Below are 115,343 nucleotides of genomic sequence, written 5' to 3' on the forward strand. Positions count from 1 at the left end.
TTATGCCAACGTACAAAGCTTCCATCCGAGGTTTGATATCCACCAATATCACGAAAATTAAACCCATTAGAAACTTTTAAAATCCTTTCATCCCTCATGGCTCCTCTTCCCTACCGTAAAAATTTATAAATGTCCTCCGAAATACCAATCTCAAATGCAGATTGCATTTTTTTACTAGTATTTGCTACACCTGTCAGTTCTGGGGCCCAATTGGGACTAGCAATTAACGGTGTGCCAACTGCAATCAAATCACTATTCTGTAATGCTAAATTTGTATCGACCACATTTCTAATTTTCCCTGAAGCAATGATTGGTATTTTTGTTATGGCTTTGAAAATTTCTAAAATGGAAAAATTAGATTGGTAAGTTTTAGGAACACTCTTAAAATCATGTAGCGACAAACTTATATAATCTATATTTAGCGTATTAAGTAATTTAACAAGCAGTATTGTATCACGAATTGTCATCCCGCCTGTCTCAAATTCTTCCGGTGAAAGACGATAGCCAAGTAAAAACTTGCCCTGATCGAACTGAGAAATCGTGCTAGACAATGAGCGAATAAGAATTTCAATGAAGCGCAAACGATTTTCGATTGAACCACCAAATTGATCACACCTCTTATTAGATAGGGGCGAAACAAATTGCTGGGGAAGAAACCCGTTAGCTCCATGGATTTCAATACCATCAAACTTTGCAGCCATTGCTCTTTTAGTGGCAGTGGAAAAATCATTAACAACTTTTAAAATATTCATTCGCGTCATTTCTCTTGGTACATCTAAAGTACCATAATTACCCTTAATTGAGCTGGGAGCCATAACTTGTTCGCCAAATGTGTTTATCCGATTCGTCATACGGCCGGCATGAACAAGTTGTAAGATAGCCTTAGTATCATTTGCATGGATAGTATTAGCAAGATCATTTAATCCCTCAATTTTACCATCATTATCTACCCCAACCGATCCAGTAACCGTATTTCCATTCTTTGAAACAAATGCTGAACCAACAACATCCATTCCAACTCCTTTACTTCTTGATTTATGAAATGCAATATCATTTTGGCTAATGGTGCCATCAAATAAAGACATACGCAAATCCATCGGAGCCAGTATTATACGATTTTTTAAGGATACACCGTTCGCAAATATAAATGGTTTCTTTGCAATTGATTCCAATATATTTCCTCCCAGATTAAGTTCGAGTAATGATTGGAATATCGAAACCGAGTAGGCTATGTAAAGTTTCAATAACCTGTTTTAAAGCCGATTCTACTTCCGAAACTTCGCCAACAACTACTACTGAACCGCTGAAACGGTCAATAAATCCGAGTTTAACGTTGCTTGATTTAGTTGCAATATCCCCTGCAATTATCGAGGCCTCACTTGGAGTAATTGTTAGAATACCTAAAGCGTTTTTAGGTTCTTGAACACCCAATTTTTCGTATATATCTTCTGTTGGATTAGCCACAATGTGTGCCAAAGTAACTTGTTTTCCAGGAACATACTCTTGGATTGTCCTCTCAATATCTCTACTCATTATTGATTCCTCCTAGTCGCTAAATCCAGCAACTTCCATAACATCGCGGGCAATGATGATCTCCTCATCAGTTGGAATTACGGCAATCTTAACTTTACTATCATCTGCTTCAATACTCAAAGCATTAGTTTTGTTTTTCTCCTCATCAACTTTAACTCCTAAATATCCAAGTTGCGAACAAACCATCGCGCGAATTGTTGGCGAATATTGACCAATTCCTGCAGTAAATACGATCATATCAATACCATTTAAATCAGTTGCATACGCACCAATGTAGTGTTGGATTTGATGAACAAAAACATCTAGTGCAAGTTGGGCCCGCTTATTTCCTTTACTTGCTGCTTCTTCAAGATCCCGCATATCATTTGAAATGCCAGAAATTCCTAGCAACCCAGATTTTTTATTTAGCATTTCACGCACGTCGTGCGAGTTCATATCAAATTCTTCTTCAATGAACGGTAGAATTTCAGGGTCAATATCGCCAGAACGAGTACCCATCACTAACCCTGCTAAGGGAGTGAACCCCATCGAAGTATTAATAGATTCACCATCTTTAATGGCACATAAGCTACTACCATTTCCTAAGTGGCAAGAGATTAAACGGCTAGTTTGTTCCTTACCAAACAACTCAACAGATCTCTCAGCAATGTATTGGTGAGATGGCCCATGAAAACCATAGCGACGAATGCCATGCTTTTCATAATACTCGTACGGCAATGCGTACAAATATGCCTTTTCAGGCATTGTGTGATGAAAAGAAGTGTCAAAGACTGCTACCTCTTTTGCATCTGGTAAAAGTTTTTTAAAAGCTTTAATTCCAATTAAATTAACTGGATTATGCAAAGGTGACAAAACAGACAACTCATCAATTCTATCCTCAACCTTTTGATCGATCAAAACCGATTTTGTGTATGAACCACCGTGCGAAATGCGGTGACCAACCCCATCAATTTCTGACTTATTATGGATGATACCACTCGTTAAAAGCATTTCGATCACTTCTTGAATTGCACTTGAATGATCGGGAATATCCTTCACAATCTTACTTTTTTCAGCATGTGCACTAAATGAAAATTCACTATTTTTTCCACCAATTCGGTCAATTGAACCACTCGCCAAAACTTCTTCTTCAGGCATCTGATAAAATTTAAATTTGATGGATGAACTCCCTGAATTAATAGATAGAATTTTTTGAGACATAATCGTAAGCCCTCTCTACTCTGCTCTTTTTGTTACTTAATAATTTTTTTGTAAATAGTTGCTAGATCAGCATCTGAAGGAACAACTGGATTTCCAGGAAATGTTCCATCTAACTTAGCTGCTGCCACAATCGTGTCAGTTGCAGCAATCGCTTCTTTTGGATCAATACCAAAGGAAGCCAACGTTGGAGGACAATCCATTTGACGCATCATTGTCTTGATGTGATTTTCCAAACGACGAACTGCTACAGTATCTGCCATTCCATTTGAAGCTAAACCAGCTTTACGAGTTGCAATTGCATATTTGTGCATCGCTAATTTAGAATTTGAAGCGTTATATTCAACAACATACGATAGCAACATTGCATTAGCTAAACCGTGTGGAATATGGAAATTAGCACCCAATTGATGTGCAATTGAGTGACAAATTCCTAGCCCTGCGTTATTAAAGGCTATTCCTGCAGAGCAAGACGCTTCATGTACAATTTTTCGTGCTTCCTCATTTTTACCATGTTTGAAACATTCCACCAAAGTATTAGCAATTACATCAACACTTTTTTCTGCCAATGCATCCGTAATGGTATTGGCATCGACTGCAACTAATGACTCTAAAGCATGTGTTAAAACATCCAACCCTGAATATGCCGTAACACTATTAGGCGCACTCATTACCAATTGTGGATCTAAAAGTGCAATATTCGGTGTTAAGTGGTCATTAATAATCGGAAACTTACGATGATTTTCTGTATCCGAAACAACCGCCGTGTTTGTGACCTCTGAGCCAGTACCACTAGTAGTTGGAATTGCAATAAATTCCTTAATATATGAATTCGTTATCTTCTCTCCAAAGAAACGAATTGCCTTGCCGGTATCAATTGCTGATCCACCACCAATTCCAATCATAACGGTTGGGCAAACTTCAGTAAATTGCTGAACCCCTTCCATAATGTTTGCCAAAGGTGGATCAGGTTTTACATTTGAAAAAATCGCGACTTGATTACTACTATTAATGTTGCTTAAAATTCCGTCCAACGTCGGCGTATTTGGTAAAAATGAATCACATACCATCAATACGTTTTCATTTGAGATGTTCTTAAGCTCGCTTAAACTATCATTACCAGAAAAAATTTTAGTAGGAATTGAAATCTTCTCCATAATTATGCCTCCCATGAACGAAGTGAGAATGCCTCAGGAGAATTTAGACGACGACGTCTTGTAAATGTTTTAGCAGTTGCTGTACCTTCACCAGTCGGTGTGGCAATTGTCAAAGCTGATGCTCCAGCATGCGCGCCGTTTGCACCTACTCCTGTACCAACATACGTTGCACCATTAACAACAAAAATTGATGTATTCATACGGTGTGCTGCTTGATTAATATGTGGTAAGTTCTCTGAATGAATTGAAGCTGTATGATGTAAACCTTGTTCGACCTCAACAGCTGTTGCTAATGCACGGTCAAAGGTTGGGCAGGAAACAACTGGTAAGATTGGCATCAACATTTCCGTTGTTACTAATGGATGATTCTTATGAGCCTCAAGAATAATTAGTTTGGGTGTTCCAGTATAATTAATTCCTGCACTATCAAGAATAAATGTTGCGTCTTTACCAACAAATTTACGGTCCGGAGCACCATTCTTACCAATCGTAATTTGAACTATTTTTTCAATATCATGGGCACTTGTAACCAAGAATGCACCCTCGTTTTGCATTTTAGAAATTAGTTCATCTTTAACGCTTTCCTCAACAACAACTTCTTTTTCTGCTGTACACAAAATATTGTTATCAAAAGATGATGAATCCACAATATTATGTGCGGCTAAATCGATATTAGCAGTTGCATCAACAATTGCAGGTGGGTTACCAGCTCCAGCACCAACCGCCTTCTTACCACTAATCATAGCTTGATGAACAACACCAGGGCCTCCAGTAATTGAAAGCATCGCAATATCAGGATGTTGCATCATCTGTTGAACTGATTCAATTGAAGGTTCTTCGATTGAAACAACCATGTTTCTCATACCAGTTGCCTTAAAAACAAATTCATTTAACTTTTCAATTGTCCATCGTGTGATTTTTTTAGCACCAGGATGCGCACCAAAGTACACAGTGTTACCACCAGCAAGCATCATTAAAGCATTTGCAATAACTGTTTCAGATGGGTTTGTACTTGGTCCTACAGCCCCAATCACTCCAAATGGTGCATATTCATATAATACTAATCCGCCATCACCCGTCTCAGCTTCTGGTTCGAGTATTTCTGTTCCAGGAGTATTGTATAGAGCATTGTTCAATTTAGCGATCTTTGCTTCAACAGTACCCATTCCTGTTTCTTCTTTGATATCTTTAGCCATTTGTTCAATATAAGGCCGGAAACCTTCTTTAATGGCATCTAATACTTGGTTTCGAAAAGCCAATGATTTGTCAACATATATTTCTTGCGCAGCTTTAGCGGCAGCAATCGCTTCGTCAACTGTTTTGAAGATTCCGTTCGTTCCATTATCACTTGAAGCGCTTACAGAATTATCACTATCTTGTAGTTCCTCACTTAAAATTCGGCGGATATCTTGTTCTAACTTATCCATTTCCATCGTTATTTGGTCTCCTTTATAAAAGTTTCAACGGCTTTTTCACAAATTGCTTGATCTTCTTCAATTAATCCACCACTAACGCCAATTGCACCAATGATCTTCCCACCTAATTCGAGTGGAATACCTCCTGGAAATGAAACTAACTTGCCATCAAGCATCGTCTCCATTTGATAAAGAGGTGCACCTGGTTGAATATCTTTACTAATTTCCTTGGTTGGTTCTTTCATTGCAATCGCAGACCAAGCTTTTTTAGGTGCTAACTCAGAACTAACTAAATTAGCATTTGGCATATGGAATAACATTTGTACCACAGTTGCTTCACTCATAATACAAATTGTCACACCAACACCAATTTCGTCTGCTTTTTGAACAGCGGCATCAATTACCTTTTCCATTTTATGTCGATCAAACAAATTTGAATCAACCGAACTATCTTTAGATAAAATGCTTTGTACTATTTGATTAATTTGTTCTTCATTCATCCTAGTTAACCCCCGACTTCCCTTTGTACTGTTTTATTACTTCTTCGGTTATTTGACGCAGATAATCTTCGTAATCTTCAGACCTAGCCATGATATAAAAGAAATCTGACAAACGGTTGATATATCGCTCTAAAACAGGTCGAACTTTCTCAGTCGAAGAAAATCGAACAAATTGACGTTCCGCCCTGCGACATACTGTTCGGCAAATATGCAACTGGGCTCCGGCCAAACTTGATCCTGGTAAAATAAAGCTTTTAACTTTGGGTAGCTTAGCGGTATAGCGATCAATTATTGATTCCAAAAAATGAACATCTTCATCCGTAATCGTCACACTATTCTCTAGGAAAGTATCCGTATTCAAAGTGGCTATTTCACCTTGTAAGAAGAACATTTTATATTCAACCTTCTGCAAAATCGCTTTGTTCTCGGTGCTTATACACATTTTATCGGCAAGGCTTACATTTGCATTTAATTCATCAAAGGTTCCATAAGTTTCAACTCGAAGCGAATCTTTTTTAACCCGCTGACCATCATACAGACTAGTTGAACCCTTATCGCCACCCTTTGTATAAATTGGCATATGAATCCCTCCTAATGATCAAAACTATCAATTATTCCAACAATTGCGCAATCACTGACGTCATGAAAGTCTTCGTTACGATTAGCCTTGCGAGCTCCAGCTCCCCGGACCAGCAAAACATATTCGCCAATTCCTGCTCCCACAGCATCAACAGCTACCTCTTCTGGTCGAACCGTTACTCCTTTGGAATCAACAGCTTGAACGATCATTAGCTTTCTTCCAATTAAAGACTTATCCTTTTGAGTTGAAACTACACTTCCAACTACCTTTGCCATATACAATTTTCATCAGTCCTTACATGAAATTTCAAATTTTTTAAAACGCTAATTTCCTGAGCTTCCTCTGTTAAACGTTGCTGACTTGTAACGACAACCGTAGATTGATCAGGTATGGCAGCTATGTCTCTCCGGGTGATCAGCGAGTGATAAAAAGCAAATACTGGGCTACTTTGATTAACAATGAAGTTGACTGGCCAATCCGTAATCATTTTCATTGGAATAAAGTTAAGTGTTTGCGATCCGATATAAAAATTGAATTTTGTTTCAAAATCAATTCCATATAGTATCCAGTCAATCCAATCATTATCACGTCTTAAAGCATAAAGCTCTGAAACTAATTGAATCGAAACATTGCGCAAATTAATATTGCCATTTGTAATAAAAATCTGTTTATCTGGACTTATAGCACTATTTTGATAAGTGAGATCCTTGGATTGTTGCTTACGACGCTTTAGTATTTCAATAACTTGGGAAACAATCGAATCCATTTATACTCACTCCCTTAACGTTTACTTTTTGATAATCTTACCAATCGTATTCGCATTAACATTGGCAGCGTTTGCCTCGTCTGTATCAATGTGCATCTCTAGTAAGAAGTCTTTTCTTGGACGGCAAATGACATCTTCGAAAATTGTCTTACGCTCTTCAGACTCAATTTCAACTGAAACGGAATCACCAAGTTTTACACCAAAGCGAGCCGCGTCATCCAAACTCATGTGAATATGACGTTTAGCAATGATCACACCTTGTATCTCAACTTCTCCGTCTTTTGTAACAATCTTCACGGTTGGCGTGTTATCCAAATTTCCGGATAAACGAATTGGTACATCAATACCCAAAGTAAATGCTTCAGAACGAGCAATTTCAACTTGTGAATGTGCGCGATTAGGGCCCAAAATTCTTACATGTTTGATTGTTCCGTTAGGCCCGACAATATCAGCAAATTGATTTGAAGCAAACTCTTCATGTTGATATAGGGGCTTAAAAACAGTTAATTCTTTTTGATCTGGAAATAGGGTATGAAAATCTTCATCAGTCAAATGAATATGGTGATTTGAAACACCAATGCGAATGCGATTTGGATCCATTTCCTCTTCAATTATTTTACGAATAATTTGACGTAATTGATCTTCATCCATAATATTTATCCACCTTTATTTAATTCTTTAAATTATTTCTTGATTGAAGGTAAAATATTCTCAACTTCAGCATGTGGACGAGGAATTACGTATGAACTTACAACTTCTCCAATATTTTCAGCAGCAGCAACTCCAGCGTCAACAGAAGCTTTTACAGCACCAACATCACCACGAACCATGATTGTTACCAAACCACTACCAATTTTTTCTTGACCAACCATTTCAACGTTAGCAGCCTTTACCATTGCATCTGCTGCTTCGATTGATGCAACTAAACCTTTTGTTTCGATTAATCCCAATGCGTTATTCATAATAATTTTCCTCCTAGGAAATTTTAAAATTTATTTTGTCTTTATTTTTTATGATTCTTTGTTGCTTTCTTTTTCTTTGTAGCTGCCGCCTTAGGCTTTTGAGTTTCTGCTACTTTTTCAATAGACTCTTCAAGCGGTTCTTCGATCTTTTCGACTACTGATGTCTTTACTGTATCTTCATACAAAACATCTGTCTTAATTAGCTTATCAAGCCCCTCAGCAGGATTAGCAATTACGGTTGATCCGATGTATGCACTTCCAAGTGAATCACGAGCTGTATCAATAGCGACTGACACTGCTGCAACATCACCCGAGATGTTAACCGTAATCCAGCCGCCACCCTTTGAATTCTCAACAGCTTTAAGATGGACATCTGCCGTTTTTAACATCTTATCTGAAGCAACAATCGCTGCTGCTAACCCTTGAACCTCAATATAACCGAGTGTTTTCAATTTTTTCACCACCTTATTGCTTCAATTCCTTGAATGGTGTTCCTTTAACTAGCCTTGCAGCATTTGCTCCCAAAATTCTTTGCTGACTTGCGTTGGCATTTAAAATATCAAATAGCGGTTCTTCTTCATGCAAGTTTTTATAATGAACCACTATTTCACTTCCTTCAAAGCCAATTCCAACTGACAATCGCGAAGCAAGTGCAGCCTGATATGCCCTTTGTTTGACATCGTTAAATTTTAAAACCATTGTTGTTACAGGAATTTCTTCTTCTTCAATTCCATTAAACAGGCTTTGTAACCTATCAATTGCTTGATTTTCATCTTCAATTGCTACAATGATCGAAGGCTTATCATTATTCATCATCAACTTAACTTCCTTTGACTTGCATAAGATAAAATCAATCCCGTTGCAACAGCATTTCTAGGTCCCTCAACTGAGCGAATGTTTCCTCGTCCAGCGACTAGATTATAATGTGACAACTCATCAGTAACGAGCTGTGGGATTTCAAAATCTAATGCTGATCCACCGACGATAACCACAAAAGGAATATCACGGATATTACCAGTTGGGCTCACGTGTTGAAGAGCCCGACGCGCATTTTCAACAAACACACGCTTCTTAGCAGTTTGCCGAACCGTTTTAATTTTTTCAATACTCATGTTGCCGGGCACCGGAATGTAGCCATCTTCTTTAATGACTACTACCCGCGCAAAGATTTCTGATGGTAACGGCTGATCAAAGAATTGAACAGTTCCATCTTCGTGCCTAATTTGGAAGAGATTTTCAACTTTTGCCAAGGGATATTTTTTGATATCCTCTGCCAAATAAACATCATTCAGTCCAAGTTCGGAATTAATAATCATTGTGGTCATGTCACCGGCTCCAGCAAGATGAATTGCAACAATTTCATCCTTTTGATTAATAATTGAAGCATCCGTGGAACCCGCGCCCAAATCAAGAATTGCAATCGGTTTAGTTGTTCCAGGAGTAGTTAAGGCTCCTAAAATTGCAGCTTCTGCTTCTGCACCACCAATTTCAACGTCAATATGTAACTCAGATTGAATCAAATCAGCAATTCGTTGCATTTGTAAGTGGTCGGACTTAACCATTGCAGCAATTCCAACAGCTTGTTCTGTTGAAAACTCACCAGCTAAACCACCTTGAACTCTAACCGGTACCGATGTGTCAACAGCCAAAAGATCTTGAATTGCAATATCTTTATTCTGCTTACCAGTCAGTTCTGCCATTGTTTGACGAACTTTTTCTAACATACCACCAACATTGGTTCCCGCTTCACCTGAAATATCAGTAATTTGATCAAAGTTATTAATATGTTTCATAATTTCTGTTGCACCCGTTGCAACGTTTACCTTGTCAGTCCCATTGTCTCCCTCTATGTTGATCGAACCTGCTGGAATCACTCGTGCCTTAACGTCACCCTCTGGTGTTTTAATAACAACAGCCGAACGGTTTCCAATCAAAGCCCTAGAAACTGGTACAATATTCTTTGTTTCATCTGAATCTAGATTGAACAAAGTGGCAATACCGTATGGATTAGACAACTGTGTAATCACTTTTCCTTTATCTGCAACTTCAACGGCCGCTAACATCCCCATTGGTACTTTATCAATCAACTCAACTTCGTCAACAATTGGCATTTTTTTCTCAAGACGGTTATTAATTAAAACTCCATCATCATTTTGAAGAATGGCTGACGTAATCTTGTAGCCAGAGATTCGATAAACATTGATTAGTTTTGCTGCATCAGCAAAGTCAACGCCCTTAGGAACGACGACAATGTAATTTCGACTTAAATCTTTTTCTTTCACTAAATTCAGCAAATTAACCGTATATCCAGAGCCTATTCCAACACCACCAGGAGTATTGGGATTGTGTCCAATCATTGTCGATTCAGTAATGATTGTCTCTGAAATAGTTTCCATTGCTACATCACCAATAACTGGAGTTGCTTCATTAATTCGAACTAGATCAATGTCACTTAAGTTAAAATCCGTTTTATTTAAAACCTGTGTAATAGACTTCTTAATTCCAATTAAGTTTTGCTTTGTTCCCTTGATTCCTGTTGTTTCCGAAATACCGGAATCAATAAAATTAACACTTCCATTGTCATCCACTTCAGCCAAAGCAACCTCGGTTGAAGAATTACCAATGTCAACACCTATTACTCGTTTCATGTGTAAAACCCCTTACTAGTTGTCACCTTTTAGTTTTTTTCGGGCTTCATAATTTGCAGCGGCTTCCTCAAACCACCCAGCACAGATTGTTGCATTATATTTGTCTCTCAATTCAGTCGCAATATCAAACAACTCCTGCTTTGTTGAACGGTATGGTCGCAGTGCATTATACATTTCTAGCACACGGTCATCAGGTATTTTGGTTAATTCGGCCGCACGTTGCAAATTACGCTGTACAGCACTTCGTCCAGCATCAGCAGCAACCTCACCCTGTAAGCGCAAAGTGTCAGTCGTAATCCGCAAATCATTTGACTTTACTTTTTCGCTTAACAAATTATCAATTGTAATCTCGTCTAAACTTTTTCCTGAAGGTGAATGAACCAGTTCAGGATGTTTGGAATAGAGTGGATAATCTTTTGCTGTTAAAGCTGAATGGTTATCATCACTCGTTGGAATCGTGGTTGCTGTTCCACTTTTCTCAGATGATGATTGTCCCATTTGACTCATGATTTTTGAAACCAAATCATCAATTTCACTCATTTTTCGATCCTCCTAATTAAAGTTCACTTCAATTTCTTCAGCGGGTTTCCCAGGAACAACTTGTTTAGTTTCTTTAATATGCATTAAAGCTGACAAGGCCTGATAAGCAACCCGTGCCATCTGGTCATTGACCGTTGGTACCGGGCTTGGTGACATACCTTTAGCATATTCAGCGGCATTTTTACCAATTGCTCGATAAGTCTCGGGTGTTAAAACTGGTGCCTGAGGGAATAATTCCAAATTAGATAGGGGTTCTTGGTCCTTTTGATGAATAATCGAAGTACCCTTTGACTGAATTGCAACCGCGATCCCTGAACCAGACAACTTGTCAGCCTCCGCTCCACAGAAAGAAACATCGGAAGTACGATAAATTTTAATTACACGTGCCTTTAATCCTTCTTCTTCAATTCCAGCGATCACTTGTCGTAAGATTTCTTTGTGAGGAATTCCTGTCATATTTTTTTCCAAGACTTCTGCAAAAGCTGGTGCTACCGCGATAACAACTTCATCACGCGAATATCCTGCCTTTGCCGGTCCCACGTGCTTAAACCAATCAACATGTTTTTCTGGAACTGCATGTGACAAGGTAGAACGGTCGCTATCATCGATATCTTGGACAGCCACACTTTCTTTTGTGCTTGTTGTTGCCTGTCCATTAAATGAAATCGGCTTATCTAATGTTCCTTTTTCAGCAATTACACTTTTTACAATTTGTCTTAGTAATGCTTCATCAATTTCTTGAGCCATCTTCACTGCCTCCTTAGATTAAAATTTCATATTTCCTGGGTCGATTGCAAACGGAACATTCTTAATGCGTTCCCATTCTTCTTTATCTTCTTCAAGTCGGTAACCTGTACCTGGTCCTTGATAGTCGTTTGCATCATTAACCGCAGAAATGATATTCCAATCCTTATCGAAAATTGAAGATGTTTGAAGGAAATCACCACAGACTTTTTGCTTTTGAAGATTTAAAACAGCCTCAGCAATATCTTTAAAGCCACGATTGTAAAGTGCTTTAACGATGTCAACAGCTGTAATCCCACGATCCATTAGATCTTGAGCAGCCTTCATATCTTCGACCATATTACGATCTGGCATATCCTTAGAAGTATTAGCATAGGTTGCGTCTTCGACTTCTTCATCAGTAATCTTTGGTAAGCCAAGTTCTTCAAAAACGGCTTGAAGAGCTTTTGCAGCTTTATTTCGAACCTTAATAACATCTTCTTCAACAACTGGATGAATACCACCATTTAGAGCTAAATCACGTTCCATAATGTAGTAATCATCATAATCCATTGCGTCTGTATTAGAACCAGCAAATGTATTATCATAGTTTGGTGTTGAAGAGTAGCCCGACGAAATATAATCAGTACCGGCAATGAATTGCCCTAACAAACGTTCAGTTCGACGCATATCTGAATGTGAAAATGCTTGGTCATTACCAGATGCACATTCTAGGTCAAGCATCATACATAATAGATTTTCACCCATAACGGAGCGAATTCCTGAAGGAACTGCACCTGGGATCCCAATACAACTCACACCACCATTTTGTAATCCTTGAACACCTGAAGCTTTGGTAATGAAAATACAACGTGATTCAAGATATAACATTGACTTTCCTTCGGTATAACCCATCATAGCTTCTGAACCAGATCCAGATGTAAACCGCATTTTCAGACCACGTGATGCATAACATGAAGCAAGAAATCCCTTTGACCAAGGCGTATCATCACCATCAGTGAACACTTGATCCGTACCATAAACCGAAATTGTTTCAGCATAACCGGTAAAACCGCGCATTCCTAAGCTTAGTTCAAGAGCTTCTTCAACTGAACATTGAGTTAGAACTCCGGGGCGACCTGTTTGGGAACCAACCATAATCGAAATAGCATTTAACGGAGCATAACGTCCAACCGCTGTGGTTGTTTCCTGTTCTGGAAATCCACGCAAAGCTGCATCAGCCGCATCAGCCGCAATTTGTACTGGATTATCTCGAATATTAGTAACGTGACATTGTGTAGCAGGTGTACGACGTGGACGCATTTTTTGCGTTGCCATAATCATTTCACCAAAGTTCAACTTACTAATAACTTCTTCTGCTTTCGCAGGGGTCATTGCAGTCGTAATATCAACAACCTCCTTGCGAGGTACGTTAGGATCGACTAGCATATTAGCAATTTTAACCGAATCCATGTTCATTACCTTTTCGGCATTATTTAAATTAATTCCATATTCAGCTATATATAGATCAATTAAATCAAAATCAGCTCTTTGCTTACCATCTAACTCTGTTACAACTCCATTTTCGATTCTAATGCTTGGCTTGGGATCATTTGGCCCCATCATTGCTACTAATCCTTCGTCCGGCCATTCGCGAACAAAACCATCTTCATGAATTGGTCTCTTTTCTAATTCTTCAAACCTTTTTTGTCGTTTCACGATTATTCACTCCTCCTTTCGCTACTTAATATAAGCAGGAAAATCATTTTTAGGTTCAACTCCACCCAACTGACCTAGGAGTTTCAAACCAACTTCCCGACCTGCAATAACTGCTTGGCGCACTGCACCTGAGTCACCAGAAATATGTAATGCTCCTTCATTTGAAAAACTAGTTCCATGTGAAGGAGAAGCAAATTTGATAACTTCAACACCGGCCGTTTTAATTGCCGTATCGGCCATAACTACGCCAATTCCTGATGGAGCTCCACAGATTAATCCATAAGCTTTTCCAATCGGAGCACCAAATGCCATATGAACAGCACCCGCAGCACTTGCCGTGAATTGTAATTCCAAATGACCCGCTGGTGAATTGTAAATATCACCGAAAGTACGTGGTAAATTTTCTAATGCTACCGAAATAGCTTGACGGACATCTGATGGATCATTGCCACCAATTAAAATTAAGACACCATGTCCTGCCCCACCTTTAGTATCACGAGGCCATTCAACATCTAACACTTCCGTATTAGTTGCCTTTACAGCTTCATCCATTGCTAAGATTTGGGGACCCGCACCGGTACGTGAACTTAAGATTCCGATTACCGAATACTTTTTTGTACTAACCTGTAATTTATCTAAAAGCATTGCATCAACTGCTGGGATGCACATTCCAATCGTGTCACCCAGTTCAGTTGAACCGACAAATTCGGGAACAACACTCGTTGAATTTAAAAAGTTATTCATACCCATTCCTCCAATTATTAACTAAAAGGACTAACTAAATTTGCAACACAATAATTAATCTTGTGTCTTCTTAGGTAAAATTCGTTCAACATCTGTATGTGGACGAGGAATTACATAGCTTGATAATACTTCGCCAATTTCTTCTGCTGCGGCAACGCCCGCGTCAACAGAAGCTTTTACAGCACCAACATCACCACGAACCATTACAGTTACCAAGCCATGTCCAATCTTTTCTTGTCCTACCAAGTCAACATTAGCTGCCTTAACCATTGCATCTGCTGCTTCAATTGATGCAACCAAACCTTTTGTTTCGATTAAACCCAATGCTTCTTGTTCCATAAGATATGTTCCTCCATTTTTTTATTTCCAAATACTCTTTGGAAGCACTTTTAGTATAATTGAAAACGCTTGCAATTTATTAAGTAGTTCATTTTAAATATCCACATCGAAACACACTAATATGACAATTTATTTTTAAAATGACAAAATTAAACAAATTAAATCAAAAAGCACAGTAATATTGATTTTGATTTACGAATATTTCGTCTCAAATCAACATTACTGTGCTTTTAATAAAAAAATAACATTATTGAATATTAGAATTATCTAGAAAATCTTTAAAATCTGTCACACCTTCATTGTTCAATGCGGATACTTTAAAAATCTTTTTCACACCCGCACTACGAAGTCTTTTTTCAATCACTTCTACTTCGGTATTAGATTTTGCTAGATCCATTTTGGTAATCACACCAATTACTGGTCGTCCAAACATCGTGCTAAATGCCTCTGGAAAAATTAGCCGCGGGTCGCTAATGCTTTGCAATATCACAATTATGCCAGCGTCCATTGCAGTAGTTGCAATATTTGTATACATACGCCGGTGCTCAATATATTCCCCGGGTGTATCAATCACGTTGTCATAATACTCTACCGACTGAGTCTTATTATAATGTATTTCAATATTATTCATTCGTTGCAATAATGTTGTTTTACCGCAGCCAATTGGTCCAATAAACATTGGTCTTCGCAAAGCATCCACCTCTTTTAAATGAAACAATTTCTTTTATGAATAATATCACTACTTTTTAGCATAATTTTATTATGACTAGAATCTCACAAAAAAATACAAATAATTATCAAAAAAATGTCAACTATTCTTATTTTGTAAATTCAAAATTCAAATCATCTGTTGTATTCATGCCTTGCAAAATTGCCTGCATTGCATCAATCATTGATAATAACAATACTGCGCCGCTGCCTTCTCCAACTGCTAAGTCAAGATTAAGAACCGGTTCACAATCTAATAGATTCAATGCTTGTTTTGCGCCTGGTTCACGTGACAAGTGTGATGCAATCAGATAACCAACCGAGTTAGGATTGATTTTTTGAGCGAGTAATGCTGCTACATTTGCAATAAATCCGTCCATTATCAATGGCACTCCTTGTTCCGCTGCCTTAAGAATCGCACCACACATTGCACCAATCTCAAATCCACCTACCTTTGCTAGCAAGTCAACAGGATCATCTTGATTAAAGGATCGTTTACGCAGAGCCTCATTGATAACTTGAATTTTGTGCTTAAATCGTTTTGACGAGATATTAGATCCCGCTCCAACAATTAACTCGGTAGGAAGTCCCGTAATTGCCGCCATTAACGTTGATGCAGTTGTAGTATTTCCAATCCCCAATTCTCCAATTAATAACAACTGTGCTCCCTCCCTCAACTCTTTTTCAGCAACTTCATATCCGACTTTTATCGCCTTCACTGCTTCTTGCCGTGACATAGCATTTTCTTGGAGGAAATCCTTCGTACCATCACTGATTTTATGATTAATGATTTTTTTACTTGCTGGAAGACCATCAACGCCAACGTCAATAACTGTTACCTTACACCGATTTTGATGAGCCAAAACAGCAACCGTTGTGTGACCGTTAATCGTATTAATTGCTTGCTTGCTAGTCACTTCTCTTGGGGTCGCTGAAACTTGTTCCCGCTCAATTCCATGATCCGCAGCAAAAACTAAACAGGTCCGACGATCAACCTGAATATCCAAAGTTTCCTGAATTGATGCAATTTTAGTTACCATTCTTTCGAGATTTCCTAGACCCCGTTGTGGTTTTGCCAGCCGGTCTAACTTATCTTGCATTTGTTGCCCAACAATTGGCTTGACCGCTTTTATTGTAATTTTGTTTAAGTCCATACGTCAGTCATCCCATCCTACTTTACAAAATAATAAATCCGCATTTCCTGTTTGCTCTGCAAGCAAATAATATTGCAATCCAGCATATCCAACTCCCCAAGTTTCTCCAAGCACCCGTGGATTTTTTGCATCAATTCTAGCCATCAATTCCCGTTTTTTCTGTTCTTTCTTTTTACCATAGTAATCTAACCGTTTTGCAACTAAAAGTTTGCCTATCAATCCGTTCTGAATCGAATCATTTTTAGTAGGCACCTTAAACGCCTGTTTACCCCATGCCTTTTTTAAATATTCTTCTAGATAATTTGAACTTTTAATACTACTCAAGTTAACTAATAAAACACCCTCACGAACGCTTCCACGAATTGGATAATTAATATTCCTGGGCAAATCTCTTCTATCAACAATCTTTCCTAAACAAATTACAATTAATTTTTTTTCAATTCGAGACTTAACTTTCTTCACATCAAATTGCTTTTTAAGCATAACAAGTAATTTCGAACATTGTTTTTTAAAATCCGTATGTGCTGCTAACTGAAAAACAATCCAAACTAACGACCCTGCACCTTCAAAGAAACTCCAATCCTGGATCAATAATTCACTGTGTAGCAATTCATTTAAAATCAAATGCATCTGCTGTATTGCCCACTTTGATTTGAGGTGTGCAAGAACTAAAAGATAAGCCCCAACCCCGTTATAACCACTGAGTAGGCCCTCAGCGATTAACTGTTCAACTGGATACATTTCCAGAACAGTTTTTAAGGTTCGTTGAACTAAATCGGTATTATTTCTATCAGAAAACAATAAAATATTTTCAATCTCACCTAAACCGACCCATAAAGAACAATCAATCGGTGCCATTATTAATCGTTGATCCTCATTGAACTGTGATATGAACAAAATACTATGTTCAAAGTCCATTTTAAAAATTCGTTGCTTAACATTCGTTATGTCACTTGTTACCTTTGCTTGTGCAGGCGATTCTTCTAATGTTTTCAGTGCACACCTGATTAACTCAAGCTGTTGATCAATTTGAAATGGTGTAATTTTACTAACTTGAAAAATTAAATAATTAATATCTTTTTCGTTAATTTCACATTCTTGGTAGGGAATATCATAGTTTTTCAAATCGGTCAAAATTTTTTGATTATCCAAGTTGCTAAATTCAACCTGCATACCAATTAAGCCATTTACTTGCTCCATTGAAGTTGCATACTTGGGATGTGTCATATTTCCTTGCAATTTCTTATAAAAATCGGACGAAGCCACAAGTTGACGGCTGTAAGTACCGTCAAGTAATCTTTTTACTTCTGATAAATGTTCCTGTATAAACTGGACACCAATAATAAATCCCTGATTAATTACCTTCTGATACCTAACCACCGGTTCATTCTTTAACTCTAAATCATTTTTAATAATCCGTTTTTCCGTGAAATCAAAACGAAGATTATCCGTTCCTAAATCTACTAACTGATTTACTTTTATGTATTGTTCTTTACTACCTCTAAAACCGGAATAGTCAATCGTTTCGTTGTAAAACTTAATATGGAGTGGTAAAAGTAGACTGCCAAGCACAGAATCCCGAATAAAATTGCTGTAACAGTCACCAATTTTCTCAGACGACTCATCTGAAATTTGATTTGTCATCAGATTTTCAAGATCAATAACTCTGATTCCCTGTGCAGTTTGCAATACATTTCCATTATGCAAATCTCCAATTTTAAATAGCCAAGCCCATGCAGCGAGTATTCCAAACTCATAATAATATTCTGAAGGTGAGCCCTTAAATTCAGACTGATTAATATATTCTTGCCAACCGTGCAAATCAACCGTAATTGACTTTACACCGACCAGTTTGGTTTTCTTCCCACTTTTTTTATTCAGCAGTCCTAACATCTTTTCAAAGAAAATATCGTTATTTAAACGATGTGGTTTATATACAATTTTACCAAAACTAGTGATAATCACTAACACCTTCTGTGCACCATTTCTAGTGTCATTACGTTGGTAATTAAAATCTTCAATTCTAAGTTGGCTTCCAGTACAATTCAGAATTTTTTGACCCAATTGAAAACGATCAGAATCAAAATCTTCGAGAACACTTCCGCCAAAATTAATAATCATAGGAATTCTTCGCTTTATTAGGCCATCTAGGTATGCATACCGCTGCATAAACTTCGCAACATATGATGAATTAATTTGACTACAAAAATGAATTAAGCATTTTGTTGAACCTTCCTGAAAAGTTAACTGCCCCGTTGTTCTCATTTCAAATTGCTTAAATTCGTAAACCAATGCGCGTCTACATATTGTATCAATTTCAATCATTATTTCATTCATCATGGTTTCCTGTAATCGCATTGGCTTAACTAACAGCGAGTGATGTTCCCATATCATTTGATGTAATTTATCTAAATATTGTTCCGCAACCACTGCGGAAAATTTGGAAAATACTAGCTCATTTTTCATTTTGCCCTCTAAAATAAGCCATTTACAACTAGCGTTAATTAGCTGAAAACGGCTTTGTAAGTATTGAAATGAATGTTACAACTACTTATTTCGATGCAGTTGTCATCTTAAGTCCGGAAGTCGTGGTAATTCCACTAGTCATCATTGCAGATGTCATTAGATTCTGAGACTTATTCATTTCATTATTACTTGTTAATCCACTTAATTTTTCCAATTCTGTCATGTTAGTCACCTCCTTTCAAAAATACTAACGACTCACTTCAACCACCCGTTTTAAATTTGAAATAAACTTATTTTGAACAAACTCATATTCACCCAATCCAATCAACTGGCCGGTTGTTTCAAATCCGCCGTCCATCAGCATCTTATTCCAAGTTCCCTTTTCCCCTGAAACAATGTCTTTACTAGCATGAATGCCGGCAACGAGCATTAACGGGTAAAGATGAACCCTTTGAATGTTTTTTATACGCATTCGTTGCATAATTGAGCCTAAATCGGGATAACTTTCAACGGTTCCTACAAATGAATTAGTATCAAGCATCATATAATCTAGGGTGGTATGTAAAATGAAACGGTTACTCTTAGCGGTGCCGTGACCAATAAATAAGTTTCCTTCATCCAACTTTAAATCACCGACACTATTCAAAAAAATGGCAAAGTCTTTAAAGTCATTAACTGTGGTTAATAGTGGATCTCCAAAAACAATTTTTTGAAAATCTGCATCATATCCGTGAATAACCGTTTGCAATTTTGCTAAATCGTTGCTTTCTGTCAGATACAATGGTTCAACATATAATTCTCGGCATTCCTTTTGCTTCAGTTTTTGAATAGCGTCATCAAGATACTCAATGTTTGTATGCTCCTGATTACTAATCTTATCCATCACTTTGCGAGAAGTAAAAGCTCCTTGTACCAAAAAATCAGGAAACTGTTCCTTTGCTTTCTTTATAATTTTATTGGTTGTAGCTTGTCGCGCCTTAAGACTAGTTGTTCCAAAAGTAACGACTAAAATTCCTTTTTTCACTTATCCTTACCCTCTTTTTTAATTAGCATCGTGGTAAAGTATGGCAAATCCTCTGTTCCATCACAATCCTGCAAATTAATTACTTGTTCCGTTTCCATTGAAGCATTTGAAATTAAGTATGCTTGATCCAATAATGCACTGTCTTTGAGAAACGCAAACAGTTTCGGATAGTTAATTGCCACCTTCATCACAACAATATTCTCACCAATTTCAATTAACTGTTCTAGGTGCACTTGCTTAGTATTGGCTGGAACTACAATCAAACTTTCATCATCCAGCATTAATGGCATTTTCGATATCGCAGCAATCTGCGAGAATGATGAGATACCGGCAATAATTTCAATTTTAATTTGATCATCTACCAATTCCTGAATGTAGCTAAATGTGCTATAAACCGATGGATCTCCTAATGTTAAAAATCCAACGTTCTTACCCTGTTTTACATCTGTGACCATTTCTTGTGCAATCAAATTCCAACTTTTTCTTTTTTCATGCCAATTATTCGTCATTGGAAATTTACGTTTCTTAACATCAATTTCTTTTGGGATATACTGATCTGCGATTCGAAATGCCGTACTTGGTTTATTATTTCGAGCTGTCGGCGTGTATAACACATCTAATAGCTTAATTGTTTCAATTGCCTTTACGGTGAGTAACTGCGGGTCTCCTGGTCCAACTCCGATTCCAAATAACTTACTCATTTTCCACCTCTCTGATAGCTTGTCTAACATGCTTAACAAAAAGCTTTTGAATTGTTTCGGATTCCCCTAAGCCTTTCAATTCTGACTCTACAGTAAATCCTTCTTTTTTTAACTTAGAAGCCCATGAATTTTCATTGCTTGAAGCCATATCGTTATTGGCGTGATCCCCTGCCACTAACATAAACGGAATCATAGTTACCTTTTCCATATGATCCCGTTTCAATCTCTCAATTTCATCCTCAATTGTTGGATAACCTTCAACTGTTCCAACATAATGCTGGGTTTCTAACAACATGTGATCTAAACATGCGTATGCCGCAAAAGCCTCTTTAGAATCAGTACCGTGTCCCATAAACAAAACTGCTTCATCCAATGCTAGACTCTTCTGCTGTGCTAAATAGTTTGACACCGTCCGATAGTCAGTAAAATTATCCAGTAGAGGACGTCCCACTGAGATTTGACTAAACTGATTTGCAAAGATATCTGCTTGTTCTAAAACTAATTGAAATTCATGTCCGGGAATAATATGAAGAGGTTGAATAATCACTTTTTGATATAATTGTTGCGTTAATTCTTTCAAAACTTCGTGTAATGTTGGGACTGTAATTCCTTCATTAGCTTTAATTCGCTTTATTACAATATTTGATGTAAATGCTCTAAATATGTCGTATTCACTAAAATAATTTTGGATAGCCTGTTCGGTTGCTAAAATATCTTTTTCGCGAGCTTCTTTAAAAGTTGTCCCAAAACTAACAACTACAATTGCATTTTTACTCATTTGTTACCTCCAAATCTATCAACCACTGTGTCAATCGTAATTTCAGAAAGTTCTTTAACATTTCTAAATCCCTGTTCTCGTAGAAAACTAGCCCTGTCCGCCGATTCGACAACTATTTTTATTTTTGACCATTCATTTGGCCAGTGTAACCTCAAAAACGAGACCACATTATCTACTGAACTAAGATTAGTTATCAACATAGTAACGTCAGCATCACCATAATCTAAATCGTCACTACGGGGTGTAATACCGATTTGAATAATGTTTTTTACCGATGCACCATACTTAACTTCATTTTCGGCAACTAAACTGCCATCTTCCGCTCCAATGTCCGCCATGGGGACTACCCGGTCAACTGCAATCATTTTTTGAGCCAAATATTCTGCCAATTGCTGAGATGTTGCCACTATTTCACTTTCGCTGAAACGACGCATATCAACTCCTTGTTGAGTAACGAAATCAATGAAGAGGTCACTAGCAACGTGATTATCAAAAATTAAACGATGCTGTTTAACTAGCATACTTAAATTCAGTCGGTCAGCCTGATATTGGTAGTCATCGCTAAAGGTTAAAACTCCAGCTCCCTGACCTCGTAATTCATCAATTAAATCCTTATTACCGCCCGCTGCAATTATAAAGCGTTGATGATCCATTTTTTTTATTCGAAATAGTTCTTCGTGCAATTGAACAACATTTCCGATCGCAATAATACTGGGCGAAGCAACATGTTGTTCCTCAACAATGTCTTCAATGTTTGCTAATGAACCAAACACAGATTTTTGACGCCACTGAGTTGCCCACTGAATAATTGCAACTGGACAATTCTTATCTTTGCCATTTTTAACTAATTCCGACACAATGAACGGTAAGTTCTCCATTCCCATTAAAAATATTAGAGTACCTTCCATTTGGGCTAAATTCGCCCAGTTTAAATTACTTTGGTCACCCTTTAAATGAGCAGAAATTATATGTACACTAGAGGAGAAGTCTCGATGTGTGGCCGGAATATCAACCGCAGTAAGTCCGCCCAGTGCACTTGTTATTCCAGGCACCACTTCAAAACTAACGTTATTTTTAATCAGAAATTGTGCTTCCTCGCCTCCCCGTCCAAAAATAAACGGATCACCAGCCTTAAGGCGTACTACCTGTAACCCTTGCTTAGCTAAGTCAACTAACATTTGATTAGTCTGTGACTGTTTAACAAGATGATGATGAGGTAGCTTACCAACATCAATTAGCTTGGCACTCGAATTTGCCATCGAAACAATACTTGGATCCACTAGACGATCAAAAAGAATCACATCCGCATTCATAATCTTCTGTTGTGCTAACCCGGTTAGCAGGTTGGGATCTCCTGGCCCTGCACCAACTAACGCCACTTTTCCAACCTTTGCCATTACACTTACCCCAATTCCTTCATTAATTCTGAAACAGATGAAACCATATGTGGATAATCTAACTGAGGTCGTTTGATGATGAAACATGGAATGTTTAGTTCCTGGCAAGCGGCAATTTTTTCATTAATACCGCCTTGTAACCCGCTTTCTTTTGTAACCAGTGCACTTGCATCAGCATGCTTTAGCATTTGAACGTTAAGTTGTTCCGAAAAGGGTCCCCGCATGCCATCAATTTGATCGGCCCGTAATCCAACGTCGGTTAACTTACTAACTACGGATGGTACTGGTAACACACGAGCATGAATGCGTTCAATTCCTAATGCATTGACGTAATCTTCAACCGTTTTACTACCAGTCGTTAAATAAATCGTTCCTTCTGTTTTCCGTAATCCATTGCAGGCATCCTCAACTGTATTAAATAATCTAATATTTTGATCAGATTCATAATTGTTGGGCCTTTCAAAACGAATATACTTTATATTTAACCGCCCCGTTGCTTCGATCGCATTTTGGGAAGCCACTTTTGCAAAGGGATGTGTCGCATCGATCACTAAATTGATATGTTCTACTTTGATGTACTCTTCCAATGCCGCTTCATCCATTGCACGTGCAATCACGCGACCATGGTGTTGATTTGCAAGCACCTTACCGTAGTCAGAAACCACTGAGAGTATGAATTCGACCTTAATTCCTTCAAGTACATCCGCAATTTCCAAGCTTTCAGTTGTACCACCCATTACTAAAATCATATTTCATATCCTCGTGGTGTGATCATTCGATCATTTGCAATATACGTATGCTTATTACCAACTAAAACAATAGTTGTCATATTAATTTCTTCATAGTTAAGTTCTTTAATTGTTGTTACTTTTTCAGTCTCGTTTACACGGGCTACATCCTTACCAATTCCAACCACAGTTTCGTCCGATTTGTACTTGGTAATAATATCCATCGCTTCTTTTAACAGTTCAGGCCTTTCACTACTTCGTGGGTTATACAAGCAAATCACAAAATCGGCTTTGGCCGCGGCATCAATACGGCTTTTAATCACCTTCCATGGTGTCATATGGTCGCTTAAACTAATATGGCAAAAATCATTCATCAAAGGAGCACCGAGTTTAGCGGCGGCTGCAATGCTAGCTGTAACCCCAGGAATCACTTTAATTTCAATCTCAGCATCCTCTTTATCAACTAACTCTAAAATCAGACCTGCCATTCCATAAATACCGGCATCGCCACTTGAAATCATTGCAACCGTTTTTCCTTTTTTAGCAATTTTAATTGCCTTTTGACACCGTTCAACTTCTCCACGCATACCATTGCTAACAGTTTCTTTTCCTTGAAGCATATCTTCTATTACTTTAAGGTACGTTTTATAACCAACTATTACTTCGGACTGTTTGATTGCTCTAATAGCTTCTTGGGTCATAATATCACGTGAGCCTGGTCCAATCCCTACTATGTACAACATATAAATTAATCTCCCCTATCTTCCGATACTCATCGTTATTTGATTTTCGTGAAATTGATCTACAACAACATGGTGTTGTGTCTGAAAATGTGCTGAACTTGAAGCCACGTTTCCAACCCCAACCGTCTTACGTACAAAATCGGAACCAGCATAATTTTGATCCACTGTTTTAAGCTCCTCAGCCGAATTAAATACCAGTTCAGTATTCAAAGTTTGTGCTAAATATTGAACCGCTGGTTCATACTGCTTAATATCAATTGACGTAATTTTTTGAATGGATCTCCAAGCCAGCTGATTTTTTCGCATAAATGTCACAAATGTATTTTGCATCATTTCAATTGTTACATTCTTTCGACACCCAACCCCTAAAACATTAACTTTTGGTACAACTTGAATAAGGTTTTCAGCTTTATCAAAATTCGTTCTGTCTGAAACAACCACAATTGGTTCCTCGGTAATTTCCTGAATCTGATCACGTTCAATAATTGTAAAACCCTTCAACGTTTCAACCATACCTTTTAGATAGTCCTCAATAAAAAGATAAACTGTGTCCCGTTCAACTAATTTGCGATTAATTAACTTAGTATTGTCTTTAAAATTAGCGTACCAACCATTTAGATCCTTGGCCAAATTATCCAGTGCAGCCACTTTCTGAGTATCGGTGGCAGTGGTGATAACCGGATCCGATTCTAATTGTTCCGCCAACAATTTTGCCCAACGATTAGCACCTCCAACGTGGCCCGACAAAAGACTAATAACATGATTAGCCTCTTCATCAACCACCAAAACAGCTGGATCCTTTGTTTTATCCTCTAGAACAGGTGCAATCGAACGAACAGCAATCCCAGATGCCATAATTAAAATTAAGCAGCTTACTGCTTTAAATTGAGTTTGAAGAGTTGCCTTAAAATCCCCTTTTTGGATCCAATTAGCTAAAATATCTGTTTGTAATCTAGCCGGTATAAATAATTGGACATTGTAATCATCAACGAGGACTTTTTGAATTCTTTCCGCTTGCTTCAAGCCATTCCCAGTAATTGCAAACACTGCAATATTTTCCTTAGTCATTTTCAATTCCTTTTCTAAATTCATGGGTAAACGTTGGATCATAAAGGTGTGAATAGTTATACGATTTGCCCAAGAAATCGCCTACAAGGATTAACGCTGTCTTCTTAACACCTGCATCTTCAACCTTTTTAGCAATGTTTTCCAAGGTCCCCTTAATTGTCAACTCATCAGGCCATGTGGCTTTATAAATTACCGCCGCTGGGGTTGATTTTTTATATCCTCCTTCAATCAAATCATTTACAACGTTATCAATACCGCTTACTGACAAAAAGATGGCCATTGAAGTTTGGTGTCTTGCAAATGATTTAATTGATTCACGTTCAGGAACCGGAGTCCGCCCTGACATACGAGTAATAACTACACTCTGTGAAATCTGAGGAACAGTATATTCAAATTGCATACTTGATGCGGCTCCTAAGAAAGAACTTACGCCTGGAATAAATTCAAATTCAAGATTTCTTTTTTTAATTTCTTCAATTTGTTCTCTAACCGAACCATAAATTGAAAAATCGCCAGTTTGAAGACGAACAACATTTTTATTTTCTTTTATAGATGCTTCCATTTGATCAATTATTTGATCTAAATTCATTGAAGCACTATTGTAAAGCTCTGCCCCATCTTTACAATAGTCTAATAAGGCAAGGTTAATTAATGAACCCGCGTAAATTACCACGTCAGCCTCATGCAACTTTCTATATCCCTTAAGGGTGATTAATTCTGGGTCTCCAGGGCCTGCTCCTACAAAACTGATAATTGACATTATTCTCCATCCTTTCGTGCACTAATTATTATTGTGGGGTTTTGAGGCACAAAAAAGTGCCCCTTCCCTAATTTTTTAATGTGTGAAACTTCAATCCGTGAAACCTGTAAATCACTAAACACAGATTTTTCCAGCAATTGAGTTGCCTCAATCGCATTTTCCAGCAAAATGAAATTTAATACCAAGCATCCATTTTTATTGAGATGTTCAAAGCTATATTCAATAATTTCGCCTAACTCACCGCCAGATCCTCCAACAAAAATTGAATCAAAATTTTGATCCGGAAGATCCGTAGGTGCGGTCCCTGACATTAGTTCAATATTTTTAATATTAAATTTCTTTAGATTTTCCCGCATGATTGCAATTCCATCTGGATTTTTCTCTACAGCAGTCACTTTCAAGTTAGGATATTCAAGTGATGCTTGAATACTGACGCTTCCAGTTCCAGAACCGATATCTAGCATGCTTTTCTTATGGCCCAATGCTAATCGTTCAATACTGACACTTCGAACTTCCGCTTTGGTCATTGGAACTTTATTTCGTAAAAATTGATCATCATTCATTTGTTATTAACACCACATTCATCTTGAATTTTTTTTTTGGAACTTGTTCAGCAGGATAACAACTAATTTGCTCATCAGCTGAACTCAATTGTTCTCCTATATAAATCAATCTTCTCTGCTTTCGCTTCAAAATCTCCTGTGCAATTTCAAATGGTCCTAGATTTTCATCTGTTACCATACCAACGGTTACATGTTGCAACAAAAAATCAAAGTCTGGATGCCGTCCGTGACTGCTAGTTAAGAACGAATCGTTCATCGCAATTCCCACCCGATTAAACATATACTGAATTGAGCTTATTCCGGGAACTACGTTAACTATGTTTTTCCCAAATTCCCTTCGTGCCCAATTAGCAATCCCATATAAATTTGGATCGCCTGAAGCAAGTAATACTATATTTTTACTGGTGTTTTGCTCTAAAAACAATTTCAATTCCGCCAGCTTTGGCAATTTCATTTCATGCTTAACTTGAAATAAACCCAGCTGACGCGGGCTACCAATCACAACATCAGCATCTTCAATTTTCTCTTTTGCATTCGGTAAAATTAAGTCCTGCTCACCAGGCCCAATCCCAACAATTTGAATCATTGCCAGTCACTCCTCAATTCATCCACTTTTTTGGTTGATGCCAAGAAATCTTTACCTGAGAAAAGTACAACATCAAAATCAACACGAGGAGATCGGTGAGCTAACAGTTTTTCGCATCGGTATTTAATCTTATCAACAATCTGTTGATAAACAGCCTGGTACCCAGCTTGATTGATCAAATCGATCATCGCAATTGTGGTTAAGCAGCTATAAACCTGTTCCAACAGTTCCTTTGGGGCTCCAAGTAGTGCTAAATTTGCTACCATCACTTCTGCACGAGCATCCGCATCCTTACTGTGCGTTGAAAATATCCCAGCTGACACTTTAATAAATTTTCCGAGATCACCAACCATTAAACATTTTTCAAACCCAATTCGCTGTACCTCGTGCAAAACGTAACCAACAAAGTTGCTCATTTGAACTTGCTTATCTAACGGAATTTTTAAATAGTCTCGTGTAAAATCTTCGCCATAATTTCCAGGTGTCAAAATAATTTCTTTTTCGCCCTTTTCATGATGGATATTGAGTTCAATCGAAATAGAATGTTTCCAACTCTCTTCCGACATTGGAACCACAATGCCACTAGTGCCTAAAATCGAAACCCCCCCTACAATTCCGAGTTTAGGATTATAAGTAAGTTTAGCGATTTCTACACCTTCAGGAGCCGAAATAATAATATCTGCTCCCTGCTTTTTTCCCAGTATTTCTCGTACAGACTGTCGGATCATTTTACGTGGAGTTGGATTGATAGCCGCCATACCAGGTGGATTAGCCAATCCTTTTTGAGTGACACGGCCAACTCCTTCCCCACCATCAATCGTAATCTCATTGTCTATGCGAAGTGTGACTCTTGAATACACCATCATTCCATCTGTCGCATCTTGATCATCGCCGCCATCTTTTTTTATGCCCACCTTAGCAAATTCTTGATTAAACTCAACACTATCAATATTGAATTTGGCAATTTGACCATTAGCGGCTTGCACAGCAATTTCATCAAGTGGCTTTTGATTCAGTAGGATTTGAGTTGCAGCAACGGATGCCGCTGTAGCCGTAGTTCCAGTTGTAAAACCTTTGCGAAGTTTACGACCGTTATCATAAACGTAATTTTGGTCATTTTTTTCATCCATTCTATTCACCGCTAGCTAAATCCAAGTTATACAAAATTGCGTTTACAATTGCTGCTGCTAAATTACTGCCACCTTTTCGATCAATATTTACGATCGATGGAATACTGCTCTCATCCATCGCAATTTTACTTTCCTTTGCCTCCACAAAACCAACTGGAACTCCTACCACTGCACTGACATCTAATTGGTTCTGATCGTGCATTTCTAAAATTTTATATAATGCGGTGGGAGCATTTCCTATCACAAAAATCTTTTCGCGATTAGACTGCGCCGCCATTTCAATTGCTGCCATCGAGCGTGTAATATGTTTTTTAGCCGCTAATTCAAATGTTTTAGGATCAGCAATTAGACATTGATAATTTACATTTAATTCATTTAATTTACGTTTATTAATACCAGATAGTGCCATCGTCGTATCCGTATAAATTTCTCCACCATTTTGCAGAACGTTTGCAACTCGTTGAATGCCTTTATTCGTAAAGCTCAAACTATTCATATAATCAAAATCAGCCGTTGTATGAATTGCCCGAGTAATAATCGCATCTTCAATTGCTGAACTAAAATGGTATGTTGGATCAATCTGATTAATTTCATCATGAATCATCTCAAAGCTTTTATCTGTAATCTGATTTGGAAATTTTAATGTAGTCTTTCATATCAGTCTCCTTTAAACTAATTAAAAATCGAATCGTTCCAAAAATAATTAACGCTATTAAGGCTGTCCCATACAAAATTTGAATCGTCTTTTGAACATCATCAATCGTTGTCGTTTTTTTCTGGGGGTTTCCAATAAACGGTTTAGATACAATCGTTCCAAAATAAATATGTGGCCCCCCCAATTGCAACTCTAACGATCCGGCCACAACGGATTCAGAGAATGCACTGTTAGGACTATTATGTTTGCGCCTGTCCCTCAAACTCACAGTTATAGCTTCTTTCGTATTTAATCGCATAATTGAGATGGTCATTACCATTAGTAACCACGTTAATCGAGCCGGAATATAATTGAAGTAATCATCAATGATAGCTGATGCTTTTCCAATATATTGGAATTTTTCATTTTTATATCCGACCATAGAATCAAGTGTATTAACAGCCTTATATATCCATCCTAAAGTTGGTCCTCCAATCAGTAAGTAACACAATGGGGCGATTACACCATCACATGTGTTTTCAGCGACCGTTTCAATCGTGGCTTTTAAAACTTCTTCTTCAGTTAGTTGACTTGTTTCTCTTCCCACAATCATTCCTAATTGGTTTCGAGCTTGTCTTAAGTTATCGCTTCGAACAGACTTCATTATTTTATGGGCTTCAACCGCTAACCCCTTCACCGAAATTGCTGTGTACGCGAAGTATGTTCCAACAATTAAATAGATATATTCATTAAAATTAGCCAATCGCATAATTCCCCATATTACTAACCCAGTAGGAACCACAACGCTTATCCACATTGCTATACCCATCCAATTTTTTTGCAAATTAGTTAGTTTAAGTTTAAAGACCCAGTTTAAGATTGTTTGAATATAGTTTCCAATCACTTTAACAGGATGGGGCCAGCTATATGGATCCCCAATTAAAAGGTCTAACAAAAAACCACATACTGTCATGCTGATCACACTCATTTGGTAATTGCCCCCAATTCTTTTAAGAAGTTAACGAAGAATTCTGGGCTCTGATAAAAATGGACATGTAGATAGCTTGCAAACATTTTTTGATATTGATAACCACCAGTCCAACTTTTAACTATTTCTCCATCACGCTGTTTGCTTATGCTTAAAATCGGATTTAATTTCCCGCTTTCTGGTTCAAAAACTGAATGATGAAATTCATGGCCAACCACAGTTACTCCCGTTTTACCAATTAAACAGTCCGATTGGGGAATAGCTTTACAGTACCCAAATTGTTTCAAACGTTCAGTCATCGTACTGACCCCTGGAAGGATACCAGTCATTTTGAATTCGTTTTGCTTTTTATCAATCAGCTTATCACCCATGTACATCAAGCCCCCACACTCAGCAAATAATGGTTTCCCATTTAAAACATATTGCTTAATTTGGTGCTGAATGGCTTGGTTACTAGCCAGTTCAACTGCAAATTCCTCGGGATAGCCGCCTCCAATCCAAATTGCATCAACTTGAGGCAATCTTTGATCTTTTATTGGACTAAACGGAATAATCCGAATACCCACATCGCTTAATAATTTCAAATTATCACTATAGTAAAAATTAAAAGCATCATCCAATGCGATTCCAAGTTTAATCGGAATGATATTCTCCTTTTGTATCATCTTCCAAAACTGGTTAGTATCCGATGCTTGATGTTCGACTGCGACTTTCAAAAGATCATTTATATCAACATGTTTTTCCAATATGTTGGCCAATCCTGCAATCTTTTGATCAACGCCCTCAATTTCTTGGTCTGGAACTAGGCCTAACTGGCGAGAAGGAAGCGAGTATTCTTTTTGAAAAGGTAGATATCCCAGAACCCTAATACCAGGACAGTAGCGGTTGATAGCCTTTTTGATAAGAGTAAAATGATTATCACTCATAACGCCGTTGATAATGACTGCTTCAACATCAACCGCTGAATCAAAATTAATAAATCCTTTAATAATAGCTGCTGCAGAAGTTGACATTGATCTTCCGTTCAAAACTAAGATCACTGGCAGTCCTAATTTTTTTGCCATACCAGCTGTTGAGTGCGCATCTTTATCAGTTCCAAGACCGTCATAAAGTCCCATTACACCCTCAATGATTCCAATATCTTTATCGCTGGTATCCCTATCAAATAGATAAGCTAAGGTGTCATCATCAGGAACCAAAAAATCATCAATGTTACGTGAATCATTTCCAGTTACTCGAGTGTGGAACTTTGTGTCTACAAAATCAGGCCCAATTTTATAAGGTTGAACGTTATATCCCTTTTTAGTAAGGGCTTTCATTAAAGCCAAGGTTACACTAGTTTTACCAGATCCACTACTAACTCCCGCAATCAATACTTTCTTCATAAACTACTCTCCAAAATTTGTTTCAGGCTTTTTATCAACACTTCATTTTCCCTATGACTCCGAACTGCAATACGAATATAGCTACTATCCAGCATTCTAAAATTAGAGCAATCCCGCACCAATACTTTTCTCCTCATTAACTTCTTTGCTAAATCCATTCTTGGTGATTTTAAGAGGTAAAAGTTAACTTGAGATGAATAAAAGTTTATATCTCTAATTTTGGAAAGCTCCCTCTCCAAATACCCTTTTTCTGTCTTCAACCATTCAGCAGTAGCCTGCTTATAGTCTGAATCATTAATAATATTTTCATCAATCAACGCTGCAAAAGTGTTAACTGACCACGGTTCCATTCTTTCTTTCAATCGTGTTACCAAATCGGCAGATGGACAAACTGCAATTCCCAACCTAATCCCTGGAATAGCGTAGAATTTAGTTAACGACTTAATGATAATCACTTTATCCTGAGGACGTATATCCTGTTCAAAAGAAAAAGTTTGGCGATCTTCTAATAAAAAATCATTAAATGCTTCGTCCAACATGAGCCAAATATGATTTGCATTACAATAATTTACGATCATTCTTATTGCATTCGTATTAATCATAGAACCAGTTGGGTTATTGGGGTTGCATAGACAAACGAAATCAATATCAGAATTTTGTTTCAAATAACTAATAATTTCGTCTGCGTTGTACTGAAAACTCTGTTGTTTATTCAGTTGAAAAGTTCGAATATCAATTTCCATCTTTCTCATTGCTGCCTCATATTCACCAAACGTGGGAGCAAATACTAACGCCGTTCGAACATTCAAAACTCTCACGGCCTCATAAATTAAACTAACTGATCCATTTCCAACCCATATATTTTTAAAATCTAGTTTGTAAGCTGCAGCAATCTGCTTCCTTAATCCGCAGTAATCAGGATCAGGATAATAAATTAGTTGATTAAGGTTCGCGCTTATCTTTCTCTTTAGTTCTAAGGGAACCCCAATTGGGTTAATATTGGCACTAAAATCTAACAGATCTGGGTCAATCTGCTGTCCTCTTCCACCGTGATTAATAACTGACATTGTTTGTACCTCACATCACTTTTGAAAATTAGCAATCATTTTAGGCCTTGCCTGGCGGATAACTGCAAAAACAATTTCAGCAACAACTATATTAGCGATTGATGCAATAGTTAATGGAAAGAAATACGCAAAAACTGCTTGTTTTAGAATTGGATAAAGAAACACTAGTGATAGCGGAACATTAATCGCATAGGCAACTACGTCGGAAATTAAAACCCTTATAAAGGTATTCCCTTTTACTCCCTTTCTTAAATAGCCATACGCTAACATTGTTAAAAACATAATTCCAGCAATCACAAGATGAACTGGAAGTGTCAACGGGAACCCTGATAATCCTGCTGATACTAAATGCCCCAGCAAACCGAGTACGCCACCCAGAACGGGTCCCAATACCAACGTGCCAAAGAAGGCTGGCATTGAATCAAATGCCACTGAACCCATTACCTTAATGTTTGCTCCGACCACACAAAGTGCTATCAGAAGTGCTAATAAAGTTAATCGTTTCGTGTTCATAATCTTTTCTCCAATCATCTAAAAATATTTTTACTATTCCTGTACAAAGTTTCTGTACCGTTATCATTTAAATTGGCGTACCGAGCAACTGTAAAAAAATAGTCAGATAGTCGATTAATAAATCGTAAAACTTCGTCATTAACTGGTTCACCCTGCATTAAATCCACAATTGTTCTTTCTGCACGCCTCGTTACAGTCCGGTCAACCTGTAATGCGGCAGCCGTCGGAGATCCAGCAGGCAAAATAAATTTTTTGATTTTTGGTAAAGGTTCCGTATATTTATCAATTAAATCCTCCAACTTAGCCACATACCCTAATTCTTTAGTGATCATAAACGGAATGCCCTCTTTCTTAGACGAGATGGCTAAGTCATGACCACAGTCAAATAAAATTTGTTGTATTTCTTCTAATTCCTCGTCCAACCCTTTATTGGCTTTTGATAAGTTTGCACGAGTCTGTCCAACCAATGAGTTCAACTCATCAATAGTTCCGTATGACACAACCCTTTTGTTAGACTTGTACATTACTTCATGACCAATGACTTGTGTCTTCCCTTTATCGCCGGCTCTAGTGTATATTTTCATATCATTACTCCTTTGCCTTAATAGCTTTTACTAACTCATCCGCTATTTGATCAATTTTCATAACATCTTGTTCATCCGGTTCTAGCTCAATCTTTAAATTTTGGGCACCCTGCTTCGCGCCAGTTTGCTCAAATACTTTAGTAAATTTATCAACTGCAACATTGTAAAATTCTTCATAAAAAGTATCACCAGACCCCATTACACAAAAGAGCTTACCGCTTAAATTGACACCGGCTAAATCCTCATAAAAATCAAGTCCTTCTTCCGGCAATGCTCCCTCATCATATGTATAAACGCACATCAGACATAAGTCATAATTTCGATAATCGGTCGGGTCCGCCTGTGAAATTTCAATTTCATCAACATCAACTCCACGGCTTGTCAACTGGTCATTTAAGATATCTGCAACTGTCTGATTATTGCCGGTAATAGTTGCATAAACGATCATCGCTTTCATTTCATTTAATCCCTTTCTTTTCTCAAATTATTCATTTGTTTCAATGTTTCTTTTAAAACTGGAACGCACTTTACAGGCGGGATCGCATTGAAACCAAATTGCTTAATTTGCCGATAAGTAGCATCCCCCAATGAAAAAAAATCTGCACCTACAAATTTAGAAACATTTCGTTTTTCTAATTGAGCAAAGCGTTTAACAGCAGAAGAACTTGTAATCAGCACTTGGGTATACCCAGGATATTTTAACGATTCATTTGCTCGATCTTGATCTTTTTTGCTCCAAGTATTCCGATAAATATCGATATTCATCAAGCCTTCCTGCTCAATCATCGGAGCTAAATTCCCTTTTAAAAAAACTCCATGCACTGATTGCTGGTTGATTATTTTGACCGATTCCAACACGCTTTTTCGATTTTCACTCTGTGCAACTATAATATTTTTGAATCCATTCGCTTCACATAGCCTTGCAATGTGGTTACTAAGAACAAACAACTCTTTATTAAAATCTTCAATCAGATCTTCATTAATCATGATTTTAGCCGCTTCTAAACTGGTCAAAACAAGATAATCAGTTGAACGAATTAATTTCTCCGTTGCAACTTTTAAAGTGATCGGTTCGATACGCTTAAGGCTTAAATAGGTCACTGGTATGTCTTTCAATTCACTCCGCAACTCTTCATTAACTTCGCTTATATTACGTGTAATTAAAATTGCCATCATCCAATATTCCTTATCATTAATTTGGGAATTCGATTAGTCATTTGATAAATCGTGTACTTTCCTGACTTGTATTGAATATTCCAAAAAACATCCTGAGGATCATTCCAATACTGATCAATGACTCGTAAAACTCCGAGATGTGTCACTATCAAGATCGTCTTAGCTTGATGTACTTGCGCGTCATTAATTAAGTAATCAGTGGACTGCTGAACTCGTTTGACAAAAGAATCAAATTTTTCAGCTCCTCTTGGGGTGACTTTAAATGGATCATTAATCCATTTTTGCCATTCAACTGGATACTTACTCTCAATTTGATTGGCATCAAGACCCTCCCAGTGACCAAAACTTTTTTCAACCAAATTAGACATTTTAATGCGGACAGCCGATTTATTCACACAGGTTTCCATTGTCTCAACCGCTCTTTTTAATGGACTAAAGTAGACCCTATCAAACTGAATCGCGTTTTTTTGAAAAATATCTTTTAATTTTTGTGCATCTTCAATACCATTTTGATTAAGTGGCACATCCGCTGAACCGTAAAATTTTTTTTGTAAATTATAATCAGTCTGACCGTGTCGAATTAAAATAATATCCATAGACGTATCACCACCAAAAAACTAAGCAAAAAAATCACTTGATAAATATCAGCAAAGGCCCCCACGGTATCACCGGTGAACCCTCCAATCCGTTTATAAATCCAATTTTTATACACTGGAACAAATAAGAAACTAAGAATAGCTGCAATTAGCCCCTTAAGACCCAATGCTGCTCCAGTAACAATTAAGAAAACGCCAATATCAAAAAGCATTTTACCCTTTGAAATGTGGCCCCAGCTTTTTAAAAGACCATTTTCAGCGTCCGCATTTTTTATATTAAAGAAAACAAGACTGATTCCAGTTTTTGTGTTCATAATGGTGATCGCAACCAACAACACATTGGTTAAAACACCAAAATGTTGACTGATAATAACTGCACAGCCAATCATTGATATATAATAAAAAATTAAGGCGAGCGCCCCCATCGTTCCTAAGCGACTATCCTTCATAATCGCGTGAATTTTATCAGCACTTCGCGAAGAAAACATTCCATCTGCGGTATCAGCTACAGCATCTAAATGGAACCCCCCCGTTAAAATCCCATCAAAAATGAGAATCAAAATCCATGCGAACCAGACTGGAAATAAAAACGTTACTAAATAAAAAATTGCCGCTTCGATAACTCCGAGTACCAGTCCAAATATTGTTAGATACTGCATACCACGATTAAATTCTCTTTGTGGGTCTTTAAACATTTTATTAATTGGAATTCGGGTAAAAAATTGAAAGTAAATAATTAATGCATTTAAGATTCCGATTTTCCTCAACCTATCCTTCCTTTATTTTTAGGGGTAGTCCACTCACAACAATCCAAACCGTTTCAGACTTTTGTGCAATTAATTGGTTGACCGATCCATAAATATCTCGCAGGATTCTAGTTAATTTGGTGGCGGGAACAATACCTAGCCCCACTTCATTAGTAACAATGACAACTTTCTTATCAATATTTTGAGTAAGTTCAAAAATTCGATTCCACTCAATCATAATTTTCTTTGTTATCTGTTCAACTTCGGTATGTGACAGGCTTTCTGCAAACACATCATCTAAATCATTTGATTTATTGATGCGCGCCAAAATATCAAAAAAAAGATTAGTTGTTAGGTTTGTCGCATCATCAATTAAGAAATAAGAACAAGGTGTATCGACGATTAATTGTCCTAAATTTTTATATTCTTCTTTAGTTTCCCAAGTATCCGGTCGACGTTTTTGATGTATCTTAATTCGCTGTTCCATTTCCTGATCAAAAAAATCCGTTCGACTGGTTGCTACGTAACAAACTGGCTGTTCCGTGTTGAACATATTCTCAGCAAATTCCGACTTTCCGCTACGTGATCCACCCGTTACCATTGTTAAATTCATTATTTCACCGCTTCATTCGTGCAATATATTTTAAATCTGGAAAGTTGTCCTCTACCTCAGTGCGATCAACATTGGCGCTAACTACAAGTAAAACGGTTGAGGGACCTGCCGATAAATTTAAATCAGACTTTGTTTTAACTATTGAATTCAATTTGTATTCCTTCGCTAAAACAGAAATTTCATGACCAATTCCCTGTGATCCAACTGGGATCATGTCACAAATCAAGGCATCGTTACGAATTTCTAACGCACGTTTTACCGTAAACACTTTATCCAAACTATTGAGGACGGCTTCTCCAACTAACGGAGTACCCAATTGAAAAACTGCAAACTCCGCGCCTTTAATTTGTTCCTTAGGTTTCGCTAATCCATTTGCTGTAACACTAACCGAGGTAAGATCAATTTTAAGATTATCTTCTGTACTACCGTTAATTGGAATTTGATCATATCCGATTTCATTTAAGTCCGACTGCAAACGTTTAATTACTCGTTCACCATTCGGAAGGAATTTTAAACTTAGATCATCAATGATACTAATCGGCGTCGCACCATAAGCAATTAGTTCCAATAATGTAGTTCGTAAGGTGAAAGAAGCCGTAGTTTCCAATGAACAGTGAATTAAATCATTGGCCATTTCACCAAATCCAGAACTAATATCCGTGCTTGTTACTAATTCTTGTTCCTCATTCAGCGAAGTGATTGTTAAATCTCGATATCGATAACTTTTCATTTTTTAACCTACATCGTTTTAAAAGCATCTGAAAAAACTTGAATCGTTTTTTCAATATCATCATCTGTGTGTTTTGTTGATAAAAAGCTTGTTTCAAATGGAGAAGATGCTATATACAATCCATTACGAATTGCATAATTGAAAAACTTATAGAAATTATCTTTATTAGTTGCTTGCACATCATCAAAGTTTTCCACTGTACCATCTGTAAAGAAGTACCCCCACATAGAACCGACATGGCGGATCGTAAATGGAATTCCATTTCGGTTTGCAGATGCCTGAACTTTTTCGCTTAGATAATCAAGCTTTCGCGAAATATTACTATAATCTTCTTCTTTAAGCTGAGTCAGAGTTGTAATACCAGCAGTCATTGCTAGCGGATTACCCGAAAGCGTACCAGCATGATAGACCGAGCCCTCAGGAGTAATATTTTTCATGATTTCTCTCTTACCACCAAAAACGCCAACTGGTAACCCTCCTCCGACGACCTTTCCGAGAGTTGTTAAATCTGGAGTAATACCATATAAGCCTTGTGCCCCATGTAAATCACACCGGAATCCTGACATTACTTCATCAAATATTAAGACTGAGCCGTGTTGAGTTGTTAATTCACGTAATTTTTGTAGAAATTCCTTTTTACCAGGAATTAATCCCATATTCCCCGCAATTGGTTCAACAATCACGCCGGCAATTTCATCTCCAAAGTTTTCAAATAACCGTTGAATTGCCTCAACATCGTTGTAAGGGACTGTTAGTGTTTCATACGTAATACTCTTTGGTACACCAGGTGAAGTATTAATATCAAGAGTCGCAAGACCCGATCCAGCGTCCACAATTAATGAATCACTATGGCCGTGGTAGTTTCCAATAAATTTCACAATTTTATCGCGACCCGTGTAACCTCGAGCCAAACGAACTGCACTCATAGTTGCCTCAGTTCCAGATGAAACCATCCGCATCATCTCCATTGAAGGTACAATCGATTGAATTGTTTGTGCTAATTTAGTTTCAACAAGCGTTGGTGCTCCAAAACTTGTACCACGGTCAATTGTTTCTTTTAAAGCTGAAATCACGGTATCATCAGCATGACCTAAAATAAGTGGCCCCCATGACAGAACATAATCAACGTATGAGTTGCCATCGATATCATACAAATATTGATTTTTTCCTCGTTCGATAAAAATCGGATCCATCTCAACGTTACTAAAAGCACGTACAGGACTATTTACACCACCGGGCATGTAACGAACTGCTTCCTTGTATGCTGCAATTGATTTTTCAAAATTCTTCATTTAATTACTCTCCTTGTTGGTCCAAATACTTAGCATAGTCCTTAGCAAAATATGTGATTATCAAATCAGCACCTGCTCGTTTCATGCCGGTTAACGTTTCATATACAACAGATTGTTCATCAATCCAACCGTTAGCGGCTGCCGCTTTAATCATTGCGTATTCCCCAGAAACGTTGTAGGCAACCATTGGTAGATTAACTTGATCCTTAATCTCACGCATTACATCCAAGAAAGCCATTGATGGTTTAACCATTACAAAGTCTGCACCTTCTTTTTGATCACTGACTGCTTCTCGAATTGACTCTAAGCGATTTGCAGGATCCATTTGATAAGACTTTCGGTCACCAAACTTTGGTGCACTGTTCGCAGCTTCTCGGAACGGACCATAAAAACTTGAAGCATATTTAACCGCATAAGACATTATTGGTATATTGACCAGATTAGCTTGATCCAAAGCAAATCGAATTGCTGTAACATAACCGTCCATTGCATTCGAAGGCGCAATGATATCAGCCCCCGCCTTAGCTTGACTAACTGCGGTACGAGCAATGTATTTTAATGACTCATCATTATCAACATAACCTTCTTTAACTATTCCGCAATGACCAGTTGATGTATATTCACACATACAACAATCCGCAATAATGATTAGGTTTGGAAACTTATTCTTAATCTTTCTGGTCGCCTGCTGAACAATTCCGTCGTCAGACCAGGCACCTGTCCCGATATCATCCTTGTTCTCATCTTTCGGCAAGCCAAACAAAATAATTGATTTAATACCTGCATCCACAATTTCCTGAACCTCATTCAAAATTGAATCCAACCCAAAATGTGAGACACCTGGCATTGAAGAAATCGGAGTCGAACCATTTAGCCCTTCCTCGACAAAGACAGGTGCAATTAAATCATTTTTTGTAACCACGGTTTCTCGCATTAAGTCTCGCATTGTTGCAGTTGTTCTTAAACGACGATGACGATCAAAATTATTCATTTTCATTCTCCTTAATCTCTTTCAATATTCTGTCAGCTCCCATTGCAAGTAACTTTTGATAAACTTCACTTGCAATATTTTGACTTTGTTTAATGTTTCGCTCGATAACAGTATCAATCCAATCGGTTCCGTCATAAGAAGATATAGATCCAAACAACTGAATTGTTTTATCATTCTGAATCGCAAAACTACCAACTGGAAAGTTACATGTTCCTCCAAAACTGGCCAGTAATTCTCGTTCTGCTTTTACCTCATCAAATGTCCTTAAATCATGAATTTTTTTAACAATTGAACAAACAAAATCATCATCTTTTCTTGTTTCAATTGCCAATGCCCCCTGACCTGCAGATGGAATCAGTTCTAGAATCGCCGGGCTTCTATAAACTTGTTTCAATTCTGGATTCAAGCGATTCAGCCCCGCTTCTGCAACTACGATTCCTTCTAAATTCATCTCATCAATTTTTCTAATTCGAGTGTCTAGGTTCCCTCGAATTGGAACAACTTCGATATCAGATCTAATATGTTTCAACTCTGAAATTCGGCGAATACTACTCGTACCAATTCTCGCATGCTCCGGCAAATCTTGAATAGATTGGATTTTAGTTTTGGTTAGCAAGCAATCGTATGGTGATTCTCGAGTCGGAATGCTCGATAGGCTTAAATCTTGAGGCGTCTCGGGCAATAGGTCTTTTAAACTATGCACCGCCAGATCAATTTTGCCAGTCCGGAGAGCATCTTCAATTTCAGTTACGAAGATTCCCTTTCCGTAGATCATTTTGATATTAGTCGTATAGTCTCGATCACCTAACGTCGTGATGTTCACAATTTCGAAATCAACACCAGGACTATTCTCTTTAAGTTGCTCGATCACTAGGTTTGTTTGACGTACAGCTAAAATACTTTTCCGTGTTCCAACCCTGATAATTTTTTTCATGATTACTACGCATCCCTTTTAAAAATTATATTCAACATATTCAAATAGTCGTCTCCATCGTCAAGCGTTGAAAGTTCTTTAATCTCTTTAATTGGACTCTTCAGCATTTGATTAACAATACTTTTCATATGTTTTCGAATCACTTTTTGTTCATGATCATTAAGCTCTGGTAATTTATTGACTAAACTTTCGTATACATCAGATTGAATAGCAGTTGATCTTTCCCGAATAGATCTAATCAATGGAACAACATTCAACTGCTTTTGCCACAAAAAATACTCTTCGACTTGATCCGGAATCTTTGCTTTTACCTGTTTAACCAAATGCAACTTCAAATCATGATTTTTCGTTGTAATATTTGCAAGGTGATCCAGATCGTAATAAAAATCGGTAAAGTTACTGACAAATTCGATGTTGCGAGGTAATCCTAAATCAATGAAAACTTTCTCATTTAAATCTGCTCCTTGAGATTCTGCCCAACTTGGTTCAATCAATTGCTGTCTACCACCCCAAGCCGTCACAATAATATCGGCTGCTGCAATTTCCTGCTGCAATTGGGTAATTGGTGAAATTAGAACCTCTTCCTCAATCAAATCAGCTAGTTGTTTTGCATGGTCTAAACTACGATTAGTAATTTGAATAGATTCAAATCCCATTCCGGAAGCATTTTGTAATACCTGTTTTGCCATGTCACCGGCTCCAACAATTAAAAGCTTGCGGTCTTCCAATTTATTAAAGCGTGTCTTTGCGGCATGCAATCCAATCTGAGTTGAGGTCTCACCATACTCGTTTATTTTGTACTCGTAATGCGTCCACTTTGAAAACGAAATAGCCTGCTTGAACAAATGATTAAATAAAACACCAGTACTTTTAGAACTCTGTGCCGTAAAAAAGGCATTCTTAACTTGTCCCAAAATATGTGGCTCACCAATATCGGGCGAATCCAATCCGCAAGTCAGTTCCATTAGATGGTAAACCGCCTGTTCTCCAGTTCTTACATTTAAATATTCCGATATTTTATCCATGGCAATCCCAAATTCAGATGCCAAAAAGCGTTTAATATAGTATTTACCGGTATGAACTTGGTCAACAACTGCATAGACTTCAGTTCGTTCACACGTCGATAGAATTACATTCTCCAAAATACTCTTCTCTGCAAAAAGCATTTGGTCAGCTTCAGAAAGTTGATTTTCCTTAAAATACATTGATTCGCGTATTTTAATTGGCGTTTTATGATAGTCTAACCCCATGCAAATTAGAAACATTATTATTCCTCCTTTCTCTTAATTTTTAAAAACTCTTGTAATCTAATTCTTGTTTTCTTTGCTAATGCCGGATTAGTTCCATTGGTGGAAATCGCATAGGTAACTGCTTCATCTTGGACGACCGAAACGTTATATAAATCGGAACTTTCCTTATTGCTTACATTATTAATCCACTGGTGTTGGGCCGCATCCTGATAAATCATTTGGTTAACCGCCTTGTCATTCGTACAGGCGAACACTATATCAGCATCTTTAGTCAATTCTGGTAAATAATCTGCTTTAATCCACCGTACTTTGTTCGGATTGATCTCAAAATCAACTTGCGGACTAATGATAGTGATTTGGGCATTCTCACTCTGTAAGCCTCTTAATTTACGGGCGGCAACCATTCCGCCACCGACAATAACCACTTTTTTATTTTTTAAATTAAGCATTACTGGATACATCTTCTAACCTACTTTTCTGACTCATCAAGAATTTTTAAGAGTGAACTAACATCCACATTTTTGGCAAATATCTTTGCCAATTTATCGTATTGCTGACTCTTATATTCTTGGATAGGTATCACTTCTTCAAAAATTGGTTCAAGCCCCTTCGATAAACGAATGTTATTCAAAAAATGACGCGTCCATAATGCGTTATCAAAGACTCCATGTAAATACGTACCATTAACTGACAGATCTGAACTTACTGCCCCATCATTTCTCGACCTTTTCTTTCCGTTTACTTCTCTAATTTCGGAAAAGGGCTTAACCTTGGATCCCAAGATTGTTTTTCCCATGTGGATTTCGTAACCAGTAAGTTGGTATCCGTCTTTCTGAGCGCAGGCTTGTGTTGTCGTCTTTTGATCCTCATAATATGTCGTAACATTCAATAATCCAATTCCTTGCTGTTCTTCAATCTGTGATTCAATATGTTGTTTATCAACTAATTTCTTACCTAACATTTGGTACCCACCGCAAATTCCAAATACCTTGCATCCTTGGCTATGAGCATTTTTAATTGCATCTACAAATCCAATTTTCCTTAAATAGCTGAGATCTTCGTTTGTATTTTTACTTCCTGGAATGATAATCAAATCGGGTATCCCAAGTTGTGAAACATTCCGAACGTAGCGAACTGAGACATCTTTATACTGTTTAAAACTATTAAAATCCGTATAATTAGAAATCTTAGGAACTACAATCACAGCAATATCGAGATCTTTTCCTGGGACTTTTTCCTGGGACTTACGAGCTAAAGCCACACTGTCCTCTTCATCAATGTCCAAATCAGTCATTGGCATTACTCCTAAAACCGGTACTCCTGTTAGTTCTTCAATTTGATTGTTACCATTTTGTAAAAGCGAAACATCTCCCCTAAACTTATTGATAATGATGCCTTTAATCCGTTTTTGGTGCTCCACAGGTAATAGTTTGATAGTTCCATAAATAGAAGCAAACACACCACCTTTATCAATATCTGCCACCAAAACAACTGGCGCATCAGCCATGTCTGCCATTCCCATGTTTGCAAAATCGTTTTTATTCAAGTTGATTTCAGCCGGACTACCGGCACCTTCCAACAGCACAACGTCATTTTCACTAGCAAGTTGGTCAAAGTCATTTTGAACAAATGATCGAAGCCGGTTTTTAAATTGAAAATAGTCTTTTGCTTTCATATCACCGATTACTTTACCGTCAACAATGATTTGAGATTCAGAATCAGTTGAAGGTTTTAACAAAACCGGATTCATACGAACATTTGGAATTTTCCTGGCTGCTTCTGCCTGAAACACCTGCGCTCTTCCCATTTCAAAACCTTCCGGGGTTATATATGAATTCAATGCCATATTTTGAGATTTAAATGGAACTACTTCGTTACCTTGATTAGTTAAATAGCGACAAAAAGCTGCAACCATCCAACTTTTCCCAGAGTCAGAAGCTGTTCCCTGAAACATAAGTCGTTTTGTCATATCTTCCTTACCTTTCTTCTACCTCAGTTTTATTTGTGAATTAAATAGCTCCTCTTCATTCTCAAATAGCTCAGTTCCAAATTTTCGATGTAGTTTAACAATAAATGGAATCTCTAACTGTGCTTGTGTCATAATCTCTTGATTCTCAAAAACGACCTGTTTAGTTCCCTTTCCAAGCAAAGAACCACCTTTAATAACATAAAAATAGTCACAAATATCATACATAAAATTCATATCATGACTCGATATAATAAAGCGCTGTCCGTTTTTCATTAGCTGTTTAATCAAGTTTTTCATGCGTTTAATACCATCAAAATCTAATCCCGTTGTTGGTTCATCTAACAATAGCCACTTCGGTTTCATTACCATCACACCTGCAATTGCAACTCTTCTTTTCTGCCCACCACTAAGATACTGAACGGGCCGATCCCTTATATCTTCCATATCTAGTTCTTTAAAAACCCAATCCAATCGTTCCCCAATTTGCTTCTTACTATATTTCAAATTTTTCAGTACAAAACTAACATCTTCAGATACATTTGAGAAAAAAATTTGATGATCTGCATTTTGAAAAACCATTCCAATTTGTGATCGTAAATTAAACAATCCCTTTTTGGAATATTTAATTGGAACACCATCTACTTGAACAAATCCGCTAGTAGGTTTTTCCAAAGCCACAATGTTCTTAAAGATTGTTGATTTTCCTGAACCATTTGGGCCCACAATTCCAATAATCTGCCCTTGTTCACCAAAATCGATGTTAAGGTTATCTAGAATTTTATTTTTATTATCATAGGAAAAATCCAAGTTTTTTAAAGAAATCATATTAGCCTCTTATTCGATATGAAAATCGCCTTCAAAAAGTTTTACTTCCAAACTGTTTTGTAAATACTCAAAGTCAATAATCACTTGCATAAATAGCATTTTTATCAAAATTGAAATTGATTCAATTGATACTCTGAAATCGTGATATCCAAGTCGCATACTTTGAGCGTGGTAAATTTTAGCGCTAGCATCTAAAAATATAAAAATAAAGCGATAGATCAAGATAACTTGTTCTACAAATATCTTAGGAAAATGTAATTGCAACAGCACTTTAATAATTTGTTGAAATGGAGTTGTCAATGCCAGAAAAAATACATCTACAATTGCAGTTAACGACTGCAAGCCAAGCATTAGTCCTTTAGGTAGCATCTGCCGAGAAACACCAAAAAATGATGATCCAACGGAAAACGACGTAATTAATGTATCCTCGTTGTAAGAAACCGTTAACACAATTCCTAAAATGCTCAGAACTAAAAAAGGTAAAATCACGTAAAACCACTTTAAATATGTTCGAATTGATATCTGTGTTACGAAAATCGTAATTCCTGCATAAATCATAATAGTCGCCAATTTAATATCCGCTTTAGGTTGAAATGCTAGTACAAGCCCTAAAACAAAAATTCCGATTTTGATCCAAGGATTTTTTTTGGCGATTTTATTTTCGTAAGCATACTTATCAATCACTAACATTGTTTATTCTTCCTTACTATTTTTCTTTTTTCCACGAGCAAATCCAATAATATATGCTATTACTCCTGTTCCAAAACTTCCCTGTAATGTAAAAATCAACGTTTCTATTTCACCTGATGGCGGAGTCCACAGTGGATGTGCCCACACTCGATACGAAGGATCATTCTTTTTGATTTGTGCAGTTCCTTGGTCGTCACTTCCACCAAATTCCCCTCCTTTTATAAAAACTAGAGGAAATACAACAAGACAAACAACAATTACTAATAAAATTACGTTCTGTTTAGTATTCTTCATTTAGAATTGTGCTCCCTTCTTTCCAAAGGCCATTGCTAACTATTAGGTTATAAACAATTACTGTTAAAAAACCTTCTGCAAGCGCTAGTGGCACCTGTGTAACGGCATAAATACCCATAAATTTAACCGCAGCTCCTAGAATACCCTTATTGGGATCTGGGAAAACCACTGCAAGTTGAAATGCTGTTGTTACATAAGTAGATAGATCTGCAAAGAATGCACAGAGGAAGATAGCAACCTTTTTATTAACATTCATTTTTTTGCAAAGTATCAAAACCAGAAAACCGATAATTGGTCCAACGATCGTCATCGAAAAAGCATTAGCGCCTAGTGTAGTTAAACCACCATGAGCAAGTAGTAAAGCTTGAAATAATAGCACAATCACACCCATAATCACTAAAACTCCTGGCCCAAACATTACAGTTCCTAAACCAACACCAGTCGGATGTGATGAAGAACCTGTAACTGATGGGAGCTTCAATGAAGAAAGAACAAATACAAATGCTCCGCATAAGGCAAACATTAATTTTGTGTTTTTCGAGTTAGAATTTTCAGAAATCTTTTTCAATCGATAAAGACCATACATAAAAAAAGGAAGACTAACTGCATACCAAAACACGCACCATAATGGTGGTAACATTCCTTCCATTATGTGCATTGCATGAACCACTGTAGGAACGAACGTAAAGCCAAGTGCCAACAAGATTGCACATTGAGTATATAAACTATTAAATATTGCATATATTTTCTTCAATGTAGATATTCCTCCTAGTGTTTTTGAATCGACGTCGGAACGTACAAGAAAACCCTTACAGACTTTATAGTATCATCTGCTTCTAACACAATTATGATATTGGTAAATGAAATCAAAATATTGCACTTTAGCCTTAAATTTTGTACAAGTTTTAAGCTTATGAAGACAAAATAATACCAAAGAATAAACATTTATCTGTGAAATAGTTTAATTGATCAATAATTTATTACTTTTTTTAAGTAAGTAATTTGCTTATCGTAAAAAAATATTATTTTCAATTTAAAACGCAAATTGTATTTTTTTTGTTTTGCTCTATATTTAAAACGCATTTTTACTATTTTGCTGCAAAATATTAGTATTAGTATAATAAAATGACAATATTACATCTTGTAACTTGTAATATTTTGCTTTAAACTCATTATTAAGAAAGCGTTTTATATTTTAGAATTGCTTATACCAAAATGAGGAGGACATTATGAATAATCTACTAGAACCCATTCATTCTGAGACCTATAAAAGGCTTGCCAGATCCTTAAATTCATTTGTTGAAATCACTCAAATAGATGCGCTCTTTTTTAGTCTTTCTGGGGTGCTAGTTAATGACGGTACTGTTTCAACTGACAGTAAAATCATTCAACATGCGATTGATCCCGCCTCTTTCGGAAAATACATTATTTTTCCCATCATTTTGAACGATCAAATTTGGGGATTTACGATGTGTAACTCGGCAAAATCTTCACATCGTAGACTTCAACTTTCAAAAGAATATTTATCTAATTTATTTAGCAGTATTTTTACAGATTTTTCAGGCTCATCATCTGAGGTTCTTGACCCCCTAACTAAAGATCAATTAACTCAAATCAATTTTTTGAGTACGTTGCTTCAACTAAAATCAACTACCCATGCTGTTTCTGTATTACCAGATCCTGAGGTGCCAATAAGTTCCGAAAAAGTTGAGGCCATCCAAAGTATCCAATATGCAACGGAATATATATGTAAAAATTTAAACAGCTCTCTCACACTTGATAGTGTTGCCAACCATGTGTTCCTGTCTTCATCATATTTAAGTAGAATTTTTAAAAAGTATATGCATGTTAACTTCATTAACTATGTAAATCACCAAAAAATTGCCCAATCACAACTGGAATTAATTTTAACCAGAACACCAATTAATTTAATTTCAAATAACGCCGGATTCACACAAACTAGTTATTTTACTAAGACATTAAAAAAAATTACTGGTGTTACTCCCTCGATTTATCGAAAAAAAAATATTAACGTAAAAAAAATATATACAATTCCACATACCGTTAATTGGAACAGGGCTAATTCTGTCTTCGATGTTTCAAAAGCATTCTTTAAAGAAAACAAATTAGATTACTACTACGAATCAACTGATGGATTTTTATATGTTAACAGCATTGGAGAACTCACTGATTCCGGCGATAAAAGTGGCTGGGTATTTACAGTTGATGGTCAACAACCATCTGACTCGGCCGACCTGATTTCCTCAAAAGATAAATCTGTAATTCAATGGATGTATGTTGAGTTTGATAACTTTTAAGACGTTTTACTAATTCATTGTAAAAATGTCTAGAATTATTTTTTTGTTTTTCAATCTGCGAAATCTTGTCTTAATAATGAAAGGGCATTGATTAATGGGCCCCGGGATTGTTCTTAGATTTTTGATAAAAAAGAACTGTTATACGAAATAACAAAGTTTCGTATAACAGTTCTTTTTCTTGAGATACACTTTCTATCTAAAAATCCTTTTAAAATAATACTATTTGGTAGTAGAATTACTCAAAATTATACAAAAAAACCTGGTTAACAATAATTTATTGATTAATTAATCTGATGTCATAAATATATTAGCTGATAATGTTAGTATTCTTTAGACAAGAATTTTCAACAGACTCGATGTCCTTGCCAAAACATAATATTTAATTTTTGGAGGTAACATCTCTTGGAGCAACAAATTAAGCACTATCCTCTGGCGCCAGACATTGGTAAATTTGGTGGGTATGTCTTACTATTATTCGTCGTCGGTTGGGGACTTGTTTTTACATATTTAAATCATTATCCAGCATTATTAGGGATGGCGTTCCTATCATTCGCGTTTGGCCTACAACATGCTTTTGACGTTGATCATATTTCTGCAATTGATAATATGACTCGTAAATTAGTTAATGATAATAAAAACACACACGGTGTTGGTTTCTATTTTTCCTTTGGTCATTCATTAGTTGTAATAATTATGGCTTTAATTACAATTTTCTTCGTCGAATGGTCAAAAACTAAACTTCCACAACTCCAGGATATTGGTGGTGTTTTCGGAACCCTTTTTGCAGGGTTTATGCTTCTCCTATTAGGATTAATTAATTTAACAATTCTAGTTGGTATATGGCGCTCCTTCAAAGCAATTAACCGAGGACAATCAGAAGAAGCTGAACAAGCTACTGACACAAAAGTATTTCGCTTCTTTAAGCGTAGCCTTAATCTTATTAAACATAACTGGCAAGTCATCTGTGTTGGTTTCTTATTCGGTTTAGGTTTTGATACAGCAACTCAAATTGCTGTACTAGCAACTTCTGCAGTTGCCACTAGTAAAGGTATTCCTTGGTACGCTGTATTTTCATTTCCGTTGTTATTCACTTCAGGTATGTGTTTCATGGACTCATGTGATGGCTTATTTATGAGTACCGCTTATAGTTGGGTATTCTCATCACCATATCGAAAAGTATATTATAATTTAGCACTCACAGGCCTATCAGTATCAGCAGCTTTTTTTGTTGGCATTATTGATGTTTTACAAGCCCTTGGTACTGAATTACATTCAAATTTCTTTTTAATTCAATGGGCACAAGCATTGAACTTTAACATGTTGGGCATCATTCTTGTTTGCTTATTCATACTGACCTGGGCCATTGCCCTGCTATGTTGGCGAATCTTTGATCTAAATCAAAAAGACGAAGAACTCAAAGAAAAAGATCAAGAATTGCAAAAGAGAAGCGAAATATTTTAGGTAAAGCGGTCATGACTTAAACTAATTTTTAAAGTATTTTAATTCATGAAGTAACAATATACATTTGTTATTTCATTCTAGAATATTGCTGAAGACCAGGACTAGCACTTTTTATTTTAAATACAACAAAATAGCCACCAAATAAGGATTTCACCCTCATTTGGTGGCTATTACTATAGGAACTTAGTCACGTCCCAATTGGTTATTAGCTACATCTATTTAAACCGGTTTAACCCCATACTCAGCAGCCTTCGCCTTATATTCATTAACCTCATCTTCTGCAGCTCTAACAAAATGTCCTGGCGCAATTTCAACCATTGCACGAGTCTTATTATCAAACTCACGAGATGGATCATAGGCAACTTGGCGACGATTACGTTCAAATTCAGGATCTGGTTCTGGTACAGCAGAAACTAGACTCTGCGAATATGCGTGGAGCGGATGGTTATAAACTTCATCTGCTGGACCAATTTCCAAAATTTTACCATAATGCATAACACCGATTCGATCACTAATATATTTAACCATTGAAAGATCATGTGCGATAAAGAGGTATGTTAATCCCTCTTGTTCTTGCAACTCTTTCATCAAGTTTACAACCTGCGCTTGAATTGAAACGTCCAGTGCAGAAATTGGTTCATCAGCAATAATAAACTTCGGTTTTACAGCTAAAGCACGAGCTATCCCAATACGCTGACGCTGTCCACCAGAAAATTCATTTGGGTATCGACTAGAATGATCTTTGTTCAATCCAACTGTTTCAAGTAATTCTTCAACTCGTTGGGTTCTTTCAGCATCATTTTTAACTAGATGATGAATATCAATCCCTTCTGCTACAATATCTTTAACCTTCATACGTGGATTAAGCGAGGCATACGGATCTTGAAAAATCATTTGCATCTCACGACGAAAACTCATCATATCAGATTTCTTTTTTATCGAGGCGATGTCTCTTCCCTCAAAGATAACTTGGCCATCTGTGGGATCTTGCAAGCGAATGATTGCGCGTCCCGTAGTTGTTTTACCTGAACCAGACTCACCCACCAGACCAAATGTTTCTCCTTCGTAAATGTCAAAGGAAACGTCATCAATGGCGCGTACTTCATCTTTTTTTCCGATGTTAAAGTACTGTTTTAAATGCTTAACCTCAAGAATTTTCTTCCTTGAATCCATAACTTGGTTTCCTCCTATTCTCCGATGGCATCGTCATCATCAGCTGCTCCGATACTTGTATTGGTATTGGAATGTATATGACCTTGATTCAAGGTACCAGAAGCCAAACGTTCCTTATAAATACCCTGTCGACGAACTACTTCAGCAGGTGGTTCAACCTTTGGAGCGTCTGGATGCAAAAGCCAAGTAGCTGCATAATGAGTATCACTAACTTTGAAGAATGGTGGTTCTTGTTCTTCATCGATCTTCATAGCATATGGATTACGCGCCGCAAAGGCATCTCCCTTTGGTGGATCCAACAAATCAGGCGGTGTCCCTGGGATTGGTTCCAATTGACCCTTAGCAGTGTCTAGTGTGGGCATTGAGTTTAATAATCCCCATGTGTATGGATGTTGGGGATTGTAGAAAATCTCATCAACTGTTCCATATTCAACAATTTTTCCAGCGTACATAACCGCAACTCGATCGGCCATACTAGCAACAACACCTAAATCATGAGTAATAAAAATGATTGAAGTAGAGATCTTTTCTTGTAATTCCTTCATTAAATCTAGAATCTGTGCTTGAATAGTAACATCCAAGGCGGTAGTAGGTTCATCGGCAATTAAAACTTCAGGATAGCACACTAATGCAATAGCAATGACAATACGTTGTCTCATACCACCTGAGAACTGGTGAGGATAGTCATTGATACGTTCTTCCGCATCTTTGATTCCAACTAACTTCAGCATCTCGAGAGCTTGTTTTTCTGCCTTATCCTTAGCAACACCTTTATGCACCATAAGAGGTTCCGCAATTTGGCGACCAATTCTCATTGTTGGATCCAGTGATGTCATTGGATCTTGGAAAATTTCGGCAATGTCCTTACCACGCATATTCTGTAGTTCTTTTTTATTCATTTCTAGGATGTTTTTCCCATGAAATTCAATTGAACCATCAACTACTTCCGCGTTATTTGCCAGTAGCCCCATAATTGTTTTGGTTGTAACAGTTTTACCAGAACCCGATTCCCCAACAATTGCTAGTGTTTCACCCTTATTAACCGAAAAACTAACATTACGAATCGCTTGAACCGTACCAGCATAAGTATGGAAATTAATCGTCAAATTTTTAACTTCAAGTACTTTATTCATTTTATCCATAATAAATTAATTTCCTCCTATCTTCTTGCCGTACGTGGATCAAACGCATCACGCAATCCATCAGCTAAAATATTAAAAGCTATCATGATAATTGCCAAAACAATGGCTGGATACCACATCTGGAAAGGCAAGAATTGGAAATTACGCTGTCCATCGTTAATCAAAGTACCTAATGATGCAGTTGGAGCTTGAATACCAATCCCAATATAACTTAAGAAGGCCTCGAAGAAAATAGCCGTTGGGATAGTAAACATAGTTTGAATGATAATAACACTAGAAAGATTTGGTAATAAATGTTTAACGGCAATTTTCCAAGAAGACTCACCTAATGTTTGAGCCGCCAAAACATACTCCTGGCTCTTTAATTGAAGGGTTTGTGCACGAGTGAGACGAGCCATCGTTGTCCACTCATTAATAACAATCGCTAAAATAATTGGCAACATACCACCTTTTAAAACAAGTAACAGTAGAACCATGATAACGATATTAGGAATTGATGACATGATTTCAATTACACGCTGCATAAAGATGTCAACCCTGCCACCTTTCCAAGCTGAGAAGATCCCATACCCAACTCCAATCAATAAATCAATCAGAGTAGCAAAGAGACCAATCATTAATGAAATCATAGTCCCATGTAAAATACGCTGTCCTAAACTGCGTCCAAGATAATCTGTTCCAAGAATATAGTACTTATTCGATGGAACATTGTTAGCTTTATACTGATCAACACGTGCTCCACCTTGAATACTTGTACCATTAAAGCCATTAATATGAACTCCAGGTATTTTAGGTGGTAAATTAGCATAATTAGGATTAGAGTTGTTGGGATTTGGAGCCGTCAAGGGCGATGTAAAGGCAAATAAGCCAATTATAACCAGAATCCACAAACTAATAAAAGCAGCCTTATTTTCCTTTAAACGGCGCCACGCATCTTGAAGGAAAGTCCTAGAAGGAGCAGCAATTTTTTCATCATCTAAGCCGTCATTTTTGCCGACTGGCTCAAAAGCATTTTCAGGTAACTTAACTTTTTCTTCCATGACTATCCTTCCTTTCCAGCTAGTCTAATTCGTGGATCAATAAGACCATAAACAATGTCGGTAATTAAAAGTACTAAACATAGCAATCCTGAGAATAACATTGTGACACCCATAATTGTTGGGTAGTCATTAACTAATATCGACTTAACAAACTGCTCACCAATACCAGGTATCGAGAAAATGTTTTCAACAACCATGGATCCAGTCATAATAGCAACAGCCAATGGTCCAATAACAGTAACTAGTGGAATTAAGCTATTACGTAACGCATGGTGGTAAACAACCCCATTTTCACTTAGCCCCTTTGCTCGCGCTAATTCAATATAGTCGCTTCCCATAACATCAACCATTTCTGTCCGAACAAAACGTGACGTTACAGCAAATGGGTTTGCTGCTAAAGCAATTGATGGAAGAACTGTACTTGCAAATCCTCCCCATCCAGCAACTGGAAATGCTTGTAACTTCAAGCCTAAATAGTACTGCAACACAATTGCCAAAACGAAACTCGGAATTGACATTCCCAAAATCGAAATAATATTCGCTGTTGCATCAACCCAAGTATTCTTACGGATTGCACTTAGTGAACCAGTAATGATTCCAAGAACAATTCCAAGAAGCATACCTTGTCCACCAATAATTGCAGAAGGTCCAATTCGACTTCCAATTAAATATGAAACTGGTTGGTTATTAAATTGGAATGAAGTTCCAAAATTACCATGTACTGCATTTACCAGATAGGACAAATATTGTTGCCACACTGGTTTATTTAATCCGTACTGTGCATAAATCACTTTAATCTGTGATGGTGTTAACTTTGCCTGGTTGTTCAAGGGTGTCCCGGGCATTAACTTCATTAAGAAGAACGTAACACTGGCAATCAAGAATAATGTGACTAGCAAGTAGAAAATTCTTCGAGCTAAGTATCTTACCATTTTCTTTCCTCACATTCGTAGTCTCATATAATTACAAAGGGGTAAGAACGAACTCCGCTCTTACCCGCTTGCATTATTCTAAACTGATTATACTATTTTACATACATATCTTTGAAGTTAAAGTTCAATCCAGCTGAATTGTAGACAATGCCCTTTATGTTATCGCGTTGTAAGAATGAGTATGCTTGTTGATAAAGTGGTGCAATTCCTTCATCTTTAAGAAGAATCTGTTCTGCCTTCTTCATATCATTCCAACGTGCTTCTGGCTTACCGGCATCTGTGGTATTTGCAGCGTTGATTAATTTATCGTATTCTGCATTCTTCCACTTACCATTATTCAATGAGTTATCAGAAGTGAACAATTGTAAGAATGAAATTGGATCAGAGAAGTCAGCCCCCCAAGCGGAAACTACAACATCGAACTTACCACTTGCTGAATTAGCAAGACGGTTCTTAAACGGAATGTTACTCAATGAAACCTTAACATTTGGAATCTTTTCCCATGCGGCTTGAAGGAACTCTGTTGTAGCTTTACCATTCGTAGTATCATCACTCAAGAGTTGGAAATTAAGTGTCTTAAGTCCCTCTTCTTTAAGACCTTCTGCCATTAACTTTTTAGCTTTACTCAAGTCATATTCAGATGCTGATGGTACATCAACTTCCTTTGCAAAATCTTTACCAGTCTTAGGATCTTTAGCCAACCCAGCTGATGTTAATCCTGTTGCAGGAACTGATCCATCGCCAAGCACCTTATTAGTGTATTGTGAACGATCAACAGCAAGTGATAGTGCTTCACGAATCTTTTCGTTCTGGAAGTATTTATCTTTCTTTTCATTGAATTCAAGGTAGAAAGTTGAAGCCATTAGGTATTTCAGGTAATCTTTACTATTTTTGTAATTCTTAACCTGATCCCCATTAATATAAACACGGTCGAGTTTCTTACTATTGTACATATTTACCGCTGTTCCGGAATCCTTAACAACTTGGTAGTTGATCTTATCCATCTTCACAGCACTCTTATCCCAGTACGTATTATTCTTTACTAACTTCCAAGATAAGTTAGAACCCGTCCATCCTTCAAGTTTGAATGGTCCATTGTAAACAGTTGTACTTGCAGAAGTACCATATTTACTTCCATATTTTTCGACGGCCTTTTCACTTTGTGGGAAGAATTGTGGCATTCCCATTAGAAGCTTAAAGTAAGGAATTGGTCGATCCAAACTTACAACTAACTTATCATTTCCTTCGGCTTTAACACCTAAAGTCTTATAATTTGCTTTTCCTGCAGCAATCTTATCAGCGTTCTTGATTCCAGAGAAAATATAAGCATATTGTGATGCAGTCTTAGGATTTACAGTTCGTTGCCAACTATAAACAAAGTCCTTTGCAGTAACGGTATCACCATTACTCCACTTTGTACCCTTTCGGATCGTAAATGTATATTGTTTATTATTATCAGAGACCTTTGTGCTAGTTGCCAAAGCATTCTCAATTTTATTATCTTTTCCAATCCTGTATAATCCCTCTTCAGTATTCCCCAGTTGAGTCATACCAACCACATCAGTAACTTTGGAAGGATCTAAGGTTGCCAATTCTGAATTTTCTTGAAAACTTACTGATTTATCAGAATCAGCGCCCTTATTCCCACAAGCAGCTAGGATAAATGCTGAAGCCAATGCAACAGCACCCAGCTTTCCGACCGTCTTAAATTTCATATCTTTCCAGCTCCTTAATTCAAATTGAATTCTAATATTTAATGTAAAACAAGTATATATTAGAGAAAAATTAAAATCAAGCTAAAAATGTCTGAAATATAGATTGCTATTCAATTTGTTTTTGATGGTATATTGCTTAAGTCTTGTTATATAAGCTTACATAGGTCAAAATGAATTCCACAATTTAATTTAACTTTTCCATGATATAATTTGGTATAGCGGTTTCATTTGAATGGAGGAACTTTTTATATGGAAGAAATTGAAAAAGTTATCATTGCAGGACTTGAATTACCTGGCTCTAATTTAGAATATCAAATGGATGAATTGGCATCCCTCGTAATTGCTAATAACATGGAGGTTGTCGATCGCATTCTCCAAAAATTAGATCGTCCAAACTCAGCCACATATTTTGGAAGCGGCAAACTGGAAGAAATAACCAATCTTGCAACTGCTCAAAAAGCTGATACAGTTGTTGTCAGTGAAGAACTATCACCCAGCCAGCTAAGTAACTTAGAAAAGGAAACTGGATTACACTTTCTCGACCGTACGGGTTTAATTTTAGAGATATTTGCTAATCGTGCTCATAGCCGTGAAGCTAAATTACAAGTCGAATTAGCTAAGTTAGAATATCAGTTACCACGTTTAAGGACCAGTTCAAGTCAGCGCTTAGATCAACAAACAGCTGGCAATGCTGGGGGTGGCTATACGAACCGTGGAGCTGGTGAAACAAAACTGGAATTAAATCGCCGAACAATTCGCAACAAAATCGCACATATTAATAAAGAATTAAAAGAAATATCAACATCATCCGAAGTTCAACGCAAGCAGCGTGATAAAAAAGATATTCCTAGTGTTGCATTGGTGGGCTATACTAACACCGGTAAGTCTACAACTATGAATGGTTTAGTTCGTATGTTTGGTAGAAGCGATGAAAAACAAGTTTTTGAAAAAAATATGCTTTTTGCAACTTTAGATACTAGTGTGCGTAAGCTTTCTTTTCCTGATCGAAAAGAGATTGTGCTAAGTGATACTGTCGGATTTGTAAGTCATCTTCCCCACCATTTGATTCAAGCCTTCCGTTCAACGTTAGCTGAAGCCGCTCAAGCGGACCTACTTGTTCAAGTCGTTGACCTATCTGACCCGCATTATCGAGAGATGATGACAACGACTGAGGAAACTTTACGAGAGATTGGTGTAACTGACGTGCCGATGGTTTATGCTTTTAATAAAGCAGATCTTGCCGGTGTCACCTATCCAACTCTTGACGGTACACAGTTAACCTACTCGGCCCGACAAGTTCAATCGCTTGAAATGTTAACTTCCTTGATAAAAAAACAACTATTCAAGAATTATGTGGAGGCAACTTTTTTAATCCCATTTTCAGAAGGACAAGTTGTTGATTTTTTGAACGGTAATGCCAATGTTAAAAACACAGAATACACTGAAAACGGCACTAAAATAACCGCTGAATTAAAACAACAAGATTACCAACGATTAGAAAATTATCTTTTATAGCGCATTAAAAACGGCACAACAACTTGGGAGAGCAACCAATCTCCTTGAAAGTTGTTATGCCGTTTTTTACCAAATAAACTCCTCAAACAAAATGTGATCTGTTGGAATACCTTGATTAAGTAAAAAGTGTTTCCAATGACGTCCCAGCCCAAGTGGACCTGAAATTAGATATAGCGTATTTTGAGAGCTCCGATTTGTATTCCAAATCTCGTCTTGTTTGAATCTTCCAGCTTGTATGTGAAGTTCAATATTAGGGTGTGACTTTTCAACCTTTTTTAGTTCCTCTAAAAAGATAAGGTTCTCTCTCTGATGAGCTGAATAATAAACCTTTATATTTTTATCGGCGTGTTTGCTTACAATTGAAACCATTGGTACTATCCCAGATCCACCAGTAATCAAAGTTAAATTACTACTAGGATTCTCGTTAATCATGGCCGAAAAACGTCCGTATCCACCGTCAATTTGAACTACTTCATCCTTATCCAGGTCTTTTACCATTTTGCTAAAATCACCATCTCCCCTGATTGCCAACGTAATTATTCCATTATTATCAGGTGCCGATGATACCGAAAAAGGATGCAGTTCTTTCATTTTTTGAATATGAGGGAATTTAATAAATACAAAATCACCAGCATTAATGTTAAATTTTTGAGGTCTTGCAATTTTTACGCGAACTTGATAAAAATTTTTAGCAATTTCCTCAACTGATTGAACACGTCCATGGTGTAATAGCCTTGCATTCCGTAATTTATGGAAGCTATACGCAATTAAAGCAATGATACTGTATGCATCAAACAATAGTATAAAACCTGTCATGTGTGTTATATATGAAATTAGTTGAACATGAATAAATACGAGTATAACAGCCACAATATTTAGGCGATGCAGCCAAACCGATACTTCGTGTTTAAAGAACTTCTCAAACTGAATTTTTATCCAATTCAATAGTGGTATTCTGGTTGTCAACCAACCAGCAAGAAAAATTAGTGAATAACACATCACTGCAAAAAATAAGTCAAAGGCCCAATTGCCTGTATTCTTAATCCAGCCCGCAGAACTTGTCTGCGTTTTATGAACATATGCTAACAAAATTGCAAGTATACTCAAAATACCATGAATAAAGTAGATACTGGGCAACCCAATTAAGCGATCTAGCCATTTGGGGCGAGTACTCAGGTATATTGCCACCAAGAACCACACGTACGCAATTGCTCCCAGTTGTACTGCAAATTGCTCACTACTGTAAATTGTTGGCAATTCGGTTCCAATCGTTTGAATTAATGGCAAGGGTACAACAAACAATAACACCAACCACACCAAACTTTTTACATAAGATATTTTCTTTATCACTAGTATCAACCTCATTAAAGAAATCTTAATTCCTGTTTTTGATCAACTGAAACACCTTAAAAGTTCTTTGTTTGTATTAGTTCTAAAAAAGGAGTCCTTCCGGCTGAAATTGCAGCTGTTGCGTAGATATCAGCTTGAATTAAAGAAGGAGCTATGATTGAAGCCTGAATTAGCTCTTCACCGGAACCTGTTCTTATGATATGTTCACCACGTTTACTTGTACCAGAGGTTGCAATTGCTCCAGTCGGCATTTGGAAAACGGCTAAAGTTTTACTTGGATCGAGTGGATCCTCAATACCAATTTGCCATTTAAAATCAGTTTCTGATTCTACTTCAAATTGCATATCTCCAGCGCCATTAATGGCCACTGCTTGTACTAAATGTTTTGAAACTAAGGGATGTAAAAAGCTATAAAAGGCCTTTTCAATCGCCCATCCCTTTACGAGACCTGTGGGATCATATACACCTTTTACGTGTGCATCAAAATACGCTTTTGTTTCACTAGTTGCGCTTTCAGCAATATTGTAAACTTCTTGGAATTCAGTGGTAAATTCAGGTAGCGTCAATTCTCGTCGTTGGAATTTTGAAACTAATGACATTTTTTTAAATGGCGAGAAGTGCTCATCAATATGATTTAGATAAACTGTAATTTTTTTAATTAAATTTTCAAAAATAACTTTATTCGAAAAAAAATCAGTTGATAATGTAAAGCCCAGCTTCACTGTAAACGGCATTCCCATTGAGTTAATCACATATGACTTAAAAAACAAATCGCTCATCTTCTATACCTCCGCCTTATTCATAGCATTTTGAACTGACTTTGTAAATCCAGCGTACGTCTCACTTGCTCCAGACATTAATTGAATCTTCGCGTTTTGTTTCTTGATTACCTCAGCTTTATATACCGGTAGTGCTTGAGAATTTATCTGTTGATCGTGCGGATTAGAATTAGGATACTTAAGCACATTAACTTTAGTGATTTTGCCATTTGAAACAACGGCCTGAACTTGCACATCTCCATTAGGCGTTGATATTGCACTTCCAGTGTAGACACCATTTTTATAATTTTTAGACGATGAAGATTTTGCAGATGCAACATTGGTGGATGCTTGTGATTCTTGGATAGGTTGGCCCCTTAACCAATCCTTAATAATCAAGAAATATCCATCAATAACAATCGCAAACATCACAATTGTGGAGACTAATAAGCCAATTAACTTTCTCAAATCATCACATCCCTACCTTAGAATGATTTTAGACTATCAAATAAGTTAGAATGACTCAAGAATAAACTTATAACTTTTAATAAATACTTTTAAGAATTCTCTAAATTAGCCGAACACTTTTACCAAGGAACAATCCCATCACTATCCGAAAAAGTTCCATTTATATCGTTACTCTCCATGGTTGCCAGTTCAACTGTTCTTTGAACCCCTTCTTCAACCGTTTTGTTTCCGCCACCACCTGCGAACGTAGTATCTACCCATCCTGGATTAACTACATTGGCCGTGATATTCGTCTCTTTTAGTTCATTTGCCAAATCAATTGTGAACATATTTAAGGCGCTCTTTGAGGCTTGGTAACCCATCGCACTGTGTTGATAAATGCTTGTTGACGGATCAGAAGCCAAGGTTAACGAACCAACAGCACTTGAAATATTGATTATCTTTCCTGAGGTTGACTTTCTTAATAATGGCAAAAAATTTTGCGTAACCAAAATTGTTCCAAAAAAATTAACTTCAAAATCTTTTCTGATTGTACTAATTGGGAGTGTTGAAGGTTTTTCGTAATTATCTAAGGCAATTCCAGCATTATTAATTAAAATATCAAGATGCCCATGTCTCCCTTCAACTTCCTTTACAGCTTGTTCAACTGTTTGTTCATTTGTCACATCAATTGACACTAATTCAGCACGTACACCCTGTGACCGCAACTGATCTAATACTTTTTGACTACCAGTAACATCGCGAACTCCTAACAAAATTAGTTGCCCTTTTTGCCCAAGCTCTTTGGCAATTTCCAACCCCATTCCACGATTAGCACCAGTTATTAATGTTATTTTTTGGTTTTCCATAATTTTTCTTCCTTTCTAAAATAAAACAATAAAACTCAAGTACTAGAATACACTCCTCTACCAACTAGAGGTCAATAAATAATATTTAAATGATAAAGATTTCAATTGTTATACTCAGTTAATAACTGAATTTAATTAGGAGGAATTCTCATGGTGAATGATTCACTAATAACGATCGGTCAGCTTGCTAAGCAGTCTAATCTTTCTATTCGAACACTGCGATTCTACGAAGATAAGGGAATTTTATCATCCATCCGTGACAGAAATAATAATCGACTTTATGATGATAACGCCCAGCATTGGGCTAATTTTGTAAAATACTTGAGAGATTCTGGTATGGGTCTTAATGATATTCAACACTATCATCAATTGATTTTGCAAGGAGATGCCACTGTTGCAGAGCGAATTGCTATTTTAGAGAATCAAAAGCAAATTATTCATTCCGAAATTAAAGCAAAAGAAGAACAGATAAAACAAATTGACCATAAACTATCCAACTATCGCTCTGAAAAAAAAGGATATCTTTAATTTGTACCATGTTAACTCTAATTATAACCACCGAAGTATGGGCATTTTTCTTGATATGTTTCCGACTTCAAACTACGGTTACTATGGAGAGAAATCAAGGAGGCAATTTCGATATGAATACGGAAATTGACTGGATCTTACGATTATTATTAGCTGCAGTTTGTGGTGGCTTAATTGGTTATGAGCGGTCTCGTCAACAAAAATCGGCTGGAATTCGAACTCACATGCTTGTGATCGTTGGAGCAGCGCTTGTCATGCTCGTTTCAAAATACGGATTTCAAGATATTTTATCTGCTCGAAGTATTGTATTGGATCCATCACGAATTGCGGCACAAATTGTTAGTGGTATTAGTTTTATTGGTGCAGGAACCATTCTAATCCATCGAACCCAAATAAGCGGGCTAACAACTGCTGCTGGCGTGTGGGTCACAGCTGCTATTGGTATGAGCATTGGTGCTGGTATGTATCTTATAGGCATTTCAGCTACAATTTTCATCATCATCATTCAATTTGTATTTCATGATGATTCCATTCTTAACATGATAATTCGAAACTCGCATATTCGATTTCAAATTGAAATTGATAGTAATAGTTTCAATAAATCGGCTTTAGAAAAGGCTCTCACAAATAATGGTGTAAACAAAACTTCTTTGCGTATCACTAGTGCAGACGCACAAACCATAAATCTTCAAATCGATGGTCTTACACGAAATAAAAACGATCGAAACAAAATTATTTTAAGTTTATGCAAAATCGAAGGAGTTAATAAAGTACAGTCAGATTCTAGCTACAATTAAAAATTTATTTAGGAATAAAAAACGGATGAATCCCAATTTAAGAGAATCATTCGTTTTTTTTGCATTATTTTACTAATAATTATTTGTCATCTTGTGTTAGTTCTTCACTTGCTTCTACACTAGCAACTCGTTCACTAATCTTCATGAATGGTAGATAGAAAAGAACCCCTAATCCAATGATTAATGCTTGTAATATTACAGAACGCCAATCACCAGCAGTTGAAAGATATGGTCCAATCAATGGTGGTGTTGTCCAAGGAACTAGCACAACAGTTCGACTTACCCATCCAAGCGCCGTAGCAGTGTACCCAATAATACTACTAATGGTTGGAAATAGTACAAATGGAATCATCATTGGTAAGTTAAACACAATTGGAAATCCAAATATCATTGGCTCATTAATATTAAATAGCCCTGGAGCTAACGACAAACTTGCAACTTGTTTTGAAGATTTTATTTTACTAAAAATCAAGATTGCAATAATTAACGAAATTGTACCTCCAGATCCCCCGATCAACGTATAATTGCTAACGAAAGAAGTCGTAATAATGTTAGGAATATGTGCTGCATGGTGTGCATATGCTGTCATATTTTGATTCATATTTACTAAAACAAGTGGATCCATTAAAGTTCCCGAAATAACAGTTTGATGAATACCCAAGGTAAATAAGAAGTTTGCGACTGTATAGATTACACAGAAACCAACAATATTTGTGTTAAACCCACGAAGTGGTTCTTGAATCCACGTCTTAATAAGATTAATTAAATCTGTATTGAAAAATCCTTGTAATAACGCTGCGATCACTGCAAATATCGACATTAAAATTAAAGCAGGAAGTAACACACTAAAGGAAGCACCAACAGCAGGTGGAATATTATCACCTAAATGGATTTGAAGATGCTTAAAGCTCGCGAGTTTCATAAAAATACTTGTAGCAACTAACCCTACAATAATTCCGCCAAACATCCCTTGGGTTCCTGTGTTAAGGTAACTTAATCCACCAGTAACCGTCGCCATTTTTGCTCCTGCAGAGGCTACCGTTCCAAGTTGAACATTGCCCGGCATTAATATCATCAAACAAGCTAAGGACATTGCAGCAGCCGCAATTGGGTTATTAAAATTTTTGTTTTTTGCTAATGTGTACCCGATCATTGGTGCAACTAGTAATCCAGCAACATTCAACGATCCATTAGTTATAGCATTCCCAAACACCTGAACTTTTGTTAAAGTATCCCCGTGAAATAACCAAGTAAAAACAGTATTGTTGAATAAAACACCTAAACCGGCAATTATAAATACTGGTAATATGATTGCAAAGGCATCACGTAAAGACCTTAAATATACCCAATTACCGACTTTTACAGAAATCTCGGTGAATTTGGCAATAAATCCTGAATTTTCCAGCTTTTCACTTGTTGTCATTGGTTTATTTTGACTCACAACATCTCACCCTTTCTTTTTCTAACTAATTTTGCTTAAGTTGATTAAGATAGTTTTTAAACCACCAGTAACTTTTTTTAGGAATTCTCTTCATATCACGTAAATCATGATTACCACGATTAACGTAAACCATCCCGTAGCGTTTCTCCATATTTCCTGATGAACTTGGGATATCTATTAACCCCCAGCCTAAGTATCCAATCACTGAGACACCATCTTCAAACATTGCATCCATCATTGCTTGAATATGTAACTGATGATATTGAATTCGATAATCATCCTGAATCTCAGTTCCGTTATAGGTTTCCCGTACCCCAATTCCATTTTCAATAGGGAACATCGGAACCCCATACTGGTCATACACTTTTGTCAAAACGTCTCTAAACCCAAGCGGATCAATCGACCAACCCCATTCTGAAACTTTTAAAAACGGATTAGGTTTAAATCCAGCTTCCAAATAGTAATTAGGAAGTGTATTCTCTGGAACAATTGCACTACTAATCGTGGCACTTTGATAATAACTAAAGGCAATAAAATCACTTTTTACTTTACCAATAACTTCCTTATCCTGTTCTTGAAAGTCCATATCAATATTATGATTTTTTACATATGTCATTACTTCATTAGAGTAATGACCATGTACAAAAACATCTAATAAATTATGATTTAAGAATTCATCAATCTGTCTTGCATAGAGAATATCTTTCGGTTGTGGTGAAACTGGGTAAACCTCGCTATAGGCTAACATCCCACCAATTTGACAGTTCGTATTCTCGTGAATGTAATTAGTAACTTGAGCATGCGCTAGCATTACATGGTGCGATATTTGATAAAGTTCACTATCAGTTTTATTTCCTTTTAAATAACCCGCAATCTTAAAAGCCTCGGACGTTGAATATAGATTCTGCTCGTTAAATGTAATCCAATATTTTACCCGATCTCCAAAACGTTTAACCATTTCACGTCCGTATCGAGCAAAAGCATCAACAACGTGTCGATCTAAAAATCCGTTGTACTTCTGTGCCAAATTCAGTGGCATATCAAAATGGTACAAACAAATCATCGGTTGAATATTACGTTTTAACAGTTCATTAATGAATTGATCATAGTAAGCGATTCCCTCTTCATTAAAATCACCATCGCCCAGAGGATTAACTCGACTCCATGATATTTGAAATCGGTAACTGTTTAACCCCATCTCTGCCATTAAATCAAAATCTTCTTGATAATGATGATAATTATCTATACCCACTTTCCAGTCAGAACTATTTTCAGTCGCCTGGTATGTATCATAAACAGATTTTCCTTTTCCTCCTTCGTTATACCCCCCTTCTGTTTGCATACTAGAAACCGAATTCCCCCATAAAATTCCTTTGGCATCTTTTTATCCATCTTTTTTCCCCCTTTCATTTGAATACGCTTTTCATTATAATCTCGCTTTTTGAATTTGTAAACTCCTTTTATTTAAAAAAGTATATACTTATCAAATTGCTGAAATGACTTCTTAAGTGTACAATGTTTGTACTATCAATAATTTGGGGAGTTAAAGTCGTGTATAAATATCAGGAGATATCTGAACAGTTACGTCAAAAAATTATCAATGGAGAATTCACTTCTGGAGAGCTATTACCAGACCAAAATCAATTGGCAAAGGATTTTGATACCACTAGAATAACAATTCGAAAAGCAATCCAATCACTTATCGTTGAAGGTATAGTATTTTCAAAACGCGGAGCTGGGACATTTGTACGGAAGGATTTTCAACAAAGTATCGATGATTTAAATTCTAAAATTGAACGTCCACTCGGTACAACACATAACCACCCTGATAACAAAATAAGTAGTAAAGTACTTGGCTTAGACGCTCGTTTACCTTCAGAAAAAGAGCAACGAAGGCTTTTAATCACAGAAACTGACCCAGTTTATGTGATTGATCGAGTCCGATTTGTTGATGATCAAGTATTCAGCTTAGAACATACAATTATGCCAACCTCGATTACCAAGCTTTCAGAAAAAGTTTTGGCTTCTTCCATCTATGATCATATGAAAAAACAAAATTTAAAGATTGCTGGATCACACCGAATTGTCACAGCTGCTAAGGCGACTGAAAGTGATATAAAAGAATTAGGAGCCGAAAAAATCGACCCTGTTTTGGTAATCAAACAAATTAGTTATCTAGAAGACGGTACCCCATTTGAATATTCTGAATCGCATTTTCCATATCAGACCAGCCACGTAACCGCGGATATAAATTTAGTTTAATTATGCTTTATGTATAGAAAAACCGAGCAAAAGTACGAGTACTTATGTTCGGCTTTTTTGATCGTTTTTCTATTTATTTCTACAACGTTGTAGTCATTAATTTCTTAAAATCACTAACTTTTCGCGATGCAATGGTACAACTATCGCCATTTATAAAACTAACTTGTTTAGCTTTAGGATCATAACAAGAAACATTATCCGGATTAATCAAGTAACTTCGATGGCAACGATATAGCTTGGGATATTTCTTAGCGAGATCAGTAATATTGGCATAAAATTCATCGTTCTGCTTGAGACTATGGAGAATAATCTTATGTGATTGGCCTGCCGACTCAACAAAAATTAATTCACTGAGTGCAATTGATCGCCATTTCAACCCGACTCTATATTCAAATCGATCTTCAAACAGACTCATCACTCTTACATATCTCCTAATAACCGTTCGAATGTTCTCTTCGATTCGTTCTTTTATCTCCTCAAGTCGATTTGTTTTAATAATAAAATCCATCGGCTCAACCTTTTTTTCTAAAGCTAAGTACATGGTTTCAATGTGTTTTGAAATAAAAATAATCTTCGCAAGTGGATCTAGACGTCTAATCTGAGTAGCCACCTGTATCCCATTAGAGTCCCCCGCTCCCAGCCCAATATTTAAAAAATAAAGACCACCAGTTACTTTCTTGTGTTTAAAATACTCCATAATTTGCCGTGAATCACTTGCAGAAACTGCAACTTGCATATCAAACTCATTAATTAAAATATGATTATTGACTATTTGAGTGTATAAATCCAACTTTGCTGAATTATTTTCGCAAATAAATACTGAAACCACCTAATTCCCCCAAGATATCTGATTACTTCCACTGAACTATTCATTGAAAAATATTGTTATTCTTCGTTATAAATTAAATTACGCAAATATAATGAAAGAGCTCCTTAAAGTACCCGTCTTGCAAATTGTGGCATCCAGTACGACATTGCCTGCTCTTTAATGTTTTGGCCCGGCTGTGGAGCAAATAAACATTTTCCGTTCCCAGTGTAGATTCCAACATGATAAGCATCTCCATTGTTCGACCAAAACAATAAGTCTCCTGCTTTTAGTTGGTTCATATTCACAGCCTTACCACATGTTGACTGCTGTTCCGAGGTTCGTGGTAATTTAATTCCTACGCTAGCGTATACATACTGTACTAATCCAGAACAATCAAAACTATTAGGTCCAGTGGCACCCCAAACGTAAGGCTTACCAATTTGAGCTCGTGCTTTACCTAAAATCTGATTAACCTTGGATTTTACGGGCACCTTGGGTTTAACCTTGCCACCTGAATCTTTTGCGCCACCAACAAAAACGGGGTTACTATCCTTCCCCCACATCTCTTTTGTTTTGGTAACCCTTTCCACCATGTAATGTCGACTGCCGCTGTAACTAATCCATGAAATCCAATCATATCCTTCAGCAGAAACCTTTTGATCGTAGTTAACCGTCTCTCCACCCGCATAACTTCCTTCAATCTTTCCTGAAGTGCTAGGCTTATTACGAATATTAATCGTCCCACCGGCGGTAAAACTTCCTGAAACCTTAAGTTGGTTACTCTTAGGCTGTGCCATTAATACGTTGGTTGCCCGAACAGCTGACTCTTTAGAAGTTACTTGATCCGCGCTAACCTTCTCCTGCGTAAATAATGCCAATAAAATGGTCGGAATAACCACTACCCCTGAATACTTTGAATTAAACTTCATGCAATTCCTCCTTGTTATTAAGTGTTTCAACAGTATCCAACAAATCATCTTGTTTTAGAGTAGATCACCCTAAATAATTAATTAACAATCCTCAACGTTAATATTTACTAAACCAAACAACTTTCATGCTTCCTAAAGCACAAAAAAGCCACAACATTAAATTGTCGTGACTCCCTTTAGTTTGATAAAAAAAGTTATGCCCTTAATTCTCGTCGATGTTCACTATAGAAATACCATGTAACAATTACATAGCAAATTGTTGGGACAATGAATGAAAATTGCATTGAACCAGATAAATCGGATACAACACCTTGAACAGCAGGAATGATTGCTCCACCAATGATTGCCATAACAAGTACGGCACCTGCTGTTTCCGTGAATTGCTTTTCTTCAACAGTATCAAGAGTATGAGCATAAATTGTTGGCCATTCTGGTCCAAAGAAGAAACTTGTAAGAATTGCCATATAAACAGCGATCATATTTGGAATTGTAAATGCACCGATTAGCGCAATTGTCCCAAGTAGGGAATACCAAGTTAAAACCTTTGTAATTGAAAATTTATTCATCAAAAAGTTGGCGATAACCTTACCAACAAACCAAGCAAGATAACTATAAATCATATACGTTGAAGCGGCGCTATCAGTTATACTATGATTCAAATTCAATGCCAAGCGAATTGTAAAGGACCAGACAGTGGTTTGCATACCCACATAAAAGAATTGAGCAGCGATTCCTTTTTTGTAGTTACGATTTCCCCATAAATACTTTAAAGTATCTTTTAACGATGGCTTTTCTTCAACTTCGCCACCCGCATTAGAAATGGTAGCCTTAGCGCTAGGCATAGGAGTAATTGCAAAAATGATTAACATTACAACTAAAATTGCTAAGATATATTTATATGGTTGAAGGGTGTATTGCAACATCTGTTCGCCATAAGCAATTCGTTCTGCACCATGCATTGTAGCCATTTTTTCAGCTAAGTTCCCAACATGACCAAAAATTAAATATTTTCCTAAAATGATTCCAGCCATATCTCCTAGTGGTACCAAAGTTTGCGAAAAATTTAAACGAGCATTTGCGTGCTTCTTTGGTCCAAGCATCGAGCTGTAAGTATCACTCGCTGTCTCTAAAAAGCTTAAGCCAATTGCAATAGCAAAAATAGCAACTAAAAACATACTATAGGTTGCAATCCTGGATGCTGGAAAGAATAATCCACATCCAACAATATAGAATATTAGTCCAGTCATAATTGCAAATTTATAACTATTTTTCTTAATAATTAATGATGCTGGAATAGCAATCAAAAAATATCCACCATAGAAAGCACTCTGCACAAACGCTGTTGCTGCATCATTCAGCGTAAAAACCGTTTTAAATTGTGTAATTAAAATATCATTTAAACTAGCTGCCGCTCCCCACAATGGAAAGATCAAGGAAACAAGCATAAATTGGAACGGTGGCGTTTTACTTAGATAACCGTCTGATAATTGCTTAAAGCCATGAGCTTTGTTACGTACTGCTTGCATTGTGTTGCACCTCCAATTTTAAAAAGTAACTCCACTTTCCAAAATAATATTAGAATATGGTGTCATTTCACCAGTTCGGATAAATCCGTGCGTCTTACTTAGATCTTTCTTTAGATCAGAATGTGGCACATATTCAATTTCAACATTGGGCATTAAACTCTTTATTGCCACTAGCTGATCCGGATTTTCCGTTTTAATTTCTTCAGCCAAGTAAATTTTTTGAACTTCAAGCTCTTCTAAAACATTTTTTAAAACATCAATAAAGCTTGGCAACTGTTTATCAACTGCTAAATCAACCTTTGGTGTCCCTAGTGGCACCGGCATCCCTGCGTCACCAATAGAAAGCCAGTCCATGTGCCCCATTCCTGCAATCAACGTTGAAATTTGAGAATTTATTACTTTTGTTTTTTTCATTTTAATACCCCTTATTTTGTAGATAATACTTCTTCACGCGTTGGAATTGATGGCATTGCGCCAAGCTTTTGAACAGTTAACGATGATGCTCTTTGTCCATACTCCAAAGCGTCTTTTATGTTAGACAAATCATTATTCAATTGCGAAGTAAGTGCACCAATGAAGGTATCACCAGCTGCTGTCGTATCGACTGCTTTAACTTTAAAAGCCTTCATAAACCCGCTTTCGTTGTCGGTACTATAAAAAGCGCCTTTACTTCCAATTGTTATAATCAAATTTTTAACACCCATTCCTCTGAAAGACTCAGCTGTTTTCTCCATTGATTCTTCATCGATAACTTCAATTCCAGTTAATGCGGCACTTTCAGTTTCATTTGGTATTACTAAATCAGTAACTTTCAGAAGATCTGGGTTAATTTTTTGTGCAGGTGCCGGATTTAAAACCGTTAAAATTCCTTTTGTTTTGGCAATTTGAAATGCCTTTAAAGTAACATCTTGTGGTGTTTCAAACTGTGCAATTAAAGCTTCTATTCCATTAAATACATCTTCTGATATATCTTCTGGTGCAATGCGTTGATTAGCGCCACCGTAAACTAAAATATCATTTTGTCCTGAGTCATCTAATAAAATTACGGCTGAGCCTGTACCAACACGTTTATCAGTTTTAATGTTTACCGTATCAATCTGATCTTCTTTCAATGAATCGATCATGAAACGTCCTTCATCGTCGTCACCAACGCGACCAATAAAGCGAACCGCAGCACCAGATCTTGCAGAAGCTACAGCTTGGTTTGCTCCTTTACCACCGGCCGCACTCGATTTATTTGAAACAGCCAAAGTTTCTCCAGGTTGAGGCATTCGGTTCAAACGTAAAATCATATCTACATTTAAGCTTCCTAAAACCGCAATTTTTTTAGTCATACTATTTCCTCCAACAATTAGTAAAACGTTTTACTAAGTTTCTACAATTGACATATTAACACTTGATGCAAACGCTTACAACCCAATAAACAAAAAAAGTTGAATTCTCATCAACTTTTCAAGCTTTTTACACTTTCCCTAGGTATTAAATTTATTGGCAATGTTAGTTTCTTTATTCTACTAGAGGGATCTACCACACGCTCAATTAAAAACTGTGCTGCTTTTCCTCCCATTTCAAAAACAGGTTGATGAATCGTAGTTAAACTCGGTGTAATATATTGATCTAAATCAATATCATCATAGCCAATAATCGAAATATCATTTGGGATTTTCATTCCTGCTTCTTTCACACCTCGGTAAAGCCCAATGGCTACCTCATCATTTGCAGCAAAGACGCCCGTAATATGCTCTTTAAGTAAATCCTTAGCCATGGTACGACCACCATTTTTACTTAATTCTGCCGTAAACCTTTTACTAGAAAGAGCTTTTTCGTTTACGTACGTATTGAATCCATTCCAACGTTTCTCAATATTTTGTGGTGCTTCATCTGGCAAAAGCATAGCGAGCTTTTGATGACCTTTATCTATAAAATGTTTTGCTGCCATTCGGCCGCCTTCAAAATCATCAATTATGACTTGATCGCCTGTATTTAGTGGATTTTGGTCCAGCATAATGTATGGAACGTTATTAGCATTTAAAATATGATCGATGTTTTTCCTGTCAATGATGTCCGAAGCAATTATCATACCATCAGCAGCTCTTCTAACTAACTCAGCAAGATATTTTTCCGCAATTACAACTTGATTTTCAAAATCAAAAATTAACAGTGCATAACCTCTTAATGCCAATTCTGATTGAATTCCCTGAATTAAATTACTGAAAAAAGGATTCCCAATTTCTGGTACTAATACGCCGATTGTCTTTGATTGCTTTGTTACCATATTTTGGGCGCTAAAGTCTGGTACATACCCTAATTGATTTTGCGCATCTCGTACTTTTTTTCGTGTTTCCGCGCTAAACCTTTTGCCTTTATTGTTTAGTATTTGCGACACCGTCGTTACTGAAACGCCAGCCTGAACAGCAACTTCACGAATGGTTATCTTTTTCGTCATCATTTCATCTCCTACTAACGTTTTGATTATACCATTATTAGTCAGACACAAATTCCTTATAAACAAAGGTTGCCTCAAAGTTTCTCAAATATGCATCGTTTTGAAACAAAAGATCTGTTGCAAGTAATAGAAATCTATTACTTGCAACAGATCTTTTAAAATTCCAAAAATTAAAGAACTAATTTTCTCAGTATATTTCAAGCTACTTCATGTAGTTTCACTACGCCTTTACTCGTTTTTCAATAACTCGTGAAACCACTGACAAAGCATAACAAACCACAAAATACATTACAGCCAGAGCTAGGAACATTGGAATAATGTAATTAGTATCCTGTCCATAAATAATTTGTGCATGATACATTAACTCCGGTAACATAATAATTGTTGCAAGTGAAGTATCCTTAATTAATGAAATAAACTGACTAACAAGAGCTGGTATCATTCTCATTTGCGCCTGTGGTAGTACCACGTATCGCATTGCCTGCCAGAATGTCAACCCATTGGCACGCGCCCCTTCCATTTGTCCCTTCGGAATTGACTCGATCCCGCCACGAATAATTTCTGCCAACATTGCTGACTCAAATATTGTCAGCGCCGAAATTGCTGAAGCCATGATGCTTAACCTTATTCCCATATTTGGTAATCCAAAATAGGTAAAGAAAAAGATTAGTAACAATGGTAAGTTACGAATTAAATCAATTACGAAACCGACAATAGCCGATAGATATTTAATCTTAACGTACCGAATCAATCCCAAAATTGCTCCAAAAATATAACTTAATATAATCGAAATTACAGAAACCTCAATTGTGATCCACAATCCTTTTAGCAAAAAAGAAATGTTTACCCAAGAATACGCGTCGATAAATGATTGCATTATGCAACACCTCGATTCGTTCGTTTTTCAAGATAACGCATGTAATAACTAAGGGGCATAGTAATAATCAAATATAAAATACCAACTACTACGTATGAGTTAATAGTATCAAAAGTAGTAGATGCAATGGCATTACCCTGATACATCAAATCAAACCCAGCAACAAAAGCAAGAACTGATGAATTCTTAACTAAGTTTATAAATTGATTACCAAGTGGTGGAATCACAATCTTAAATGCTTGCGGCAGTACAATATACCGCATTGATTGCCAATAAGTCATCCCGTTTGAACGAGCAGCTTCCATCTGTCCCCCACTAACTGATTGAATTCCAGCGCGAACTGTTTCGGCAATAAAAGCCGATGTATAAATTGTTAATCCAATCGTTCCAGCGGTAAATCCGTTAATTGTGATAAAGAAACGAGGAATTATAATGTAAAAGAACATCGTGACAACTAGAAGTGGAATATTACGGACGATTTCAACATAAATTCGGCCGATCACGTTTAGAGCACGATTAGGTAATACTTCAAAAATAGCAAACATAGATCCAATGATTAGACTGAAGAGTAACGCAATCAAACTACATAATAACGTTTGACCCAGTCCATCTAATAAAGGCTGCCAATGATTAGCAATAATATTGATCATCTTTCAACCTCCTTGTAGTTAAAACCGGCAATATTTCCGAACCATTTTTTGATAATTCGATTATATGTACCATCTGCTTCGATTTCATGAAGGGCTTTGTTAATGTTACTCTTAAATTCACCTTGTCCCTTGTTGATAGCAATTCCATATGGTTCTTTGGTAAAGGTCCCACCGACTACCCGATAGTCCGGATTATCAACTGCCATCCCAAACAAAATACCATTATCGGTAGTTAGTGCTTGACCCTGGCCGGATTTCAAAGCTGTAAGGGCTTGGGCATAGTCTTGTAGTTGCAAGACACTAGCCTTAGGGGCAAATTTTTGGATGTTTTCAACTGAATTAGCTCCAACAACCCCAATCACTTTTGTTCCAGTTTTATTAAGATCTTTCACGTTTTTAATTGGGCTTCCCTTTTTAACCAACAAAGATTGTCCCGCATCAAAGTACGAATTAGAGAAATCAACAATTTTTTCACGATCAGGTGTGATTGTCATCGTGGCAATTACGGCATCAATATTTCCATTTTTCAATAACGGAATTCGTGTTTGACTTGAAACTTGTACAAAGTTAGCTTTACCATTCTTTCCAAGCATTTTTTTCGTTAAAGCCTGTGCAATATCAACATCAAATCCCTTAATTTTTGAATCTTTAACGTCCATCAACCCAAATAGCTTAGTATCAGCTTTTACACCCCAAGTAATTGAGTCAGTCTGTTTAGCGTGCTGCCAGACGCTTTGATGAGCTGCTTCGCGTGTTCCACAGCTACTTAAAACAATCATACTTATTAGCAACGCACCAAGCAGGGACATTCTTTTGACTAGTTTATTCATCTAATGTCCCTCCTTTTAATGCTTGATGATCTTACTTAGGAATTGGCGAGCACGCTCGTTACTAGGTTGCCCGTCAAAGAATTCTTCCTTTACATCATCCTCAAGAATCTCACCATCAGCCATGAATATAACTCGATCCCCAACTTCACGAGCAAATCCCATTTCATGGGTAACCACTAACATTGTCATATCTGAGTCGCGAGCAATATTCTTCATAACATTTAAAACGTCATCAATCATTTCAGGATCAAGGGCAGACGTTGGTTCATCAAATAAAATACATTGGGGCTTCATTGCCAAACTACGAGCGATTGCAATTCGTTGCTTTTGTCCACCAGATAGCATCGAAGGCATGCTTTCTGCCTTATCAACAAGTCCAACTTGTTCAAGCAATTCCATAGCAAGCTTCTTATTTTCGTCTTCAGGACGCCCCAGGACAACCCTTGGAGCTAACATTATGTTCTCCAATACCGACTTATTATTGTATAGATTAAAGTGTTGGAAAACCATACCAACGTTTTTACGAGTTCTATTCATATCAGTTTTTTTATCGGCCAAATCAAAGCCGTTAACGATCAATTGACCCTGTTCAATCCGCTCAAGACCGTTGACTGTTCTAATCAATGTACTCTTACCCGATCCTGATGGGCCTATTAAAACAACTGTTTCACCCTTTTCAATTGTAAGATTGATATTTTTTAACGCATGAAAATCCCCATAGTATTTTTCAACGTTATGAAATTCGATCATTGACATTCCAAATTCCTCCGTTCGCTAACCATAATTTCTAATTAAAAGTACACTTCAGTTAACATAATAATTTATCACTAAATATAAATATAAATTAATCAAAAATTCATGTCAAAGTTCAAGTCCTATCATTTCGCCTATATCGCTTCTTTTAAACATTAAAAAAAGCCTCAATCATTAATTGTTTTTTAATCAAAAAAGCCTACCAGTCAAGCTCCTTGACTAGCAGACCAATTAATTCAATTTTATTTTTTACCAACAAAAAAATTATTTTAAATCATCTGGCAAACTGGTTGTTCTTCGTTTGTATGCCATTTGAATTTTTACAACGTACTTGCCATCTGACTCAACCAATCCAGAACGTCCTTGAACTTTTTGTGGACCACCTGATACCCCAGCATTAGCTAAGTACAAATGAAACTCATGTTTAGCATGTTTGAAATCTGACAAGCCCACGCGGACCACTTCACCCACAGGGGACTCTGACATTTGATTCAGCCCTGCATAAATAATTGCGCGTCCGTGCTCTTCTCTTAAGTCATAATAAGGGAAGCTAGCTCCATCACCCAAAGCATAAAATTCACGTTGTCCCTCATCTGCCGATTGAATCAACTGTTGGTCATTTTTTCCATCAAAGTCATTCATGACCAAACCTTTTTTAATCATCTCATTCACTAGTACATCAACGTTTCGTTGTTGGGAACTTGAAGTTTTCACCTTAGCCGGGAGTAATACTTCATCAGAGTAAAATCCATTAGCTCCAAATCCATTACTATTCCGTTCGACTCTAGACAGACGCCTTTTTAGTTCTTCTTGTTCTTCAACTTCTTCAGGGCGCCCCCCTATTAACTTCTCAATCTGAGGTGAAATATCATAGGGTGCCTTCTTCTCAGTAAAAAAGAAAAAAATATTCATTACGATAAAGTAGAGAAAAATAACGAAGATTGCTAATAAGCCAAATCCGCGTAAATATCCGCCATTTTGAATAAACTTGATTGCAATAAACAAGAGGTACCAGTTCCCAACAAAAGCGACCGTCGTATAGACCTGATTCTTCAAACGACTTTTAACGTTAATCATTCCCATATAGTGACTAACCATTGTTAGAAAAGTAAGCATATTTTTTGGTTCCTCCCTTCATTATTGTCCTGTATTATTACTAGTTTTTGTAGCTGACTGCTGGGTTTCAGGAGCTTCAGTTGTCGCCTTGCTTGTTGTCTGTCCACTGCTGCTAGCACTGGAATCCTTATCAGCCGTCGATGATGAACTACTTTCTTTTGCGCTTTCACCATTTTCTTGATTCGTTGTTGTCTGTGATTGATTTTTTGAAGTAGCATCACTCGTTGAATTCGATGAATTTACATCAGAACTTGAGTCCGACCTTGCATCCCTTGAATCTGAACTATCATCCTTAGAATGGGTCATGGACCCAGTTGATTGTGTTGTTGACTGTTGTACAGACTTTCCACCCTCCTGCGTCCCAGTGGCGGTGTTAACAATTACGTTCGTAGCACTAAGGGCAATTATCATCGTCAAAATTGCGATGGGTGTCAAAAATGGTGGTGTTCGATATGCCATAATATTACCTCCATTTCCTACCTTACCAAATTTTTAAAGGACAATTCGATTAATTGGGTAGGCTTAAAACTATCTAAATCTTTTGTTCTAATTTGTTGCTTTCATTGTGCATTCAGCACATAAACCGTAAAGTTCAAACTGATGACCCGTTATTGTGCTCCCAGGAATCTGTTCCTCAAAAAAGTTTAGAGGGCACATTTCAAGTTCCTGAACTTTACCGCATCGATTACAAATAAAATGATGATGATGTTGGTGCAAATCATCGCACTGAAACTTCACTTCTGTCTTGCCATCATGCTGTTGTTCTTCAACGAGGCCAAGATTAGAAAATTCTCTAATATTACGATAGACAGTTGTGTAGCTCATCTTTGGGTAAAGTTCCCGCATCTTTCCATCTAAATCCGTTAAATCAATATATCGTTGGTAATTTTCTGCCAATAATTCTAGCAAGCTTTTCCTTTGTTTGGTTAATTTAAATCCACCTTGTTTAACAATTTTAGTTGCTCTTTCAATTGTTGTTTCCACAGTACCTTGCTCCCCCATTCTTACTATATAACTCAGTAGAATATAGCTGCACAGCTACCCATACCTTAATTCCACTCAATTTCATTTTTTATTTGTTTTACTAAATTATCGATTTTAATGCGTGCCATTTTCCAATCATCATTAGTAATTTCAATCGCATCTGGTTTCAGTTGTTTTGGAAGATGTAAATCGCGCTTGTATTCTGGGCTTTGTAAACGCCGTTCAACAATGTCCACATTGTCACCACGTTTCAGTAACCTATGTTTCAAAACTTCCACATTAGTAACGTGTAAAAAGACGATTGCAACCTCATCACCTAACTTGTTAGCATACGTGATTGCGCCAGCAGTATCCAGTACTATGCTTGCAACAGGTGATTTTAACCACGCTCTCCTTAATCCTTCATAAGAAGACCCGTAGTGAAATCCAGAATACTCTACCTGTTCTAAATAATGATTGTTTTGAAATGATTCATTTGTTTCAAAATAATAATCCTTGCCATTTTGCTCATTACTACGAGGCTCGCGCGTAGTATGCGTGATAACCTGTGCAATGCCATATTTTTCATTTAAATATTCTGTTACCGTGGTTTTTCCAGAACCAGTTGGCCCTGTTACCACAATTAATTTATTCTGCATTTTAATCTCCAGTGTAAAAAGGTTGCAATTTATCTTTTTGTGTAGTAAATTATGTGAATGCTAGTTTTAATGAAAACGCTTTTCATGCTAGTACAATAACACACGGAGGTTAATCATTATGCAATTTAAAAAGTACAGTTCTGCATGGTATAATGTTGCTCTCGATGTTGAGAAGCAAGTCTTTATCGCTAATGATAAAAGCCATCCTGAAATTCAGGCAACCGGAGTTACTATTGAAGAAGCAGTCTCAAATTTGCAATCAATTGAAAACCAAACTTTAAATAAGTTAGCGTAAAGACACCATGCATGTATAATCTAAGGCTCCAGCAAACATTGTTTTGTTGGAGTCCTTTTTATTTCAGGCGTTAGATTTTAGAAACCTAATCGTTTCGTTCAAAAACAACGACTACTCCAGCGCAGGCCCTTTTAACTTTTTTCGACGAATACAAGGACCTGGTTCAAGGCCTCTTTTTGGCTAATTAATGATAAATATTGTTTGGCAGTAACGTAGTCAAACCACCCCATACCACTAATCTTTTCGTCATCTAATCTGACATGAACATCAGGCTTGACCTCTGCAATGAATAGAGTAATCTGTGTATCATCAATACTTAAAACGTTAACAAAAGTTGAATCCACATTGACTCTTAAATTAGTCTCTTCCATTATAGAACGATTTGCACTTTCAATAAACGATTCTTCCGAATGGTTTCTCCCATATGAGAATCGCCAGAACCCAGTTTTCGCATCCTGCAACAATAAAAAGTAAGGTTGGTCATTACGCATTTGAAAAATTATTGCTCCACTTTCGTTGTTCATTCAATCACTCCTCCGAGAATTGATTATATCAGAATTATTCAAAATTAATTTTAGCTTAGCTTCGTGAAACAGTATTACATTCTTGAAAGCTGATATTCAACTTGTTACATGGATCGTTTTATATTAAAATATTATTAAAAATGGATGTGATGCAATGAATTTAAAACAGACAATATTTCGTAAAGAACCTTTTGAAAACTATTTAGCCACCGATCAACGTTTTGAGAAAACGATGAGTGCCAAAGACTTATTAGCGCTTGGAATTGGAGCCGTTATTGGAACCGGTATTTTCATCTTACCTGGAACCGTTGCCGCGTTAAAAGCCGGTCCTTCAATCATCTTATCATTCGTTATTGCCGCAATTGTTTGCGCACTAGCAGGTATGTGCTACGCCGAGTTTGCTTCTTCTCTCCCGGTTGCCGGAAGCGCGTACTCCTACGGTAATATTGTATTTGGTGAAATGATCGGTTGGATTATGGGATGGGCATTAATTCTTGAATATGTCCTTGCGGTGGCAGCCGTTTCAACTGGCTGGTCCGCCTACTTCACCTCATTTTTGCATGGCTTCGGTTTAAACATTCCCAAAGTAATTTCAGGGCCTTTTGATCCAGCTCATGGAACCTACATTAACCTAGTTGCCATATTAATTGTTATTGCAATTGCAATCCTTTTATCGCGTGGCTTCCAGTCGTCAATTCGTATTAACAATATCATGGTAGTAATTAAGCTAGCAATTATTGTTATTTTTATCATTACTGGCTTGTTTTATATAAAGCCTTCTAATTGGCAACCATTTTTCCCTTACGGAGTCCATGGTACTTTTGCAGGTGCTTCGACTGTTTTCTTTGCCTACCTAGGCTTTGACGTTGTTTCATCATCGGCCGCGGAAGTTAAAAACCCTTCTAAAAACATGTCAATTGGTATTATTGGAACCCTTATTATTGCGACTTTCTTTTATATTTTAGTATCCATTGTTTTAACCGGAATGGTTTCTTATACCAAACTAAACGTTGCCGATCCAGTTGCCTTCGCCCTTAATCTTGTTCATCAAAATTGGGTAGCGGGATTACTTTCATTAGGTGCAATTGCAGGAATGACAACCATGATGATTGCCATGATTTACAGTAGCTCACGACTTGTTTATGCAACGGGTCGTGATGGTCTACTTCCAAAGCAACTTGGAAAACTAACAGGGGCTCACTATTATCCCAAAAATTCAATGATTGCTGTAACAGTGATTATCGCAATTCTCGGTGGCTTAATTCCATTAGATCAGCTCACTAATTTGGTTAATATTGGTACGCTTTTAGCATTTACACTTGTTTCGTTTGGCATTATCCCTCTTCGTAAACGAACTGATATACCTAACAATGGTTTTAAAGTACCTGGTTATCCTTATATTCCAATCATCTCAGGGTTAGCCTGTATTTATCTTATTACTACCTTGTCACCAATCACATGGATTGGTTCACTAATTTGGTTTGGAATCGGTCTAATAATTTACTTTAGTTACGGAATTCACCATAGTCATTTAAACTGACAAAACTTTACTGGTCAATACCCTCTTACACATTTTTGGCGTATAATAAAAAACAAATTTGCACGGAGGAACATAATGAAAAACAATCAATTTGGACGCTTAACAATAAGTCGTTCACATGAATTACATGAATTACAAAGTATCAATTTTACTGATGGTACTTTGTTTGAAAATGCCAATACACAATTTGCTGACTTTTTGATTCACGCTACTCTCTCAGCAAACAGTGAACCTGTTTATCAAGAAAAGTTGCACAATCTTTTGGCAACCCCCTCAAAAGATTTAGCAGAGTTCTTTGCAGCTGATCTTCCACTAACTGTTGATGTTTTCTATCTAGTTGCACTACAACTACTCAAATTCGAAGCAGGTACAGATTTCGAAGTTGACAATCCAATCGCTGCAATGGACAAAATTAACCTACCACACGTTGATTCCGTGAAAGACGCCAAAGAAGTTGCTCATGCTTGGTATTTGTTGCTGACAACTCATACAAAAAATGGTGAAACTTTCTTAGATTATTTAACACAGGAAGGTTACTTTAAGGACTTTTATTCCGAAACAACTGAACCACTTTTTTTCAATGGCAAAGTACAAGCAGTCTTTGATCCGCATCAAACTATTCACGAAGTTGTCTATGTTGAAGCTCCTCTGGATACTGATCATGACGGAAAAAGAGATTTACTCAAAGTCGAAGTTCTTCGTCCAGAATTAACTAATCACCATTATAAGGCTCCAGTATTGTATACTGCTAGTCCGTATAACCAAGGAGTTAATGACTCATATGGCGAAGCTACCACCCACAATGTTGATGTCCCACTCAGCAGAAAAGAGCCTCAAAAGGTTTCTAAACAAGATGTCACTGCTGAAAAGTTCAACCCAATATTACCTGCTGAACGTACAGTTGCTGCAAACAGTAAAATAACAGACGAAACTTTTGCTCGTGAAAGTCCATACACAATGAATAATTACTTCCTTGCGCGCGGATTTGCTGTTGTATATGCGTCTGGAATAGGGACTCGTGATTCTGATGGGATTCGTGACACTGGAGCTGTTGAAGAAACTATTTCGACTACTGCGGTCATTGAATGGCTTGCAGGTAATCGCAGAGCATTTACTAACAAAGTTGATAATGTTTCGATTGATGCATGGTGGAGCAACCATAAGATTGCCATGACCGGTCGTTCTTACTTAGGAACATTAGCCACTGCGGCGGCAACAACTGGTGTTGATGGGCTTGAAACAATTATTTCTGAAGCTGCGATCTCCAGTTGGTACGATTACTATCGTGACGGAGGACTTGTCGCTGCACCAGATACCTTCCAAGGCGAAGATATGGACGTTCTGGCTGCTGAAGTCTTCAGTCGAAAAATTGATGCCGGCGATTATCTAAAGATCAAACCCTTCTTCGATCAAGTGATGAAACGTTTAAACCGTGATCAAGATCGTGCAACCGGCAATTATTCAAAGTATTGGGACAGCCGCAACTATCTTAACAATGTTAAAAACATCAAGGCTGATATGATTATGGTTCATGGTCTAAATGACTGGAATGTTAAGCCTCGTAATGTTGGAAATCTTTGGAACGCAATTCGCGATTTACCTATCCAGAAAAAGATCATTCTACATCAAGGGCAACATATTTATATTAATGCCTTTCGTTCAATTGATTTCACAGATATGATGAACCTATGGCTTAGTCATAAATTATTTGGTCTTAACAACGATGCTGAAAACATCTTACCTAACGTAATTATCCAAGATAATGTTGAACCAGAAACTTGGAATTCATATCCAGACTGGCAAGATGCCAATGACACTGTTAAAAAATTCACCTTACAAGCAAAAGCACTAGTTGACAGTTCAATTGAAACCAAACCAGCCGCGGCATCCTTTAAGGATTCATTGGACCCGGAAATCTTTGAGCAGTACAAGAATGATATGAATGCCTGGCATACTGATCTTTTAAATACTGAACACGCCACAAATGGCAAAAATCATATGAGGGATAATCGTCTAATTTTTAAATCCGCTCAACTTGAATCAGATTGGTTTATTGATGGATCACCGAAAGTTACAGTTAATGTAGCTACCAATCAAAACTTTGGTATGTTAAGCTTTCAACTTGTTGATTTTGGTAATGCCAAACGTCTTACAACGACTCCTACCAACTTAGAATTACATTCTTTAAGCGGTGCATATGACTGGAGAACAGATGATTTGCGCGAGTTCACGCTTCAAAAGAAAGAAACCCCTTGGAAAATGATTTCCAAAGGGCATATCAATTTGCAGAATCGTACCAACAATTATCAAGTTGATGACTTAAAACCAAATGAATTTTATGATGTAGAACTTGAGTTACAGCCTACTTTCTATCATTTACCAAAGGGACACCAACTTGGTTTGGTTATTTATGCAACTGATTTTGAAACAACTATTCGCGGTAATCAGCTCCTTCAATATTCATTAAAACTTAACCAGAGTCATCTAGAAATCAAACTTGCTAAGCCTTCCAATCAATAACACGGCCAAACATTACTGGATATTCTTTAGATCCATCTTTTAACATTAGAATGTTATCTGCGTTTACCCTAGATACTCGACCATATAGTAGATTGTTCGTTTGATCAATTGTCACTTGCATGCCAATTAAAAACATCAGTTGCTCATATAACGGATCAATAACGTCAGACAAAATTGTCTGGCGTTTTTTTAAAATAGCCTGTGTGATTTCAGATACTAAATCAGTAGCTTCAGCGGTTGTAATTGATTCAGTAATATTACCTGCTTCGCGCAACATGTTATCGGGATATTCGGTAGTAACCAAATCCACCCCTGCACCAATCACAACCCCAGCCAGTTGATTTTGATCATCTGTAACTAATTCACAAAGAATTCCAGCTACTTTTTTTGAATCTAAATATAAATCATTTATCCATTTAATCTTGATATCTTTTTTAAATCGTTTTCTTAAAATACGTACGATTGAGGTTGCAACGTTAGCAGTTAGTCGGCCTGGATTAATTTGCGAACTAGTGACTGGAAAATAAATCGACATATACATTCCCGTTTCAGGCGAATGAAATACTCTTCCGCGTGTTCCACGTCCGCTACTTTGTCGATTAGCAACTACTAATCCATCAGTATTAAAATTAATTAAACTTTTTTTAGCATAATCGTTTGTCGAACCAAGTTCGTCAAAATATTCCAATTTTACATTTGGATTCTGCTGTTGAAATTTTTGCTGGTCTATTTTCATAGTATCCTTCACTTTTTACGGTATTTTGAGCATCAAAATTCATATCCATATTCATTTTATATCTTTGTTGATTATACCTTACTTTATTTTCAAGAATTATTATCAGATAGTTTCAACCTGTCTTTATTTGATCTTTCCAAAATGTGTTTCAATTCAGAATCCTATTTGAGAAAGCCCTTTAAATTTGCTATGATTGAGCTAATTTATGGAAATCAGGTGATTGTTTTGAAACAAGGAACAACAATTTTAACTTTAGATAATGGTTACCATCTCTGGTCCCATACTGATGGTGATGAAAGCTCAATTCATTTATTGGCACTTCACGGTGGCCCCGGCGGAACACACGAATACTGGGAAAACTTTCACGATGAACTTTTAAAACAGGGTTTAAACGTTCAAGTGCACTACTATGACCAACTTGGATCATGGTACTCAGACCAACCCGATTATTCTGATCCAGAAGTCGCTGATAAGTATTTAACTTACGATTACTATTTGGATGAAGTTGAAGAAGTTCGTCAAAAACTAGGCATCGACAAATTTTACTTAATTGGTCAATCTTGGGGTGGCGCTCTCACCATGCTCTATGCTCTTAAGTATGGTGAACACTTGAAGGGTGCTATTATTTCATCAATGGTAGACAACATTGATGAGTACCTTGAACACCAAGATGCTATCCGCGACGAGGCCCTTGCTCCTGAAGATGCTCAATTCATGCGCGATTGCGAAAAAAATGGTGAATGGAACAATGAACGCTACCAAAAATTAGTAGACATATTAAACGCCGGATACGTTGATCGTCGTCAGCCACCAGCAATTCAACACCTTGTTCCAACAATGGCAACCGATGTTTATAACGTATTCCAAGGTGACAATGAGTTTGTTGTAACTGGTAAATTAAAGGAATGGGACGTCCGTGACCAAATCCATAATATTAACGTTCCAACCCTACTTACTTTCGGTGAACATGAAACAATGCCTTTAAAATCAGCACGTCGTATGGAAGAAGATATTCCAAACGCTAAACTTGTAACAACTCCTGATGGTGGACATCACCATATGATGGATAACGCTCCTGTTTACTTCAAACACTTGGCTGATTACCTTCGTCAAGTTGAAGACGGAACATTTAATAAATAAATTCTCGTAATCTCAGCTGTGTGCTTTAAGCCATTTGACTAAAGCCCTCCCTGTTGATTTGAATTAAATAAAGAGTTCTATTCACTATATTGATTATATTAACTAACATAATCAAATCGTAGCGATATAGAACTTTTTTTAATAAAAATTATTAGCCTCGAACTCCAAACATCCGAATAAAATAGCTCCATCTCTTTCATTCATACACTGTTCTATTTGAGGAACGTTTTAATTTTTTAAATAACTAATAAATCGTGTCTAACATTACTACACAACACATCCAAATAACGATTAATATGATGAGCATCCAACCAATACTTTTCCCCATTTTTTTCACCTTTTCAAGCAATACTGCGCATATTGCTATATACTCCCCTCGTGTTTAATTATTTCCAACGATTTAATATTACAAAACTATTACATATATTGCAATATGCTTATGACATTTTTTTGATTTTTGAATCAAAAAACATTGTATTACCAGTGCATCAAAATGAATATATGTGATTTAAAGGCTCATGTTTTTGGTAATATTTGTAATAATACAGAAATATATTACTGCTTCCCTGCATTTTTTCTAGAAAAAAGAGTCTTATGCTGGAACATTTTTCTAATAATAGTTATTATAAAGTTACTTATAATTTAGGAGGCTCTTCTCAATGGAAAAATTAACAGATACTTATACCTTAAACAATGGCGTTAAAATTCCAATCGTTGGTTTTGGTACATGGCAATCAGCTGATGGAAATGAAGCATATGAAGCTGTTAAGGCAGCTCTTGAAGCTGGTTATCGTCATATTGATACTGCCGCAGCTTATGGTAATGAGGAAAGTGTTGGAAAAGCCATCAAAGATAGTGGCATCGCTCGTGAGGATTTATTCATAACATCTAAGTTATGGAATGCTGATCACGGTTACGAAGAGGCTAAAAAAGCTCTAGATGCTAGCTTGGACCGACTTGGTTTAGAATATTTAGACCTTTACCTTATTCACTGGCCCAACCCCGTTAAATTCCGCGATGAATGGCAAAAGCGTAACGCTGATTCTTGGCGCGCAATGGAAGGAGCACTTGAAACTGGTAAAGTTCGCGCGATTGGTGTCTCTAACTTCCGTGAAAAGCACCTTGATGAACTCCTAAAAACAGCAAAGGTTGTCCCAGCTGTTAACCAAATCTTTTTAAATCCTAGTGATATGGAAGAGGGCTTGGTTGAATATAACAACAATCATGATATCCTTTCAGAAGCTTACAGCCCACTTGGAACAGGTAAGATTTTTTCAATTCCAGAACTGAAAGATATTGCTGGCAAGTACAATAAATCTGTAGCTCAAATTGTACTTCGTTGGTCGTTACAAAATGGTTTCTTACCATTACCAAAGTCAGTCCATGCTGACCGAATTCAGCAAAACACTGAAATTTTTGACTTTGAGCTTTCACAAGAAGATATGAAGACAATCGATGGATTCCATGGTGTTGCTGGCTTAGCAAAGAACCCAGACGAAACTGATTTTTAATTAATTGTATAAATATTCCAAATAACAAAAATGATTTCAGATTCATACGTTAGACAAAGCGTATATTCTGAAATCATTTTTATTTATAACGTTTTAAAATTTCTCCCAAGGAGCAGCCGCCTCTTTAAAACTTGTTGCAGGATCCTTTTCAGTAGATAAACCAGCAATTGGACGAAATACCGTCGTTAGGAATCCCCATAGTGGAGCAGGTATCGCTAAATCTTCTAAATCAGTTGGCGATAACTTGTACTTAATGCTTGTCTCATCACCTGCAATTACTTTTTCAACCCAATTAGGTTCACGAATAAGTTCACGTCCCATCGCAACAAATTCGAAACTATTAGCGGCCTTTTCAGCATCGACTGGTGTTTCAACATTACCAACAACCATTAGCGGAATTTCATCCCCTAAAGCCTGTTTAATCTGTTTATTGATTGGCTCGGTGTCGCTCTTATCATTCAAAGAAGTACGCCAGACATCTCCCATTGAAACGTGCAAGTAATCAATCCCGGATGTTGAAAGTTTCGAAACAAACTCAAGTGTCTCTGATAATTGAATACCTGGAGTTTCAATCTCTTCAGGTGAAATACGATAACCCACGATGAATTTCGACTTTCCACTCTCTTTGACAACGTTCATAACTTTCTTAATAACTTCCAGTGGAAAGTTCATTCTGCTTTTAAGGTCACCACCCCATTTATCATCACGTTGATTAGAGTTAGGGGAAAAGAATTGCTGAATTAAATATGTGTTAGCACCGTGAATCTCAACCCCATCAAATCCAGACAAAATTGCTCGTCTCGTCGCATTCCCAAAATCACTAATTGTTTCAAGTATTTCTTCTTCGCTCATAGATGCTGGTTCTTCTGAGCCTGGTCTTTCTGCCCGTATTGCGCTTGCGCTAACTGGCTTTTTTCCTCGCAGGATTTCAGATGTTGTCATTCTTCCAGCATTAAAAATTTGTAAAATTGCCTTAGTACCATTGCTCTTCATAGACTGTGCCAGCTTAGAAAGTTGTGGTAAAACAGAGTCGTTTGCAACTGAAAGTTCACCCTCAAAACCCTTTCCGATTTCAGATACATTCGCGCAACCAGTTATTTCCATCCCAACACCGCCAGAACGACGGCGATAATATTCAATTTCGTCGTTTGTTACGATTCCATTTTCAAAAGAACTCATTTCGGTCATAGGTGCCATTACAATTCTATTTTTAACCTCTGCCCCATTCTTCAAAGTATATGAATCTAAAAACTGATATTTACTCATCTGTATTCCTCCTTGTTTGAAAACAACCATAGTTTATCACAGCCAGACATTTGGGTGGTCAAATCGTGTGTTGTTTTTGAGAAAGAGAGTGAAACAACCCGGTTAGCTTGTGAGGATTAACAGAGAACGGAGCTTTGACGTTTTTGGTCAAGGCTCCGTTCTTGGTTAACCGGAAGAAGCTGGGTTGTGTAGCTCATTTCAAATAAAGAGTAAAACGGATCAGTTAGCTTATGAGCATTACCAGCTCGTAAATAGCAGATATTCTATTACACAAAACTTAATACTCATACCTTTAAGTGGAATTATTTTGACTTGTTTCTCGTATTTTTACTGTTTAGTTCGGAAAACTAAAATCTAGATTCCGTTTTTTGGGTAATAAAAATACGAGTTGCCTCACAACTCGTAAATTGGTAATGATTTTAATTTTCGAACTGAATAGTTGAAACGAGTTCCACGAGGCAATTTTCTCTACAAATACTCGGTAATTTACCGCCTCGATCCACTCTATCTATCTGAAACGAGTTACTCAACCCAGCTTCTTCCGGTTAACCAAGAACAGCACCTTGACCTAACCCGTCAAAGTGCTGTTCTCTGTTAATCCTCACAAGCTAAACGGGTTGCCCTACTCTCTCTTATTTTTCCCGATCCAACCTTAACCTTGCAACGTTAATTTCTTTATCAATCCATGAACGATAAAAATTATCCTCATGAGATACAACGATTAAATTCCCTTTAAAACGCTGCAAAGCTTCACTCAACGCCTGCTTAGTCTCTTCATCTAAATGGTTGGTAGGCTCATCCATAATCAAAAAATTAGAATCAATCAGTTCAAGCAATGCCAGCTTAACTTTAGTTTGTTCTCCACCGCTTAACAAATGCATTGGCTTCATTGTGTCTGCAGCATTAATTCCACATTTAGCTAGCTTAGTTCGGATTGTTTTAGGCAACATCTTTGGATATTCTGCTTGAATCGTTTCTAGAGGAGTTAATTTAGGATTATCCCACATTAGTTCTTGACTAAAATAATTAACCTTAGCAGACGGCGAAAATTTAGCAGTTCCGTTAATTGCTGGAATTAGCCCTAATATACTTTTAATCAAGGTTGATTTTCCTGCACCATTAAATCCAGCAAAAGCTACTTTCTCCCCTGCCACCATTGAGAAAGTGATTGGTTCCAATAATTGTTTCTTACCATAACCAACCGCTAGTTTTTCAACTGCAACAGCATTTTGTGACCCTGTTTCCAAATAAGGAAAATCAAAATGGCCTTTAAGATTTTCACTTGGTGGATCTATCTTATCCATGCGATTAAGCATCTTTTCACGTGATTTCGCCATTGTGGAACGTTGACCTGCTTTATTCTTACGGATAAAGTTTTCTGCCTTTTCAATAACAACTTGTTGTTTCTCAAAAGCTTTAAGTTGTGTTTCCTTTCGTGCATCCTTTTGGCGCATAGCGGACTTAAAATCACCGCGATACTTAGTTATCTGGTTAAAAGCAACATCACAAATACAGTTAGTCACTTTTTGTAGAAAATCGTAATCATGTGAGATAACCATAAAAGCTCCTTGAAAACCATTCAAATAATCAGCGAGCCATGCAATATGTGCTGTATCTAAATAGTTAGTTGGTTCATCAAGAATTAAAACGTCAGGGTTTTGAAGCAACAACTTGGCCAAAATAATCTTGGAGCGTTGTCCCCCACTCATTTCACTAACGATATGATCCTTACCAATATCATTCAAACCTAATCCGCTCATTACACGATTAATCTCAGTATCGATATCATAAAAATTATTGGCATCAAGGTTTTCTTGAATCCTGCCAGCCTTTTCCAATAACTTATCATCTAACGACTCAGCATAGTCTGCGTAATATTTTTCCATCAAATCACGCTGCTTGAATAGTTCCGCATAAGCAGTCGTTAAAAAATCATAAAGCGTATCATTCTTAGGAATGTCCGCATACTGATCTAAATAACCGTATGATATTTTATTCTGCCAAACAATTCGTCCTTCATCCGGCAACGTTTCACCGGTCAAAATTTTAATTAAAGTACTTTTCCCAGCACCATTTTGTCCCACAATTCCCATGTGGTCTTCTTTATTTAACTCAAAATTTGCATCATCATATAACTTTTTATCTGCAAAGCCATGACTAAGATGCTCAACTGATAACAAACTCATCTTCTTACCGATCCTTTTAAATATTACTAACAACCACCGTAACACGGCTCATTAGTAGTCGTCAAACTTTAATAATAGTGTATACTAATAACCATTAAACATTACGGAGGGAAAAATGAATATACGTGAAATTGATCATATTACTTTAACAGTTACAGATATCGCTCGTAGTGAACGCTTTTATCATGAAGTTTTTGACATGCCTATTCTTGAAAACGCTGAATATGCTGGTGTACGCTGCGGTAAGCAACGCATTTATTTCGTCACTTCCAAGGAACAACCGGCCTTTAAACCTGATACTACCTCAATTGGAAGTGTTGATTTATGCATTATAGCTAAGGACCCAATGGATAGCATTGTTAACCACCTAAAAAGTTACTTTGTAGAAATCATTGATGGCCCCGCTAAACACGAAGCTACTCATGGTACTGTTAATTCAATTTTTATAAAAGATCCCGATGGAAACTTAATCGAAATTGCTAACTATTAACCATATTATTACAAACATGTGAAAACTAATTGTATAGTTTCACTTACCCCCAAAAAATATTTTATTTTCAAATTACTAAGGAGTTTCTATGTCAAAAACAACTGGTTTTATCAAAGATTTTATCGTCCCAATTCTAATTGGCTTATTAGTCGCATTCGTAGTTAAAACCTATCTTTTTTCATTTGCAAAGGTTGACGGTGCTTCAATGAATCCCAACCTGCATACTGGAGAATACGTTCCAATCTTAAAATTTGAAAAACCTCACCATGATTCAGTTATCGTCTTCAATGCTAGTGGTGTTGATCCACGAGCAGTTGGTCAAAAAGACTTCTACGTCAAACGAGTTATTGGTATGCCTGGTGATAAAATCAACTATAAATCTAACGGTGAACTTTTCATAAATGGAAAAGAAGTCAGCCAAAGCTTTATCTCAAAAGATCAACAACAATTTGGAACCCTTGCCCCAATTAATATGAACGACGGTTTTAATTTAAAACAACTGTCTGCTCAAAATAAGTGGCAACCGTCTCAAACAACTGTTCCAAAGAACTCCTACTTCGTTATGGGAGACAATCGACAAATTTCAAACGACAGTCGTTATTGGGGATTTGTTCCTGCTTCTAAAATCAGTGGAGTTGTGAAACTTCCTTTCTGGGACAGCCACAAAGACAAAATCAACAAATAGTTTTACACGAAAAAAGCTTAGTTCTAACTACGTGTCGTCAATTGCGACCGTCCTCAGAACTAAGCTTTTATTTTCTTATTTGTCCGTCACCATTTACGATATACTTTGTAGAAGTAAGAGCTTCTAGACCCATTGGCCCCCGAGCATGAAGTTTTTGGGTACTGATTCCAATTTCTGCACCAAAACCAAATTTAAAACCATCCGTGAATCTTGTTGAAGCATTTACATAAACGACTGCGGCATCAATTTGATTAGTAAACTGTTGACTATGTTGATAATTATTAGTAATAATGGCTTCACTATGTTTTGTATTGTATTTATTGATATGCTCAATTGCACTATCAATATCGTCAACCACCTTTATCGCCATAATATAATCATTATATTCTGTGCCCCAATCATCATCAGTTGCACTGTTAATGTTTGGCAAAATTGCAACAGCACGTTCGTCTCCCCTTAAATCAACATTGTATGGATTCAGCGCTTTTTCAACGCGAGGCAGGAACTCTGATGCAATGGCGCTATTAACAACTAACTTTTCCATTGCATTGCAGACTGATGGGCGTTGAGTTTTTGCATTTACAACAATATCAACTGCCTTCTGTAAATCAGCACTTTCATCAACGTAAACATGGCAATTACCAGCACCTGTTTCGATTACCGGTACTTTTGCGTTTTGAATCACCATTTTAATAAACTTGGCACTTCCACGCGGAATTAACACGTCTAAATAATCGGTTAACTGCATCAACTGATTTGCAATATCGTGTGAAGGGTCATCTACCATCTGAATAGCATTCTTCGGAAATTCGTGTTCAGATAAGGCCTTGCGCATTATTCCAGCGAGAACGACATTAGAATGAAGAGCTTCCTTGCCACCACGTAATATTACCGCATTACCCGATTTAAAAGTTAAACCTGCAGCATCTACCGTAACATTCGGTCGTGCTTCAAAAATCATTCCAATTACACCAATTGGCACTCTGACCTGGGAAATCTTTAAATCATCTTCGGTTTTCCAACCTTTGATCTCCTCACCAATAGGATCCGCAAGAGTTGCAATTTGTAGCAACCCATCTGACATCGCTTCAATTCTTTCTCGTGTTAGTTTCAAGCGGTCCAGCATTACAGATTCAACGCCATTTTCAGTAGCGTGGTTCATATCAGTTTCATTCGCTTGTAAAATCTCATCTGAATGTTCAAGTAATGCCTCTGCCATTACTTGTAATGCTTGATTTTTTTTAACAGTGGATAACTGGGAAATCTGATTTGCAGCAATTTGGGCATTCTTTCCCATTTGAATTAAGTCCATTATTCTACCCTCCGAATATCATCTACATTTCTAAATAACGTGCCAACTTTTTTTCCAGCCAGAATATCCTCAATAATGTGCGGGTCTTTTCCATTTGCTAAAACCATTTGTTGATTGTTTTCTAAAACCCGTTTAGCGGCATTGAGTTTTGCTTTCATCCCACCTGTACCAAACTCTGTTCCTTTTCCGCCAGCAAATTCCGACAAAATTGATTGATTCAGATTCGTTACCTCTGGTATTAGTTCAGCATTGGGATCAGTACTAGGATTTCCTGTATAAAAGCCGTCAATATCTGATAACATAATCAAAAGGTCTGCATCTATTACCTCTGCCACAATTGCCGATAGCTTATCATTATCACCAAACTTTGTCATATGATCCAGTTCTTCGACAGACACGGTGTCATTTTCATTTACGATTGGAATCACATTTAATTTCATTAGCTCCTGAAACGCATTAGAAACATTTTGCTTACTTTGTGGATAAAGTAATACATCCCTCGTTAACAACATCTGAGCGACACTTACTCCATATTTAGCAAAACGTCTTTCATAAATTCCAATTAGCTCGCCTTGCCCGACCGCTGCAACAGCCTGTTGTTCAGGAATACGAGTTGGCCGTCGTTCTAGTCCCAGAATACCCATCCCAGCACCAATCGCACCAGATGATACCAAAACAACTTCTTTTCCACTTCGCTTGAGCCCACATAATACATCTGCCAAACCATTTATTGAGCTTCGATTAATTGTTCCATTTGAATTAATTAGAGAACTAGTCCCAACCTTAACCACTATTCGTTGTGCATTCATCTTTATCATCTTTCTATATTGAAGTTTTACCTAACATTTTAACACTATCAATTTTATAATGTCTCCCACTTTTAATCGCACTTATCAACTATCTAACCTTCTACCAAACTAAAAAAACCGAATGACTTAGAATTCCCATAGCCATTCGGTCTTCATATTAACTAGTCCATACAACTAACTAGCTTACACTTATAAAATAACTCCAATTATGCAATGCACTCTTTTTTACATAAACGTGCTATAGTAAATATTTTGCATCTTCAACTGGGTCCTGTGACGTCAAAATCTTAGGGCCATCGTTAGTAACAACTAAGGTATGTTCGTACTGACACGAAAGACTACCATCTAAAGTTGTAACCGTCCAACCATCTGGCGCAGATGTGTCACACTCCCATCCGCCAACGTTAACCATTGGCTCAATTGTGATTGTCATACCATTTTTCAACCTAGGGCCATGGCCAGCTTCTCCATAACCAGGGACCATTGGATCTTCATGCATCGTCGGTTGGATACCATGCCCTACAAATTCACGGACATCACCATATCCCATTTCATCTTCAACATAGCTTTGGATAGCATGGCCAATATCACCAATTCGGTTACCTACCACAGCTTGATCGATTCCAAGATAGAGGGACTTTTTTGTAACCTCCATCAACTTTTTAACCTCATCGCTGACTTCGCCTACCGCAAATGCCCAACATGAGTCCGCCATGTAACCATTAACACTCACAACAGTATCAACTTTAACTAAATCTCCGGACTTTAGGATTAAGCTTTTACGTGGGAAGCCGTGACAAACTTCGTTATTAACACTTACACAAGTTGCATACTCGTAACCTTCGAATCCTTTTTCTTCAGGAACAGCATTATTATCCTTCAAGTATTTAAGTGCATAAACTTCAATATCCCAGCTTGAAATACCAGGTTTAATTATATCGCGTAATCCAATATGCATGCCTGCTAAAACCGCACCAGCTTTTTGCATTCCTTCAATTTCACGTTCAGACTTTAATGTAATCATTTTCTACTCTCCATTCCAACAAACTACTGAAAACTTTCTTTCCCAAAAGTCTCATTCTTTAAACTATCTTTGACCATACCAGACCAACAGCATGATTACCTGTAAAAGTACCAATATACGGACCAATCGTACCCGTTTCTATTTGCAATTGTGGAAATAGCTCTTTCAAACGGCCCTGCCATTGAACATTTCGATCCAGATCATTTGCATCAATCACTGTAACAAGCCAATTCGACTCATAATCAGCAACCTGCCCAACTAAAATATTTTCTATTGCTTCCATAGCATTACTCATCTGACGCTCTTTTTCAACAATTTCAAGTCGACCATTAGCATTTACGTGCAAAATCGGTCTCATTCCCAAAAAAGATTCAATTAGTGAGGTTCGATTAGCAATATTCCCGGTATTTTGTAATTCCTTAATATTATTAACAGCAACATATGCATACGTATTCTCCCGAATTTCACGGAGCTTATCTAAAACAGTATGAATATCCATCCCATCTTGAAGAAGTTGTGCCGCCTTAACTGCTAGATTCCCCGTTCCAACTGATATTGATCTAGAATCAAACGGAAAAACTTGCAAATCATGGATCGAAGGAACTGTAGCGGCAACGCTATTAATAAATCCACTGATTCCACCCGAAATTCCAACACAAAGTACTCCCTCGTACCCTTGTTGTGCTAAATTCAGGAAAACTCCTTGCATCTCATGCATCGAGACCTGAGATGCTACAGGATGACTTTTCTCACTTTTTAACATCCGAAAAAATTCAGCTGTATCTAAATCTACGTTTTCGTGATAAACCCGATTACCAAACATTACGGGTTGGTTAACAACAACAATTGAATGTTTACGCACTATAGCGGGATCTAAATTAGCAGAACTATCGACAACCACCGCAATCTTACTTGGATTCATTTTCGGTAATCTTCTTTTCTATATATTTTTCAAGTTTTTCTTTAGGATAGTAGCCAGTCACTTTTTCAATGGCCTTGCCATCTTTGAACAGCACTAGTGCAGGAATACTCATTACTTTGAATTCCTTTGCAGTCTCAGCATGATGATCTACGTTTAGTTTACCAAAATGAATCTGGTCGCCATACTTTTGTTCCAAATTCTCTAAAACTGGTTCCATCATCTTACAAGGACCACACCATGGCGCCCAAAAGTCAACCAGTGTTAATCCTGACTTTGTAGCTTCTTCCAGATTATAACTCGTAACCGTAACTGCCAAGTTTCCTCACCCTACTTTCTAACATTGATTATATCATTATTTGCTTTTTTCCCGTGAACGAAGGTAATGAATCCCAATTGTAATAACAAACGCCAATAATACGATTAATGCAAAAACTCCCGATGGAATTTCAAAATCAATCATTGGGATTGATAAAAACAACTTTAACGCAATAATTCCAATTAAGACATATGCCATTGTTTCTAATTCCGGTATCCGATGCATTAACCCCATGATAACTTCTGCAATTCCTCGCATACATAAAATTCCGATTAAACCACCTAACAGAACAATAACTGGATTACTAGAAATTGCTAAGGATGCCAACACAGAATCAACAGAAAAAATCAAATCCATCATTTCAATTTGAATTACAACTCTCCAAAATAACGAAATTTTGCCTTGTTCCTTGACTAGCTTATGTGTTTGTCGTCCCTTTTTATGATGATCAAAGAATCTGAAAACTAAGTAAGCAAGATATAAAGCTCCAATAACTTTAATTTCCCAAAGGTGAATTAGGTAGGTCCCCAATCCGATCACCAAAAATCTAAAAACGTAAGCGCCCCATAATCCGTAGAAAAGTGATTTCTCGCGATCTTTCTTGGTTTTTAAAATTTGAGTTTGCGTTGCCAAAACTACTGCATTATCAACTGACAAAATACACTCCAATAAAACTAATGATAAAATTATTAACCAGTCTGATTGTGATGTAAAAACTTCTTGCCAATTATGAACATCAAAGAAAGGTCCATATAATTGTTGTAAAAAATTCATTCTCAGTTAAGTCCCCTAATTTTTATAAAAAATTCTACACTAAAACATCTATTTTAACTGATTTTACTTATTTTTTCAGCTTAACTAGTTTAGTATATTACATAGTAACTTTGAACGGAGATAACTGGTATGTTAAAAACATCACAACTCACATCAGATTTTGCCTGGATTCAAGTATCTAACCCCACAACAGTGGAAATGAAAACACTTTTAAATAAATATGGTGCAACTGTAGAAACCTTAGGTTACGCAGTTGACCGCAATGAAAGAGCTCGGACAGAAATCGATGAAGATAATAACATCTATCTTATTATTTTTGATACCCTCAGTTCTGATTTTTCTAAAAGTGGAGAAACGGAACCAATTTCATTCATGTTTGTTAAAAATGCTCTTATTAGTTTTACACATGAAAGTACTAATTACGTTAATAAATTATTAAGCCGTAACATTGATACAATCAATAAAGATAATATTTCTGTTGAAATGATTAATGCTGTTTTAGAAACCCTTTACTCATTGACCACTCGCTATTTAGATGCTGTCATGCAAATTAATTTTGAACGTCAAAACATCCAGAATAAATTTAAAAGCAAACTCAATCACGCTGGAATTCAAACCATGTTACAGCTGGAAACAAGTATCATTTACCTGTTAACGGCCTCCAAATCTAACAGTACTCTACTTGTGGGCATGAGTCGTACTCAGCAACTTCAATTAACTAAGCCTCAGCAGGAGCGTCTACAAGATATTATCGTTGAATCACAACAAGGACAAGAAATGGCTCAACTGGCCTCTGATATTATTGAAAAAGTCTCAAATTCTTACTCAAATGTTCTTGATAATAACCTAAACCAAACCATGAAATTCTTAACCATTTTTTCGATTGTCTTAGCTGTCCCGAACATTGTTTTCGGTTTCTATGGACAAAATGTCACTCTTCCATTTGCAGCTTCTGGCGCTAGTTGGATTCTAACAATTGGCATATCACTTGCACTTATTTTAATAGTAACGATTGTCGCTAATTGGAGTGACTTTTTTAAAAAGTAAAAAGATACTTTTTTTCGTAGTTATATTTATAGACATGATTTTATGGTTTAAAAAATGAGTTTGGTCGCAAATAAAAACTTCATTTTTACCCTAGTTACCCTAGATGGTAAAAACACGAAAAATAAGTCAAATAATTCCGCTTAAATACGAAAAACGAATGATGAATAGCCTATCATCATTCGTTTTTTGTCCTTACCAGTTCCTATGAGGCGCTCTTCGCCCATAGGGACACAATGTATGAGTATTAAATTTTGTGTAACAAAACATCTGCTGTTTACGAGTTAGTAATGCTCGTAATTTCCCGACTTATGTCTCGCTCTCTTTATTTCAACCTTCGCCACTTCTTGAACTATATCTCATCTACTCATATTTTTGTGGCTACTTAACCTTACGATGCCCTTCACGCAGTTGAATTACTGCCGTTGTGAGTGGAACTGTTAAAACAACACCAATAACTCCAACTAATATCATAAAAAGCTCTGCTACAAAAATTTTGTTGTTAATAAATCTACCAAATCCATAATTTAACTTTACATACCACGTAAAAAGTCCTAAAAAGCTTCCAAAAAATCCAAAAAAGAGGGTATTCAAGGCCGTTCCAATAATTTCTTTTCCAATTTCCATTCCATTCTTAAAGATTAGTCTGCTATCAATTTGTGCATTACTTGATAATAGCTCATGTGTTCCTGCCGATACAGCAATTGCTGCTTCAGCGATTGCACCTAATGAACTTATTAGCATTGTTGACAACATTAAATCTTGAAATTTAATTCCAATCAATAACGAGAGTCCTTCCAGGTCTTCGTTATTTTCATTGCCAAATCCTTGAACTTGCAAATGTGGCAACAGCACAAATATTAAAGTCATCGTAACGACTACCACTAAAATAGAACCAAGAAATGCATTTTCTGTTACTGTCTCTTCGTCAGAGCCTAAAAAAATAGTTGTTGCTAGAATCAGCATGCTACTTAGTAGTGAAATCACAACCGCCGGAAATCCCCAGGAGATCAGGACAACGTTTAAAAAAAGAATCGCAAAATTACAAAAAATACTGAAAAAAGCTCGCGCACCATTCCAGCCACCAACCCAACACATTGCAATGGCCAATACTAAAATCAACATAGGAATTACGCTAAACATGTTGTAGCCCCCCTTTGGTCCGCAATAGAACACTAGCCAACCAACCAGCGAGAGGAATTGCAAGTACAATCCCAATACCACTAATTAGACTTTGTACCATACCCAAACCCATGTTCATTTCAAAAGAGTATCCCCAACTATTACCATTTCTTAAAAATAATGCCATCATAGAAAACGTATCAGTCATAAAAATCATAAAAAGGACATTAATTAAGGGACCCATAATATTTTTTCCAATATTATTTGCCGATTTGGTGATTTGCCCTACTGACATTGATGGTGATTCCTTAATGATCTTCGATAAACTAACTACAATATCAGTTGATTCATCCATTACTGCACCAAGTGAACCAAGGATAGTCTCTGCAAGAAAAAGTGGTTCAGGATTTTGTGTCACATATTCCATCGTTTCAAAGTGCAGCCCCTGTTGGCCAGTCACTGCAAATACTATCAGGCTAATAACAAGTGCACTTGCAGTCCCACCGATTGTTGCTAAAAAAGTAACTAACATTTTGCGATTCCTACCTAATACTAGACTAAGAGTCAAAGCCGCAAATACTACCGATAAAGCGCCAAATATGTACAGGACTCCAAATCCTTGCCTGCTAACGTCCAATACAACTGCCAAATAAAACAGCACTGAATTAAGAGTCAAACTTAAAATGGCGTAGATCCCTGTGGATTTCATTAAAAGAAGGAGCCCAATAACAATTAGCAACATAAAAGTAATGATTGTGTCTCGTTTGATGTCCTGGATCAGCGCACCTGTTACCTTGCCTTTTGATTCTCTTAAATTCAAAATAACTTGCTGTTTTTTTTGATATTGAACATCCATAGCCTGGGATAGAGAAAAGGTATTTTGAACCTTAATCTCCTGGCCTTTGTACTGTCCATTAAGAATTTTAATAGTTAAATTTTGTTTTGTTTGAAAATCTTGATTGTGAAAATTATCTTCTTGTGGTACTCGTTTACCATTCGTAACAGATTCGATTCTTCCGATTGGACTAGAATACAAGAATGCATCGTTATGTACGAAAAACAAGATTGCCAGCCCAATCACTATTCCAAAAATTATCAGTCCAACCTGTTTTTTCTTCATATTACAAAACCTTCATCATCCAATAATGCTTAATCCCTGCTTCCATCTCTGCTTCTCCAAATCGATCATAATCCATGGCAAAGTAGAAGGGCTGAGCGTCTTCTTGTGCATGTAAAACCATCCTAGAATATCCAGCTTCCTTAGCATCAGCTTCAATTACCTCAAATAACTTTTTAGCCAGTCCATGTTGTCGGTACTCCTCTAGTGTTGCCACCCTCTGTACCAATAATTCATCATCTGCCTGCGTTCTCGTACGGGCCGTTACTGCAGGCTTCCCGTCTTCATAGCCAACATAATAGCTGAAGAGATCTTCGTTTTCATCAAACTCAAGTCGAGGATCAATTCCTTGTTCAACCGTAAAAACCTGCTTACGAACCTCAACTGCATCTAAATAAATTGGTCCCTGTGCACCTTTAACTTTTTTTATGTCCATAATTTCACCTCAAAAATAAATTTAAAACCATCATACCGCAATTTTTCGCAAATAAAATTGTGAATAACTTAAGATTTAGCAAATCTATTCTATGTTAGAATTGATGCTGTATCTTAATTACAAAATCCTTGTTTGAAAGGCATTCAACAATGTTAAAATCTTTAAAATCAAAAATTGATACCAGATTTGGCTTTTTCTTGTTGTTAGTTTTCCTATTCTGGGCCAAAACTATTTTTGCATACTTAACCGACATTTCGCTTGGCGTAACGGGAATATTCCAATGGTTTATCATGCTAATCAATCCAATTGCTACTACTGTATTGCTACTTGGAATTGCCCTGTATATAAAACCCAAGCGATTATTTTATTGGCTAGCCATGTTACTTGACTTAGCAAACACCGTTTTACTTTATCTCAATGTTATCTATTTTCGTGAATTTACTGATTTTATGACAGTAAATACCATGCTAGGATACTCTAAAGTTAACCAAGGACTTAGTCAAAGTTCTTTAACTCTTACTAATATCCACGATGTTTTCTATTGGATTGATCTGGTTATTATCTTAATTCTATTAATTATGAAAAAAATTAAGATGGATCCCCGCCCACTACCTAAGAAATTCGGCTTTCAAATCACTTCGCTAGGATTTTTGATGCTTGGATTCAATATCATGCTCGGTGACATGGATCGTCCCCAATTAATTTCCCGAACTTTTGATCGTTCTTATATAGTTAAATATCTTGGTCTTGATTCATTCACCGTCTATGATGCAATTCAAAGTGAACAAAATAACAAAATGAGGTCGGATGCTAACAAGAGTGAACTAACCTCGGTCGAAGACTATGTCAAACATCACTATGCTGACCCATCAGCTGTAACTTTTGGTAAAGCCAAAGGTAAAAATATTATCATCATCCATCTAGAAAGTTTTCAACAATTTCTAATTGACGATAAGATCGAAGGCCAAACCGTTACACCATTCTTAAACAGCATTTACCACAGCAAAGATACTTATTCCTTTGATAACTTTTTCAATCAAGTTGGTCAAGGAAAAACAAGTGATGCTGAAAACATGCTTGAAACAGGCAGTTTTGGGACAGCGCAAGGATCTCTTTTCGCCCGTTTAGGCTCAGACCAGACGTTCCAAGCTGCTCCAGCAATCCTAAAGCAGCACGGTAATTACTCTTCTGCTGTTTTCCATGGAAATACTGCTTCATTTTGGAATCGTAACAATGTTTACAAAAACATGGGTTACCAAAACTTTTTCTTTGCCAGTTACTATGATGTTTCTGGTGATAAATCAACTACTTATGGGCTGAAAGATAAACTATTATTTAAGGATTCCATTAATTATTTGCAACATCTACAACAGCCTTTCTATGCTAAGTACATTACGGTTACCAATCACATCCCGTATACTCTAGATAAGGAAGACTCTAGCTTTAAGATACCTAATACTGGTGATTCAACTGTTGATAACTACTTCCGAACTGCTAACTATCTCGATCAGTCTGTTCAAGAATTCTTCAGTTTCTTAAAAAATTCTGGTTTATATAATAATTCCTTGATCCTGCTTTACGGAGATCATTACGGTATTTCTAATTCTTCTAATCCAGCATTGGCTAAGACTTTCTCACAGGATCCTGATCACTTTAAGTCATTTGGAAAGAATCCTAGTGAGAACTGGACACCATACGATGATGCTCAGTTGCAACGAGTTCCACTTATGATTCACATCCCTGGACTTAAAAAAGGTGGTATTCAGCATCAATACGGTGGCGAGATTGACGTTCTCCCTACTTTACTACACATGGTAGGCGTTAATACTAAGAGCTACCTTCAATTTGGTAGCGACCTCTTCTCAAAACAACATAGTCAAGTTATTGCATTTAGAAATCAAGACTTTGTCACACCTGACTACGCAAGTATCGGGGGAACTTACTACAATGCTCATACTGGAGAAGCTATTGAACATCCTGATAGCAAACTTCGGAAACAAATGGCCAAAGACCAAAATAAGGTTAAAGAACAACTCGGAATGTCAGATTCATTAAACGATAAAAATCTTCTTCGTTTTTACAAGAACCCTGAATTTAAACCGGTTAAGTCCAATGACTACAATTATGCTAATGACTTACAACAGCTAATTAAAACTGAAGAAAAATTGGGGCTAAAATCAACTTCAATGTATTCTAAGAATCGCGATAGTTCGTTAGTACCTTTATATAAGACAGATGCTCCAGAAGCAAACCATAAGTCTACTGGAGAAAATCGTCTAAAAGTAACTAATCCTGACGATTCGAATGGTAGTTAATGTCAGTAATAAAAAAGGTCACCGTTATTTCAATTTGAAATAGTGGTGACCTTTTTATTTAAATATTGGGCTGGAACATGAGTTAAAACCTAAATTTGTTTTGAACTAATGCATGAAATATGGAAACAAGTATCTGATTTTGTGTAACAAAATCCTCTGTACTTGACAAGCTAGTGCCACTTCTTATGAGGCGCTCTTCGCCCATAGGAATGGTCAGCGTACGAGTATCTTGGCTTTGTGAAACAAAGCTTTCCTTGCAAGCTACTCCCTTGCTTCGTTCTCTATCTAAAACGAGTTACTCAACCCAGCTTTCTGCTAATCCTCATAAGCTAACCAGGTTGCTCCACTCTCTTTATTTGAACATTGCCGTACTGTGCAGTGGTCCCTTTTTATCAGGATAAAGAGCCTTCATAATCTGACTAACCGCCATTGGTCCTTCACCAAACGCTGTAGCAATCAAACGTAGCTTTCCATCGTACTCAATGCCATCCCCAATTGCGTATACGTTTTTAAGATTGGTTTGCATCAAGCTATTTACTACGAACATTCGGTGTTCCTGATCCACGTCCAGGCTCCAATTCTTAATAACCTTATTGCTTGAAATAAAGCCGTAATTTACAATTAGGTCATCGTATTGATATTGCTCCACTACCTCTTCGCCAACCTTCTTCAAACCAACCGAAAGCTGTCCATGATTCTTCTCTACTGAATTAATTAAGTACGGTGTTAATACTTTCACATTGGAGTCAAGCAACTGATTAACACTGTGTTCCATACCACGAAACTCATTTCGTCGGTGGATAATAGTTACACTTTTTGCTACACCCTCAAGCATTAAAGCAATATCAATTGCTGAATCCCCCCCACCTGCTACTGCAACTTCTTTGCCAACTAACGTTTCAATTTTGGGTAGGGTATAAAATAAATGCTTGTTTTCAATAGTTTCAAGTCCATCAATTGCCAATCTTCGTGGATTGAATGCTCCATTTCCAGTCGCCAAAATCACTGCTTTAGTGCGTGTTTCACCCTCAGTAGTTTTAATTCGATAAAAATCGCCTTCTGGAAAAATATCTATAACCGTTTCGCTTAGTTTTATTTCTACATCAACTAGCCTAACCTGTTTTTCAAGGGAACTAATAAAATCAATTCCCTTAATCCCAGCATATCCACCCACATCGTAAATCGTTTTTTCTGGATATAAAGTAGTGACCTGTCCACCAACCTGATCCAAACTCTCAATTATTTGGGTTTTGGCAGTTCTCATTCCCGCGTAAAAGCCGGCAAATAATCCAGCTGGTCCGGCGCCGACTATTGTAATATCATAAACTTCATTTTGCATTAAACTCATACTCCGTTTCATAATTAACTTCCATTATATTAACCCGTTGTTTCCAAAATTAAAAGAGTGGAATCTGGGACATAAATTGAAACCTTAATTTAATTTCCAAATTAAATAGCAGAATTGCATGAAATAGGTCAAATGATTCCGTTTAAATAAAAACTCATCATTTTCCGTTCTAAGTCCCACTCAAATTAGTCATTTTTATAGAAAAGGCTTACATTCATACAAAATAACATTGTGTTAACGAATACTTTCTCGTATGATTAAAGTGAAACATGTAGTAAAACTATTACTTATTCTAGGGGGCTTTTCACATTGGCACAGAAGAAAATGATCTTGGATTTAGATACTGGAATTGATGATGCAATGGCAATCGCTTACGCATTAGCTGCTCCAGACGTTGATTTAATTGGAATTGTTTCATCATATGGTAACGTTTTAACACCGGACGCAGGAGTTAATAGTTTAAAGATCCTAGAATTACTTGGTCGAACTGACATCCCAGTCTACTTGGGTGAAGAGCATTCACAAACCACTGATCATTTTGACGTTATGCCAATTAGCGCTAAGATCCATGGTCAAAACGGAATTGGTGAAGTTGAATTACCTGAGCCATCAAGAAAATTAGAATCTCAAAGCGGTGCTGATTTTATTATTGAAGCTGCCCATCAATATTCTTCCAATCTGATTTTAGTGCCTACTGGACCACTAACTAACCTAGCACTAGCACTTCGTAAAGATCCCGATATTGCTAGTTTAATTGGCAATGTTACAATTATGGGTGGCGCCCTAACTGTTCCCGGAAACGTTACCCCCGTAGCAGAGGCCAACATTAATCAAGACCCACACGCTGCCAATGAAGTCTTTACTAGTACTTTAAACTTAACAATGGTTGGTCTTGATGTAACTCTAAGAACCCTACTCACAAAAAAAGAAACACAACAGTGGCGTGAGCTCGGAACAAAAGCTGGTACAAAATTTGCGGATATTGTTGACTATTACATTGATATTTACAAAATTACTAGTCCGCACTTGGGTGGCTGCGCCTTGCACGACCCTTTGGCAGTTGGAGTATCTCTTGATCCTTCATTTGTAACTTCTATGAAGCTCAATATGTTCGTTGATACTACTCCTGAAATGTGGGGTCGCACAATTGGTGATCCCGGGCGTCTAACCGATCCCAATCCTAACGTAACCGTTGCCCTAACTGTTGATCAAAACCGCTACTTGCAGACCTTTATGAATTACCTAACCGCACTATTCAAATAAAATCTCCAAAAAACTAAGGATCCTTATAAAAGTCGTCAACTTGACTTTATAAGGATCCTTAGTTTTTAACTATAGATACCATCATTCTGCATATAAACTAATTCATCGTTTGAAATCTGCGCATATAAAACATCCGCTAATTCCCGTGAAATTGTTCCTTTTGAAAGCTGTTCCTGAACATAACTATATTCCTGTTGAAAAGCATTAATAAACAATTCATCCTGAATTTCATTATTCTGAACATTGTTTTGAAAACGACGATGTCTTTCCCTATAGTATCTTTGTAGCCATCCAACCGTATTACTATTACGCGAATTAACAATATCCTTTAAGTGTTTAAAAATAACGGGTGCAATTTGCTCCTCAATTTTATACAGATCATTTTGCATATTCTCAAATTGCTCATGTGTAAAATTTTGGGGTATCTTAACACTTCGATGCTTCCACCGATGTAAAAATCTGAAAATTGTATATTTAATTCTCACCCACACATTTTGGATAATTGTTTGCCCTAAATGAACTGATTGTGCCAACATAATTCTCTGATAAGTTATCTGTTGCTTGGTAGAAATTTCGCCTTTATCAACTAATTTTTGTAATTGCTTATTTTCCAAATCTGAACATTCTTGATAAATACGAGTAATTTCCCTTCTTTTAGGTGTTCGATTTACTTTACGCTGACTTTGGAGAGTCGCCACTACGGCTTGTGTTTCAATTGGATCTTCTTCCACCTCGAGCACTTTATTAATCGCATATTTCACCATTTCCTTTACATGAAACTTAACATCATCAGGGGAATAGGAAAGAGACTTGCGAGGCAATACCATAGGTAAAATAATCGTTGGCACTAAGATACTGATCACAATCACACAACCTGCGATAAAAATTAAATCACTACGGTAGGGAAATTCGGTCTTCCTAAACATCAATGGAATTGAAAATGCCATTGCAAGCGTAATCGTACCGTGAATTCCATTAATTGCAATAATTGCGTTATTTAATTTCCTATCCTCTGGCCGAATACGTAAACTTGCAAAGTGTAGGGAAACCCACAGATAACGCACCATAACCATAACAGTATATAGAACCAAACTAATCCCAATTAGTACCGCAATAGACGCAACTTGTTTATTAGTAAGGATAATGTCTGATATAACGGTTGGCAATGTTACACCCAATAGGATAAAAACAAAACCATTCATAATACTGCTTAAAACACTCCATGTTGTTGTGGAAACCACCTGAATTCGAGTTGAAGTTAATCTCAGTTGCCTTCTTTGGGTACTCTGAACCAACCCAGATGCCACAACAGCCAGTATTCCCGAAGTCCCTAATCTCTCCGCGAGCAGATAAACAATAAATGGCACAATTAGACTCAGTGGAACAAGTACATTAGGATCGTCCAGCTGATGCTCTGTTAAAAATAATTGAATCCTTACAAGGATAAACGATATAATCATCCCGAATAAAAGGCCCCCGAAAAAGACATAAATATAATCCATAACGCTAAACCAAGCCGAAAATTTGCCTGTCTCAAAGGTCAAAAGTGCTAAATCAAATGCCACAATACCACTGGCATCATTAAATAATGATTCATTTTTTAAACTATTCATTGCTGATTCGGGAACAGCTAGATTACGTGTAAGTGAAGACACTGCTACGGCATCCGTTGGCGTGATAATCGCTCCTATAGCAAAAGCTAATGCCAGTGGGAGTGCCGGTAACATTGCATGTGCTAAAAATCCCACAATAATAATAGTTGTAACCGCTAAGCCTATTGATAGTGAAAATGTATTAGAAAGGTTACGCCTCAAATTATTAACATTAGTTTCAAATCCGTCACTGTACATAAGTGGCGCAATAATTGCTAACATAAAAATATCCGGTACCAAACTAAAATGCTGAAATGTTGGAATGATTGACAATACTAAACCAATCAAAATCTGAATAATTGCTGGTGGAATTATCGTTATACTATTAGCAACTGCATTCGAAATAACAACTGAAAAAATTAAAACAAGTATAAACAATACAGTCTCCATACACATCTCCTCCATTTTCTTAGATTCTACCATACTAATAATTTGTCCCTTAGTTTCAAGTTCTGCTCTAATTTAAAGGGAATCATTTTACTTAAAAAGGCCCCAAACAATTAGTATCATTGCTTAGGGTTTCGCTGTTTGCTTATTGAGCAATGGGGGTGCGCTCTCTATCTGAAATGAGCTACTCAAGGCAACCCCCTCCGTTTAGCCAAGTCCACCATCATGACATAAACCGTCATAATGGTGGGACTCTGATAATAATCTGTGGCTAACCGCCAAGCTGCGCTCTGTATCTGAAATGAACTACTCAAGGCAACCCCTTCCGTTGAGCCAAGTCCACCATCATAACTTAAACCGTCATAATTGTAGGACTCTGTTAATCCTCACAAGTTAACCTCCGTGCTGCGCTCTCTATCTGAAATGAGCTACTCAACCCAGCTCCTTCCGGTTAACCAAGAACAGCGCCTTGACCTAAACCGTCAAAGCGCTGTTCTCTGTTGCCAGTTCCTATGAGGCGCTCTTCGCCCATAGGAATGGTCAGCGTACGATTATCTTGGCTTTGTGAAACAAAGCTTTCCTTACTTAACCATGTACTAATCCTCACAAGCTAACCGGGTTGCTTCCCTCTCTATTTCACATATCTCCCCAAAAACTTTTCCACCGTTTTTTGGTACAGTGGATAATCTTTTTCAATCGACTGCGCGTGCTTTGCTCCCTTAATTAGTAACTTTTCTTTAGGTCCCTTTGTTGCATCATAAACCTGATTAATCATCTTAGTTGGCACAAATGTGTCATCGGTTCCATGAATGAACAACATGGGCCTTGTATTTTTATGCAACTGTTTAACAGAGCTTGCCTCAGAATAATTATATCCCGCTCTAATTTGCGATATTGCGCTAACAGTTGGTACCAATGGCCATTTAGGTAAATGATACATTTCCTTTGCTTGATAGGTTATTTCATCATCAACACTAGTATATCCACAGTCTTCAATATAGGCTTTCAACTGGTGTGGAACATCCTTTTGCCCACTAGTCATCATAACTGTGGCACCCCCCATACTGATCCCCCACATAACTAATTGTTGGTTTTGTCCTTCTTTATGTAATAAGAGATTCATCCATTTCACATAATCTTTTCGGTCCAACCAACCATATCCAATAAATTTTCCCTGACTTTGTCCATGAGCGCGATCATCAGGAGCCAGTACGTTATAACCCATTTGGTGAAACATTCCCGCTGCCGCTCCGACATTCTTTTTGCTATTCATGAATCCGTGAACTAAAATTGCTGTTTTATTAGTTTTATGTTCGGCAGGAATAAAATTAGCATCTAATTTTAGATCCCCACCAGCTGATTTCATTGTCCAATGTTGTTTGTTAACCGTTTTGTACCACTCTTGATTTTTATAGGTTGGATTGCTCTTACTTACCTGTGCGTCAGCACTAATAAAACTTTTTGGTGAACGCACCTCTGCAACGTGAAAGAAATACATTCCCGCTGCAATATCTACGACCAACAAAACTCCAACAATAATGCCCAACCATTTCAAAAATTTCTTCATGTTCAATCCCCTCTCAACCAAACAACTAGTATACATAACATTGATAACTTATTGGGAATAATTTAAATTGCAAAGTTCAATTAATTAAGCATACCAATGGTTAATAGTATTTACGTTCTTTTTAATATGTTACAAAACCTAGTTAAATTGTCGCAATCGACTGAGTGTATTAGAATATAGATAAACAGTTTATAACGAGGTGAACAATATGTTTCCAGAACGATTACGTGCTCTACGCCACGGACGTGATATTACTCTCGTCGAACTGGCAACAGAACTAAATGAAGTGAATCCAGAAGACAGGGACCACTATAATACATCAAACCAAATTGGAAATTGGGAACGCGGAATTCGTACACCCTCATATTTGGAAGTGAAAAAGCTAGCCGAATATTTTGATGTAAGTATGGATTATTTGTGTGGACGAGCCTCCTTGAATGAATACGATTTGAATAAGTTGTTTTTATCCGGAAAGCAACTCACTTTCGATAAAAAAATTTTAAGTGGAGACGATCGATATGAAGTCTTTCAGCTAATTGATGGTTATTTTCATGGCAAAAAGAGTCGTCCTATCCATCATGATGAGTCTGGTCAACTTGACCTAAATCTTTCGCGTGATAAAAACCAGGAGTGAATATTTTGAATCCCAAACAACTAAAAAGAATAAAAAAAAATCTAAAACAGAAAAATAATAAACCTAACTACATACAAAGAATGAATAGTTATCGTGAATTATTCAGTGAATTTCCACAAATAATTTTTTTAGTTAATCACGTTCTGGAAAGTGATCGACTTCTTTCAAGGGGTCTATTACCGCAGCCCCTTCCATTATTAGAACTACCAGAAAATATTCAGGACACAATTTTTGAATCGGTTACGCAGCAATATCCGATCGGAGACCCCCAAGGTGACCAGCTCTGGGATAAATACAGCCGAGAGCTACCAAAGTTAGATCAACTACTCCGTTCTTATCGTGACTATCTAGAAGAACATTACGGAATGTGGTGTTATATTTCAGCGCCATTCGTTGATAAACTTGCAAATTATATTGATGGCAAACCAGTATTAGAAGTAATGGCAGGAAATGGTTACATTAGCAAAGGATTGCGCGACAAGGGGCAAACCGTAATTGCCACTGATTCGTTAGATTGGACTAAGGAAAACGAAACGGGGCGCAACTTAGTCACTGAAATTGAAAGACTTGATGCAATTAAGGCAATCAAAAAATATGGCAATCAGGTTGCCTTTGTGATCATGAGTTGGTCACCAGATGGATTATCCATTGATCAGGATATCTTAAAAAATATCCGAGATACCAATCCAGGCATAAAATTAATTTGCATTGGAGAACGCAATGGAGCTACTAATAGTGCTGAATTCTGGCAAATGGCGCAGTACGTTGATGAAAATGAGGCGGAAACCTTAAATAAATATCATCAACCTTTTGATCTCATTCAAGATCAAGTTTACATTATCAAATAAGAATTTGAGCCAACAAAAAAAGGTCTGGAATTTTCGTTCCAGACCTTTTACCGGTCTTCAGTTAACTGAATGATATCCGTGACGGTTCACACATCATTGATATCTCACACTCTATATACGATAGAATACGTGTGCCGGTTGAAATAATCACTAGCCGCCAGCAGCGGAACAGTACAAGTACTGTCTGATTTATCTCGACTCATCGCATAACTATAATTTACCATTAATCATAACTATGTTCAAGTTTAGTGATAAAATAAAAACACATTAAAAATTTGAATGGTTTTTACCATTCTTTACAGGTGGCTATTATCGACTTACTAATTAATTTTTTGTTTCATCCACTCACATACGTGGTTCCGATGGCGGATTCGCTGAATAGCTGGATATATTTTATACTTTTTATTTGGATTTTCTTAGAAACAGCATTCATTTTCTTCTCATTCCTACCTGGCCAGTCCGTTTTATTTCTAACCAGCACGGTTGCTGCTTCTGAAACTTCCCATCTTAACATCATTGCGCTTTTTTTAATATTTGTTTCCTCTGCAACGTTGGGCGCTATGGTGAAATATTACTATGGGCTCACCATGGATTCACGCAATCACATCGCAAAAAAGATCAACAATTCTGATCAAATGTCTCAAACCGAAGACTTTTTTGACCAGCATGCTGACAATTCACTGCTATTTGCCCGTTTCATACCTTTTATTGGCCTTTTTGTACCAATTATTGCTGGCACAAGCCAAATGAACTGGCGTCGCTTTAATTTGTTAAATTTTGCAGGAGTTTTGATTTGGGTGGGTACCTGTTGCTTCATTGGCTATTATTTTGGAAATACCCCTTTTATTAAAAAATATTTTACGATTATTTTCACATTACTAGCAATTGTTCCAACTCTTTCCGGTGTTCTCTTCCGTTATTATCGTCAACGACAAGCTGCCTAATTTATCTAAAAACAGTATATTAATATAGAAATATCCTAAAATAAAACAACCTAAGATTACTTCGGATTGATTACCTTGATCATCTCCAAAAAATCTTAAGTTGTTTTAATATACTGTCCTATCGTTTTAATTTTATTTCAAAAACCCGATACACAATTGTAAGCAGGCAGTAAATCACCATAGCAACTACAATCCGTCTAAAACCTAAAACGGATTGTTTTGTGATAGCCCAACCGATCAACTGTACAAAAAGTAGTGCGATCAAAAGAATTCCTGAGGTCTCAAGAAGTTCACGACCAAATCCACGTTTTTTATTCATCCATTTTATGGCATAACTAATCAATCTCGACATTAGTTCCCTCCTTGATGTTTTCATACAACCACTTAGCATCTGAAACGCTTAGCCGCACGCATCCGTGTGAATTAGCTTTTTCTCCTAATTCTTCTGCTTCAGATTTAATAAATTCCCCATTCCGGTCCGTTGGAACCGTATGGAAAAGATAAATTCCATGATCTTTAAAAGAAACATAATACTTCGCACCTTCCTTTGACTGACTGCTATAAAAAAAAGCCCCTCGCTCCGTCTGGATTTTAAAATGCCCAGTAGGTGTAGGACTTGCAGGTGAGCCCGTGGAGGCACGCATAGTATATAATTTTTTAGAACCATCCATGAAAAAAACCCTTTGTTGAGCAGTCGATACTTTGATCGATAGATCAGGATACTTGTTTACTTTCGGGTATGGTTTGTTTTCCGAAGGCGCCTTCCAGTCAACTTTTTTAGTCTGAATGGCGGCTTTTTTGCTTTGCTTTTTTTGAGGCGCTTTTTTCTTAGGTGCTGTTGAACTTTGCTCATCGCCGGCTAAGGAACTTTTACTTTTATTTTTTGGTAATTGTCTCTCTTTTTTCAGCCGCTTAGCATTTTGAGCCTCAATCCGAACTCTGTTTGTATGATATGCTTGAACACCAGTTACGGTTGTAAAAGCAAAAACTAGTAACATTAGTCCCATTAATTTTGTAAATCGACTCACAGTACCACTCCCTACTTGTTTTCATCAAGATGTTCAAATTGGGTGGTAACCCACTCTGTAAACTCATGTGAAATGACTACTTGTTTTTCCAACAATTGATCAACCGATCCCAATTTATCAATTCTTAAATGCGAATTGTTAATTTTCTCAGCCTCAAAAACTGCATAAACATTGAGCTCGTAGTCTTTATCTTGTTCAATCACTTTTTCAAGCTGGGTAGGATAAAGATAAGGTAGATTAATTATATTAGTTTGAATTCGAATAGTTACATCTTTATTAACAGTAATCACGGCCTCAACAATCTGTTGGTCTTCAACCGCATCTTTTAAGTAGTCAAATATTTCGGTAACTCCAGTATTATCCTCTTTTTTCAAAGAAACTTTTGTTATTTTAAAATCCTTACTTAAAAATGTTGATTCCTTAAGTTGTTGAATTATTTCACTTGCAGCAATTTGCATAAAAAAACTCCATTCGTAGTTAATGCTATTAGTTTAACATCATTTAAGATATAAAAAAACGTCCTTAACTCCTAGGAAGTTAAGAACGATTAATGGCGGCCGTAGTCACCATATTCCGGATGACTATATTATAATCTATGCTACTCTAAAACCACAAATAAAACGTCTTTTAAAGCGGCACAGACTGTCCATCATCTACAATCTCACTTCTTTTTTGATCATGGTGCAATTGCTTAATTGAATACATTGTCATAAAGCTAATCAGATAAATTACGGATAAAAATATCATTACGCTTGAAAGTTGAAAATTATCCATTAAGAATCCAATTAATACGGAAGAAAAATTTCCGATTCCCTTGGAAATTCCCATAATTGTATTATTTGCAGTTGCACGAACATCAGTATCATATAACTGACTAATAATTACTCCAAATCCACCGTACATTCCATCCGAAAAGAATCCTAAAATCATTCCGGCAACAATCATTTCAAACTGATTTTGAGCAAATAATATTAAGTAAACAACAACGGCGGACATTAATAACCACACTGAAAATGCTACTCGGCTTCCAAGTCGATCTTGTATCATTCCAAAACAAAACATTCCAAGACTCATCCCAACAATTGTACTAATCATCCATAATGAAGAACTAGCAACTCCAACATTTAATCTTTTTTGCATAATAGTTGGTAACCAATTCATTAACCCATAATATCCCGCAATTTGTACAGTTCCCATCATAATTAACCGGATAGTTTTAAATGCTGTTGCAGGAGTATTAAATAATTTTTTCCATCCATTGCCCTTAACCTGGTTTTTATCCCGCCTATACTTTTGTTCTCTGAAAACCGCACTTTCTTTCATACCAAGTCGTACAAGAACTGCCAGTATAACCGGAATAATTCCAAAGAAGAACAGCGCATGCCAGCCTAAGTTAGGAATAATAACTGCCGCTAATACAGACGCCACAATTGATCCAATCTGACCTGCAATAGAAGCAAACGATGTCATCCTTCCTAGTACTTTTCTTGAGAATGCTTCACTCAACATCGTAATGGCAATTCCATACTCCCCACTGGCACCAATTCCCATGACTACTCTAAATAAACAAAGCATGAAAAAAGAATTCGTAAATCCTGTTGCAGTTGTTCCGATTGCGTAGATAATGATTGACCAACTTAAGGTTCGAACCCTTCCAAAGCGATCTGCCAAAATTCCAAATAAAATCCCGCCAATTAGTGAACCAACACTAGTAATTGACGGGAGTAAGCCTGCTTGAGTATTTGAAATATGTAACGTAGAAATAATCGATGCTAATGAAAAGGAAATAAACATTGCGTCCATATTTTCTAATGTAAAACCTAATAGAGTCGATGCGGTAACCTTTTTTTGATAACTTGTCATTCTTGACATAAAAACATCCTCCAAATTGACGATCACGGTCGTCATTTATTTGATACACTGATTTTTAGTATAATTAATCAAATTTTGTTATGCAAGTGCTTTTTTAATTTATTGTTTTCTCCTAATATAAGGTCATTGTTTTGTGATATGTAAAAATATGAGCTTTTCGAATGTAAAAAGGCTTACATTCCTGTCATAAAATGATATTATTATGGTATCAAATATTGATTGGATGGTGGACAGCATGTTACAACAATATAAAAATATTCTAGCACCAGTTGACGGATCAAAAGCAACTGAAACAGTCCTTGATCGTGCAATCGAAGTAGCCAAAAGAAATGACACTCACCTCGATATCCTGAACGTTTTGGAAGTCAATCAATTCAGTGATACTTACGGTGGTGCTGTTAGTGGCGACGTGATCTATAAACTTTCAGAAGATGTTCAAGATCGCCTTGAAAAACTGAAGAAAAGGGCTGAGGATGCTGGAGTAAAAGATGTGAGTGTTCACATTCGATTTGGTAACCCTAAGCCAGTTATCGCTAAGGAATTCCCCACTGATCATCACAACGAACTTATCATGATTGGTTCAACCGGCTTAAACGCCTTAGAACGTTTCATGGTTGGATCTGTTGCAACATATGTAACACGCAATGCCATTTGTGATGTCTTAGTTGTTAAGCCTGACATGGCTGATGAGCAAAAATAAAAACTTCATTTAAAATATAGTAGTGATACACAAGGCTCGATTAACCTTTATTGGTTAATTTGGAGCCTTTTTATTTTTCGATTTTTAAAATTGACACCGTGTCATTTTGTGTTACTATATAAATTGACACCGTGTCATTTTTAAATTTAGGAGGTTAATATGTATTCAGATAAAATTTTTACTATCAAAGCTGATAAAAGAAATGCTATAACTAACGCCCTCTTAACAGAATTCTCTAACTACTCCTTAGCCGATTCGCAAGTTGCTCGAATTGTAAAAGACGCTAATATTTCTCGGGGTGCATTTTATAACTATTTTAAAGACCTTTCAGAAGCCTATCAATATCTTTATGGTCTTGCCTTAAAGGATATTCATTCCAATATTACCCATAATCCCACACTAAGCTCAGTGGATTTTGTTAATGAAGTTCGCTCTTTCTTAAAGAGCACCGAAAAAAGCACCTATTATCACTTTATACAAATGCACTATCGCTATAACGAATCCTATGTTGCAAAAAGAGTCGTCCCCGCAGACTCCCAAAACAATATTCATTGGGCGCAGACGGTTTTATCACACGAGGTAATTCGGGACTCATTACTTCAACCTTCAACAACTAATGACCGATTAAAACAATTAAGCTTCGTTTTAGAAAAACTGGAGGATTAACATGTTCTTAGCTATCAAAGAAATAAAAAAAGAAAAGTTACGCTACGGACTGATAATTGGAATGATCGTATTGATTAGCTACCTAATATTCATATTAACTAGTCTCTCGTTAGGATTGGCCCAACAAAATACAAACGCTATTAATTCGTGGAATGTCCATAACATTATTTTAAATAAAGATTCAAATATTAATCTAAATCAGTCCCTTATTACAGAAGCACAATTAAAAAAACAACCAATGACTGATAAGGAGGCTCCCATTGGTGCGACCTCTGCGGTTGTAAAAGATAAGTCAAAGAAAAAAATATCGGCAACATTCATAGGTTTAAATACTAATCAATTTATTGCTCAAAATATTCATCTTAGTAAAGGACATCACTTTAAATCTGAAAACGAAGTAGTTGTCGATGATCAATTCCAACAGAGCGGTTATCGTTTGGGTGATCACATTACCCTCAACGATAATTCCAAAACGTATACAATTGTAGGATTTACACCAAAAGCCGAAATAAACATTGCTCCAATTGTTTATGGAAAACTTTCTGCTTGGAAAACTCTAAATAGTACTCAACCCAATATTGCAGCAAGCGCCATTGTTTCTAAAAATAAAAACGTTAAAACCACTTCACCGTTAAAATCTTATGGAATTAACACCTTTATTCAAAAGTTACCAGGATACTCCGCACAAAATTTAACGTTTTCTTTAATGATTGGATTTCTAATGATTATTTCACTAATTGTTATCGCCGTTTTTTTGTACATCATTACCATTCAAAAACTACCCAACTATGCAGTACTCCGCGCCCAAGGGATTCCTGGTAAGGTTCTAGTAATCAGTACCTTCGCGCAGTCAGTTATTCTGGTTATTAGCGGGGTAAGTTATCAGCAGTATTTTAACAATGCTTACAGCCCTGGTGTTACCTTCCGCCGTTCCGATTGCCTTTGATCTTCCGGTTTTATTCGGAGTTGGTTTGGGCATCATTTTGACATCCCTGCTTGGCGGACTCTTACCAATTCGAAGCGTCATTAAAGTCGATCCCATAAGTGTAATTGGAGGATAATTATGACAAATATTAAAATAGAAAATGTAAATCAAATTTATGGCAAAGGCAGTGCCGAGGTTAAAGTTCTACATGATG

The 115,343-nt window shown here is 36.9% G+C and carries 124 protein-coding genes and 1 pseudogene (2 of these 125 only partly in view); 23 read left to right on the forward strand and 102 right to left on the reverse strand.

What is annotated here, in order from left to right:
- The 57 genes from PECL_RS06555 to PECL_RS06830 form a co-directional block, all read right to left on the reverse strand.
- Positions 1-98 carry the 5' portion of a tyrosine-protein phosphatase gene (locus tag PECL_RS06555; protein WP_014215785.1) on the reverse strand. Its footprint begins 703 nt before the window's first position, so only the first 98 of its 801 coding nucleotides appear in the window; it begins with the start codon at positions 96-98; the stop codon falls past the left edge of the window.
- A 12-nt stretch (positions 99-110) separates the two neighbouring features.
- Positions 111-1,172, reverse strand: a complete 1,062-nt coding sequence (locus PECL_RS06560; protein WP_014215786.1) for an oxidoreductase — start codon at positions 1,170-1,172, stop codon at positions 111-113.
- Between the two features lie 16 nt (positions 1,173-1,188).
- Positions 1,189-1,533 carry a BMC domain-containing protein gene (locus PECL_RS06565; RefSeq protein WP_014215787.1) on the reverse strand — a complete coding sequence of 115 codons (345 nt, stop codon included), beginning with the start codon at positions 1,531-1,533 and terminating at the stop codon, positions 1,189-1,191.
- A 12-nt stretch (positions 1,534-1,545) separates the two neighbouring features.
- Positions 1,546-2,733 carry an acetate/propionate family kinase gene (locus tag PECL_RS06570; protein WP_014215788.1) on the reverse strand — a complete coding sequence of 396 codons (1,188 nt, stop codon included), beginning with the start codon at positions 2,731-2,733 and terminating at the stop codon, positions 1,546-1,548.
- A gap of 32 nt (positions 2,734-2,765) precedes the next feature.
- Entirely contained in the window at positions 2,766-3,887 is a 1,122-nt protein-coding gene (locus PECL_RS06575) for a 1-propanol dehydrogenase PduQ (protein ID WP_014215789.1), read from the reverse strand.
- Positions 3,888-3,889: 2 nt separating this feature from the next.
- Positions 3,890-5,314 (reverse strand): aldehyde dehydrogenase family protein, encoded by a 1,425-nt coding sequence (locus PECL_RS06580; protein ID WP_407946510.1) that lies wholly within the window; start codon positions 5,312-5,314, stop codon positions 3,890-3,892.
- A gap of 8 nt (positions 5,315-5,322) precedes the next feature.
- Positions 5,323-5,802 carry a GlcG/HbpS family heme-binding protein gene (locus PECL_RS06585; RefSeq protein WP_014215791.1) on the reverse strand — a complete coding sequence of 160 codons (480 nt, stop codon included), beginning with the start codon at positions 5,800-5,802 and terminating at the stop codon, positions 5,323-5,325.
- Position 5,803: 1 nt separating this feature from the next.
- The gene (locus tag PECL_RS06590; protein WP_014215792.1) at positions 5,804-6,382 is read right to left on the reverse strand and encodes a cob(I)yrinic acid a,c-diamide adenosyltransferase; all 579 of its coding nucleotides are present in this window, start codon (positions 6,380-6,382) and stop codon (positions 5,804-5,806) included.
- An 11-nt stretch (positions 6,383-6,393) separates the two neighbouring features.
- Entirely contained in the window at positions 6,394-6,657 is a 264-nt protein-coding gene (locus PECL_RS06595) for a EutN/CcmL family microcompartment protein (protein WP_014215793.1), read from the reverse strand.
- The gene (gene pduM, locus PECL_RS06600; protein ID WP_014215794.1) at positions 6,645-7,148 is read right to left on the reverse strand and encodes a PduM family microcompartment protein; all 504 of its coding nucleotides are present in this window, start codon (positions 7,146-7,148) and stop codon (positions 6,645-6,647) included. Before pduM ends, PECL_RS06595 begins: the two co-directional genes overlap by 13 nt.
- A 21-nt stretch (positions 7,149-7,169) precedes the next feature.
- Complete coding sequence (gene pduL / locus PECL_RS06605) at positions 7,170-7,799, reverse strand: phosphate propanoyltransferase (RefSeq protein WP_014215795.1); 630 nt, start codon at positions 7,797-7,799, stop codon at positions 7,170-7,172.
- Between the two features lie 32 nt (positions 7,800-7,831).
- Positions 7,832-8,110, reverse strand: coding sequence for a BMC domain-containing protein (locus PECL_RS06610; protein ID WP_014215796.1), 279 nt, complete (start codon positions 8,108-8,110; stop codon positions 7,832-7,834).
- Between the two features lie 41 nt (positions 8,111-8,151).
- On the reverse strand, positions 8,152-8,571 hold the full coding sequence (locus PECL_RS06615) for a BMC domain-containing protein (protein ID WP_231952012.1): 420 nt from the start codon (positions 8,569-8,571) through the stop codon (positions 8,152-8,154).
- 4 nt (positions 8,572-8,575) lie between these two features.
- Complete coding sequence (locus tag PECL_RS06620; RefSeq protein WP_014215798.1) at positions 8,576-8,926, reverse strand: glycerol dehydratase reactivase beta/small subunit family protein; 351 nt, start codon at positions 8,924-8,926, stop codon at positions 8,576-8,578.
- Positions 8,926-10,758, reverse strand: a complete 1,833-nt coding sequence (locus PECL_RS06625) for a diol dehydratase reactivase subunit alpha (RefSeq protein ID WP_014215799.1) — start codon at positions 10,756-10,758, stop codon at positions 8,926-8,928. The genes PECL_RS06620 and PECL_RS06625 overlap by 1 nt, the downstream gene beginning before the upstream one ends.
- Before the next feature lie 15 nt (positions 10,759-10,773).
- Positions 10,774-11,298 (reverse strand): diol dehydratase small subunit, encoded by a 525-nt coding sequence (locus PECL_RS06630; protein ID WP_014215800.1) that lies wholly within the window; start codon positions 11,296-11,298, stop codon positions 10,774-10,776.
- Between the two features lie 12 nt (positions 11,299-11,310).
- Positions 11,311-12,045, reverse strand: a complete 735-nt coding sequence (locus PECL_RS06635) for a propanediol/glycerol family dehydratase medium subunit (protein ID WP_014215801.1) — start codon at positions 12,043-12,045, stop codon at positions 11,311-11,313.
- Between the two features lie 18 nt (positions 12,046-12,063).
- Positions 12,064-13,740, reverse strand: coding sequence for a propanediol/glycerol family dehydratase large subunit (locus PECL_RS06640; RefSeq protein WP_014215802.1), 1,677 nt, complete (start codon positions 13,738-13,740; stop codon positions 12,064-12,066).
- A 21-nt stretch (positions 13,741-13,761) separates the two neighbouring features.
- Positions 13,762-14,484 carry a propanediol utilization microcompartment protein PduB gene (gene pduB / locus PECL_RS06645; RefSeq protein ID WP_014215803.1) on the reverse strand — a complete coding sequence of 241 codons (723 nt, stop codon included), beginning with the start codon at positions 14,482-14,484 and terminating at the stop codon, positions 13,762-13,764.
- Positions 14,485-14,538: 54 nt separating this feature from the next.
- Positions 14,539-14,823 carry a BMC domain-containing protein gene (locus tag PECL_RS06650; RefSeq protein WP_014215804.1) on the reverse strand — a complete coding sequence of 95 codons (285 nt, stop codon included), beginning with the start codon at positions 14,821-14,823 and terminating at the stop codon, positions 14,539-14,541.
- 247 nt (positions 14,824-15,070) lie between these two features.
- Positions 15,071-15,514, reverse strand: a complete 444-nt coding sequence (locus PECL_RS06655) for a EutP/PduV family microcompartment system protein (protein WP_014215805.1) — start codon at positions 15,512-15,514, stop codon at positions 15,071-15,073.
- 127 nt (positions 15,515-15,641) lie between these two features.
- The gene (gene cobT, locus PECL_RS06660; protein WP_014215806.1) at positions 15,642-16,685 is read right to left on the reverse strand and encodes a nicotinate-nucleotide--dimethylbenzimidazole phosphoribosyltransferase; all 1,044 of its coding nucleotides are present in this window, start codon (positions 16,683-16,685) and stop codon (positions 15,642-15,644) included.
- Between the two features lie 3 nt (positions 16,686-16,688).
- Complete coding sequence (locus PECL_RS06665; protein ID WP_014215807.1) at positions 16,689-19,151, reverse strand: type 2 lanthipeptide synthetase LanM; 2,463 nt, start codon at positions 19,149-19,151, stop codon at positions 16,689-16,691.
- 85 nt (positions 19,152-19,236) lie between these two features.
- A complete protein-coding gene (locus PECL_RS10160) occupies positions 19,237-19,374 on the reverse strand; it encodes a hypothetical protein (RefSeq protein WP_156681823.1) in 138 nt (45 codons plus the stop codon).
- 24 nt (positions 19,375-19,398) lie between these two features.
- Complete coding sequence (locus PECL_RS06670) at positions 19,399-20,175, reverse strand: sirohydrochlorin cobaltochelatase (RefSeq protein WP_014215808.1); 777 nt, start codon at positions 20,173-20,175, stop codon at positions 19,399-19,401.
- Positions 20,172-20,876: a cobalt-factor II C(20)-methyltransferase gene (locus PECL_RS06675; RefSeq protein WP_014215809.1), complete on the reverse strand. Its 705-nt coding sequence runs from the start codon at positions 20,874-20,876 to the stop codon at positions 20,172-20,174. Before PECL_RS06675 ends, PECL_RS06670 begins: the two co-directional genes overlap by 4 nt.
- Entirely contained in the window at positions 20,869-21,654 is a 786-nt protein-coding gene (locus tag PECL_RS06680; protein WP_014215810.1) for a sirohydrochlorin cobaltochelatase, read from the reverse strand. Before PECL_RS06680 ends, PECL_RS06675 begins: the two co-directional genes overlap by 8 nt.
- Complete coding sequence (gene cobA, locus PECL_RS06685) at positions 21,651-23,051, reverse strand: uroporphyrinogen-III C-methyltransferase (protein ID WP_014215811.1); 1,401 nt, start codon at positions 23,049-23,051, stop codon at positions 21,651-21,653. Before cobA ends, PECL_RS06680 begins: the two co-directional genes overlap by 4 nt.
- Positions 23,052-23,056: 5 nt before the next feature.
- Positions 23,057-23,800, reverse strand: coding sequence for a precorrin-6A reductase (gene cobK / locus PECL_RS06690; RefSeq protein WP_014215812.1), 744 nt, complete (start codon positions 23,798-23,800; stop codon positions 23,057-23,059).
- Positions 23,797-24,522 (reverse strand): precorrin-3B C(17)-methyltransferase, encoded by a 726-nt coding sequence (cobJ, locus tag PECL_RS06695; RefSeq protein ID WP_014215813.1) that lies wholly within the window; start codon positions 24,520-24,522, stop codon positions 23,797-23,799. The genes cobK and cobJ overlap by 4 nt, the downstream gene beginning before the upstream one ends.
- Before the next feature lie 15 nt (positions 24,523-24,537).
- Positions 24,538-25,590: a cobalt-precorrin 5A hydrolase gene (locus PECL_RS06700; protein ID WP_014215814.1), complete on the reverse strand. Its 1,053-nt coding sequence runs from the start codon at positions 25,588-25,590 to the stop codon at positions 24,538-24,540.
- Entirely contained in the window at positions 25,583-26,350 is a 768-nt protein-coding gene (locus PECL_RS06705; protein WP_014215815.1) for a cobalt-precorrin-4 methyltransferase, read from the reverse strand. The genes PECL_RS06700 and PECL_RS06705 overlap by 8 nt, the downstream gene beginning before the upstream one ends.
- Positions 26,350-26,913 carry a decarboxylating cobalt-precorrin-6B (C(15))-methyltransferase gene (locus PECL_RS06710; RefSeq protein ID WP_014215816.1) on the reverse strand — a complete coding sequence of 188 codons (564 nt, stop codon included), beginning with the start codon at positions 26,911-26,913 and terminating at the stop codon, positions 26,350-26,352. Before PECL_RS06710 ends, PECL_RS06705 begins: the two co-directional genes overlap by 1 nt.
- On the reverse strand, positions 26,906-27,499 hold the full coding sequence (locus PECL_RS06715; protein ID WP_014215817.1) for a cobalt-precorrin-7 (C(5))-methyltransferase: 594 nt from the start codon (positions 27,497-27,499) through the stop codon (positions 26,906-26,908). The genes PECL_RS06710 and PECL_RS06715 overlap by 8 nt, the downstream gene beginning before the upstream one ends.
- Entirely contained in the window at positions 27,496-28,629 is a 1,134-nt protein-coding gene (cbiD, locus tag PECL_RS06720) for a cobalt-precorrin-5B (C(1))-methyltransferase CbiD (protein WP_014215818.1), read from the reverse strand. Before cbiD ends, PECL_RS06715 begins: the two co-directional genes overlap by 4 nt.
- A gap of 1 nt (position 28,630) precedes the next feature.
- On the reverse strand, positions 28,631-29,233 hold the full coding sequence (locus PECL_RS06725; protein WP_014215819.1) for a precorrin-8X methylmutase: 603 nt from the start codon (positions 29,231-29,233) through the stop codon (positions 28,631-28,633).
- 10 nt (positions 29,234-29,243) lie between these two features.
- Positions 29,244-30,251, reverse strand: coding sequence for an adenosylcobinamide-phosphate synthase CbiB (gene cbiB / locus PECL_RS06730; protein ID WP_014215820.1), 1,008 nt, complete (start codon positions 30,249-30,251; stop codon positions 29,244-29,246).
- The gene (locus PECL_RS06735) at positions 30,248-31,636 is read right to left on the reverse strand and encodes a cobyrinate a,c-diamide synthase (RefSeq protein ID WP_014215821.1); all 1,389 of its coding nucleotides are present in this window, start codon (positions 31,634-31,636) and stop codon (positions 30,248-30,250) included. Before PECL_RS06735 ends, cbiB begins: the two co-directional genes overlap by 4 nt.
- Entirely contained in the window at positions 31,633-32,703 is a 1,071-nt protein-coding gene (locus tag PECL_RS06740; protein ID WP_014215822.1) for a pyridoxal phosphate-dependent aminotransferase, read from the reverse strand. Before PECL_RS06740 ends, PECL_RS06735 begins: the two co-directional genes overlap by 4 nt.
- A gap of 15 nt (positions 32,704-32,718) precedes the next feature.
- The gene (locus PECL_RS06745; RefSeq protein ID WP_041534642.1) at positions 32,719-33,216 is read right to left on the reverse strand and encodes an ECF transporter S component; all 498 of its coding nucleotides are present in this window, start codon (positions 33,214-33,216) and stop codon (positions 32,719-32,721) included.
- Between the two features lie 14 nt (positions 33,217-33,230).
- Positions 33,231-33,800: a cob(I)yrinic acid a,c-diamide adenosyltransferase gene (locus tag PECL_RS06750; protein WP_014215824.1), complete on the reverse strand. Its 570-nt coding sequence runs from the start codon at positions 33,798-33,800 to the stop codon at positions 33,231-33,233.
- A 4-nt stretch (positions 33,801-33,804) separates the two neighbouring features.
- Complete coding sequence (locus PECL_RS06755; protein ID WP_014215825.1) at positions 33,805-34,257, reverse strand: flavodoxin; 453 nt, start codon at positions 34,255-34,257, stop codon at positions 33,805-33,807.
- Positions 34,258-34,262: 5 nt separating this feature from the next.
- Complete coding sequence (locus PECL_RS06760) at positions 34,263-34,973, reverse strand: uroporphyrinogen-III synthase (RefSeq protein WP_041534643.1); 711 nt, start codon at positions 34,971-34,973, stop codon at positions 34,263-34,265.
- Positions 34,973-35,572 carry a histidine phosphatase family protein gene (locus PECL_RS06765; protein WP_014215827.1) on the reverse strand — a complete coding sequence of 200 codons (600 nt, stop codon included), beginning with the start codon at positions 35,570-35,572 and terminating at the stop codon, positions 34,973-34,975. Before PECL_RS06765 ends, PECL_RS06760 begins: the two co-directional genes overlap by 1 nt.
- The gene (cobS, locus tag PECL_RS06770; RefSeq protein WP_014215828.1) at positions 35,557-36,339 is read right to left on the reverse strand and encodes an adenosylcobinamide-GDP ribazoletransferase; all 783 of its coding nucleotides are present in this window, start codon (positions 36,337-36,339) and stop codon (positions 35,557-35,559) included. The genes PECL_RS06765 and cobS overlap by 16 nt, the downstream gene beginning before the upstream one ends.
- Position 36,340: 1 nt before the next feature.
- Positions 36,341-36,931 (reverse strand): bifunctional adenosylcobinamide kinase/adenosylcobinamide-phosphate guanylyltransferase, encoded by a 591-nt coding sequence (gene cobU / locus PECL_RS06775; protein WP_014215829.1) that lies wholly within the window; start codon positions 36,929-36,931, stop codon positions 36,341-36,343.
- A gap of 4 nt (positions 36,932-36,935) precedes the next feature.
- On the reverse strand, positions 36,936-37,661 hold the full coding sequence (locus PECL_RS06780) for a hypothetical protein (RefSeq protein WP_014215830.1): 726 nt from the start codon (positions 37,659-37,661) through the stop codon (positions 36,936-36,938).
- An 8-nt stretch (positions 37,662-37,669) separates the two neighbouring features.
- Positions 37,670-38,953, reverse strand: a complete 1,284-nt coding sequence (hemL, locus tag PECL_RS06785; RefSeq protein WP_014215831.1) for a glutamate-1-semialdehyde 2,1-aminomutase — start codon at positions 38,951-38,953, stop codon at positions 37,670-37,672.
- Positions 38,954-38,957: 4 nt separating this feature from the next.
- A complete protein-coding gene (gene hemB, locus PECL_RS06790; RefSeq protein ID WP_014215832.1) occupies positions 38,958-39,944 on the reverse strand; it encodes a porphobilinogen synthase in 987 nt (328 codons plus the stop codon).
- Positions 39,937-40,878: a hydroxymethylbilane synthase gene (gene hemC / locus PECL_RS06795; RefSeq protein ID WP_014215833.1), complete on the reverse strand. Its 942-nt coding sequence runs from the start codon at positions 40,876-40,878 to the stop codon at positions 39,937-39,939. The genes hemB and hemC overlap by 8 nt, the downstream gene beginning before the upstream one ends.
- A 5-nt stretch (positions 40,879-40,883) precedes the next feature.
- Positions 40,884-42,143 carry a glutamyl-tRNA reductase gene (gene hemA / locus PECL_RS06800; RefSeq protein ID WP_014215834.1) on the reverse strand — a complete coding sequence of 420 codons (1,260 nt, stop codon included), beginning with the start codon at positions 42,141-42,143 and terminating at the stop codon, positions 40,884-40,886.
- Between the two features lie 2 nt (positions 42,144-42,145).
- Positions 42,146-42,577 (reverse strand): precorrin-2 dehydrogenase/sirohydrochlorin ferrochelatase family protein, encoded by a 432-nt coding sequence (locus PECL_RS06805; RefSeq protein WP_231952008.1) that lies wholly within the window; start codon positions 42,575-42,577, stop codon positions 42,146-42,148.
- 20 nt (positions 42,578-42,597) lie between these two features.
- Entirely contained in the window at positions 42,598-44,097 is a 1,500-nt protein-coding gene (locus tag PECL_RS06810) for a cobyric acid synthase (RefSeq protein WP_014215836.1), read from the reverse strand.
- 18 nt (positions 44,098-44,115) lie between these two features.
- Positions 44,116-44,922 carry an energy-coupling factor ABC transporter ATP-binding protein gene (locus PECL_RS06815; protein WP_014215837.1) on the reverse strand — a complete coding sequence of 269 codons (807 nt, stop codon included), beginning with the start codon at positions 44,920-44,922 and terminating at the stop codon, positions 44,116-44,118.
- 9 nt (positions 44,923-44,931) lie between these two features.
- Positions 44,932-45,612, reverse strand: coding sequence for a cobalt ECF transporter T component CbiQ (gene cbiQ / locus PECL_RS06820; protein WP_014215838.1), 681 nt, complete (start codon positions 45,610-45,612; stop codon positions 44,932-44,934).
- Between the two features lie 3 nt (positions 45,613-45,615).
- Positions 45,616-45,906, reverse strand: coding sequence for an energy-coupling factor ABC transporter substrate-binding protein (locus tag PECL_RS06825; RefSeq protein ID WP_014215839.1), 291 nt, complete (start codon positions 45,904-45,906; stop codon positions 45,616-45,618).
- On the reverse strand, positions 45,893-46,612 hold the full coding sequence (locus PECL_RS06830) for an energy-coupling factor ABC transporter permease (protein ID WP_050899618.1): 720 nt from the start codon (positions 46,610-46,612) through the stop codon (positions 45,893-45,895). Before PECL_RS06830 ends, PECL_RS06825 begins: the two co-directional genes overlap by 14 nt.
- 523 nt (positions 46,613-47,135) lie before the next feature.
- Here PECL_RS06830 and PECL_RS06835 point away from each other — a divergent pair.
- Positions 47,136-48,224 (forward strand): helix-turn-helix domain-containing protein, encoded by a 1,089-nt coding sequence (locus PECL_RS06835; protein ID WP_014215841.1) that lies wholly within the window; start codon positions 47,136-47,138, stop codon positions 48,222-48,224.
- Between the two features lie 402 nt (positions 48,225-48,626).
- Positions 48,627-49,685: a HoxN/HupN/NixA family nickel/cobalt transporter gene (locus PECL_RS06840; RefSeq protein WP_014215842.1), complete on the forward strand. Its 1,059-nt coding sequence runs from the start codon at positions 48,627-48,629 to the stop codon at positions 49,683-49,685.
- 219 nt (positions 49,686-49,904) lie between these two features.
- On the opposite strand, the gene PECL_RS06845 is transcribed toward PECL_RS06840, so the two are convergent.
- The 5 genes from PECL_RS06845 to PECL_RS06865 all read right to left on the reverse strand — a co-directional run bounded on the left by PECL_RS06845 (position 49,905) and on the right by PECL_RS06865 (position 55,687).
- Positions 49,905-50,858: an ABC transporter ATP-binding protein gene (locus PECL_RS06845; protein ID WP_014215843.1), complete on the reverse strand. Its 954-nt coding sequence runs from the start codon at positions 50,856-50,858 to the stop codon at positions 49,905-49,907.
- A 14-nt stretch (positions 50,859-50,872) separates the two neighbouring features.
- Complete coding sequence (locus PECL_RS06850) at positions 50,873-52,000, reverse strand: ABC transporter ATP-binding protein (protein WP_014215844.1); 1,128 nt, start codon at positions 51,998-52,000, stop codon at positions 50,873-50,875.
- Between the two features lie 17 nt (positions 52,001-52,017).
- Positions 52,018-53,040: an ABC transporter permease gene (locus PECL_RS06855; RefSeq protein ID WP_014215845.1), complete on the reverse strand. Its 1,023-nt coding sequence runs from the start codon at positions 53,038-53,040 to the stop codon at positions 52,018-52,020.
- A gap of 2 nt (positions 53,041-53,042) precedes the next feature.
- Positions 53,043-53,972, reverse strand: coding sequence for an oligopeptide ABC transporter permease (opp3b, locus tag PECL_RS06860; RefSeq protein WP_014215846.1), 930 nt, complete (start codon positions 53,970-53,972; stop codon positions 53,043-53,045).
- 92 nt (positions 53,973-54,064) lie between these two features.
- Positions 54,065-55,687: a peptide ABC transporter substrate-binding protein gene (locus PECL_RS06865; protein WP_014215847.1), complete on the reverse strand. Its 1,623-nt coding sequence runs from the start codon at positions 55,685-55,687 to the stop codon at positions 54,065-54,067.
- Positions 55,688-55,936: 249 nt separating this feature from the next.
- Here PECL_RS06865 and hflX point away from each other — a divergent pair, with 249 nt between their 5' ends.
- Positions 55,937-57,202, forward strand: a complete 1,266-nt coding sequence (gene hflX / locus PECL_RS06870; protein WP_014215848.1) for a GTPase HflX — start codon at positions 55,937-55,939, stop codon at positions 57,200-57,202.
- A 66-nt stretch (positions 57,203-57,268) separates the two neighbouring features.
- Here hflX and PECL_RS06875 read toward each other — a convergent pair whose 3' ends face one another.
- From PECL_RS06875 to PECL_RS06890, 4 genes are all read right to left on the reverse strand, one after another.
- Entirely contained in the window at positions 57,269-58,552 is a 1,284-nt protein-coding gene (locus PECL_RS06875) for an FAD-dependent oxidoreductase (RefSeq protein ID WP_014215849.1), read from the reverse strand.
- Positions 58,553-58,608: 56 nt separating this feature from the next.
- Entirely contained in the window at positions 58,609-59,331 is a 723-nt protein-coding gene (locus tag PECL_RS06880) for an FAD:protein FMN transferase (protein ID WP_014215850.1), read from the reverse strand.
- A gap of 3 nt (positions 59,332-59,334) precedes the next feature.
- Positions 59,335-59,778, reverse strand: a complete 444-nt coding sequence (locus PECL_RS06885) for an FMN-binding protein (protein WP_014215851.1) — start codon at positions 59,776-59,778, stop codon at positions 59,335-59,337.
- 119 nt (positions 59,779-59,897) lie between these two features.
- The gene (locus PECL_RS06890) at positions 59,898-60,626 is read right to left on the reverse strand and encodes an SDR family oxidoreductase (RefSeq protein ID WP_014215852.1); all 729 of its coding nucleotides are present in this window, start codon (positions 60,624-60,626) and stop codon (positions 59,898-59,900) included.
- A 150-nt stretch (positions 60,627-60,776) separates the two neighbouring features.
- Here PECL_RS06890 and PECL_RS06895 point away from each other — a divergent pair, with 150 nt between their 5' ends.
- Both PECL_RS06895 and PECL_RS06900 read left to right on the forward strand, forming a co-directional pair.
- Positions 60,777-61,154 (forward strand): MerR family transcriptional regulator, encoded by a 378-nt coding sequence (locus PECL_RS06895; protein ID WP_014215853.1) that lies wholly within the window; start codon positions 60,777-60,779, stop codon positions 61,152-61,154.
- 113 nt (positions 61,155-61,267) lie between these two features.
- Complete coding sequence (locus PECL_RS06900; protein WP_014215854.1) at positions 61,268-61,951, forward strand: MgtC/SapB family protein; 684 nt, start codon at positions 61,268-61,270, stop codon at positions 61,949-61,951.
- A gap of 79 nt (positions 61,952-62,030) precedes the next feature.
- Here PECL_RS06900 and PECL_RS06905 read toward each other — a convergent pair whose 3' ends face one another.
- A complete protein-coding gene (locus tag PECL_RS06905) occupies positions 62,031-63,374 on the reverse strand; it encodes a PTS sugar transporter subunit IIC (protein ID WP_041534769.1) in 1,344 nt (447 codons plus the stop codon).
- Between the two features lie 43 nt (positions 63,375-63,417).
- Complete coding sequence (locus PECL_RS06910) at positions 63,418-64,734, reverse strand: glycoside hydrolase family 1 protein (protein ID WP_014215856.1); 1,317 nt, start codon at positions 64,732-64,734, stop codon at positions 63,418-63,420.
- A gap of 173 nt (positions 64,735-64,907) precedes the next feature.
- On the opposite strand from PECL_RS06910, the gene PECL_RS06915 reads away from it, so the two are divergent.
- Positions 64,908-65,654 (forward strand): GntR family transcriptional regulator, encoded by a 747-nt coding sequence (locus PECL_RS06915; protein ID WP_014215857.1) that lies wholly within the window; start codon positions 64,908-64,910, stop codon positions 65,652-65,654.
- A 79-nt stretch (positions 65,655-65,733) separates the two neighbouring features.
- Here PECL_RS06915 and PECL_RS06920 read toward each other — a convergent pair whose 3' ends face one another.
- The 14 genes from PECL_RS06920 to PECL_RS06985 all read right to left on the reverse strand — a co-directional run bounded on the left by PECL_RS06920 (position 65,734) and on the right by PECL_RS06985 (position 77,211).
- Positions 65,734-66,483, reverse strand: coding sequence for a LytR/AlgR family response regulator transcription factor (locus PECL_RS06920; RefSeq protein ID WP_014215858.1), 750 nt, complete (start codon positions 66,481-66,483; stop codon positions 65,734-65,736).
- 104 nt (positions 66,484-66,587) lie between these two features.
- Entirely contained in the window at positions 66,588-67,391 is an 804-nt protein-coding gene (locus tag PECL_RS09750) for an NlpC/P60 family protein (protein ID WP_014215859.1), read from the reverse strand.
- Positions 67,392-67,585: 194 nt separating this feature from the next.
- Positions 67,586-68,917: an L-fucose:H+ symporter permease gene (gene fucP / locus PECL_RS06930; protein ID WP_014215860.1), complete on the reverse strand. Its 1,332-nt coding sequence runs from the start codon at positions 68,915-68,917 to the stop codon at positions 67,586-67,588.
- 18 nt (positions 68,918-68,935) lie between these two features.
- Entirely contained in the window at positions 68,936-69,331 is a 396-nt protein-coding gene (gene rbsD, locus PECL_RS06935) for a D-ribose pyranase (RefSeq protein WP_014215861.1), read from the reverse strand.
- 11 nt (positions 69,332-69,342) lie between these two features.
- On the reverse strand, positions 69,343-70,251 hold the full coding sequence (rbsK, locus tag PECL_RS06940; RefSeq protein WP_014215862.1) for a ribokinase: 909 nt from the start codon (positions 70,249-70,251) through the stop codon (positions 69,343-69,345).
- Between the two features lie 110 nt (positions 70,252-70,361).
- Positions 70,362-71,363, reverse strand: a complete 1,002-nt coding sequence (rbsR, locus tag PECL_RS06945; protein ID WP_041534647.1) for a ribose utilization transcriptional repressor RbsR — start codon at positions 71,361-71,363, stop codon at positions 70,362-70,364.
- Positions 71,364-71,583: 220 nt separating this feature from the next.
- On the reverse strand, positions 71,584-72,240 hold the full coding sequence (locus PECL_RS06950) for an amino acid ABC transporter permease (RefSeq protein WP_014215864.1): 657 nt from the start codon (positions 72,238-72,240) through the stop codon (positions 71,584-71,586).
- Positions 72,240-72,890 carry an amino acid ABC transporter permease gene (locus tag PECL_RS06955; protein WP_014215865.1) on the reverse strand — a complete coding sequence of 217 codons (651 nt, stop codon included), beginning with the start codon at positions 72,888-72,890 and terminating at the stop codon, positions 72,240-72,242. Before PECL_RS06955 ends, PECL_RS06950 begins: the two co-directional genes overlap by 1 nt.
- Entirely contained in the window at positions 72,887-73,720 is an 834-nt protein-coding gene (locus tag PECL_RS06960) for a transporter substrate-binding domain-containing protein (RefSeq protein ID WP_014215866.1), read from the reverse strand. Before PECL_RS06960 ends, PECL_RS06955 begins: the two co-directional genes overlap by 4 nt.
- 15 nt (positions 73,721-73,735) lie before the next feature.
- On the reverse strand, positions 73,736-74,476 hold the full coding sequence (locus tag PECL_RS06965) for an amino acid ABC transporter ATP-binding protein (protein WP_014215867.1): 741 nt from the start codon (positions 74,474-74,476) through the stop codon (positions 73,736-73,738).
- 261 nt (positions 74,477-74,737) lie between these two features.
- Positions 74,738-75,589, reverse strand: coding sequence for a DUF6681 family protein (locus PECL_RS06970; RefSeq protein ID WP_014215868.1), 852 nt, complete (start codon positions 75,587-75,589; stop codon positions 74,738-74,740).
- A gap of 21 nt (positions 75,590-75,610) precedes the next feature.
- Entirely contained in the window at positions 75,611-76,048 is a 438-nt protein-coding gene (locus PECL_RS06975) for a hypothetical protein (RefSeq protein WP_014215869.1), read from the reverse strand.
- A gap of 87 nt (positions 76,049-76,135) precedes the next feature.
- Positions 76,136-76,591 carry a Fur family transcriptional regulator gene (locus tag PECL_RS06980; RefSeq protein ID WP_041534648.1) on the reverse strand — a complete coding sequence of 152 codons (456 nt, stop codon included), beginning with the start codon at positions 76,589-76,591 and terminating at the stop codon, positions 76,136-76,138.
- A 47-nt stretch (positions 76,592-76,638) separates the two neighbouring features.
- Positions 76,639-77,211: a guanylate kinase gene (locus PECL_RS06985; protein ID WP_014215871.1), complete on the reverse strand. Its 573-nt coding sequence runs from the start codon at positions 77,209-77,211 to the stop codon at positions 76,639-76,641.
- Between the two features lie 118 nt (positions 77,212-77,329).
- On the opposite strand from PECL_RS06985, the gene PECL_RS10240 reads away from it, so the two are divergent.
- Complete coding sequence (locus PECL_RS10240) at positions 77,330-77,506, forward strand: hypothetical protein (protein ID WP_014215872.1); 177 nt, start codon at positions 77,330-77,332, stop codon at positions 77,504-77,506.
- Between the two features lie 131 nt (positions 77,507-77,637).
- On the opposite strand, the gene PECL_RS06990 is transcribed toward PECL_RS10240, so the two are convergent.
- The gene (locus PECL_RS06990) at positions 77,638-78,030 is read right to left on the reverse strand and encodes a bis(5'-nucleosyl)-tetraphosphatase (RefSeq protein ID WP_014215873.1); all 393 of its coding nucleotides are present in this window, start codon (positions 78,028-78,030) and stop codon (positions 77,638-77,640) included.
- Between the two features lie 154 nt (positions 78,031-78,184).
- Between PECL_RS06990 and PECL_RS06995 the strand changes: the two genes are divergently transcribed.
- Positions 78,185-79,570 (forward strand): APC family permease, encoded by a 1,386-nt coding sequence (locus PECL_RS06995; protein ID WP_014215874.1) that lies wholly within the window; start codon positions 78,185-78,187, stop codon positions 79,568-79,570.
- 75 nt (positions 79,571-79,645) lie between these two features.
- Entirely contained in the window at positions 79,646-82,090 is a 2,445-nt protein-coding gene (locus tag PECL_RS07000) for a Xaa-Pro dipeptidyl-peptidase (protein ID WP_014215875.1), read from the forward strand.
- On the opposite strand, the gene PECL_RS07005 is transcribed toward PECL_RS07000, so the two are convergent.
- A complete protein-coding gene (locus PECL_RS07005) occupies positions 82,071-82,826 on the reverse strand; it encodes a biotin--[acetyl-CoA-carboxylase] ligase (RefSeq protein WP_014215876.1) in 756 nt (251 codons plus the stop codon). The genes PECL_RS07000 and PECL_RS07005 overlap by 20 nt on opposite strands.
- A gap of 225 nt (positions 82,827-83,051) precedes the next feature.
- Between PECL_RS07005 and PECL_RS07010 the strand changes: the two genes are divergently transcribed.
- Positions 83,052-83,966, forward strand: a complete 915-nt coding sequence (locus tag PECL_RS07010) for a proline-specific peptidase family protein (RefSeq protein WP_041534771.1) — start codon at positions 83,052-83,054, stop codon at positions 83,964-83,966.
- A gap of 659 nt (positions 83,967-84,625) precedes the next feature.
- A complete protein-coding gene (locus tag PECL_RS07015) occupies positions 84,626-85,477 on the forward strand; it encodes an aldo/keto reductase (protein WP_014215878.1) in 852 nt (283 codons plus the stop codon).
- Positions 85,478-85,570: 93 nt separating this feature from the next.
- Here PECL_RS07015 and PECL_RS07020 read toward each other — a convergent pair whose 3' ends face one another.
- Together PECL_RS07020 and PECL_RS07025 are read right to left on the reverse strand one after the other, a co-directional pair.
- Complete coding sequence (locus PECL_RS07020) at positions 85,571-86,743, reverse strand: NADH-dependent flavin oxidoreductase (protein WP_050899587.1); 1,173 nt, start codon at positions 86,741-86,743, stop codon at positions 85,571-85,573.
- A gap of 632 nt (positions 86,744-87,375) precedes the next feature.
- On the reverse strand, positions 87,376-88,929 hold the full coding sequence (locus tag PECL_RS07025; RefSeq protein ID WP_014215880.1) for an ABC-F family ATP-binding cassette domain-containing protein: 1,554 nt from the start codon (positions 88,927-88,929) through the stop codon (positions 87,376-87,378).
- Positions 88,930-89,044: 115 nt separating this feature from the next.
- Here PECL_RS07025 and PECL_RS07030 point away from each other — a divergent pair, with 115 nt between their 5' ends.
- Positions 89,045-89,419: a VOC family protein gene (locus tag PECL_RS07030; RefSeq protein ID WP_014215881.1), complete on the forward strand. Its 375-nt coding sequence runs from the start codon at positions 89,045-89,047 to the stop codon at positions 89,417-89,419.
- Positions 89,420-89,507: 88 nt separating this feature from the next.
- Complete coding sequence (lepB, locus tag PECL_RS07035) at positions 89,508-90,104, forward strand: signal peptidase I (protein ID WP_014215882.1); 597 nt, start codon at positions 89,508-89,510, stop codon at positions 90,102-90,104.
- A 67-nt stretch (positions 90,105-90,171) separates the two neighbouring features.
- Here lepB and PECL_RS07040 read toward each other — a convergent pair whose 3' ends face one another.
- The 6 genes from PECL_RS07040 to PECL_RS07065 all read right to left on the reverse strand — a co-directional run bounded on the left by PECL_RS07040 (position 90,172) and on the right by PECL_RS07065 (position 95,261).
- Complete coding sequence (locus tag PECL_RS07040; protein WP_014215883.1) at positions 90,172-91,416, reverse strand: glutamate-5-semialdehyde dehydrogenase; 1,245 nt, start codon at positions 91,414-91,416, stop codon at positions 90,172-90,174.
- A complete protein-coding gene (gene proB, locus PECL_RS07045; protein WP_014215884.1) occupies positions 91,416-92,225 on the reverse strand; it encodes a glutamate 5-kinase in 810 nt (269 codons plus the stop codon). The genes PECL_RS07040 and proB overlap by 1 nt, the downstream gene beginning before the upstream one ends.
- Positions 92,226-92,463: 238 nt before the next feature.
- The gene (gene map / locus PECL_RS07050) at positions 92,464-93,249 is read right to left on the reverse strand and encodes a type I methionyl aminopeptidase (protein WP_014215885.1); all 786 of its coding nucleotides are present in this window, start codon (positions 93,247-93,249) and stop codon (positions 92,464-92,466) included.
- A 58-nt stretch (positions 93,250-93,307) separates the two neighbouring features.
- Entirely contained in the window at positions 93,308-94,171 is an 864-nt protein-coding gene (locus PECL_RS07055) for a DegV family protein (RefSeq protein WP_014215886.1), read from the reverse strand.
- Complete coding sequence (trxA, locus tag PECL_RS07060) at positions 94,158-94,487, reverse strand: thioredoxin (RefSeq protein ID WP_014215887.1); 330 nt, start codon at positions 94,485-94,487, stop codon at positions 94,158-94,160. Before trxA ends, PECL_RS07055 begins: the two co-directional genes overlap by 14 nt.
- 36 nt (positions 94,488-94,523) lie before the next feature.
- Complete coding sequence (locus tag PECL_RS07065; RefSeq protein ID WP_014215888.1) at positions 94,524-95,261, reverse strand: TerC family protein; 738 nt, start codon at positions 95,259-95,261, stop codon at positions 94,524-94,526.
- A 129-nt stretch (positions 95,262-95,390) separates the two neighbouring features.
- Here PECL_RS07065 and PECL_RS07070 point away from each other — a divergent pair, with 129 nt between their 5' ends.
- Positions 95,391-96,308: a magnesium transporter CorA family protein gene (locus PECL_RS07070; protein ID WP_014215889.1), complete on the forward strand. Its 918-nt coding sequence runs from the start codon at positions 95,391-95,393 to the stop codon at positions 96,306-96,308.
- A gap of 378 nt (positions 96,309-96,686) precedes the next feature.
- Here the strand turns inward: PECL_RS07070 and PECL_RS07075 are convergent, their stop codons facing one another.
- From PECL_RS07075 to PECL_RS07085, 3 genes are read right to left on the reverse strand one after another with little or no spacing between them, the layout of a single operon-like run.
- On the reverse strand, positions 96,687-97,448 hold the full coding sequence (locus tag PECL_RS07075; RefSeq protein WP_014215890.1) for a YibE/F family protein: 762 nt from the start codon (positions 97,446-97,448) through the stop codon (positions 96,687-96,689).
- Positions 97,441-98,547 (reverse strand): YibE/F family protein, encoded by a 1,107-nt coding sequence (locus tag PECL_RS07080; protein WP_014215891.1) that lies wholly within the window; start codon positions 98,545-98,547, stop codon positions 97,441-97,443. Before PECL_RS07080 ends, PECL_RS07075 begins: the two co-directional genes overlap by 8 nt.
- 1 nt (position 98,548) lies before the next feature.
- The gene (locus PECL_RS07085) at positions 98,549-98,980 is read right to left on the reverse strand and encodes a GNAT family N-acetyltransferase (RefSeq protein WP_014215892.1); all 432 of its coding nucleotides are present in this window, start codon (positions 98,978-98,980) and stop codon (positions 98,549-98,551) included.
- A gap of 149 nt (positions 98,981-99,129) precedes the next feature.
- On the opposite strand from PECL_RS07085, the gene PECL_RS07090 reads away from it, so the two are divergent.
- Positions 99,130-101,295: an LTA synthase family protein gene (locus PECL_RS07090; protein WP_014215893.1), complete on the forward strand. Its 2,166-nt coding sequence runs from the start codon at positions 99,130-99,132 to the stop codon at positions 101,293-101,295.
- A gap of 352 nt (positions 101,296-101,647) precedes the next feature.
- Here PECL_RS07090 and PECL_RS07095 read toward each other — a convergent pair whose 3' ends face one another.
- Entirely contained in the window at positions 101,648-102,643 is a 996-nt protein-coding gene (locus PECL_RS07095; protein ID WP_014215894.1) for an NAD(P)/FAD-dependent oxidoreductase, read from the reverse strand.
- A 309-nt stretch (positions 102,644-102,952) separates the two neighbouring features.
- Here PECL_RS07095 and PECL_RS07100 point away from each other — a divergent pair, with 309 nt between their 5' ends.
- Positions 102,953-103,906 carry a nucleoside hydrolase gene (locus tag PECL_RS07100; RefSeq protein WP_014215895.1) on the forward strand — a complete coding sequence of 318 codons (954 nt, stop codon included), beginning with the start codon at positions 102,953-102,955 and terminating at the stop codon, positions 103,904-103,906.
- A gap of 65 nt (positions 103,907-103,971) precedes the next feature.
- Here PECL_RS07100 and PECL_RS07105 read toward each other — a convergent pair whose 3' ends face one another.
- Both PECL_RS07105 and PECL_RS07110 read right to left on the reverse strand, forming a co-directional pair.
- Complete coding sequence (locus tag PECL_RS07105) at positions 103,972-105,948, reverse strand: cation:proton antiporter (protein WP_014215896.1); 1,977 nt, start codon at positions 105,946-105,948, stop codon at positions 103,972-103,974.
- A 628-nt stretch (positions 105,949-106,576) separates the two neighbouring features.
- Positions 106,577-107,512 (reverse strand): alpha/beta hydrolase, encoded by a 936-nt coding sequence (locus PECL_RS07110; protein WP_014215898.1) that lies wholly within the window; start codon positions 107,510-107,512, stop codon positions 106,577-106,579.
- 208 nt (positions 107,513-107,720) lie between these two features.
- Between PECL_RS07110 and PECL_RS07115 the strand changes: the two genes are divergently transcribed.
- From PECL_RS07115 to PECL_RS07125, 3 genes are all read left to right on the forward strand, one after another.
- Positions 107,721-108,146, forward strand: a complete 426-nt coding sequence (locus tag PECL_RS07115; protein WP_014215899.1) for a helix-turn-helix domain-containing protein — start codon at positions 107,721-107,723, stop codon at positions 108,144-108,146.
- Positions 108,147-108,151: 5 nt separating this feature from the next.
- The gene (locus tag PECL_RS07120) at positions 108,152-108,994 is read left to right on the forward strand and encodes a hypothetical protein (RefSeq protein WP_014215900.1); all 843 of its coding nucleotides are present in this window, start codon (positions 108,152-108,154) and stop codon (positions 108,992-108,994) included.
- Between the two features lie 362 nt (positions 108,995-109,356).
- Positions 109,357-109,938 (forward strand): DedA family protein, encoded by a 582-nt coding sequence (locus PECL_RS07125; RefSeq protein ID WP_231952009.1) that lies wholly within the window; start codon positions 109,357-109,359, stop codon positions 109,936-109,938.
- 118 nt (positions 109,939-110,056) lie between these two features.
- On the opposite strand, the gene PECL_RS07130 is transcribed toward PECL_RS07125, so the two are convergent.
- The 4 genes from PECL_RS07130 to PECL_RS07145 all read right to left on the reverse strand — a co-directional run bounded on the left by PECL_RS07130 (position 110,057) and on the right by PECL_RS07145 (position 112,838).
- Positions 110,057-110,290: a hypothetical protein gene (locus PECL_RS07130; protein WP_014215902.1), complete on the reverse strand. Its 234-nt coding sequence runs from the start codon at positions 110,288-110,290 to the stop codon at positions 110,057-110,059.
- Positions 110,274-110,966, reverse strand: coding sequence for a L,D-transpeptidase (locus PECL_RS07135; protein WP_014215903.1), 693 nt, complete (start codon positions 110,964-110,966; stop codon positions 110,274-110,276). Before PECL_RS07135 ends, PECL_RS07130 begins: the two co-directional genes overlap by 17 nt.
- A gap of 11 nt (positions 110,967-110,977) precedes the next feature.
- The gene (locus PECL_RS07140) at positions 110,978-111,424 is read right to left on the reverse strand and encodes a hypothetical protein (protein ID WP_014215904.1); all 447 of its coding nucleotides are present in this window, start codon (positions 111,422-111,424) and stop codon (positions 110,978-110,980) included.
- A 169-nt stretch (positions 111,425-111,593) separates the two neighbouring features.
- Positions 111,594-112,838 (reverse strand): MFS transporter, encoded by a 1,245-nt coding sequence (locus PECL_RS07145; protein ID WP_148265552.1) that lies wholly within the window; start codon positions 112,836-112,838, stop codon positions 111,594-111,596.
- A 235-nt stretch (positions 112,839-113,073) separates the two neighbouring features.
- On the opposite strand from PECL_RS07145, the gene PECL_RS07150 reads away from it, so the two are divergent.
- The 4 genes and pseudogenes from PECL_RS07150 to PECL_RS07165 form a co-directional block, all read left to right on the forward strand.
- Positions 113,074-113,538, forward strand: coding sequence for a universal stress protein (locus PECL_RS07150; protein ID WP_041534650.1), 465 nt, complete (start codon positions 113,074-113,076; stop codon positions 113,536-113,538).
- Between the two features lie 159 nt (positions 113,539-113,697).
- Entirely contained in the window at positions 113,698-114,204 is a 507-nt protein-coding gene (locus tag PECL_RS07155) for a TetR/AcrR family transcriptional regulator (RefSeq protein ID WP_014215907.1), read from the forward strand.
- 1 nt (position 114,205) lies between these two features.
- Positions 114,206-115,265, forward strand: a pseudogene (locus tag PECL_RS07160) (ABC transporter permease).
- A gap of 2 nt (positions 115,266-115,267) precedes the next feature.
- Positions 115,268-115,343, forward strand: the 5' end (the start) of a protein-coding gene (locus PECL_RS07165) for an ABC transporter ATP-binding protein (protein WP_014215908.1). It continues 599 nt past the right edge of the window; 76 of the gene's 675 nt are visible here — the first part of the coding sequence; its start codon is at positions 115,268-115,270; its stop codon lies beyond the right edge, outside the window.

This window comes from Pediococcus claussenii ATCC BAA-344 (assembly GCF_000237995.1).
Lineage (GTDB): Bacteria > Bacillota > Bacilli > Lactobacillales > Lactobacillaceae > Pediococcus > Pediococcus claussenii.

What these genes read in the sequence shown, in the direction of transcription:
- PECL_RS06780 (WP_014215830.1), bottom strand. Translation starts at nt 37,661, where the DNA reads ATGAAAAGTTATCGATATCGAGATTTAACAATCACTTCGCTGAATGAG.
- PECL_RS06905 (WP_041534769.1), bottom strand. Translation starts at nt 63,374, where the DNA reads ATGACAACAAGTGAAAAGCTGGAAAATTCAGGATTTATTGCCAAATTC.
- PECL_RS06890 (WP_014215852.1), bottom strand. Translation starts at nt 60,626, where the DNA reads ATGGAAAACCAAAAAATAACATTAATAACTGGTGCTAATCGTGGAATG.
- PECL_RS06880 (WP_014215850.1), bottom strand. Translation starts at nt 59,331, where the DNA reads ATGAGCGATTTGTTTTTTAAGTCATATGTGATTAACTCAATGGGAATG.
- PECL_RS06765 (WP_014215827.1), bottom strand. Translation starts at nt 35,572, where the DNA reads ATGGATATTATTTTAATTCGACACGGTCAGACTGATTATAATTTACAA.
- pduB (WP_014215803.1), bottom strand. Translation starts at nt 14,484, where the DNA reads ATGAATAACTTTTTAAATTCAACGAGTGTTGTTCCCGAATTTGTCGGT.
- PECL_RS07055 (WP_014215886.1), bottom strand. Translation starts at nt 94,171, where the DNA reads ATGAATCCAAGTAAGATTGCGGTGGTTGTCGATAGTTCTGCTAATTTA.
- PECL_RS07125 (WP_231952009.1), top strand. Translation starts at nt 109,357, where the DNA reads ATGGCGGATTCGCTGAATAGCTGGATATATTTTATACTTTTTATTTGG.
- PECL_RS06910 (WP_014215856.1), bottom strand. Translation starts at nt 64,734, where the DNA reads ATGCAAACAGAAGGGGGGTATAACGAAGGAGGAAAAGGAAAATCTGTT.
- PECL_RS07090 (WP_014215893.1), top strand. Translation starts at nt 99,130, where the DNA reads ATGTTAAAATCTTTAAAATCAAAAATTGATACCAGATTTGGCTTTTTC.
- PECL_RS06575 (WP_014215789.1), bottom strand. Translation starts at nt 3,887, where the DNA reads ATGGAGAAGATTTCAATTCCTACTAAAATTTTTTCTGGTAATGATAGT.
- PECL_RS06755 (WP_014215825.1), bottom strand. Translation starts at nt 34,257, where the DNA reads ATGAAAGCGATGATCGTTTATGCAACTATTACCGGCAATAATCAGACA.
- cbiQ (WP_014215838.1), bottom strand. Translation starts at nt 45,612, where the DNA reads ATGTTAGTGATTGATAAGTATGCTTACGAAAATAAAATCGCCAAAAAA.
- PECL_RS07020 (WP_050899587.1), bottom strand. Translation starts at nt 86,743, where the DNA reads ATGAGTAAATATCAGTTTTTAGATTCATATACTTTGAAGAATGGGGCA.
- PECL_RS07140 (WP_014215904.1), bottom strand. Translation starts at nt 111,424, where the DNA reads ATGCAAATTGCTGCAAGTGAAATAATTCAACAACTTAAGGAATCAACA.
- PECL_RS06980 (WP_041534648.1), bottom strand. Translation starts at nt 76,591, where the DNA reads ATGGGGGAGCAAGGTACTGTGGAAACAACAATTGAAAGAGCAACTAAA.
- cobA (WP_014215811.1), bottom strand. Translation starts at nt 23,051, where the DNA reads ATGGCAAAGGTTGGAAAAGTGGCGTTAGTTGGTGCAGGGCCAGGAGAT.
- PECL_RS06630 (WP_014215800.1), bottom strand. Translation starts at nt 11,298, where the DNA reads ATGAGTGAAATTGATGATTTGGTTTCAAAAATCATGAGTCAAATGGGA.
- PECL_RS06565 (WP_014215787.1), bottom strand. Translation starts at nt 1,533, where the DNA reads ATGAGTAGAGATATTGAGAGGACAATCCAAGAGTATGTTCCTGGAAAA.
- PECL_RS06965 (WP_014215867.1), bottom strand. Translation starts at nt 74,476, where the DNA reads ATGTCAATGATCGAATTTCATAACGTTGAAAAATACTATGGGGATTTT.
- PECL_RS06915 (WP_014215857.1), top strand. Translation starts at nt 64,908, where the DNA reads ATGTTTGTACTATCAATAATTTGGGGAGTTAAAGTCGTGTATAAATAT.
- proB (WP_014215884.1), bottom strand. Translation starts at nt 92,225, where the DNA reads ATGAATGCACAACGAATAGTGGTTAAGGTTGGGACTAGTTCTCTAATT.
- PECL_RS09750 (WP_014215859.1), bottom strand. Translation starts at nt 67,391, where the DNA reads ATGAAGTTTAATTCAAAGTATTCAGGGGTAGTGGTTATTCCGACCATT.
- PECL_RS06740 (WP_014215822.1), bottom strand. Translation starts at nt 32,703, where the DNA reads ATGTCAGTTATTAATCACGGTGGAAGAGGACAGCAGATTGACCCAGAT.
- PECL_RS06835 (WP_014215841.1), top strand. Translation starts at nt 47,136, where the DNA reads ATGAATAATCTACTAGAACCCATTCATTCTGAGACCTATAAAAGGCTT.
- PECL_RS06990 (WP_014215873.1), bottom strand. Translation starts at nt 78,030, where the DNA reads ATGAACAACGAAAGTGGAGCAATAATTTTTCAAATGCGTAATGACCAA.
- PECL_RS06675 (WP_014215809.1), bottom strand. Translation starts at nt 20,876, where the DNA reads ATGAGTAAGTTATTTGGAATCGGAGTTGGACCAGGAGACCCGCAGTTA.
- PECL_RS07150 (WP_041534650.1), top strand. Translation starts at nt 113,074, where the DNA reads ATGTTACAACAATATAAAAATATTCTAGCACCAGTTGACGGATCAAAA.
- PECL_RS06745 (WP_041534642.1), bottom strand. Translation starts at nt 33,216, where the DNA reads ATGAACACGAAACGATTAACTTTATTAGCACTTCTGATAGCACTTTGT.
- PECL_RS06610 (WP_014215796.1), bottom strand. Translation starts at nt 8,110, where the DNA reads ATGAATAACGCATTGGGATTAATCGAAACAAAAGGTTTAGTTGCATCA.
- PECL_RS07030 (WP_014215881.1), top strand. Translation starts at nt 89,045, where the DNA reads ATGAATATACGTGAAATTGATCATATTACTTTAACAGTTACAGATATC.
- PECL_RS06590 (WP_014215792.1), bottom strand. Translation starts at nt 6,382, where the DNA reads ATGCCAATTTATACAAAGGGTGGCGATAAGGGTTCAACTAGTCTGTAT.
- PECL_RS07105 (WP_014215896.1), bottom strand. Translation starts at nt 105,948, where the DNA reads ATGGAGACTGTATTGTTTATACTTGTTTTAATTTTTTCAGTTGTTATT.
- PECL_RS07005 (WP_014215876.1), bottom strand. Translation starts at nt 82,826, where the DNA reads ATGAAAATAGACCAGCAAAAATTTCAACAGCAGAATCCAAATGTAAAA.
- PECL_RS06895 (WP_014215853.1), top strand. Translation starts at nt 60,777, where the DNA reads ATGGTGAATGATTCACTAATAACGATCGGTCAGCTTGCTAAGCAGTCT.
- rbsR (WP_041534647.1), bottom strand. Translation starts at nt 71,363, where the DNA reads ATGACGAAAAAGATAACCATTCGTGAAGTTGCTGTTCAGGCTGGCGTT.
- PECL_RS06635 (WP_014215801.1), bottom strand. Translation starts at nt 12,045, where the DNA reads ATGGCTCAAGAAATTGATGAAGCATTACTAAGACAAATTGTAAAAAGT.
- PECL_RS06705 (WP_014215815.1), bottom strand. Translation starts at nt 26,350, where the DNA reads ATGTCAATTATCAGTTTTGTAGGAGCAGGCCCTGGAGACCCAGAATTA.
- PECL_RS06815 (WP_014215837.1), bottom strand. Translation starts at nt 44,922, where the DNA reads ATGATTTCTTTAAAAAACTTGGATTTTTCCTATGATAATAAAAATAAA.
- PECL_RS07080 (WP_014215891.1), bottom strand. Translation starts at nt 98,547, where the DNA reads ATGAAGAAAAAACAGGTTGGACTGATAATTTTTGGAATAGTGATTGGG.
- hemL (WP_014215831.1), bottom strand. Translation starts at nt 38,953, where the DNA reads ATGAAGAATTTTGAAAAATCAATTGCAGCATACAAGGAAGCAGTTCGT.
- cobU (WP_014215829.1), bottom strand. Translation starts at nt 36,931, where the DNA reads ATGAATTTAACAATGGTAACGGGTGGATCACGTAGCGGAAAGTCGGAA.
- PECL_RS06825 (WP_014215839.1), bottom strand. Translation starts at nt 45,906, where the DNA reads ATGAAGAATACTAAACAGAACGTAATTTTATTAGTAATTGTTGTTTGT.
- PECL_RS06975 (WP_014215869.1), bottom strand. Translation starts at nt 76,048, where the DNA reads ATGGCATATCGAACACCACCATTTTTGACACCCATCGCAATTTTGACG.
- PECL_RS06750 (WP_014215824.1), bottom strand. Translation starts at nt 33,800, where the DNA reads ATGAAAATATACACTAGAGCCGGCGATAAAGGGAAGACACAAGTCATT.
- map (WP_014215885.1), bottom strand. Translation starts at nt 93,249, where the DNA reads ATGATTACATTAAAGTCTGAACGTGAAATTGAAGGAATGCAAAAAGCT.
- PECL_RS07085 (WP_014215892.1), bottom strand. Translation starts at nt 98,980, where the DNA reads ATGGACATAAAAAAAGTTAAAGGTGCACAGGGACCAATTTATTTAGAT.
- PECL_RS06865 (WP_014215847.1), bottom strand. Translation starts at nt 55,687, where the DNA reads ATGAAATTTAAGACGGTCGGAAAGCTGGGTGCTGTTGCATTGGCTTCA.
- PECL_RS06950 (WP_014215864.1), bottom strand. Translation starts at nt 72,240, where the DNA reads ATGCAATCATTTATCGACGCGTATTCTTGGGTAAACATTTCTTTTTTG.
- PECL_RS07025 (WP_014215880.1), bottom strand. Translation starts at nt 88,929, where the DNA reads ATGAGTTTGTTATCAGTTGAGCATCTTAGTCATGGCTTTGCAGATAAA.
- PECL_RS06725 (WP_014215819.1), bottom strand. Translation starts at nt 29,233, where the DNA reads ATGATTCATGATGAAATTAATCAGATTGATCCAACATACCATTTTAGT.
- PECL_RS06760 (WP_041534643.1), bottom strand. Translation starts at nt 34,973, where the DNA reads ATGGCAATTTTAATTACACGTAATATAAGCGAAGTTAATGAAGAGTTG.
- PECL_RS07040 (WP_014215883.1), bottom strand. Translation starts at nt 91,416, where the DNA reads ATGGACTTAATTCAAATGGGAAAGAATGCCCAAATTGCTGCAAATCAG.
- cobK (WP_014215812.1), bottom strand. Translation starts at nt 23,800, where the DNA reads ATGATTTTAGTAATGGGTGGTACAACTGAAAGCTTGGAAATTGCGGAT.
- PECL_RS10240 (WP_014215872.1), top strand. Translation starts at nt 77,330, where the DNA reads ATGCAATTTAAAAAGTACAGTTCTGCATGGTATAATGTTGCTCTCGAT.
- PECL_RS06570 (WP_014215788.1), bottom strand. Translation starts at nt 2,733, where the DNA reads ATGTCTCAAAAAATTCTATCTATTAATTCAGGGAGTTCATCCATCAAA.
- PECL_RS06650 (WP_014215804.1), bottom strand. Translation starts at nt 14,823, where the DNA reads ATGGAACAAGAAGCATTGGGTTTAATCGAAACAAAAGGTTTGGTTGCA.
- cbiD (WP_014215818.1), bottom strand. Translation starts at nt 28,629, where the DNA reads ATGGATGAAAAAAATGACCAAAATTACGTTTATGATAACGGTCGTAAA.
- rbsD (WP_014215861.1), bottom strand. Translation starts at nt 69,331, where the DNA reads ATGAAAAAAACAAAAGTAATAAATTCTCAAATTTCAACGTTGATTGCA.
- lepB (WP_014215882.1), top strand. Translation starts at nt 89,508, where the DNA reads ATGTCAAAAACAACTGGTTTTATCAAAGATTTTATCGTCCCAATTCTA.
- PECL_RS06810 (WP_014215836.1), bottom strand. Translation starts at nt 44,097, where the DNA reads ATGACAAAACGACTTATGTTTCAGGGAACAGCTTCTGACTCTGGGAAA.
- PECL_RS06735 (WP_014215821.1), bottom strand. Translation starts at nt 31,636, where the DNA reads ATGAAGAAAGTATTGATTGCGGGAGTTAGTAGTGGATCTGGTAAAACT.
- PECL_RS06955 (WP_014215865.1), bottom strand. Translation starts at nt 72,890, where the DNA reads ATGATCAATATTATTGCTAATCATTGGCAGCCTTTATTAGATGGACTG.
- hflX (WP_014215848.1), top strand. Translation starts at nt 55,937, where the DNA reads ATGGAAGAAATTGAAAAAGTTATCATTGCAGGACTTGAATTACCTGGC.
- PECL_RS06970 (WP_014215868.1), bottom strand. Translation starts at nt 75,589, where the DNA reads ATGCTTACTTTTCTAACAATGGTTAGTCACTATATGGGAATGATTAAC.
- PECL_RS07155 (WP_014215907.1), top strand. Translation starts at nt 113,698, where the DNA reads ATGTATTCAGATAAAATTTTTACTATCAAAGCTGATAAAAGAAATGCT.
- cobJ (WP_014215813.1), bottom strand. Translation starts at nt 24,522, where the DNA reads ATGTTGTACATAGTAGGGATTGGACCAGGCTCACGTGATATTATGACC.
- fucP (WP_014215860.1), bottom strand. Translation starts at nt 68,917, where the DNA reads ATGCAAGCAGTACGTAACAAAGCTCATGGCTTTAAGCAATTATCAGAC.
- PECL_RS06805 (WP_231952008.1), bottom strand. Translation starts at nt 42,577, where the DNA reads ATGCTTAATTTAAAAAATAAAAAAGTGGTTATTGTCGGTGGCGGAATG.
- PECL_RS07145 (WP_148265552.1), bottom strand. Translation starts at nt 112,838, where the DNA reads ATGTCAAGAATGACAAGTTATCAAAAAAAGGTTACCGCATCGACTCTA.
- PECL_RS06850 (WP_014215844.1), bottom strand. Translation starts at nt 52,000, where the DNA reads ATGGATAAAATGAATAAAGTACTTGAAGTTAAAAATTTGACGATTAAT.
- PECL_RS06580 (WP_407946510.1), bottom strand. Translation starts at nt 5,314, where the DNA reads ATGGATAAGTTAGAACAAGATATCCGCCGAATTTTAAGTGAGGAACTA.
- hemC (WP_014215833.1), bottom strand. Translation starts at nt 40,878, where the DNA reads ATGAAAAAAATTATCAGGGTTGGAACACGGAAAAGTATTTTAGCTGTA.
- PECL_RS06700 (WP_014215814.1), bottom strand. Translation starts at nt 25,590, where the DNA reads ATGACTAAGGAAAATATTGCAGTGTTTGCAATTACTGGGAATGGCTTG.
- cbiB (WP_014215820.1), bottom strand. Translation starts at nt 30,251, where the DNA reads ATGAGTGTGATCAGCATGACAGTATGTGGTTTTTTGTTAGACCTTTTA.
- pduM (WP_014215794.1), bottom strand. Translation starts at nt 7,148, where the DNA reads ATGGATTCGATTGTTTCCCAAGTTATTGAAATACTAAAGCGTCGTAAG.
- hemB (WP_014215832.1), bottom strand. Translation starts at nt 39,944, where the DNA reads ATGAATAATTTTGATCGTCATCGTCGTTTAAGAACAACTGCAACAATG.
- PECL_RS06715 (WP_014215817.1), bottom strand. Translation starts at nt 27,499, where the DNA reads ATGATTCAAATTGTTGGGATTGGGCCTGGTGAGCAGGACTTAATTTTA.
- PECL_RS06985 (WP_014215871.1), bottom strand. Translation starts at nt 77,211, where the DNA reads ATGCAGAATAAATTAATTGTGGTAACAGGGCCAACTGGTTCTGGAAAA.
- PECL_RS07095 (WP_014215894.1), bottom strand. Translation starts at nt 102,643, where the DNA reads ATGAGTTTAATGCAAAATGAAGTTTATGATATTACAATAGTCGGCGCC.
- PECL_RS06845 (WP_014215843.1), bottom strand. Translation starts at nt 50,858, where the DNA reads ATGGATTCAAGGAAGAAAATTCTTGAGGTTAAGCATTTAAAACAGTAC.
- PECL_RS06995 (WP_014215874.1), top strand. Translation starts at nt 78,185, where the DNA reads ATGAATTTAAAACAGACAATATTTCGTAAAGAACCTTTTGAAAACTAT.
- PECL_RS07075 (WP_014215890.1), bottom strand. Translation starts at nt 97,448, where the DNA reads ATGTTTAGCGTAATTCCTATGTTGATTTTAGTATTGGCCATTGCAATG.
- PECL_RS06710 (WP_014215816.1), bottom strand. Translation starts at nt 26,913, where the DNA reads ATGAATGATGATCAATTTTTACGAAATAAAGTTCCAATGACCAAAGCG.
- PECL_RS06625 (WP_014215799.1), bottom strand. Translation starts at nt 10,758, where the DNA reads ATGAAACGAGTAATAGGTGTTGACATTGGTAATTCTTCAACCGAGGTT.
- PECL_RS06585 (WP_014215791.1), bottom strand. Translation starts at nt 5,802, where the DNA reads ATGAATGAAGAACAAATTAATCAAATAGTACAAAGCATTTTATCTAAA.
- pduL (WP_014215795.1), bottom strand. Translation starts at nt 7,799, where the DNA reads ATGGATGAAGATCAATTACGTCAAATTATTCGTAAAATAATTGAAGAG.
- PECL_RS06595 (WP_014215793.1), bottom strand. Translation starts at nt 6,657, where the DNA reads ATGGCAAAGGTAGTTGGAAGTGTAGTTTCAACTCAAAAGGATAAGTCT.
- PECL_RS07000 (WP_014215875.1), top strand. Translation starts at nt 79,646, where the DNA reads ATGAAAAACAATCAATTTGGACGCTTAACAATAAGTCGTTCACATGAA.
- PECL_RS07015 (WP_014215878.1), top strand. Translation starts at nt 84,626, where the DNA reads ATGGAAAAATTAACAGATACTTATACCTTAAACAATGGCGTTAAAATT.
- opp3b (WP_014215846.1), bottom strand. Translation starts at nt 53,972, where the DNA reads ATGGTAAGATACTTAGCTCGAAGAATTTTCTACTTGCTAGTCACATTA.
- PECL_RS06900 (WP_014215854.1), top strand. Translation starts at nt 61,268, where the DNA reads ATGAATACGGAAATTGACTGGATCTTACGATTATTATTAGCTGCAGTT.
- PECL_RS07130 (WP_014215902.1), bottom strand. Translation starts at nt 110,290, where the DNA reads ATGTCGAGATTGATTAGTTATGCCATAAAATGGATGAATAAAAAACGT.
- PECL_RS07065 (WP_014215888.1), bottom strand. Translation starts at nt 95,261, where the DNA reads ATGAATTTTTTACAACAATTATATGGACCTTTCTTTGATGTTCATAAT.
- PECL_RS07110 (WP_014215898.1), bottom strand. Translation starts at nt 107,512, where the DNA reads ATGAAGAAATTTTTGAAATGGTTGGGCATTATTGTTGGAGTTTTGTTG.
- rbsK (WP_014215862.1), bottom strand. Translation starts at nt 70,251, where the DNA reads ATGACTAAAAAAATTGCGGTTTTAGGAAGCTTAAATGTAGATATGATT.
- PECL_RS07070 (WP_014215889.1), top strand. Translation starts at nt 95,391, where the DNA reads ATGTTAAAAACATCACAACTCACATCAGATTTTGCCTGGATTCAAGTA.
- PECL_RS06855 (WP_014215845.1), bottom strand. Translation starts at nt 53,040, where the DNA reads ATGGAAGAAAAAGTTAAGTTACCTGAAAATGCTTTTGAGCCAGTCGGC.
- PECL_RS07115 (WP_014215899.1), top strand. Translation starts at nt 107,721, where the DNA reads ATGTTTCCAGAACGATTACGTGCTCTACGCCACGGACGTGATATTACT.
- PECL_RS10160 (WP_156681823.1), bottom strand. Translation starts at nt 19,374, where the DNA reads ATGACAGAATTGGAAAAATTAAGTGGATTAACAAGTAATAATGAAATG.
- hemA (WP_014215834.1), bottom strand. Translation starts at nt 42,143, where the DNA reads ATGTTTCTAATTTGCATGGGGTTAGACTATCATAAAACGCCAATTAAA.
- PECL_RS06665 (WP_014215807.1), bottom strand. Translation starts at nt 19,151, where the DNA reads ATGAAAAATGAGCTAGTATTTTCCAAATTTTCCGCAGTGGTTGCGGAA.
- PECL_RS06680 (WP_014215810.1), bottom strand. Translation starts at nt 21,654, where the DNA reads ATGAGTAAAAATGCAATTGTAGTTGTTAGTTTTGGGACAACTTTTAAA.
- PECL_RS06960 (WP_014215866.1), bottom strand. Translation starts at nt 73,720, where the DNA reads ATGAATAAACTAGTCAAAAGAATGTCCCTGCTTGGTGCGTTGCTAATA.
- cobT (WP_014215806.1), bottom strand. Translation starts at nt 16,685, where the DNA reads ATGGACTTAAACAAAATTACAATAAAAGCGGTCAAGCCAATTGTTGGG.
- PECL_RS06620 (WP_014215798.1), bottom strand. Translation starts at nt 8,926, where the DNA reads ATGATGAATAATGATAAGCCTTCGATCATTGTAGCAATTGAAGATGAA.